This is a genomic window from Limnohabitans sp. T6-5 (assembly GCF_003063315.1).
GTDB lineage: Bacteria > Pseudomonadota > Gammaproteobacteria > Burkholderiales > Burkholderiaceae_C > Limnohabitans_A.
In genome coordinates this window covers 737,178-849,541 of the sequence record NZ_NERV01000002.1, presented here as the reverse complement: position 1 = coordinate 849,541, position 112,364 = coordinate 737,178, and the positions used below count along the sequence as shown (strand labels likewise).

At 57.3% G+C, this 112,364-nt stretch carries 111 protein-coding genes and 2 tRNA genes (2 of these 113 cut by a window edge); 87 read left to right on the top strand and 26 right to left on the bottom strand.

All coding sequences use genetic code 11. From position 1 onward, the window contains the following. The 16 genes from B9Z51_RS09755 to B9Z51_RS09675 all read left to right on the top strand — a co-directional run. A protein-coding gene (locus tag B9Z51_RS09755) for a tripartite tricarboxylate transporter substrate binding protein (RefSeq protein ID WP_108374065.1) crosses the window boundary here: on the top strand, positions 1 to 411 show its end. The gene continues 567 nt to the left of window position 1, outside the view; only the last 411 of its 978 coding nucleotides appear in the window; its start codon lies off the left edge, out of view; it ends in the stop codon at positions 409 to 411. Further along, positions 408 to 1,694: a 3-isopropylmalate dehydratase large subunit gene (locus B9Z51_RS09750; protein ID WP_199227499.1), complete on the top strand. Its 1,287-nt coding sequence runs from the start codon at positions 408 to 410 to the stop codon at positions 1,692 to 1,694. Before B9Z51_RS09755 ends, B9Z51_RS09750 begins: the two co-directional genes overlap by 4 nt. Next, positions 1,691 to 2,194, top strand: coding sequence for a 3-isopropylmalate dehydratase (locus B9Z51_RS09745; RefSeq protein ID WP_108374063.1), 504 nt, complete (start codon positions 1,691 to 1,693; stop codon positions 2,192 to 2,194). The genes B9Z51_RS09750 and B9Z51_RS09745 overlap by 4 nt, the downstream gene beginning before the upstream one ends. A 59-nt stretch (positions 2,195 to 2,253) precedes the next feature. Further along, a complete protein-coding gene (locus tag B9Z51_RS09740; RefSeq protein ID WP_199227517.1) occupies positions 2,254 to 3,918 on the top strand; it encodes a hydantoinase B/oxoprolinase family protein in 1,665 nt (554 codons plus the stop codon). Next, entirely contained in the window at positions 3,915 to 5,987 is a 2,073-nt protein-coding gene (locus tag B9Z51_RS09735) for a hydantoinase/oxoprolinase family protein (RefSeq protein WP_108374061.1), read from the top strand. The genes B9Z51_RS09740 and B9Z51_RS09735 overlap by 4 nt, the downstream gene beginning before the upstream one ends. 478 nt (positions 5,988 to 6,465) lie before the next feature. Next, a complete protein-coding gene (locus B9Z51_RS09730) occupies positions 6,466 to 7,068 on the top strand; it encodes a cysteine hydrolase family protein (RefSeq protein WP_108374059.1) in 603 nt (200 codons plus the stop codon). Between the two features lie 4 nt (positions 7,069 to 7,072). Continuing rightward, positions 7,073 to 8,485, top strand: a complete 1,413-nt coding sequence (locus B9Z51_RS09725; RefSeq protein WP_108374057.1) for an FAD-dependent oxidoreductase — start codon at positions 7,073 to 7,075, stop codon at positions 8,483 to 8,485. Beyond that, positions 8,482 to 9,363, top strand: a complete 882-nt coding sequence (locus tag B9Z51_RS09720; RefSeq protein WP_108374055.1) for an oxaloacetate decarboxylase — start codon at positions 8,482 to 8,484, stop codon at positions 9,361 to 9,363. Before B9Z51_RS09725 ends, B9Z51_RS09720 begins: the two co-directional genes overlap by 4 nt. Next, positions 9,360 to 9,875 (top strand): GNAT family N-acetyltransferase, encoded by a 516-nt coding sequence (locus tag B9Z51_RS09715; protein WP_108374053.1) that lies wholly within the window; start codon positions 9,360 to 9,362, stop codon positions 9,873 to 9,875. The genes B9Z51_RS09720 and B9Z51_RS09715 overlap by 4 nt, the downstream gene beginning before the upstream one ends. Continuing rightward, positions 9,872 to 10,852 (top strand): tripartite tricarboxylate transporter substrate binding protein, encoded by a 981-nt coding sequence (locus B9Z51_RS09710; protein WP_108374051.1) that lies wholly within the window; start codon positions 9,872 to 9,874, stop codon positions 10,850 to 10,852. Before B9Z51_RS09715 ends, B9Z51_RS09710 begins: the two co-directional genes overlap by 4 nt. 23 nt (positions 10,853 to 10,875) lie before the next feature. Next, positions 10,876 to 12,135 (top strand): flavin-dependent oxidoreductase, encoded by a 1,260-nt coding sequence (locus B9Z51_RS09705; RefSeq protein WP_108374049.1) that lies wholly within the window; start codon positions 10,876 to 10,878, stop codon positions 12,133 to 12,135. A 114-nt stretch (positions 12,136 to 12,249) separates the two neighbouring features. Then, positions 12,250 to 13,035, top strand: a complete 786-nt coding sequence (locus B9Z51_RS09700) for a fumarylacetoacetate hydrolase family protein (RefSeq protein ID WP_233254897.1) — start codon at positions 12,250 to 12,252, stop codon at positions 13,033 to 13,035. A 276-nt stretch (positions 13,036 to 13,311) separates the two neighbouring features. Next, positions 13,312 to 13,388: transfer RNA gene (locus B9Z51_RS09690), tRNA-Met, on the top strand. 168 nt (positions 13,389 to 13,556) lie between these two features. Then, positions 13,557 to 16,076 (top strand): ABC transporter permease, encoded by a 2,520-nt coding sequence (locus tag B9Z51_RS09685; RefSeq protein WP_108374043.1) that lies wholly within the window; start codon positions 13,557 to 13,559, stop codon positions 16,074 to 16,076. A gap of 25 nt (positions 16,077 to 16,101) precedes the next feature. Beyond that, complete coding sequence (locus B9Z51_RS09680) at positions 16,102 to 16,506, top strand: group II truncated hemoglobin (protein ID WP_108374041.1); 405 nt, start codon at positions 16,102 to 16,104, stop codon at positions 16,504 to 16,506. Between the two features lie 37 nt (positions 16,507 to 16,543). Next, positions 16,544 to 17,182, top strand: a complete 639-nt coding sequence (locus B9Z51_RS09675; protein WP_108374039.1) for a Smr/MutS family protein — start codon at positions 16,544 to 16,546, stop codon at positions 17,180 to 17,182. A gap of 62 nt (positions 17,183 to 17,244) precedes the next feature. Here B9Z51_RS09675 and B9Z51_RS09670 read toward each other — a convergent pair whose 3' ends face one another. Then, entirely contained in the window at positions 17,245 to 18,072 is an 828-nt protein-coding gene (locus B9Z51_RS09670; RefSeq protein ID WP_108374919.1) for a symmetrical bis(5'-nucleosyl)-tetraphosphatase, read from the bottom strand. Positions 18,073 to 18,245: 173 nt separating this feature from the next. On the opposite strand from B9Z51_RS09670, the gene B9Z51_RS09665 reads away from it, so the two are divergent. The 39 genes from B9Z51_RS09665 to B9Z51_RS09465 all read left to right on the top strand — a co-directional run bounded on the left by B9Z51_RS09665 (position 18,246) and on the right by B9Z51_RS09465 (position 53,453). Further along, complete coding sequence (locus B9Z51_RS09665) at positions 18,246 to 19,574, top strand: hemolysin family protein (protein WP_108374037.1); 1,329 nt, start codon at positions 18,246 to 18,248, stop codon at positions 19,572 to 19,574. 229 nt (positions 19,575 to 19,803) lie between these two features. Continuing rightward, a complete protein-coding gene (locus B9Z51_RS09655; protein ID WP_108374033.1) occupies positions 19,804 to 20,103 on the top strand; it encodes an H-NS histone family protein in 300 nt (99 codons plus the stop codon). An 88-nt stretch (positions 20,104 to 20,191) separates the two neighbouring features. After that, entirely contained in the window at positions 20,192 to 20,851 is a 660-nt protein-coding gene (locus B9Z51_RS09650; RefSeq protein ID WP_233254896.1) for a transcription termination/antitermination protein NusG, read from the top strand. Positions 20,852 to 20,902: 51 nt separating this feature from the next. Further along, positions 20,903 to 21,622, top strand: a complete 720-nt coding sequence (gene uppS, locus B9Z51_RS09645; RefSeq protein WP_255419299.1) for a polyprenyl diphosphate synthase — start codon at positions 20,903 to 20,905, stop codon at positions 21,620 to 21,622. A 251-nt stretch (positions 21,623 to 21,873) separates the two neighbouring features. Next, positions 21,874 to 22,746 (top strand): glucose-1-phosphate thymidylyltransferase RfbA, encoded by an 873-nt coding sequence (rfbA, locus tag B9Z51_RS09640; RefSeq protein ID WP_108374027.1) that lies wholly within the window; start codon positions 21,874 to 21,876, stop codon positions 22,744 to 22,746. A 4-nt stretch (positions 22,747 to 22,750) separates the two neighbouring features. Then, positions 22,751 to 23,158 (top strand): nucleotidyltransferase family protein, encoded by a 408-nt coding sequence (locus B9Z51_RS09635; protein WP_108374025.1) that lies wholly within the window; start codon positions 22,751 to 22,753, stop codon positions 23,156 to 23,158. Then, positions 23,148 to 23,564: a DUF86 domain-containing protein gene (locus B9Z51_RS09630; RefSeq protein ID WP_108374023.1), complete on the top strand. Its 417-nt coding sequence runs from the start codon at positions 23,148 to 23,150 to the stop codon at positions 23,562 to 23,564. The genes B9Z51_RS09635 and B9Z51_RS09630 overlap by 11 nt, the downstream gene beginning before the upstream one ends. 6 nt (positions 23,565 to 23,570) lie before the next feature. Continuing rightward, the gene (locus B9Z51_RS09625; protein WP_108374021.1) at positions 23,571 to 23,870 is read left to right on the top strand and encodes a nucleotidyltransferase domain-containing protein; all 300 of its coding nucleotides are present in this window, start codon (positions 23,571 to 23,573) and stop codon (positions 23,868 to 23,870) included. A 104-nt stretch (positions 23,871 to 23,974) separates the two neighbouring features. After that, on the top strand, positions 23,975 to 24,343 hold the full coding sequence (locus B9Z51_RS09620; protein WP_199227498.1) for a hypothetical protein: 369 nt from the start codon (positions 23,975 to 23,977) through the stop codon (positions 24,341 to 24,343). 7 nt (positions 24,344 to 24,350) lie between these two features. Then, positions 24,351 to 24,635: a nucleotidyltransferase domain-containing protein gene (locus B9Z51_RS09615; RefSeq protein ID WP_108374917.1), complete on the top strand. Its 285-nt coding sequence runs from the start codon at positions 24,351 to 24,353 to the stop codon at positions 24,633 to 24,635. A 340-nt stretch (positions 24,636 to 24,975) separates the two neighbouring features. Next, on the top strand, positions 24,976 to 25,257 hold the full coding sequence (locus tag B9Z51_RS09605) for a type II toxin-antitoxin system ParD family antitoxin (protein ID WP_108374017.1): 282 nt from the start codon (positions 24,976 to 24,978) through the stop codon (positions 25,255 to 25,257). Further along, complete coding sequence (locus B9Z51_RS09600) at positions 25,254 to 25,604, top strand: type II toxin-antitoxin system RelE/ParE family toxin (RefSeq protein ID WP_108374015.1); 351 nt, start codon at positions 25,254 to 25,256, stop codon at positions 25,602 to 25,604. The genes B9Z51_RS09605 and B9Z51_RS09600 overlap by 4 nt, the downstream gene beginning before the upstream one ends. Positions 25,605 to 25,822: 218 nt before the next feature. Next, positions 25,823 to 27,091 carry an ATP-binding protein gene (locus B9Z51_RS09595; protein ID WP_233254895.1) on the top strand — a complete coding sequence of 423 codons (1,269 nt, stop codon included), beginning with the start codon at positions 25,823 to 25,825 and terminating at the stop codon, positions 27,089 to 27,091. Positions 27,092 to 27,102: 11 nt separating this feature from the next. Continuing rightward, positions 27,103 to 27,654 (top strand): dTDP-4-dehydrorhamnose 3,5-epimerase, encoded by a 552-nt coding sequence (rfbC, locus tag B9Z51_RS09590; RefSeq protein ID WP_108374011.1) that lies wholly within the window; start codon positions 27,103 to 27,105, stop codon positions 27,652 to 27,654. Between the two features lie 7 nt (positions 27,655 to 27,661). Then, positions 27,662 to 29,122 carry a phosphomannomutase gene (locus B9Z51_RS09585; protein WP_108374915.1) on the top strand — a complete coding sequence of 487 codons (1,461 nt, stop codon included), beginning with the start codon at positions 27,662 to 27,664 and terminating at the stop codon, positions 29,120 to 29,122. Between the two features lie 6 nt (positions 29,123 to 29,128). Next, positions 29,129 to 30,604 (top strand): mannose-1-phosphate guanylyltransferase/mannose-6-phosphate isomerase, encoded by a 1,476-nt coding sequence (locus B9Z51_RS09580; RefSeq protein WP_108374009.1) that lies wholly within the window; start codon positions 29,129 to 29,131, stop codon positions 30,602 to 30,604. Between the two features lie 56 nt (positions 30,605 to 30,660). Continuing rightward, on the top strand, positions 30,661 to 31,272 hold the full coding sequence (locus B9Z51_RS09575) for a DapH/DapD/GlmU-related protein (RefSeq protein WP_108374007.1): 612 nt from the start codon (positions 30,661 to 30,663) through the stop codon (positions 31,270 to 31,272). Then, positions 31,256 to 32,512, top strand: a complete 1,257-nt coding sequence (locus B9Z51_RS09570) for a glycosyltransferase (protein ID WP_233254894.1) — start codon at positions 31,256 to 31,258, stop codon at positions 32,510 to 32,512. The genes B9Z51_RS09575 and B9Z51_RS09570 overlap by 17 nt, the downstream gene beginning before the upstream one ends. A gap of 30 nt (positions 32,513 to 32,542) precedes the next feature. After that, positions 32,543 to 33,352: an ABC transporter permease gene (locus B9Z51_RS09565; RefSeq protein WP_108374003.1), complete on the top strand. Its 810-nt coding sequence runs from the start codon at positions 32,543 to 32,545 to the stop codon at positions 33,350 to 33,352. Then, positions 33,342 to 34,607, top strand: a complete 1,266-nt coding sequence (locus tag B9Z51_RS09560; RefSeq protein ID WP_108374001.1) for an ABC transporter ATP-binding protein — start codon at positions 33,342 to 33,344, stop codon at positions 34,605 to 34,607. Before B9Z51_RS09565 ends, B9Z51_RS09560 begins: the two co-directional genes overlap by 11 nt. Before the next feature lie 16 nt (positions 34,608 to 34,623). Then, positions 34,624 to 38,247, top strand: coding sequence for a polysaccharide pyruvyl transferase family protein (locus B9Z51_RS09555; protein ID WP_108373999.1), 3,624 nt, complete (start codon positions 34,624 to 34,626; stop codon positions 38,245 to 38,247). Between the two features lie 54 nt (positions 38,248 to 38,301). Beyond that, the gene (gene wecB, locus B9Z51_RS09550; protein WP_108373997.1) at positions 38,302 to 39,417 is read left to right on the top strand and encodes a non-hydrolyzing UDP-N-acetylglucosamine 2-epimerase; all 1,116 of its coding nucleotides are present in this window, start codon (positions 38,302 to 38,304) and stop codon (positions 39,415 to 39,417) included. Between the two features lie 25 nt (positions 39,418 to 39,442). After that, a complete protein-coding gene (locus B9Z51_RS09545; protein ID WP_108373995.1) occupies positions 39,443 to 40,528 on the top strand; it encodes a glycosyltransferase in 1,086 nt (361 codons plus the stop codon). A gap of 1 nt (position 40,529) precedes the next feature. Then, entirely contained in the window at positions 40,530 to 41,453 is a 924-nt protein-coding gene (locus B9Z51_RS09540) for a glycosyltransferase family 2 protein (protein ID WP_233254893.1), read from the top strand. A gap of 65 nt (positions 41,454 to 41,518) precedes the next feature. Continuing rightward, complete coding sequence (locus B9Z51_RS09535) at positions 41,519 to 41,740, top strand: hypothetical protein (protein WP_108373993.1); 222 nt, start codon at positions 41,519 to 41,521, stop codon at positions 41,738 to 41,740. Beyond that, the gene (locus tag B9Z51_RS09530) at positions 41,737 to 42,021 is read left to right on the top strand and encodes a DUF2442 domain-containing protein (protein WP_108373991.1); all 285 of its coding nucleotides are present in this window, start codon (positions 41,737 to 41,739) and stop codon (positions 42,019 to 42,021) included. Before B9Z51_RS09535 ends, B9Z51_RS09530 begins: the two co-directional genes overlap by 4 nt. Positions 42,022 to 42,251: 230 nt before the next feature. Then, positions 42,252 to 42,572 (top strand): type II toxin-antitoxin system PrlF family antitoxin, encoded by a 321-nt coding sequence (locus B9Z51_RS09525; RefSeq protein ID WP_108373989.1) that lies wholly within the window; start codon positions 42,252 to 42,254, stop codon positions 42,570 to 42,572. After that, positions 42,572 to 43,021, top strand: a complete 450-nt coding sequence (locus B9Z51_RS09520; protein WP_108373987.1) for a type II toxin-antitoxin system YhaV family toxin — start codon at positions 42,572 to 42,574, stop codon at positions 43,019 to 43,021. Before B9Z51_RS09525 ends, B9Z51_RS09520 begins: the two co-directional genes overlap by 1 nt. An 18-nt stretch (positions 43,022 to 43,039) precedes the next feature. Then, entirely contained in the window at positions 43,040 to 43,396 is a 357-nt protein-coding gene (locus tag B9Z51_RS09515) for a hypothetical protein (protein ID WP_108373985.1), read from the top strand. Further along, complete coding sequence (locus B9Z51_RS09510; RefSeq protein WP_108373983.1) at positions 43,386 to 43,772, top strand: hypothetical protein; 387 nt, start codon at positions 43,386 to 43,388, stop codon at positions 43,770 to 43,772. Before B9Z51_RS09515 ends, B9Z51_RS09510 begins: the two co-directional genes overlap by 11 nt. Positions 43,773 to 43,867: 95 nt before the next feature. Further along, positions 43,868 to 45,289 (top strand): undecaprenyl-phosphate galactose phosphotransferase WbaP, encoded by a 1,422-nt coding sequence (wbaP, locus tag B9Z51_RS09505; protein ID WP_108373981.1) that lies wholly within the window; start codon positions 43,868 to 43,870, stop codon positions 45,287 to 45,289. Positions 45,290 to 45,513: 224 nt separating this feature from the next. Beyond that, the gene (locus B9Z51_RS09500) at positions 45,514 to 46,515 is read left to right on the top strand and encodes an O-antigen ligase (protein ID WP_158272863.1); all 1,002 of its coding nucleotides are present in this window, start codon (positions 45,514 to 45,516) and stop codon (positions 46,513 to 46,515) included. Positions 46,516 to 46,638: 123 nt separating this feature from the next. Beyond that, the gene (locus tag B9Z51_RS09495; protein WP_108373977.1) at positions 46,639 to 47,748 is read left to right on the top strand and encodes a DegT/DnrJ/EryC1/StrS aminotransferase family protein; all 1,110 of its coding nucleotides are present in this window, start codon (positions 46,639 to 46,641) and stop codon (positions 47,746 to 47,748) included. A 1-nt stretch (position 47,749) separates the two neighbouring features. Continuing rightward, positions 47,750 to 48,325: an acyltransferase gene (locus B9Z51_RS09490; protein ID WP_108373975.1), complete on the top strand. Its 576-nt coding sequence runs from the start codon at positions 47,750 to 47,752 to the stop codon at positions 48,323 to 48,325. Further along, positions 48,325 to 49,812, top strand: coding sequence for a lipopolysaccharide biosynthesis protein (locus B9Z51_RS09485; RefSeq protein ID WP_108373973.1), 1,488 nt, complete (start codon positions 48,325 to 48,327; stop codon positions 49,810 to 49,812). Before B9Z51_RS09490 ends, B9Z51_RS09485 begins: the two co-directional genes overlap by 1 nt. Next, positions 49,809 to 50,780, top strand: coding sequence for a glycosyltransferase family 2 protein (locus B9Z51_RS09480; protein ID WP_108373971.1), 972 nt, complete (start codon positions 49,809 to 49,811; stop codon positions 50,778 to 50,780). The genes B9Z51_RS09485 and B9Z51_RS09480 overlap by 4 nt, the downstream gene beginning before the upstream one ends. Then, positions 50,780 to 51,802 (top strand): acyltransferase, encoded by a 1,023-nt coding sequence (locus B9Z51_RS09475; RefSeq protein ID WP_108373969.1) that lies wholly within the window; start codon positions 50,780 to 50,782, stop codon positions 51,800 to 51,802. The genes B9Z51_RS09480 and B9Z51_RS09475 overlap by 1 nt, the downstream gene beginning before the upstream one ends. After that, entirely contained in the window at positions 51,799 to 52,626 is an 828-nt protein-coding gene (locus B9Z51_RS09470; RefSeq protein ID WP_108373967.1) for a glycosyltransferase family 2 protein, read from the top strand. The genes B9Z51_RS09475 and B9Z51_RS09470 overlap by 4 nt, the downstream gene beginning before the upstream one ends. Positions 52,627 to 52,634: 8 nt before the next feature. Continuing rightward, positions 52,635 to 53,453: a glycosyltransferase family A protein gene (locus B9Z51_RS09465; RefSeq protein ID WP_158272862.1), complete on the top strand. Its 819-nt coding sequence runs from the start codon at positions 52,635 to 52,637 to the stop codon at positions 53,451 to 53,453. Here the strand turns inward: B9Z51_RS09465 and B9Z51_RS09460 are convergent, their stop codons facing one another. Further along, on the bottom strand, positions 53,454 to 54,401 hold the full coding sequence (locus B9Z51_RS09460) for a glycosyltransferase family 2 protein (RefSeq protein WP_108373963.1): 948 nt from the start codon (positions 54,399 to 54,401) through the stop codon (positions 53,454 to 53,456). Further along, entirely contained in the window at positions 54,402 to 55,607 is a 1,206-nt protein-coding gene (locus tag B9Z51_RS09455; protein WP_108373961.1) for a sugar transferase, read from the bottom strand. 278 nt (positions 55,608 to 55,885) lie between these two features. Here B9Z51_RS09455 and B9Z51_RS09450 point away from each other — a divergent pair, with 278 nt between their 5' ends. After that, the gene (locus B9Z51_RS09450; protein ID WP_108373959.1) at positions 55,886 to 57,103 is read left to right on the top strand and encodes an O-antigen ligase family protein; all 1,218 of its coding nucleotides are present in this window, start codon (positions 55,886 to 55,888) and stop codon (positions 57,101 to 57,103) included. A gap of 31 nt (positions 57,104 to 57,134) precedes the next feature. Here B9Z51_RS09450 and galE read toward each other — a convergent pair whose 3' ends face one another. Both galE and B9Z51_RS09440 read right to left on the bottom strand, forming a co-directional pair. Continuing rightward, positions 57,135 to 58,163, bottom strand: coding sequence for a UDP-glucose 4-epimerase GalE (galE, locus tag B9Z51_RS09445; RefSeq protein ID WP_108373957.1), 1,029 nt, complete (start codon positions 58,161 to 58,163; stop codon positions 57,135 to 57,137). Positions 58,164 to 58,537: 374 nt separating this feature from the next. Further along, positions 58,538 to 59,437, bottom strand: coding sequence for a DMT family transporter (locus tag B9Z51_RS09440; RefSeq protein ID WP_108374911.1), 900 nt, complete (start codon positions 59,435 to 59,437; stop codon positions 58,538 to 58,540). 121 nt (positions 59,438 to 59,558) lie between these two features. Between B9Z51_RS09440 and B9Z51_RS09435 the strand changes: the two genes are divergently transcribed. Further along, entirely contained in the window at positions 59,559 to 60,542 is a 984-nt protein-coding gene (locus tag B9Z51_RS09435) for a quinone oxidoreductase (protein ID WP_108373955.1), read from the top strand. 1,070 nt (positions 60,543 to 61,612) lie between these two features. Here the strand turns inward: B9Z51_RS09435 and B9Z51_RS09430 are convergent. The 6 genes from B9Z51_RS09430 to B9Z51_RS09405 form a co-directional block, all read right to left on the bottom strand. Then, complete coding sequence (locus tag B9Z51_RS09430; protein WP_108373953.1) at positions 61,613 to 62,767, bottom strand: aminotransferase class V-fold PLP-dependent enzyme; 1,155 nt, start codon at positions 62,765 to 62,767, stop codon at positions 61,613 to 61,615. Between the two features lie 69 nt (positions 62,768 to 62,836). Next, complete coding sequence (locus B9Z51_RS09425; RefSeq protein WP_108373951.1) at positions 62,837 to 63,127, bottom strand: nucleotidyltransferase family protein; 291 nt, start codon at positions 63,125 to 63,127, stop codon at positions 62,837 to 62,839. A gap of 13 nt (positions 63,128 to 63,140) precedes the next feature. Beyond that, positions 63,141 to 63,575, bottom strand: a complete 435-nt coding sequence (locus B9Z51_RS09420) for a nucleotidyltransferase substrate binding protein (RefSeq protein WP_108373949.1) — start codon at positions 63,573 to 63,575, stop codon at positions 63,141 to 63,143. A gap of 31 nt (positions 63,576 to 63,606) precedes the next feature. Next, on the bottom strand, positions 63,607 to 64,116 hold the full coding sequence (gene lspA / locus B9Z51_RS09415) for a signal peptidase II (RefSeq protein WP_108373947.1): 510 nt from the start codon (positions 64,114 to 64,116) through the stop codon (positions 63,607 to 63,609). Positions 64,117 to 64,126: 10 nt separating this feature from the next. Then, entirely contained in the window at positions 64,127 to 66,982 is a 2,856-nt protein-coding gene (gene ileS / locus B9Z51_RS09410) for an isoleucine--tRNA ligase (RefSeq protein WP_108373946.1), read from the bottom strand. Positions 66,983 to 67,112: 130 nt separating this feature from the next. Continuing rightward, complete coding sequence (locus tag B9Z51_RS09405) at positions 67,113 to 68,150, bottom strand: bifunctional riboflavin kinase/FAD synthetase (RefSeq protein ID WP_108373944.1); 1,038 nt, start codon at positions 68,148 to 68,150, stop codon at positions 67,113 to 67,115. A 186-nt stretch (positions 68,151 to 68,336) separates the two neighbouring features. Between B9Z51_RS09405 and B9Z51_RS09400 the strand changes: the two genes are divergently transcribed. After that, the gene (locus tag B9Z51_RS09400; RefSeq protein ID WP_108374909.1) at positions 68,337 to 68,894 is read left to right on the top strand and encodes an HNH endonuclease; all 558 of its coding nucleotides are present in this window, start codon (positions 68,337 to 68,339) and stop codon (positions 68,892 to 68,894) included. 100 nt (positions 68,895 to 68,994) lie between these two features. Continuing rightward, positions 68,995 to 69,891, top strand: coding sequence for a DNA ligase (locus tag B9Z51_RS09395; RefSeq protein ID WP_199227495.1), 897 nt, complete (start codon positions 68,995 to 68,997; stop codon positions 69,889 to 69,891). Positions 69,892 to 70,197: 306 nt separating this feature from the next. On the opposite strand, the gene B9Z51_RS09390 is transcribed toward B9Z51_RS09395, so the two are convergent. Both B9Z51_RS09390 and B9Z51_RS09385 read right to left on the bottom strand, forming a co-directional pair. Continuing rightward, positions 70,198 to 71,313: an acyl-CoA dehydrogenase family protein gene (locus B9Z51_RS09390; RefSeq protein ID WP_108373942.1), complete on the bottom strand. Its 1,116-nt coding sequence runs from the start codon at positions 71,311 to 71,313 to the stop codon at positions 70,198 to 70,200. Positions 71,314 to 71,325: 12 nt separating this feature from the next. Then, a complete protein-coding gene (locus tag B9Z51_RS09385) occupies positions 71,326 to 72,507 on the bottom strand; it encodes an acyl-CoA dehydrogenase family protein (protein WP_108373940.1) in 1,182 nt (393 codons plus the stop codon). A 154-nt stretch (positions 72,508 to 72,661) separates the two neighbouring features. Between B9Z51_RS09385 and purN the strand changes: the two genes are divergently transcribed. Further along, positions 72,662 to 73,252 (top strand): phosphoribosylglycinamide formyltransferase, encoded by a 591-nt coding sequence (gene purN, locus B9Z51_RS09380; RefSeq protein ID WP_108373938.1) that lies wholly within the window; start codon positions 72,662 to 72,664, stop codon positions 73,250 to 73,252. A gap of 309 nt (positions 73,253 to 73,561) precedes the next feature. Here purN and B9Z51_RS09375 read toward each other — a convergent pair whose 3' ends face one another. Next, the gene (locus tag B9Z51_RS09375) at positions 73,562 to 73,798 is read right to left on the bottom strand and encodes a DUF1653 domain-containing protein (RefSeq protein WP_108373936.1); all 237 of its coding nucleotides are present in this window, start codon (positions 73,796 to 73,798) and stop codon (positions 73,562 to 73,564) included. A 54-nt stretch (positions 73,799 to 73,852) separates the two neighbouring features. Between B9Z51_RS09375 and B9Z51_RS09370 the strand changes: the two genes are divergently transcribed. Then, positions 73,853 to 75,145: an RsmB/NOP family class I SAM-dependent RNA methyltransferase gene (locus tag B9Z51_RS09370; protein WP_108373934.1), complete on the top strand. Its 1,293-nt coding sequence runs from the start codon at positions 73,853 to 73,855 to the stop codon at positions 75,143 to 75,145. A gap of 112 nt (positions 75,146 to 75,257) precedes the next feature. Then, positions 75,258 to 76,463, top strand: coding sequence for a fatty acid desaturase (locus tag B9Z51_RS09365; RefSeq protein ID WP_108373932.1), 1,206 nt, complete (start codon positions 75,258 to 75,260; stop codon positions 76,461 to 76,463). Between the two features lie 258 nt (positions 76,464 to 76,721). Here B9Z51_RS09365 and rpmG read toward each other — a convergent pair whose 3' ends face one another. The 3 genes from rpmG to trxB all read right to left on the bottom strand — a co-directional run bounded on the left by rpmG (position 76,722) and on the right by trxB (position 78,503). Continuing rightward, positions 76,722 to 76,892, bottom strand: coding sequence for a 50S ribosomal protein L33 (rpmG, locus tag B9Z51_RS09360; protein WP_006298735.1), 171 nt, complete (start codon positions 76,890 to 76,892; stop codon positions 76,722 to 76,724). A 26-nt stretch (positions 76,893 to 76,918) separates the two neighbouring features. Further along, positions 76,919 to 77,152 (bottom strand): 50S ribosomal protein L28, encoded by a 234-nt coding sequence (rpmB, locus tag B9Z51_RS09355; protein WP_026039317.1) that lies wholly within the window; start codon positions 77,150 to 77,152, stop codon positions 76,919 to 76,921. Positions 77,153 to 77,543: 391 nt separating this feature from the next. Continuing rightward, complete coding sequence (gene trxB, locus B9Z51_RS09350) at positions 77,544 to 78,503, bottom strand: thioredoxin-disulfide reductase (RefSeq protein ID WP_108373930.1); 960 nt, start codon at positions 78,501 to 78,503, stop codon at positions 77,544 to 77,546. Positions 78,504 to 78,655: 152 nt separating this feature from the next. Between trxB and B9Z51_RS09345 the strand changes: the two genes are divergently transcribed. From B9Z51_RS09345 to B9Z51_RS09300, 10 genes are all read left to right on the top strand, one after another. Further along, a complete protein-coding gene (locus tag B9Z51_RS09345; protein WP_108373928.1) occupies positions 78,656 to 81,097 on the top strand; it encodes a DNA translocase FtsK in 2,442 nt (813 codons plus the stop codon). 5 nt (positions 81,098 to 81,102) lie between these two features. Continuing rightward, entirely contained in the window at positions 81,103 to 81,768 is a 666-nt protein-coding gene (gene lolA / locus B9Z51_RS09340) for an outer membrane lipoprotein chaperone LolA (protein ID WP_108373926.1), read from the top strand. 25 nt (positions 81,769 to 81,793) lie between these two features. Further along, positions 81,794 to 83,092 (top strand): replication-associated recombination protein A, encoded by a 1,299-nt coding sequence (locus tag B9Z51_RS09335; RefSeq protein ID WP_108373924.1) that lies wholly within the window; start codon positions 81,794 to 81,796, stop codon positions 83,090 to 83,092. Between the two features lie 187 nt (positions 83,093 to 83,279). After that, on the top strand, positions 83,280 to 84,209 hold the full coding sequence (locus B9Z51_RS09330; RefSeq protein ID WP_108373922.1) for a branched-chain amino acid ABC transporter permease: 930 nt from the start codon (positions 83,280 to 83,282) through the stop codon (positions 84,207 to 84,209). 16 nt (positions 84,210 to 84,225) lie between these two features. Continuing rightward, complete coding sequence (locus B9Z51_RS09325; RefSeq protein WP_108373920.1) at positions 84,226 to 85,302, top strand: ABC transporter ATP-binding protein; 1,077 nt, start codon at positions 84,226 to 84,228, stop codon at positions 85,300 to 85,302. A gap of 11 nt (positions 85,303 to 85,313) precedes the next feature. Beyond that, positions 85,314 to 86,099 carry an ABC transporter ATP-binding protein gene (locus B9Z51_RS09320; RefSeq protein ID WP_233254892.1) on the top strand — a complete coding sequence of 262 codons (786 nt, stop codon included), beginning with the start codon at positions 85,314 to 85,316 and terminating at the stop codon, positions 86,097 to 86,099. Position 86,100: 1 nt separating this feature from the next. Next, positions 86,101 to 86,817 carry an ABC transporter ATP-binding protein gene (locus tag B9Z51_RS09315; protein ID WP_108373916.1) on the top strand — a complete coding sequence of 239 codons (717 nt, stop codon included), beginning with the start codon at positions 86,101 to 86,103 and terminating at the stop codon, positions 86,815 to 86,817. 272 nt (positions 86,818 to 87,089) lie between these two features. After that, complete coding sequence (locus tag B9Z51_RS09310) at positions 87,090 to 88,313, top strand: efflux RND transporter periplasmic adaptor subunit (protein ID WP_158272861.1); 1,224 nt, start codon at positions 87,090 to 87,092, stop codon at positions 88,311 to 88,313. An 11-nt stretch (positions 88,314 to 88,324) separates the two neighbouring features. Continuing rightward, complete coding sequence (locus B9Z51_RS09305) at positions 88,325 to 89,548, top strand: FtsX-like permease family protein (protein WP_108373912.1); 1,224 nt, start codon at positions 88,325 to 88,327, stop codon at positions 89,546 to 89,548. 1 nt (position 89,549) lies between these two features. Next, positions 89,550 to 90,224: an ABC transporter ATP-binding protein gene (locus B9Z51_RS09300; RefSeq protein WP_199227516.1), complete on the top strand. Its 675-nt coding sequence runs from the start codon at positions 89,550 to 89,552 to the stop codon at positions 90,222 to 90,224. 30 nt (positions 90,225 to 90,254) lie between these two features. On the opposite strand, the gene B9Z51_RS09295 is transcribed toward B9Z51_RS09300, so the two are convergent. Together B9Z51_RS09295 and radC are read right to left on the bottom strand one after the other, a co-directional pair. Next, a complete protein-coding gene (locus B9Z51_RS09295; RefSeq protein ID WP_108373908.1) occupies positions 90,255 to 91,253 on the bottom strand; it encodes an adenosine kinase in 999 nt (332 codons plus the stop codon). A 233-nt stretch (positions 91,254 to 91,486) separates the two neighbouring features. After that, the gene (radC, locus tag B9Z51_RS09290; protein ID WP_108373906.1) at positions 91,487 to 92,158 is read right to left on the bottom strand and encodes a DNA repair protein RadC; all 672 of its coding nucleotides are present in this window, start codon (positions 92,156 to 92,158) and stop codon (positions 91,487 to 91,489) included. Positions 92,159 to 92,289: 131 nt separating this feature from the next. On the opposite strand from radC, the gene B9Z51_RS09285 reads away from it, so the two are divergent. The 6 genes from B9Z51_RS09285 to ltrA all read left to right on the top strand — a co-directional run bounded on the left by B9Z51_RS09285 (position 92,290) and on the right by ltrA (position 97,495). Further along, positions 92,290 to 92,733, top strand: a complete 444-nt coding sequence (locus tag B9Z51_RS09285; RefSeq protein WP_108373904.1) for a peptidylprolyl isomerase — start codon at positions 92,290 to 92,292, stop codon at positions 92,731 to 92,733. Then, positions 92,733 to 93,665, top strand: coding sequence for a 4-hydroxy-3-methylbut-2-enyl diphosphate reductase (gene ispH / locus B9Z51_RS09280; protein WP_108373902.1), 933 nt, complete (start codon positions 92,733 to 92,735; stop codon positions 93,663 to 93,665). Before B9Z51_RS09285 ends, ispH begins: the two co-directional genes overlap by 1 nt. Before the next feature lie 72 nt (positions 93,666 to 93,737). Further along, positions 93,738 to 95,048: a serine--tRNA ligase gene (gene serS / locus B9Z51_RS09275; RefSeq protein WP_108373900.1), complete on the top strand. Its 1,311-nt coding sequence runs from the start codon at positions 93,738 to 93,740 to the stop codon at positions 95,046 to 95,048. After that, positions 95,048 to 95,533 (top strand): hypothetical protein, encoded by a 486-nt coding sequence (locus B9Z51_RS09270; RefSeq protein ID WP_108373898.1) that lies wholly within the window; start codon positions 95,048 to 95,050, stop codon positions 95,531 to 95,533. The genes serS and B9Z51_RS09270 overlap by 1 nt, the downstream gene beginning before the upstream one ends. A gap of 37 nt (positions 95,534 to 95,570) precedes the next feature. Further along, positions 95,571 to 95,661: transfer RNA gene (locus B9Z51_RS09265), tRNA-Ser, on the top strand. 448 nt (positions 95,662 to 96,109) lie between these two features. Then, entirely contained in the window at positions 96,110 to 97,495 is a 1,386-nt protein-coding gene (gene ltrA / locus B9Z51_RS09255; protein ID WP_108373896.1) for a group II intron reverse transcriptase/maturase, read from the top strand. Between the two features lie 232 nt (positions 97,496 to 97,727). On the opposite strand, the gene B9Z51_RS09250 is transcribed toward ltrA, so the two are convergent. Beyond that, entirely contained in the window at positions 97,728 to 99,953 is a 2,226-nt protein-coding gene (locus B9Z51_RS09250; RefSeq protein ID WP_158272860.1) for a TonB-dependent siderophore receptor, read from the bottom strand. A 362-nt stretch (positions 99,954 to 100,315) separates the two neighbouring features. On the opposite strand from B9Z51_RS09250, the gene B9Z51_RS09245 reads away from it, so the two are divergent. The 5 genes from B9Z51_RS09245 to B9Z51_RS09225 all read left to right on the top strand — a co-directional run bounded on the left by B9Z51_RS09245 (position 100,316) and on the right by B9Z51_RS09225 (position 103,907). Next, positions 100,316 to 100,954, top strand: a complete 639-nt coding sequence (locus B9Z51_RS09245; protein ID WP_108373892.1) for an energy transducer TonB — start codon at positions 100,316 to 100,318, stop codon at positions 100,952 to 100,954. Positions 100,955 to 101,018: 64 nt separating this feature from the next. Beyond that, positions 101,019 to 101,867, top strand: coding sequence for a MotA/TolQ/ExbB proton channel family protein (locus B9Z51_RS09240; protein ID WP_108373890.1), 849 nt, complete (start codon positions 101,019 to 101,021; stop codon positions 101,865 to 101,867). Positions 101,868 to 101,904: 37 nt separating this feature from the next. Continuing rightward, positions 101,905 to 102,318 carry a biopolymer transporter ExbD gene (locus B9Z51_RS09235; protein ID WP_108373888.1) on the top strand — a complete coding sequence of 138 codons (414 nt, stop codon included), beginning with the start codon at positions 101,905 to 101,907 and terminating at the stop codon, positions 102,316 to 102,318. An 11-nt stretch (positions 102,319 to 102,329) separates the two neighbouring features. Then, a complete protein-coding gene (locus B9Z51_RS09230; protein ID WP_108373886.1) occupies positions 102,330 to 102,758 on the top strand; it encodes a biopolymer transporter ExbD in 429 nt (142 codons plus the stop codon). 114 nt (positions 102,759 to 102,872) lie between these two features. Continuing rightward, positions 102,873 to 103,907 (top strand): LacI family DNA-binding transcriptional regulator, encoded by a 1,035-nt coding sequence (locus B9Z51_RS09225; RefSeq protein ID WP_233254891.1) that lies wholly within the window; start codon positions 102,873 to 102,875, stop codon positions 103,905 to 103,907. A gap of 270 nt (positions 103,908 to 104,177) precedes the next feature. On the opposite strand, the gene B9Z51_RS09220 is transcribed toward B9Z51_RS09225, so the two are convergent. From B9Z51_RS09220 to B9Z51_RS09210, 3 genes are all read right to left on the bottom strand, one after another. Continuing rightward, complete coding sequence (locus tag B9Z51_RS09220; RefSeq protein WP_108373884.1) at positions 104,178 to 105,107, bottom strand: PfkB family carbohydrate kinase; 930 nt, start codon at positions 105,105 to 105,107, stop codon at positions 104,178 to 104,180. A gap of 22 nt (positions 105,108 to 105,129) precedes the next feature. Continuing rightward, positions 105,130 to 106,074 (bottom strand): ABC transporter permease, encoded by a 945-nt coding sequence (locus B9Z51_RS09215; RefSeq protein ID WP_158272859.1) that lies wholly within the window; start codon positions 106,072 to 106,074, stop codon positions 105,130 to 105,132. A gap of 201 nt (positions 106,075 to 106,275) precedes the next feature. Next, positions 106,276 to 107,241 carry a sugar ABC transporter substrate-binding protein gene (locus B9Z51_RS09210; protein ID WP_158272858.1) on the bottom strand — a complete coding sequence of 322 codons (966 nt, stop codon included), beginning with the start codon at positions 107,239 to 107,241 and terminating at the stop codon, positions 106,276 to 106,278. Between the two features lie 168 nt (positions 107,242 to 107,409). Here B9Z51_RS09210 and B9Z51_RS09205 point away from each other — a divergent pair, with 168 nt between their 5' ends. The 4 genes from B9Z51_RS09205 to B9Z51_RS09190 are packed head-to-tail and all read left to right on the top strand — an operon-like array spanning position 107,410 to position 110,573. Then, entirely contained in the window at positions 107,410 to 108,207 is a 798-nt protein-coding gene (locus B9Z51_RS09205; protein WP_108373878.1) for an ATP-binding cassette domain-containing protein, read from the top strand. Beyond that, entirely contained in the window at positions 108,201 to 108,641 is a 441-nt protein-coding gene (locus tag B9Z51_RS09200; protein ID WP_108373876.1) for an RbsD/FucU family protein, read from the top strand. The genes B9Z51_RS09205 and B9Z51_RS09200 overlap by 7 nt, the downstream gene beginning before the upstream one ends. Positions 108,642 to 108,699: 58 nt before the next feature. Beyond that, positions 108,700 to 109,887, top strand: coding sequence for an ROK family transcriptional regulator (locus B9Z51_RS09195; RefSeq protein WP_233254890.1), 1,188 nt, complete (start codon positions 108,700 to 108,702; stop codon positions 109,885 to 109,887). Next, positions 109,884 to 110,573 (top strand): transaldolase family protein, encoded by a 690-nt coding sequence (locus tag B9Z51_RS09190; protein WP_108373872.1) that lies wholly within the window; start codon positions 109,884 to 109,886, stop codon positions 110,571 to 110,573. Before B9Z51_RS09195 ends, B9Z51_RS09190 begins: the two co-directional genes overlap by 4 nt. 14 nt (positions 110,574 to 110,587) lie before the next feature. Here the strand turns inward: B9Z51_RS09190 and B9Z51_RS09185 are convergent, their stop codons facing one another. The 3 genes in view from B9Z51_RS09185 to B9Z51_RS09175 are tightly spaced (at most 47 nt apart) and all read right to left on the bottom strand, a layout consistent with a single transcriptional unit that may run on beyond the window. Next, positions 110,588 to 110,875, bottom strand: a complete 288-nt coding sequence (locus tag B9Z51_RS09185; RefSeq protein WP_108373870.1) for a type II toxin-antitoxin system RelE/ParE family toxin — start codon at positions 110,873 to 110,875, stop codon at positions 110,588 to 110,590. Beyond that, positions 110,865 to 111,137 carry a type II toxin-antitoxin system Phd/YefM family antitoxin gene (locus B9Z51_RS09180; protein ID WP_233254889.1) on the bottom strand — a complete coding sequence of 91 codons (273 nt, stop codon included), beginning with the start codon at positions 111,135 to 111,137 and terminating at the stop codon, positions 110,865 to 110,867. The genes B9Z51_RS09185 and B9Z51_RS09180 overlap by 11 nt, the downstream gene beginning before the upstream one ends. 47 nt (positions 111,138 to 111,184) lie before the next feature. Further along, positions 111,185 to 112,364 carry the 3' portion of an N-acetylmuramoyl-L-alanine amidase gene (locus B9Z51_RS09175; RefSeq protein WP_108373868.1) on the bottom strand. It continues 251 nt past the right edge of the window, so only the last 1,180 of its 1,431 coding nucleotides appear in the window; the start codon falls outside the window, past its right edge; the stop codon is at positions 111,185 to 111,187.

Below are 112,364 nucleotides of genomic sequence, written 5' to 3'. Positions count from 1 at the left end.
ACGGCGCCTGCGGTGCAAGACGTGCTGGCCGGACAGGTGGAATTGATGTTTGCCGCCATTGGCAACGTCCAGGCGCACATCAAAGCGGGCAAGCTCAAGGCGCTGGGTGTCACGAGCACCAAACGTCTGGCCGCTTATCCCGATGTGCCCGCCATGGCCGAAACCTTGCCCGGCTATGAGTCCAGCGCCTGGTTTGGCCTGTTTGGGCCGGGGCGCATGAGCCCTGAATTGACCAAGCGGCTGGCCGATGCGGCACGCGCCGCTGTGCAGGCACCCGAGGTCAAGCGCCGCATCGAAAACGAAGGCGCCACGCCTGTGGGCAACAGCCCCGAAGAGTTCGCCCGTTTTGTGGACAGCGACATCGTGCGCTGGCGCGCCGTGGTGCAGTACGCAGGAGCCAAACCCGAATGAGCACAAACGTGATGCCGCCGCAAACCCTGGCGCAAAAACTCATTGCCCGCGCCGCAGGCCGCTCCCATGTGGCTGTGGGCGAGGTGGTCACCTGCAATGTGGACCTGGCCATGTTCCATGACTCGTCGGGCCCCCGGCGCTTGAAACCCATGCTCGATGAACTAGGCGCAGAAATTTGGGACAAAAACAAAGTCGTGCTGGTGCTGGACCACTATGTACCCGCACAAGACGCCGATGCGCAAAAAATCATCCAGATCACCCGCGACACTGCCAAACAATGGCAGCTGCCGCATGTGATCGACAGTGAAGGCATTTGCCATGTAGTCTTGCCGGAGCGCGGCCATTTGAAGCCCGGCATGTTTTGCGTGGGCGGCGACTCACATTCGCCCACTGGCGGCGCGTTTGGCAGCTACATGTTTGGCATTGGGGCGACCGAAATGCTGGGCGTGTGCGTGACGGGGCAGATCTGGGTCCAGGTGCCACGCACCTTGCGCATGCACTGGTGGGGCCGCCTGCAAGCGGGTGTGTCGGCCAAAGACATGATGCTGCACATGATCGGTCGCTTTGGCATGAATGGTGGCCAATACCAGGCGGTGGAGTTTTCCGGCGGTGCCGTGCAGGCCCTGTCCATGGCTGAGCGCATGACCCTGTCCAATATGAGTGCCGAGATGGGGGCGCAGGCAGGCTTGATCGCCGCTGACGCCACCACCGTGAACCATCTGCAGTCGATGGGCGTTTCGGCCGAGCATTTGGCCGATGCCGACCAGTGGTTCACTGACGATGAGGCCGAATTCGAGCAATTCATGTTTGACGCCGCGCGCCTGAGCCCCCAAGTGGCCGCGCCACACAGCCCGGCCAACACGCGGGACGTGGCCGATTTTTCAGACATCCACCCCAACATCGCCTACATCGGTGCCTGCACGGGGGCCAAGCTCGAAGACCTGCGCGCTGCGGCTTCGGTGCTCAAGGGCCAGCGCGTCGCGGCGGGTGTGCAGCTCCTGGTGGCCCCGGCCAGTGCCCGCGAACAAGCCCAGGCCACCCAAGAAGGCGTGATGCAGATCCTGCAAGACGCTGGGGCCACCCTCTTGCCCAACAGCTGCGGCGCGTGCGCCGGTTATGGCGCGACTTTCCCGGAAGGGGCTACTGTGATTTCGAGCACCGCCCGCAACTTCAAGGGCCGCATGGGCCCGGCCAGCGTGAACGTCTATTTGGCATCGCCCTACACCGTGGCGGCCTCGGCCTTGCGCGGGCGCATCAGCGATGCACGCGAGGTGCTGGCATGAAGCCGAGCAGTTTCCAAAATGCAAGAGTTTGGCGCTTGGGTGCCGATGTGGACACCGACGTGCTGGCGCCAGGCGCCTACATGAAGCACGGCCTGGACGTGATTGGCCTGCATTGCCTGGAGGCGGTGCGTGCCGACTTTGCCTCGGGTGTGCAAGCGGGCGATGTGCTGGTGGCCGGGGCCAACTTTGGCATTGGCTCCTCACGCGAGCAGGCGGCAGGGGTATTGCGCCACCTGGGCCTGGCGGCGGTGATCGCGCCGTCGTACAGCGGCCTGTACTTCCGTAATGCTTTCAATCTGGGCCTGTTGCTGCTGACCTGCCCCGAGGCCGAGAAGATCGAAGAAGGCGAGCGAGTGGCTTTGCAGTTTGACGGCGATACGCCGCAGGTGATGCGTGCCAACGGCCAGGTTTTGGCTTGCGCGGCCATCCCCGACTTTCTGATGGACATGGTCGATGCAGGCGGTTTGCTGCCTTTGCTCAAGAATAGAAAACAAGGATGAACCCGATGGTTTCAGCTTCTCAAACACCCGTTGCCATCAACCCGGTGACTGACCCGGTGATGGACCCGGTGATGGACCCGGTGACCCTGGCCGTGCTGCGCGGCCGACTCGAACAAATCGCCGACGAGATGGACGCGACGCTGTACCGCAGCGCCTTCAACCCCATCATTGCCGAGGCGCACGATGCGTGCCACGGTCTGTACGACGCCATCACCGGCGACACCCTGATCCAGGGCAAGTCGGGTTTGCCGGTGTTTGTGGGTGCCATGGCTTTTGCCGTTCGCGCAGCCATGCGCGTGGCCGCTGAGCGCGGCGGCATGCAGCCGGGTGATGTGTGGTTGTTCAACGACCCGTATGAGGGCGGCACCCACGCCAACGACTTCAAGCTGGTCAAGCCCTGCTTTCGCAATGGGCAGCTGTATTGCTTTTTGGCCTCGGCCGCGCACTGGCACGATGTGGGCGGTGCGGTGCCTGGCAATTACAACCCGGCTGCGACCGAGTGCTGGCAAGAAGCGGTTCAGATCCCGCCGGTGCGCATCTTGCGCGGCGGTGTGCTCGATGACGATGTGCTGGCCATCTTGCGCGCCAACACCCGCCTGCCCGACAGCCTGTGGGGTGACCTGAACGGCCAGCTGGCGGCGCTCGAATTGGGTGCGCGCCGCTTGGACGGCTTGCTCGACGAATACGGCGACGCCAAAGTGGCCCAAGCGCTGGTGGAGTTGCGCACCCGCGCTGTGCGACTGATGCGCTCGCACATCACCAGCCTGCCCGATGGCCGCTACAGCTTTGAAGACGTGCTGGACAACGACGGCGTGAAAGACGAGCTGCTGACCATCGCACTCGACATGACCGTGGCCGGTGACCGCTTGACGCTGGACTTTTCGCGCACCTCGGCGCAGTGCGCCGGGCCGGTGAACATCTCACGCGCCACAGCAGTGGCCGCTTGTTATGTGGCTTTGAAGCATGTGTTCCCCGACGTCCCCGCCAACGCGGGTGTGCTCGATGCGGTCGACTTTGTCATTCCCGATGGCTTGGTCATCAGCGCCTCGCGTCCGCGTCCGGTGGGCGGCTACACCGAAACGATTTTGCGCATGATCGACGTGATCTTCAGCGCCACGGCCTTGGCCGACCCGCAGCGGGCGGTGGCCCATGCTTACGGCACCATCAACGCCTTGTCGATCGCGGGGCACCGCACCGACGACAAACGCAAAGGCCAGCGCTGGGTGATGTTCAGCTTCTTTGGCGGCGGACACGGTGGCCATTCGGACGGCGATGGCCTGTCGCACGGCAACGCGCCCATTTCTACGGCCACGATCCCGCCCATGGAAATTCTCGAAGCGGCCTACCCGGTGCGCTTCACCCAATGGGCCTTGCGCCCCGGCTCGGGTGGCGATGGCCAGCACCGGGGCGGTTTGGGCGCGATTTACGAGATTGAATTGCTCGAAGACAGCGCTGAGGCCTTCATCTTTGGCGAGCGCGGCAAGTCGGCGCCTAAAGGCATTCACGGCGGACAACCTGCACTGCCTAACGTGTTTGAGTATTGCCAAAACGGCGAGTGGAAAACACCACCCATGGTGTCCAAGATGCTGGGCATCCATTTGAAAAAGGGCGACCGCGTGCGCCTGCAAACGCCTGGCGGTGGCGGCTGGGGCACTCCCGCTGAGCGCACAGAAAAAGACCGCACCAATGACGCGGCACTCGGTTACACCAAGGAACAAGCATGAGCGAGCAGTCTGTGAATCAAGCCCATTGGGTGGTCGGCGTGGACGTGGGCGGTACGTTCACCGACCTGTTTGTGTTGGATGAAAAAACCGGCCAGGCCCGCATTGTCAAAGTGCCCTCGACCCGGGGCGAAGAAGCCCGGGGCTTCATGAACGGCATCGCCAAAGTGACCGGGGTCACCGGTGCCGAAGGGGCCAAAGACATTGCCACCATCGTGCACGGCACCACCGTGGGCACCAACGCCTTGCTGGAACGCAAGATCGCCCGCACCGGCATCATCACCACACGCGGCTTTCGCGATGTGCTGGAAATGCGCCGCCGCGACCGCCCGCAAACCTGGGGCCTGCGCGGCAGCTACACGCCGGTGGTGCCGCGTGCTTGGCGCTTGGAAGTCGACGAGCGCGTGCTGGCCGATGGCCAACTGCATACACCGGTGAATCTGGTGCAAGTGCGCGAGCAAGCCCGCGCTTTGCTGGCCGAAGGCTGCGAGGCCGTGTGTGTGTTCTTTGTGCACGCCTATGCCAACCCCGGCAACGAACAAGCCGCTGTGGCCGCTGTGCGCGAGATTTGGCCCAACAGCTATGTGACGGCGGCCAGCGAAGTGCTGCCCGAAATCCGCGAGTTTGAGCGCTGCTCGACGGCCACCCTGAACGCCGCCTTGCAGCCTGTCGTGGGCAGTTATTTGCAGCGCCTGGATGGTGATTTGCGTGCCCAGGGCTTCGGCGGTGAACTCTTGATCGTGCAAAGCAATGGTGGCGTGATGTCGCGCGAGACCGTCTGCGATGTGCCGGTGCGCACAGCCCTGTCGGGCCCGGCGGCAGGCGTGATGGCTTGTGCCGAAATCGCCCGCGCTTCGGGCTTTGAAAACGTCATCACCGGCGACATCGGCGGCACCTCGTTTGACGTGTCGTTGGTGGCGGGTGGCGAAGCCGCACTGGCGGCGCAAACCTCCATCGAATTTGGCCTGGTGGTGCGCTCGCCCATGATCCAGATCGAGACCATCGGGGCCGGGGGCGGCTCGATCGCTTCGGTCGATGCAGGCGGCATGCTGCAAGTGGGCCCCGAGTCGGCCGGCAGCATTCCCGGCCCGGCCTGCTACGGGCGCGGCAACACCCGCCCCACCTTGACCGACGCCAACGTGCTCTTGGGTCGCATCGCGGCCGACCGGCCTTTGGGCGGCGGTTTGTTGCAGGCGCTGAACTCGGGCTTGTCTGAACAAGCCATCACCCAGCATGTGGCCGAGCCTTTGGGCTTGACGGCTCTGGCCGCAGCCGAGGCGATTTTGACAGTCGCCAACGCCCGCATGGCTGGCGCGATCCGCGTGGTGTCCATCGAGCGCGGCCACGATCCACGCCAGTTTGCCTACATGCCTTTTGGTGGCGGTGGCGGCTTGCATGTGTGCGCCATGATGCGCGAGGTGGGCGTGACCACCGGCATCGTGCCGCGTTACCCAGGCGTGACTTCGGCCTTGGGCTGCGTGATGGCCGACATGCGCCACGACGCGGTGCAGACACTGAACGTGACCCTGTCCGATGTGGCCTGGCCCGAGTTGCTGCAACGTGTGGACGCACTGGCCGAGGCTTGTCAGGTGCGTTTGGATTCTGCCGGTGTGAACTTTGTGCGGGTGGACGAAGTCATCAGCTTTGACATGCTCTACATGGGCCAGACCCACACGCTGCAAGTGCCCGTGAAGCGCGAAGCTTTGAATGCAACCGGTTTGCTGGCCGCGTTTGAAGCGGCTTACCAGCACGCCTTTGGCCGCGTGCTGCAAGGCCCGGTGATCCGCGTGATGAACCTGCGTTATGCGCGTATCGGGCGTCGTCCCAAGTTCGATTTGGCGGTGCTGGCCCCGCAAGGCGAGGGCAGTACCACCCCGGTGGGTGAGCAACAGGTTTACCACCAGGGCCAATGGTGGACAGCCCAGCGCTACGAGCGCCTGAGCCTGCCCGTGGGCACCGTGGTGCAAGGCCCGGCGATTTTGGAGCAACCCGACACCACGGTGTGGTTGGAGCCAGGCTTTGAAGGCCGGGTCGACAAATTGGGTAACTTGTTGGTGGAGCGCACCGAGTGACCTTGCGTCTGTATGTTGCAGATCGGCAATCGAAGACCCCGGCACCTCTGCGCGAGCTCGCAGGGCCTGTGTGGACCTCATTGGCGAAGCCAACCATGTCGGACTCTTCGAGTACCGACCTACGACCAGTGTGCCGTCTAGTAGGTCGGTGGTCGAAGACCCCGACATTTCTAAGCGAACCCGCGACGCTTGTGTGGACCTCACAGGTGAATCCAGCCATGTCGGACTCTTCGAGTACCGACCTACGACCAGTGTGCCGTCTAGTAGGTCGGTGGTCGAAGACCCCGACATTTTTACGCGAACCCACGATGCTTGCGTGGACCTCACAGGTTAATCCAACCATGTCGGACTCTTCGAGTACCGACCTACGACCAGTGTGCCGTCTAGTAGGTCGGTGGTCGAAGACCCCGACATTTCTGTGGGGACCTACGCCCACCGAGCATAGAGGTCCGACCAATAAGTGACAGGAGTAAAGCGCATGAACTTGAAGAACGCCAAACTGGGCATGGTCATCGTGGACCTGCAAAACGATTTTCTGGCGCCCGACGGCGCCTATGCCCGGGGCAACACCCTGAGCGCCGAAGCCGTGAAGCTGCCTGAGCGCATGGCCCCGGTGGCGCGCGCCATCAAAGGGCGTGGCGGTTTGGTCACGGCCAGCCTGTTCACCCTGTGGCCCGATGCGCAGGGCGAGCCCATGATCTCGGCGCACCTCAAAGAGCGCCGCCCGTTTTTGCGCAAGGGCGACTTTGCGCCGGGCAGCCGGGGGCAGGCCAATGTGGATGTGTTGGCCCCGTTGGTAGATGTGTCGGTGTTCAAGGTGGCGTATTCGGCCTTCTTCAACACGCAACTCGATTGGGTGCTGAAAAAATCGGGCATCGACACGCTGGTGGTGTGCGGCATCGTGACCAATGGCGGCGTGGCCAGCACGGTGCGCGATGCGCATGTGCGCGATTACCACGTCATCGTGTTGTCGGACGGTTGCGCGGCCTTCAGCGACGCCGCGCACCAGGCGGCCCTGGACGACATGGCTTCGGTGGGCGAGGTGATGGACAGCGCCACTTTTTTGAAGCAACTGGGCTGAAGTCATGACTGCCACGCTGGCACACACACGGGCACACATTTGTCCGGCCTCTGATTTGCAGGCCGATGACCACATGCCGGTGGTGATTGTGGGCGGTGGGGCCTGTGGCCTCACGGCGGCGCTGGCTTTGCACCGCATGGGCGTGGAGTGTGTGGTGCTGGAGCGCGACGCGTTTGCTGCGGGCTCCACGGCTTTGTCTTCGGGCTTCATCCCGGCCCCCTGCACGCAGACGCAACAAGCGCAAGGCATCACCGACAGTGTGGAAGCTTTTGCCGCCGACATCCAGGCCAAGGCACACGGGCAGGCTGCGCCGCACCTGGTGCAGGCCTATGCCCAAAACATTGGTCCAGCTATGGACGCGTTGGCCGAGCATCACGGCCTGCCCTGGCAAGTACTGGACAATTTTTTGTACCCCGGCCACAGCGCTCACCGCATGCACGCTGTGCCCGAAAAAACCGGGGCCGGTTTGATGAGCCGCCTGCAAGCCGCTGCCGATGCTGCAGGTGTGGTGGTGCTCACGCAAGCTCAAGTGACCGAGCTGTGGGCCGATGAAGCGCAGCGCATCCAAGGCGTGGGGTTTGTCCGGCCCGATGGCCAGACCGAGCGCATCCGCTGCGATGCGGTGCTGCTGGCTTGCAACGGTTTTGGTGGGGCCACGGCCATGGTGAAAGACCTGCTGCCCGAGATGGCCGAGGCCACCTATGCCGGCCATGTGGGCAACGATGGCAGCGCCATCGCCTGGGGCCAACAGCTGGGCGCACGCCTGGCCGATTTGGGCGCTTACCAGGGCCACGGCTCTTGGGCCGTGCCGCAAGGCGCTTTGATTTCGTGGGCGCTGATGATGGAAGGCGGCGTGCAGATCAACGCCCAAGGCCAGCGCTTTCACGACGAGACCCAGGGCTACTCCGAGGCGGCGGTGCATGTGCTGGCGCAGCCGGGCGGTGTGGCCTGGAATGTGTTTGACGATGCACTGCTGGCGTTTGCGCAAGGGTTTCCGGACTTTGTGGCGGCTCAAGGCGCGGGCGCGGTACAGCATGCGGCAGATGCGAATGCACTGGCGCAACTGATCGGCTGCCCGCCAGATGACTTGCTAGCCACTTTGAATGCGGTGCAGCCCGGTACCGACCCGGCCACGGGACGCACGTTTCAACGCGCCTTGCAAGCCCCGTTCCATGCGATCAAAGTCACCGGTGCCTTGTTCCACACCCAAGGCGGCCTGGACATCGACGCGCACACCCGTGTGCTGCGCCAAGACGGCACGCCCTTGCCCAACCTGCTGGCGGCAGGCGGCGCAGCGCGTGGCGTGTCGGGCCAAGCGGTCTGGGGTTATTTGTCGGGCAACGGTTTGCTCAGCGCCATTGCGGGTGGTCACATCGCCGCACACAACATGCAACAAATTTTGAAGGACACGCCATGAGCCAGCACACCACCTTGGCCCAACGCCTGCAGCAACCTCAGGCCCTGCTGGCCCCCGGTGTCTACGACGCACTCACCGCATTGGTGGCCCAGCAGGCCGGATTCGAAGCGCTGTATTTGTCAGGCGCATCGATTGCCTACACCCGCCTGGGCCGCTCGGACATCGGTCTGACCACCGCCACCGAAGTGGCGCAGACCCTGGCCCACATCACCGACCGGGTGAACATTCCGGTCATCGTGGACGCCGACACCGGCTTTGGCAATGCGCTCAACACCCAGCGCACGGTGCGTGACTTCGAGCGCGCCGGGGCCGCGATGATCCAGATCGAAGACCAGACTTTCCCCAAACGCTGCGGGCACCTGGACGGCAAGGGTGTGGTGCCGGTGACCGAGATGCAGGGCAAGCTGCGCGCCGCACTCGATGCCCGCCACGATAAAAACACCTTGATCCTGGCGCGCACCGATGCAGTCGCCGTGGAAGGCCTGGATGCCGCACTGGAGCGGGCCGAGCGCTATCTGGAATGCGGCGTGGATGCGCTCTTCATTGAAGCGCTCAGGTCTGACGAGCAGATGAACCGCGCCTGCGCGCAGTTTGCAAACCGTGTGCCACTGCTGGCCAACATGGTCGAGGGTGGCAAAACGCCGGTGCAAAGCGCAGCCGAACTGGGCGAGCGGGGTTTCAAGATCGTGATCTTCCCGGGCGGCACAGCGCGGGCGGTGCTGCACACGCTGCAAGGCTATTACGCCAGCTTGCACACCCACCAGACCACGCGCCCATGGCAAGATCAGATGCTCGATTTCGATGGCCTGAACGCGGTCATCGAAACCCCTGCTTTGCTGGCGCAGGGGCAGCGTTACGAAGGAGGGCGGGAGCCATGAGCCAAGCTGTGACATTGCGCGGTTTGCAAGTGGGCGACATTGGTTGGGTGGCGCACCGCCAGGGCATTTTGTATGCGCAAGAATATGGCTGGGATGGCACCTTCGAGGCTCTGGTGGCCGAGATTGCAGCGCAATTCGTGAAGAACTTTGACCCCGCATGGGAGAACGCGTGGATCGCCGAATGCGACGGCCGCATTCTGGGCTCGGTGTTCCTGGTCAAGGTGTCTGAGCAGGAAGCCAAGTTGCGCCTGCTTTATGTGGAGCAAGAGGCGCGAGGCACAGGACTCGGGCGACGCCTGACCCATGAATGCATCGCCTTTGCTCGGACCCATGGGTATCAAAAGTTGAGTTTGTGGACCAACGACATCCTGCGTGCGGCCCGCCGAATTTACCAAGAGGCCGGATTTTTGCTGGAATCAGAAGAGCCGCACCATTCGTTTGGTGTCGACTTGATCGGGCAGTACTGGATGCTGAATCTTCAAACCCCTCATTCACAAGGAAGCGTTTCATGAGTATTTTTTCAAGTGCTTGGCATCGCCTTTGCCTCTTGTCCTTGCTGGCTTTGGGCTCAACGCTGGTTCAGGCGCAAGCGCCTTACCCCAGCCAGCCGATCAAAATCATCGTTCCCTTCACGCCGGGCACCGGTATGGACACCATTGCCCGGGCCATCGCGCCGCGCTTGAGTGAACGCCTGGGGCAACCCGTGGTGGTGCAAAACCAAGCGGGTGCCAGCGGCAATATCGGTTCAGACGCCGTGGCCAAATCGGCTCCGGATGGCCACACTTTGTTGATCACCGCCAACACCATGCTCATGGCCACGCAGATGAGCCAAAAAACCAACTTTGACCCGGTCAATGACTTTGCGCCGGTGGGCATGACCGCTTATGGCACCTTGATGTTGGTGGCGAATCCCAAAACAGGCTTCAAAACAGCCAGCGATCTGGTGCGCGCCGCCAAAGCCCAGCCGGGACGCCTGAGTTTTGGTTCGCCGGGTGTGGGCACCCCCCACCACATGGCCATGGAATTGTTCAAACTCGAAACAGACACCTTCATGCTGCATGTGCCCTACCGGGGGACAGCGGGCTACACCCAGGATTTGCTGGGCGGTGAACTGCAGGTCGGATTTTTGCCGGTGCATGTGGCGGCCGGTTTTGTCAAAAGTGGCCGCCTGGTGGCCTTGGCCGTGGGAAGCCAGAAACGCCATCCGGTGGCGCCGGATGTGCCCACTTTTGCCGATGTCGGTATTCAACGCATCGATGTGGACCTTTGGTACGCCTTCTTTGCGCCCAGCAAAACACCTGCATCGGTGGTGGCACGTCTGAACAACGAGATCTCGGCCATCGTGCGGCAAAACGACATCAAGGAATTGCTGGCCCGCGCTGGCATGGATGCCAGTGCCTCAACGCCTGCAGAGTTGGCAGCGGTTGTGGCCAAAGATTATCCGCGCTGGGGTCGTGTGATCCGGTCCAAGCAGATTTCATCCGATTAACCGGCATTCAGGAGCGCATTGCCATGACAGATCGTTCAGCAGATATTGCCATCGTGGGCGGGGGCATTGGTGGCCTGGCCTTGGCCTTGCATTTGCATCGCCGGGGTGTGGTGTGTGATGTGTATGAGGCCGTCTCGCAGGTTCGTGAGATCGGTGTGGGCATCACCTTGCTGCCCCACGCGATGCGGGAGCTGGCTGCTTTGGGGCTGGCCGACGCGGTCGAGGCTGCGGGCATCGAGAACTACGAAAGCGTTTTCTACAACCGTTATGGCCAATTCATTTACGGTGAATTGCGGGGCCGTCATGCGGGTTATGCCCTGCCCGAGGTGGGCATCCACCGTGGCAAGCTTCACAGGATCTTGTGGGATGCGGCCGTTGATCGACTGGGTGCCGACAGGGTGCACACGGGGCACCGTTTTGCGCAGATGGACCCAAGTGACGCTGGCGTGACGCTGTCTTTCACCGATCCTCAAGGCCACAATCTGCCCGCTGTGCACGCCCGTGTGATAGTGGCGGCCGATGGCGTCAATTCGGCGGTACGCCGGGTTTTTTACCCGGATGAAAAAGTAGCCTTCAATGGCATCAACACATGGCGAGGCGTCACGCGCCACAAGCCGATCCTGACCGGCAAGAGTTACATGCGGGTGGGCTCCATCGACACCGGCAAGATGGTCATATATCCGATTGCCAACAACCTCGATGGTGACGGCATGCAATTGATCAACTGGGTAGCGGAGATCGGCTTGCAGCAAGAAAGCCCCAACGACTGGAACCGCCAAGGCCGTCTGGAAGACGTGTTGCCCTTGTTCAAGGACTGGACGTTTGACTGGCTCAATGTGCCCGAATTGATCGCCCAGGCCGAGTCGATCCTGGAGTACCCGATGGTGGACAAAGATCCGATTCCACAATGGACCTTTGGGCGCGTGAGCTTGTTGGGCGATGCCGCTCACCCCATGTACCCGCGTGGCTCCAATGGTTCAGCCCAGGCCCTGGTCGATGCCCGCACCCTGGCCGATGAACTGGCCAACACCCCGGCAGGTGGGGATCTGGTGCAGGCTTTGCATCGCTACGAGGATGTACGCAGGCCTTTGACCACCCAGGTGGTCTTGACCAACCGCAGCACCCCGCCCGATTTCATCAACATCAAGGTTGATGAGCTGACGCAGGGCCGTCCTTTCGGGCACATTGACGAGGTCATCAGCCAGGCCGAGCTGCGCAAGATATCGGACGACTATAAACAGATTGCCGGTTTTTCACTGGAAACGATGCCTGGCAGCAAGTGAACATCTTGCGCGCCGGGGTACTGGGGCCTTGCTGTCCCTTGTGTGCGCATTGAAACCGCCATCACTGTTGTAGATTTCGATGGACTCAGGCCATCCAAGCGCATGGAGACAAACATGGACAGAAGAAACTTTTTTCAAAACAGCGCCCTGGTGACCACCGGCGCGTTGGCCGGTTGCGCTTTGCCGGGCGTGGCTCAGAACCAGGTGAAAACCCCGTTTTCGGTGCCCGCGACTTACATCCCGATTGAGGGCACGGACGAGATGTACCCGGTGCGCCGTATTTATTGCATCGGCCGCAATTACGCCGCCCACGCCCGTGAGATGGGTTCGGACCCCACGCGTGAACCGCCGTTCTTTTTCCAGAAACCCACCGATGCCATCCAATACGTGAAGGCAGGCACCGTTGGGGACCACCCTTATCCCCCACTCACCAAAAATTACCACTACGAGGCCGAGCTGGTCGCGGTGCTGGGCAAGGGCGGGCGCAACATCCCCAAAGACAAAGCGCTGGCACACGTCTACGGCTACACGCTGGGCCTGGACATGACCCGCCGTGATTTGCAGCGTGGCATGGGAGACCAGAAAAAGCCCTGGGAAATCGGCAAGAGCTTTGACCAGTCCGCGCCCATCGGCGCCATCCGCAAGGTGGCGCAGTCAGGCCATTTTGAGCAAGGCAGCATCTGGCTCAAGGTCAACGGGGTCATGAAACAAAACGCCAATCTGAACCAGATGATCTGGTCGGTGGCCGAGCAGATTGCGCAATTGTCTGAGGCATTCGAATTGTTCCCGGGTGACATCATCTATTCAGGCACGCCAGAAAACGTGGGCCCGGTGGTGCGCGGCGATGTGATCGAGATGCACATCGATGGCTTTCCCAACCTGAGCGTCAAGATCGTTTGACCCTTGGCACGCCAGTTCAGAGCGACATGCCAAGCTGGCGTGAATGTCGCGTCTGTCAGGGCGGCAATCCACAGGTCCGATCGAAACGGCGCATGTCCTCAGTGCCTTGATCACGAAGGCTCATGCCTGTGCCGTCCTGTGGCTTGGGGTCTGAACGTACAACAACGCTGAGCGAGCATGGCGTCCGGCATTCAAGAACAGCATGTTTTTGCCAGCCGAGTCTAAAAGCACCAAAAAGCTGTTTATAATCTCGATCCTGACGGCGCAAGCCATCAAGGTGATATAGCTCAGTTGGTTAGAGCGCAGCATTCATAATGCTGATGTCGGTGGTTCAAATCCACCTATCACCACCAAGACACCATCCAAGGCCGTTCATTGACATCCAGTGAACGGCCTTTTTCATTGGGAAATGAGAGAGGGGTGTCCAGTTTTTGGAATTTGTCTGGGCCAAGTTGCTGCCCCTTGATCTTGTCAAAATCCCCGCCCTCACAAGACCTCTGACTGTGCGGTAAGGTCAGGGCATGAATCAACAAGGATGGATGCACGGTCTTCGCCTCGGTGGGCGCCAGTTGTGGCGTGACTTGCGGGCGGGTGAACTGCGGCTTTTGATGCTTTCTGTCGCACTCGCAGTGGCGGCGCTCACGGCGGTCGGGTTTTTGGCCGACCGCCTGCAAAACGGTTTGTGGCGCGACGCCCGCCAATTGCTGGGGGGTGACGCGGTGGTCGTCAGCGACCAGGCCACACCGGCAGCGTTCGTGCAACAGGCCCAAAAACTGGGCCTGGTGACCAACACCAATGTCAGCTTTCCCACCATGGCGCGCGCTTTGGCCGAGCAGGGCGGGGCCAGTCGCCTGGTGGCGCTCAAAGCCGTCGAATCGGGGTATCCCTTGCGCGGGCGTCTTGATCTGTCGCCCTCAGCACCTCCTCAGGCCTTGCCTGCTTCGGGCGAAGTCTGGGTGGACCCGGCTTTGCTTGAAGCCTTGAACTTGCAAACCGGTCAGATGCTGGGCTTGGGCGAGCGCCGTTTTCGCATCGCCGCAACCATCCTGCGTGAGCCCGATCGGGGTGCCGGGTTCATGAGCTTTGCCCCCCGGGTGATGATGAACGCCGCAGATCTGGCTTCCACCGGACTGGTGCAACCGGCCAGCCGCGTGACCTGGCGCATGGCGGTGGCTGGTGAGGGCGCTTTGGCCGATCGTTTTGTTCAGTGGGCGCGTGCTGAATCAGAGCAATCCCGGGTTCGCGGCGTGCAGATCGAGTCGCTGGACAGTGGCCGCCCGGAAATGCGTCAAACGCTCGACCGCGCCTCGCAGTTCTTGAATTTGGTGGCGCTGCTGGCGGCGCTGTTGTGCGCCGTTGCTGTGGCTTTGGCGGCCCGCAGTTTTGCGGAGCGCCAGCTCGATGCCTGTGCCTTGCTGCGCGTCTTGGGTCAAAGCCAGCGCACACTCACATTGAGTTATGGCCTGGAATTCATGGGCGCCGGGCTGTTGGCCAGCGCCTTGGGGGTGTTGGCAGGGTATGGCGTGCACCTGGTTTTTGTGCAATTGCTGGCGGGCCTGGTGGATACGCAATTGCCTGCGCCCTCGGTGCAACCTGTGCTCATGGGGCTGGCCATGGGCCTGACTTTGCTGGTCGCTTTTGGCTTGCCGCCAGTGCTGCAACTGGCCCAGGTGCCCCCACTGCGGGTCATTCGGCGTGATCTGGGCCAATTGCAGGCCCGCTCGGGTCTGGTGCTGGTCATGGGTTTGTTGGGTTTTGCGGCCACGCTGCTCATGGTCAGCCGCAGCTGGACGCTGGGGCTCATCACCGTGGGTGGTTTTGCCGTGGCATTGCTGGTGTTTGCGGGCTTGGCGGCGGTGGCCTTGTGGCTGTTGCGGCGCACGGTGCCCAGTGAGCAAGCACCTCGCTGGCTGCGACTGGCGACCCGCCAAGTGGCGGCGCGTCCAGTGTTTGCGGTGGTGCAGGTCAGCGCCTTGTCGGTGGGCTTGCTGGCGCTGGCCTTGCTGGTCTTGCTGCGCACTGATCTGGTGGCCAGCTGGCGGCAGGCCACACCAGCCAATGCGCCCGACCGCTTTGTCATCAATGTCCAGCCCGAACAAGCGCAAGACTTTTTGGCACATTTGCACAATGCTGGCGTGCAGTCGCCCGACTGGTTCCCCATGATCCGGGGGCGACTGGTGGCCATCAATGGCCGCGATGTGGGGCCGGGCGATTTTGCAGAGGATCGGGCCAAACGCCTGATTGACCGTGAAATCAACCTCTCTCACACAGCCGAGCTGCCCAGCCACAACACCTTGTTGGCAGGTCGCTGGGTGCCTGAAGAAACCGATGGTGTCAGCGTCGAATCGGGCATTGCCCAGACCTTGGGCCTCAAGCTGGGTGACCAACTGCGCTTTGACATCGCCGGGCAACTGCGTGAAGCCCGCATCACCTCGCTGCGCAAGGTCGACTGGGCGTCCATGCGGGCCAACTTTTTCATGTTGTTCCCTGTCGCAGACATGCCCGATTTGCCCATGACTTACATGGCGGCCTTTCGCACCCCGCAAGATGCCCCGGGTTTTGATAACGCATTGGTGAACCGCTTCCCCAACATCACCAGTGTCGATTTGCGCAGCACCTTGGGCCAAATTCAACGCGTGATGGATCAGGTCATCCGGGCCGTGGAGTTTTTGTTTGCCTTCACCCTGGCGGCGGGCGTCATGGTTTTGCTGGCGGCCGTGGGCGCGAGTCGGCAAGCGCGTGAACGCGAATACGCCATCATGCGGGCACTGGGCGCCGGGCGAGCCCTGCTGGCCCAGGTGCAGCGCACCGAGCTGTTGGGCATTGGCTGGCTGGCCGGGTTCATGGCCAGCGGCATGGCGCTGGTGGTCGGCTGGGCCTTGGCGCGCTATGTGTTTGAGTTTGACTGGCAGCCGCCCTTGTGGGCGCCTTTGCTGGGTGGTGCAGTGGGCGCTTTGCTGGCCTGGGCTGCGGGCAGCCTCAGTCTGGCCGGGGTGCTGCGTCAGCCTGTGATGCACACATTGCGGCAAGCTGCCGAGTAAGCCGATCCCGTCACAATACAAGCTTATGGACATCGAAGAAAAACCACCGTTTGACACCCCCTTCGAGTGGGTTGGAGGAGAAGCCCAGGTGCGTGCGCTGGTGGAGCGGTTTTATGACCTGATGGACCTGGAGCCCGACTACCAGGCCTTGCGTGCCAGCCATGGCAGCTCCTTGCAGGCGGCTCGGGACAAATTGTTCATGTTTTTGTGCGGCTGGTTAGGCGGTCCGGACCTCTACGTTGAGCGCTTTGGTCACCCCCGTTTGCGCATGCGTCACATGCCGTTTTCCATTGGCATTCTGGAGCGCGACCAATGGCTGGCCTGCATGAACCAAGCCATGGGCGAAGTCCAAGTCGACCCTGTGCTGCGTGAACGTTTGAACAAAAGTTTCTTTCAAACCGCCGACTGGATGCGCAATCGCGGCGCCTGAACTTGCAGGCCTTCTCCTTCTCTGATCAGGATATTTTGTGAAAATCAACTCGCTGCAAGACCTCAAGCAGGTTCAGAAAAAGCTGGCCGAAGCCCATGCGCTGGCGCAAGCCCAAGCTGAAGCGCTGGCTGCGGCGGCTCGTCAGCGTGAAGCCGAAAGCAACTTGTTCGCACGCGCGGTGGGCGTAGTCAAACGCATGCCCGACCCCGACCAGGTCAGCATGGCGCCCGCAGCACCGGCACCTGTGGCCCTGCAGCGCCAAAAAGACGAAGAAGCGGTATTGCGCGACGCACTCAGTGATGAATTCGATGCCAGCACCTTGCTCGACACCGACGAAGCCCTGAGTTTTCGCAGGCCCGGCATTGGGCGCGATGTGACGCACAAACTGCGCAAAGGCGACTGGTCCATTCAACGAGAAATCGACCTGCACGGCCTGCGCAGCGATGAAGCCCGACTTGCCTTGGCCGAATTCATCCGCATGGCTCACCGCCAAGGCCTGCGGTGCCTGCGCGTGGTGCACGGCAAAGGCTTGGGCTCACCTGGCAAAACCCCCGTGCTCAAATCCAAAGTCCACAGCTGGCTGGTCCAAAAAAACCAGGTCATGGCCTTCGTCCAGGCCAAACCCGCCGAAGGCGGGGCAGGGGCTTTGGTGGTGCTGCTCAAACCCGGTAATTAATCGGAATCTGACCCCCATTAAATTTAATGGGGGTCAGACTCCGATTTTTGGCGCTTGTGTGCTCAGCTGGGGCGTTGGGCTGGGGGGCATTTGACCTCTAGCAGTGTTTGCTGCCCCTGGTCATCTCGGCGCATGGCGCTCAGGCAGCCTCCCCAGACGCAGCCCGTGTCCAGGGCCCATACATTGGGTCTATCCAGTTTGCCCAAGGTGGACCAGTGCCCAAAGGCCACGGTCAGACCAGCCGTTTGCCGACCGGGCACATCAAACCAGGGCATGAAGCCAGCGGGTGCGGTGTTGGCACCTTCTTTGGCTGCGAATTCCATCACGCCATCGGCAGAGCAAAACCGCAGCCGGGTGAGCGCATTCACGATTACCCGCAAACGGCTCATACCCGTTAAATCATCTTGCCAAGCAGCGGGTTCATTGCCATACATCTGGTGCAAAAAAGCAGGCAATTCAGGGCCACGCAACACCTGCTCCACCTCTGCGGCCAGTGTCAGGGTTTGCGACGCCGTCCAACTTGGCAGCACACCGGCATGCACCATCAGCACATCGTGCGCCCAGATGGCCATGCGTTGGTGGCGCAACCAATCGAGCATGGCACTGCGGTCCGGTGCTTGCAAAATGCCGTCCAGTGTGTCCATCGGCTTGATGCGGCCAGCCCCTGCTGCCACCGCCAGCAAATGCAAGTCATGGTTGCCCAGCACACATTGCACTGATCCGCCAAAAGCCATCAAGCGCCGCAACACCCCCGCAGAATCAGGTCCACGGTTGACCAGATCGCCAAGCACAAACAAGGTGTCCCGACTTGGCGAAAAGTCTACCTGCCCCAACAAGCGCGCCAATGGGGCATCGCAACCTTGAATATCACCGACCCAATAAATAGACATGTCCACCTCTCGCTCCAATTGTGCGGCATTGGCCACCGTGTAAGGATGGCCGCGCTGAACACACCATGACAGCATGCTGAGCAAGGTCCGGACGAACCACGCGCCTTTTGTGCATCAGCCCCGTCAACCCCGTCAGTCCTATCGGCCCCGTCATCCTTGGCACAATAGTGACCATGGATTTTTTATTGATCGTTTTCCTCACCTTGCTCAATGGTGTGTTTGCCATGTCCGAGCTGGCCTTGGCGTCCAGTCGCAAGGCGCGTCTGGCCGCCATGGAGGAGGCGGGCGACAAAGGGGCTCAAGCGGCCATCCAGTTGCTGCAAGAACCCACGCAATTTTTGTCCACTGTGCAAGTGGGCATCACCTCGATTGGCGTACTCAATGGCATTGTGGGAGAAGCCGCTTTCAGTGCCAGCCTGGCTGCCAGGTTGGTGGGGTGGGGCTTGACCGCGTCGGTGGCCAGCATCACCGCCACTGCCATCGTCGTCACGCTTATCACCTTCACCACCATCATTTTTGGTGAACTGGTGCCCAAACGCATTGGCCAGCTTTATCCCGAAGCCGTGGCGCGGCAAGTGGCCAGGCCCATGGCATGGCTGGCCAAAGCCGCAGGGCCCTTCGTCAAACTGCTTTCACTGTCCACCCAAGGCATGCTCAAACTCATGCGCATTGACAGCCAAGGCAATCGTGCGGTGACCGAAGAAGAAATCACCGCCAGCCTCGAAGAAGGGGTTGATGCCGGCTTGATCGAAGAGCACGAGCACCAAATGGTACGCAACGTCTTTCATTTGGATGACCGTGCACTGACTTCGATGATGACGCCGCGCAGCGACATTCAATGGCTGGAGGCCGGCCTCACAGCCCAGCAGGCCATGGCCCGTATCAACCAGATGCGCCAGCAGGGAAACCACTCGTGGTATCCCGTGTGTCGGGAAGATTTGGGCCATGTGGTCGGCGTCATCAGCGTGTCGCACCTTCTGGCTTTGCCCCCGGCAGACGCACATGCACTGGAACACCACGCCCATCCAGCCCATTTTGTGCCCGAAACCCTGACCGGCATGGAGTTGTTGGAGCAAATGCGTGACCAATCCAGCCGCATGCTGTTTGTTGTCGATGAATACGGCGAAGTCCAAGGGCTGCTCACCCCTCTGGATTTACTGGAGGCCATCACCGGCGAGCTCAAACCAGAAACCCAAAACGAAGCCTGGGCCACCCAGCGTGCAGATGGCAGTTGGTTGCTTGACGGACTCATGCCCGTGAATGAACTTAAATCGCGACTGGACATCAAGGAATTGCCCGCCGAAGACAAGAACCGTTACAACACCCTCGCGGGCTTGCTCATGTATGTATTGGGGCAATTGCCAGCAACGGGCGAGCAAATTGAACTGGATGAATGGGTTTTTGAAGTGGTCGATCTCGATGGCAGACGCATCGACAAAGTATGGGCTCAGCGCAACAAACAACTGGGCAATGCATCACAAGAAGCGCCATTTGAAATCTGATGGATATTCAATATTTGTTGACAGACCCAGTCTGCAAACACAGCAAGAGCCGACCTGTAGATCGTGCGAAACTGATAAAAATGCGAATGATTTGTTTGGTTCAAATAGTGCTGAACATAAAAAATAATAGAGTTGACGACTGGTTGGAAACCGGTCTATTCAAAAAAATAATAACCTATGAAATATTTGATGTATATTTCAGCTTTCATATTTCTAATCAGGAGTTCTCATGACCCAAAGCTACAAAGAATTATTGGCGCAACGTGAAGCCTTGGAGCTCGCTATTGCCCAAGCTCGACAGAATGAAATTTCCAGTGCTGTTGCCAAAGTGCGCGAATTGGTGGCTGAGTATGGCCTGACAGCCCAAGACATTTTCCCCGGACGTGGTGGCAAGTCGGCCAGCCCTAAAGCTGTCAGCAAAGTGGCAGCCAAATATCGTGATCCTGCAACAGGCCAGACCTGGACAGGTCGGGGCAAAGCGCCCAAATGGATTGAAGGTCAAGACCGCACACCATTCATGATTGCTTGAGTTTGATCAAACTCAAAAACTTCCAATTTCCCGGCAAGCACATGTTGAAAGTGAAGCTTTGATGCATGTTTTATGATGGGTTTTCGGATTGCTCAAACCCCGCGCATGCGGGGTTTTTTCTTTTTGCAATACCAATTTTTCCGACACAGCCAAAGTTAAAATCTATAAACAGAAGTGTTTAAATAGCGTTCGCATGACCCCCACGCCAGAGACAACAAAATCCATTTTGAGTGAAAGCGCTAGCCTCGGCCGCTGGTACTTGGCCTATACCAAGCCCCGCCAAGAGCAAATTGCCCACACCAACCTGGAACAGCAAGCCTTTGAAGCTTATTTGCCGCTGTATAAAAAATTCAAGAAAACAGAACAAGGCCCGATCGCACAGTTTGAACCCATGTTTCCACGCTATATTCTGTTTCGCCCGAGTAAAACAGAGCAAAGCATCTCCGTCGTGCGCAGCACCAAAGGCGTGGCCTCCATTGTGCGTTTCGGCTTTGAGCCAGCGCTTTTGCATGACGATCTGGTACAGCGCATACGGCAGCTTGAACAAGATCGCAACCATGCCACCTTGCAGGAGCTGAGCAACCTCAAAGTCGGGCAAGCGGTCCGGCTCAAACACAACGCGCTGGGTGGTATCGAAGGACTCATTCAAAACGTCTCCAGTAAACGCGTTGCTGTCTTGCTTGAAATTCTCGGACGGCCCACCGTGGTTCAAGTCGAACATCACCAAGTCGAGCCCACCAACAGCTGACCGTTCTGTAAAGCCACTAAAATCCACCACCCCCTTTATCTGCGCCATCACTTGTCTTCCACGCCTGCATCCAAACAACCCCAACACATCGCCATCATCATGGATGGCAACCGGCGTTGGGCCAAAAAGCGTTTCATGCCCGCAGCCCTGGGCCATGCCGCAGGTGCCAAGCGTGTGCGAGACATCGTCAAAGCCTGCTCCGCACTGGGTGTGTCGCAGTTGAGTTTGTTTGCCTTCAGCACCGAAAACTGGAAACGCCCCGAAGAAGAAGTCAGCAGCCTCATGAGCCTGTTCATGACCTACTTGCAAAAAGAGATCGACAACATGAACGCCAACGGCGTTCGGCTCAAAGTGGTGGGAGACACCGCACGCTTTGCCCCATCATTGCAAGAACTCATTGTCAAAGCCGAAGCGCAGACCGCAGGCAATACGGCCATCACCGTCAACATCTGCGCCAATTACGGGGGGCGCTGGGACATGATCCAGGCAGCACAAGCCTGGCAAAAAGCCCACCCCGATCTGACGCTGCAAGACATGACCGAAGAAGGCCTGTCGGCCCACCTCAGCACCCCGCACGCTCCTGAGGTCGATCTGCTCATCCGCACTGGTGGCGAATCGCGTGTGAGCAACTTCATGCTCTGGCAAGCCGCCTATGCAGAACTCTTCTTCACCGACGACCTGTGGCCTGATTTTTCTCCGGAGCGCCTGAAAGAGTCCATTGAATGGTTTGCGGGGAGAGACCGGCGATTTGGGTCATCTGCGCCGTTGTAATCCTGATAAAACAATCAAAATTGTCATAAAAAAGAATTGTAGATTCTCAAAAAGAATACTTAAATATTCAAATTAAGAATCTGATGATTCTTAATAAGAATACAATCCGAGACTTTTTTGACAAGGCTCTCAGGATTTTTGCACCACAATCGTGCATTGTCCTTTTCATCATGTCTGCAATGTAAGCATTGCTGGACTGCGGTAGCCTGAGGAATTCAAAAAATAGTCTTGGGTAAACCCACATTCTCACCATGAAAAATCGCAAAGGCATCATCCTCGCTGGCGGCTCTGGTACACGTCTGTACCCTGTCACCCAGGCCGTGAGTAAACAACTCATGCCGGTCTACGACAAGCCCATGGTCTATTACCCATTGACCACGCTCATGCTGGCAGGCATCAAAGACGTTCTGCTCATCAGCACACCCCAGGACACCCCTCGCTTTACAGAACTGTTGGGGGATGGCAGCCAATGGGGCATGAACATCCAATACGCCGTGCAACCCAGCCCCGATGGCTTGGCCCAAGCCTTCATCATCGGTAAAGACTTTGTCGGCAACGACCCCAGTGCCCTCGTCTTGGGCGACAACATTTTTTATGGCCATGACTTGGTCAAGCTGCTGGGCAGTGCCCACCAGCGCAGCGCAGGCGCCAGCGTGTTTGCCTACCATGTGCATGATCCAGAGCGATACGGCGTGGTCGACTTTGACGACCAACAACGCGCACTGAGCATTGAAGAAAAACCCAAAGCCCCCAAAAGCAACTACGCCGTTACGGGCTTGTATTTTTATGACCAGCAGGTGTGTGACATCGCAGCAGACATCCAGCCGTCGCACCGTGGCGAGCTGGAAATCACCGACGTCAACAAACGCTACCTCGAGCTGAATCAGCTCAACGTCGAAATCATGGGCCGAGGCTATGCCTGGCTCGACACCGGCACACACGACAGCTTGCTCGAAGCCGCAGGTTTCATTGCAACCTTGCAAAAACGCCAAGGCCTCATGGTCGCCTGCCCAGAAGAAATCGCGTTCCATCAAAAATGGATCAATGCCGAAGCCGTGCAAAACCTCGCGCAACCTTTGGCCAAAAACGGTTACGGCCAATACTTGTTGAACTTAATCAAATAAACCCATGCGCCTGACCCCCACCCAAATCGACACCATCAAAAGCACCATCCAAGCTGTGCTGGCGCAGCGTGCCGGTTTGGCATTTGCTGTGCTGGTGGGCAGTCGGGCTATGGGTACGGCGCATGAAGGCAGTGATTGGGACATCGCCATTCAATGGGCCAGAAGTACTTCGGCCACCGACAAATTGCTGACCACTGAACTGTTGCGCCAGGATTTGCGCCATGCCCTGCAAGTGCGCGAAAACCAAGTTGACCTGATTGATCTGGCCGATGCCCGCCTGGCCATGCGCGCCTTGGTGGCCGAAGAAGGCATTCCCCTGCACATTACGGATGACCTGGGCTGGGTTCGATTTTTGCAAAACACCTGGGCGCAACTCGAAGACAACCAATGGCGTAGCCAACATGCGGCTTGAGCTTTACCAACAAGAAACCGAGCGACTGGCCCGCGACCTGCAGGCCATGCTCGATGACGTGAGCCAACGCTTGCACAAACATCAAGCGCTTTCTGCCCTCGAGCAAGCGGGCGTCCTGCATGCTTTGCAGGTGCTGACAGAAAACGCCATCGGTAAAGCCAAATTGCTCATCAAGCAACGCCAGCAAATCGTGCCCGTCTCTGCATACGACGCATTTGCCCAACTGCACAGAGACCACGCCATTGACGATGACGCCATGCGTCATTGGACGGCCGCCATTGGCTTGCGCAACCGCGTCGTGCATGACTACCTCAATGTGGACATGACCGTCATCGAAACGCTGGTCAAAGAACGTCAATATCAGCTTCAAGTCCAATTTTTGTTGAAGCCGATTTTTTCTGCTTAAGCGACCATGCGCCTCACCCCCGCCCAAATCCACACCATCAAAAGCACCGCCCAAGCCGTGCTGGGTGAGGGCGCCCAAGTCACCTTGTTTGGCTCGCGGGTGGATGACACAGCCAAAGGCGGCGATGTGGATTTGATGGTTGAAGTCAAGCATCCTCTGGCAGAGCCCGCATTGATGTCTGCCCGCATTGCCAGCCGTGTTTCGCGTGCCATGCATGGGCGCAAAGTCGACGTGTTGCTCAAGGCGCCCAATTTGATGGAGCAAGCCATTCACCGAATTGCCATGCAACAAGGGGTTGCGCTGTGAGAGTTGCTGAAGGCCAGTGGGCGAGACTTCAGTTTTTGAGCCGTGTCACGCACAAAGAATGTCTTTATCTTCAGGAAACAGACCAACGCCTCTTTGCAGAGCCCATGACGCTAGAGAGTCTGCAAAAAATCGAAACAGATCCGCTGCTTGCCGAGCGACTGGATGCTTTTGTTGGGCGATTTGGGCGTCTGCAAGACAACCTGGGCGACAAACTGTTGCCCCAGCTGTTGGACGCCATGGCCGAAACAACGGGTGCAGCCATTGAAAATCTCGATCGGGCTGAAAAGCTCGGCTGGATCGACTCGGCAGACACTTGGTTGGAAATGCGCAAACTGCGCAACCAAATGGTTCATGAATACATCGAAGACATCAACATCCTGATCAGTGCCCTGAAAGCCGGTCACACCTTGGTGCCGGTGTTGATTGATGCCGCCAAACGACTGACCGACCAAATCAACAAGCTTGCTCGTTGAAGCGACCATGCGCCTGACCCCCGTCCAAATCCACACCATCAAAAGCACCACCCAAGCCGTGCTGGGTGAGGGCGTGCAGGTCACGCTGTTTGGCTCACGGGTGCACGACGCGCAAAAAGGCGGCGATGTCGACTTCTACGTCGAAACCAGCCAGCCCGATTTGATGAAAAAAATCCGCTGCAAAGTCAGCCTGCAAGACCAGCTCGATATGCCGGTGGACCTGATCGTCAAACCCTTTGGCGACCTCAGCCCCATCGCTCTGATCGCAAAACAAGAGGGCATTCGCTTGTGAGTGAGCACATCGCCCTGATCTGGAAAAAGCTGGACCACTTGGCCTGCATGCGCGACTACTTGAATACGAAGACGATCCAGCCGTACTTCATGAGTTCTTTGAGCAAATGATCCAGGCCGCACCGGAGCTTTTACGTTGGCACGAACAATTGACCGCCTTTTGCCAAGCCACTTATCGTGAGCATTGAGGCAAAGGACATGCCCTACACAGTCACCCCCACCCACATACCCGACCTGCTCATCCTCGAGCCCAAGGTTTTTGGCGATGCGCGGCGCATATTTTTTGAAAGAAGATTGGTGTGCATTGGCATAATATGCCAACATAACTGAAGGTAAAAGCCATGCCTACACGTAACGTTGTCCTGACAGAGCACCAAGCCACGCTGGTCGAGCAGCTGGTCAGCAGCGGGCGATACCAAAATGCCAGCGAAGTGCTGCGCGAAGGACTTCGGCTGGTCGAGCAGCGAGAAGCCGAAGACGCTTATCGCCTCGAAGCACTGCGAACAGCTGTGCAGACAGGCATTGCAGACATAGACGCTGGGCGATTCACCAGCTTCGATTCAGCGCAATCCTTGCGCGCGCACCTTCATTCACTGACCGGGAAAGTCACCAGGCCGACATGAGTCGAAACTGGGTCGTGCGGCTGACCCATCAAGCCGAATTAGACGTCTTGGACATCACCAAATGGACCACAGAGCAATTTGGTGCATTACAGGCCGACCAATACTTAGAAACAATTTCACTGGCACTTGAGGCACTGACAAATGGTCCTGAAACGCCCGTTGTCAAAAACAGAAATGAATTGGCACCAGGTATTTGTACATTGCACATTGCGAGCTACGGTCGGAAAGCAAGTCACTTTGTGGTTTTCAGAGTTTCAGAAGAACAAGTGCTGGACATCCTGCGAATTCTCCATGACCGAATGGACCTGAGCAGACACATCCCTGATTCGCAATTCCTGCCGCACTGAAAAGCCAGCGTCTGTTGTTACACCCATGCCCTACACCGTCACCCCCACCCACATCCCCGACCTGCTCATGCTTGAGGCCAGCTTTGCTGCCTAAGTTCAATTGAGTTTTGTCCTTTTTAAAAGGATAAAACTCATAAAATATGTCGTTTTCAGTAGCCCAAATAGACTCGGTGTACACGGAAAAAATTGTGGATGCCCAAACGCGCCCAATGCCCGTCATGACCCGGCGCGATGTCTGGTTGCCAAATGTGCCGGGCAAGGCGCTGGCCGTTATTGGCATGCGCCGGGCCGGCAAAACCACGAATTTGTGGCAGATCATGGCTCAGCGCGTACAAGCGGGTACACCGCGTGAAGGCCTGGTTTATTTCAGCTTTGAAGATGAACGCCTCGCAGGCCTGCAAGCATCCGATCTGGACCGGCTGGTGCAAACCTACTACCGGCTCCATCCAGATTGGCGCGACCAACGCCGAGCCGCTTTCTTTTTGGACGAGATACAGCTTGTGCCAGGCTGGGAAACATTTGCGCGCCGCTTGCTTGACTCCGAAAACATCGACCTCTACCTCTCGGGGTCCTCTGCGCGCATGCTCTCGCGCGAAGTGGCCAGCAGCATGCGAGGACGCGCCTTGGAGGCCACCGTTACCCCCTTCAGCTTTCGCGAAATGCTGCGCCATATCGGGCATGAACCCACGCAACAATGGCACAAACTCACCAAAGCCAGCCACTCACAAATTGCACACGACCTTGACCTGTACCTGGAGCAAGGCGGATTTCCCGAAGCACAAGGCTTGGACACACGCAGCCGCCACGCCCTGCTGCGCAATTACGTGGACGTGCTGCTCTTGCGCGACGTGATAGAGCGCCACAACCTCAGTCAGCCCCAGGTGCTGCGATGGATGGTGCAACAACTCCTTGGCAACGCTGCAGGCAGCTTCAGCATCAACAAATTCCATGCCGACCTCAAATCGCGTGGCGTTGCCGTGGGCAAAGACACGCTGCATCTGCTTTTGTCTTATCTGGAAGACGCGTTTTTACTCACCAGCATCAGCATCTGCAGCAGCTCGGTCCGACAAAAGCAAGTCAACCCCCGCAAGGTTTACCCCGTGGACACCGGGCTGATCGCCTTGTTTGACCGGTCCGGCAAAGCCAATACGGGCCACGCACTTGAATGTGCCGTCTTGCACCAACTCCTGCGCAACGGCGCAGAAGTGAGCTATGTCCACACGCCCAACGGGTTTGAGGTGGATTTTCATGCCCGCTATCCCGATGGGCACGAAGCGCTGATTCAAGTCTGTGCAGACATCAGCTCTCAGGACACCATGACGCGAGAAATCCGTGCGCTGCAAGACGCACGGCAGCAATTTCCTCAAGCACACGCACAACTGATTGTTCTGATGCCGCCACCCAGTGGCCTGGTCTGGCCGTCAGACATTGAACTCACCCTGGCCAGCGCCTGGCTGCTGAATGACCAAGTCAGCCACAGCAACTGATTCCTCACCCCATGCCCTACACCGTCACCCCCACCCACATCCCCGACCTGCTCATCCTTGAGCCCAAGGTCTTTGGCGATGCGCGGGGCTTCTTTTTTGAAAGCTTCAACCAGCAAGACTTCAACCAAGTAACTGGCCTCGATGTGAACTTTGTGCAAGACAACCACAGCCGCAGCGCCCAAGGCGTGTTGCGTGGCCTGCACTACCAGCTGCAGCAAGCCCAAGGCAAGCTGGTGCGCGTGGTGCGCGGCGCTGTGTTTGATGTGGCTGTGGACATCCGCAAAAGCTCCCCCACCTTTGGCCAATGGGCCGGGGTTGAGCTGACCGAAAACAACCACAAACAATTTTGGGTGCCACCGGGCTTCGCCCACGGCTTTGTTGTCCTGTCGGACACTGCAGACTTCTTGTACAAAACCACCGACTACTACGCCCCCGCCCACGAGCGCTGCATCGCCTGGAACGACCCGGCCATCGGCATCACCTGGCCCCAAGGCATGACGCCACAACTGTCGGCCAAAGACCAACTCGGTACAAGTCTTGCCCAAGCGCAACTCTTTGCCTGACCTCAACATGTTTCTCAAAGACTTAGCCCCCACAGTCGGTTTTGGCACCAGCGGCGTCCGCGCCCTGGTTTCAGACATGACCGGGCCCGTTGTGGCCACTTATGTGCGCGTTTTCATTCGGCACTTGCGACAAACCGGCCAACTGCTTGAAAGCACCCGCCACTGTGTGATCGGCTGGGACCTGCGCCCCAGCAGCCCTGCCATCGCCGCTGCCGTCTGTGCCGGCTTGCAACAAGAAGGTCTGCAGCCCGACTGGGCCGGCTGCCTGCCCACACCCGCGCTGGCTTTGCGCGCCTTGCAAACTGGCAGCCCCGGCATCATGGTCACGGGCAGCCACATCCCGTTTGACCGCAACGGCATCAAGTTTTATACCGCCCAAGGCGAAATCCTCAAGGCCGACGAAGTCGCCATGCAGGCCATCACGGTCGATGCCCTGGTGCCGCAAGACGGCCAACTGCCCAAACTGGCGGAATGTCTTGCACAAGTGCATGCGCAGCACGGCAGCAGCCCCGCACTGGCCGCCTATGTGGCCCGCTATACAAACCTCATGCCCGCACAAGCCCTGCAAGGCCTGCGCATTGGGGTCTACCAGCACAGCGCCGTGGGTCGCGACATGCTGACCCAACTGCTCAGCCAACTGGGGGCACAGGTCATCAGCCTTGGCCGCAGCGACCAGTTTGTCCCCATCGACACTGAAGCCGTCTCAGTGGCCGACGAAGCCATGGCCGCCGCTTGGTGCGCACAGCACCAACTGCACGCCGTGGTCTCTACCGACGGCGATGGCGATCGCCCTTGGGTCTGCGACGAACAAGGCCGCTTCATGCGTGGCGACGTGCTGGGCACACTCACGGCCCTGTGGCTGGGCGTGCAAACCGTAGTCACGCCAGTCAGCTCCAACACCGCGCTTGAAAAATCTGGCCGCTTTGGGCACACCCAACGCACCCGCATTGGCTCGCCCTATGTGATTGAAGCCATGCAAGCCCTGCAAGCCCAAGGCCACACCAGCGTGGCGGGTTTTGAGGCCAATGGCGGCTTCTTGCTCCAGACCCCACAAAAAGGCCTGCAGCCCCTGCCCACCCGCGACAGCACCTTGCCCATCCTGGCTGTGCTGGCCATGGCCCAGCACAATCAACATCCCTTATCTGCCTTGCCCGGGCTGCTGCCAGCGCGTTACACACAGGCAGACCGCATTCAAAACCTGCCCACCGCCCAAAGCCAGCAACTGATTGGCCAACTGGCGCAAGACCCAGCCGCGCTGCAATCTTTTGTGCAGTTCACCGGCTGCCAGGCTGTGCACACCGACTCAACCGACGGACTGCGCATCACCCTGGCCGACGACAGCATCATCCACCTGCGCCCCTCGGGCAACGCTCCCGAACTGCGTTGCTACACCGAAGCCAGCAGCCCCCAGCAGGCCCAGCAGTTGCTGACGGCAAGCCTGAACCAAATAAAAACAATCCTGAGCTAGACAAGCATGAAACTGATCTCAGTCGTTCTGTCCGGTGGTGCGGGCACCCGCCTTTGGCCCGCATCCCGTCAAGCCTATCCCAAGCCCTTCATGAAGCTCGGAGGCAGCGCCTTGCTCGAGCAAGCCATTGCCCGAGGCCAAGCCTGCGGCACCGACGAGGTGCTCATCGTCACCAACCAAGACCACCTGTTCCTCACGCAAAACCTGGTCGCTGAAATGGCCCAGCCCCCCCGCGTGAGCTACCTGCTCGAGCCCAAAGGCCGCAACACCGCCCCCGCCATTGCCCTGGCCGCACTGGCCGTGGCCCAGCAGCACGGGCGCGACGCCGTCATGCTGGTGCTGGCGGCAGACCACTTGATTCCGGACACCTCGGCCTTTGTGGCCAACGCCTTGCAAGCGGCTCGCCATGCCCAACAAGGCCAGCTGGTGGTTTTTGGCATCCAGCCCACAGGCCCCGAAACTGGATTTGGCTACATCGAAGTGGCCAAGGTCGGCGGCGAGACACAGCCTGTCATCCAATTTGTCGAAAAACCCAACCTGGCCACGGCCCAAGAATATTTGGCCACCGGCCGCTTTTACTGGAACAGCGGCATGTTCTGCTTTACCGCAGGCACCATGCTCGATGCTTTGGCCCAGCATTCAACCGAAGTGCTAACCGCCGCACAAAACGCTATGGCCAGCAGCCAAGCCCAAGCCGGGCAGGGCACCACAGTCGGGGCCACACAAAGCATCACCCGCTTTGATGCTCACGCCTTTGGCCTGCAGCCAGACATCAGCATCGACTACGCCGTCATGGAACGCGCCACCAACGTCACCCTGGTGCCCGCCAAGTTTGGCTGGAGCGACGTGGGCGCCTGGCCCGCGGTGGCCGCAGCCCACACCGCCGACGGCAATGGCAACACCATGGCCTGCGACGACCACATCGACTGGATCGACGTCAACACCAGCAACACCCATGTGCACATCGACACCCAAGGCCACAAGCAAGTGGTGGCCACAATCGGCATCCACAACGCCGTCATCGTGCACACGCCCGATGCCCTGCTGATTGCCGACAAAGGCCAAGCGCAAGACGTAAAGAAAGTAGTCGATGCCCTCAAGCAACGCCACATCGACAGCGCGCAATACCAAAGCACGGTGCTGCCCTCGTCGGTCAACCGGCCATGGGGCACCTACACCACGCTCAAAGAAGAAGGCGGCTACAAAGTCAAGCGCATCACGGTGCGCCCGGGTGAGAGGCTGAGCCTGCAATATCACCACCACCGCGCCGAGCATTGGACGGTGGTGCGCGGGCATGGCATCGTGCAAATTGGTGATGTGGAATACCCCACCGGGCCTGGAGAATACCGTTACATTCCCCTTAAAGAAAATCATCGGTTGAGTAACAATGGTGAAGAAGATCTTGTATTAATTGAGGTGCAAATAGGCGGTTATTTGGGTGAGGATGATATAGTTCGAATTTCTGATATTTATGGGCGTTAAATTAAAAATACGGCGTTAAAAATAAAATAAAAATTTAAAAATAAATAAGATTTCAAATGAAAAATAGAATTATAAAAAATTTATTATTAAAATCTTCATTGTATTATTTGGCGGCGGCTTTAAAATATTACATTGGCAATTCATTTGTTGCTTATTTTCCTTTTGAAATAATTCGTAAAATATTTTACAGGAATGTATTGGGGGTTAGTATTGGGCGTGAAACTCATATAAGTATGCGACTGTTTTTTACGGGTTATCACAATCGTTGTTTGGTTGAAATTGGAAATAATTGCGTCTTGAATCGGCAAATATATTTGGATGGACGTTCGGGTGTTTACATAGGAAATAATGTTAATATTTCCTTCCAGGCTTGTTTGTTGAGCTTGCATCATGATCATAATGATCCCGGTTTTGCTGCGACTGGTGCACCAATCATAATAAAAGATCATGCTTGGATCGGTGCTAGAGCAATTATATTGCCGGGAGTTACTATAGGTGAGGGCGCTGTAGTTGCTGCAGGTGCAGTTGTGACTCGGTCGGTCCCTGACTATGCGGTTGTCGGGGGGGTCCCTGCCAAAGTAATTGGTGAACGTTATCAGCACATTGCTTATAAAACAAGTTTCTCACCATTTTTTGATACTGACATATTCGATGAATCAAATGCTTAATTCGCTTAAGAAAAATCTTCTGATTTTTACATTATCGCCGCCACTTCCAGCTAACTCAGGTGCTCCGATATATATTACCAATACTCTATTGCCGCTAGCGGAAAAGTATAATTTATACCTGTACACAATTGGTGGTGAGGCGGAGATTGAACATATACGTAAGCATCAATCTGAATACAATCGTTATTTTAAAGATATTCATGTAGAAAATCGACCACTTATGCCTTCTCAAAAATGTATATGGGGGCAAGTGCTGCACAGTGTTCAGCATATTTTTCATGGGTTACCGTTTATGGACGCAAGTTACTACAGCAGGTCTGCAGTGCGCAATGCGAAGCGTTTTGTTCGGAAACATAAAATAGAGGCGATGGAGGTCCACTCCAGTCACTTGGCTTTTTTTAAAAAATTTCTACCAAAATTGCCTGCGGTAATGGTTAGTCATAATATCGAAACTGATATCTTTCCGTTTTGGGTTCCACAGCAATTGAACGGCTGGAAAAGGGCTGCGGTTGAATTTGTAGCGCGTATTAGTCGAAAAAATGCGCACCAAGTGGAGGTAGAGAATAAGTGGAATTTCGAGGTCTTGACTTTCATCTCTATGAGTGACATGAGTCGAGTTGGTACTGCGGCTGATAAACGTTACATACCTCTTTGTTTACCGGTAAAAAATGTCGACTACGCTGTCAAGACAGAGCCGCCAGTTAATCTACTGTGGATGGGGGGGTTCTGGTGGTATCCAAATGCTGAAGGGGTACTCTGGTTCATACGTGAAATTTTGCCAAGAGTGAAGGAACGGTTGACGGCGATGAATGTCTGTCTGCATTTTCTTGGAGCAGCGCCGCCAGATGAGCTCAAAGCGTTGCACGACGGGCAGAATATTTTGGTCCATGGATTTGTGGACTCGTTAGATGAGATGCTCGCGCAGACTCATCTGTTATTCGTGCCTTTGCTTTCTGGTGGTGGTGTGAGGGTCAAAATTCTTGAGGCTATGAGTAACGGAATTCCGGTTTTAAGTACTGGTAAAGGTTGTGAGGGTTTGGGGGCTACAGATGGTGTAGACGTTGTTGTTCGTGACACTGCTGCAGAGTTCGCGGAGGCGATGCTGCATCTTGTTAGTGATCGAGCGCTTCGTATTAATCTTTCGGATGCCGGAAAAAGTCTTCTTACTCGCAAATACAACTTGCAGTCATGCATTGACGAAAAAGAAAATATATACAAGAAATTATTTTCATTATCTTGAACGTGAAGGCATGCAAATAAAAAACCTCTTATGATTAAAACCTTTATTTTTGGCTTCACAAGTCTTCGAAAGAACAGAGAATTGATCTGGCAGCTAACAAGCCGAGAGATCAGTCAACGGTACAGTGGTTCATTTTTAGGGATTTTATGGTCATTCATTAATCCCCTGGCTCTGTTATTGGTCTACAGTTTCGTGTTTGGTACGGTGTTCAAGGCTCGTTGGGGTAGTGTATCGCCGATAAATCATGATTACACTCTTTTGCTTTTTATTGGTATGCTGGTCCACGGTTTGTTTGCCGAATGTGTGAGTAAGTCGGCGACGCTGATTGTGGCTAACAGCAACTACGTTAAGAAGGTCATTTTTCCATTAGAAATACTTCCTTGGACGATCATTGGTGCAGCTGTATTCCACTTTATTGCAGGCTTAATTACTTTCAGCGTCATACAGATTGCATTGGCAGGTAGTTTAAAGTGGACAATTTTGTATTTGCCATTAATTTTTGTGCCTTATATACTTTTTTTGGTAGGCTTGTCTTGGTTGGTTTCTGCGTTAGGTGTGTTTTTTCGCGATATTGTCCAGCTGGTCGGCATGGTTGTTGCCGTCATGATGTTCCTTTCACCAGTATTTTATTCAATAGATGCTGTACCTGAAGCTTTCAGATCCTACATGCTTGCTAATCCACTGACCTTGGTGATTGAGCAGGCGCGACAAGTTATCATATATGGTTCGCCGCCCGATTTTCAATCTGTATTAATCATCACACTTGTTGGTATTCTTACCTATGGCCTTGGCTTGTGGTTCTTTAACAAAACACGTAAGGGGTTTGGTGATGTCCTCTGATGATGTACTGCTAGAGGTGAGGGGACTGTCGAAATGCTTTCAAATCTATGACAAGCCCTCGCACCGTTTCATGCAGTTTGTTTTGCCGCGTTTACAGCGTGCATTTGGGCTTCGTCAGAGCGTGTTCATGCACGATTTCTGGGCTCTTCATGATGTTTCATTTAGGATACGCCGTGGAGAGACAGTCGGTATCATTGGCAGAAATGGATCAGGCAAATCGACATTGCTGCAGATGGTCTGCAGCACGCTGACCCCAACAAGCGGTGAGGTATCTATCAATGGCCGTATTGCGGCACTGCTAGAACTCGGTGCAGGCTTCAATCCAGAGTTCTCTGGACGTGATAACGTGTTTCTTGCCGGTAGCATTGCGGGCATTTCTCAGCAAGAGATGCGCAACCGTTTCTCAGACATTGAGGCATTTGCAGACATTGGCGAGTTCATTAACCAGCCAGTTAAGACGTACTCATCGGGTATGTTTGTTCGATTAGCATTTGCTACTGCCATTCATACGTCACCAGACATTTTGGTTGTGGATGAGGCCCTAGCTGTTGGTGATACAGCCTTCCAAACCAAATGTCTGACCCGCATTCGAGAGCTCCAACGCCTTGGTGTCACTATCTTGCTGGTTACCCATTCCACCAATACTTTGATTGAGTACTGCGACCGCGCCATCTATCTCCGGCGGGGTGTTTTGGTTCAAGACGGCATCTGCAAAGATGTGGTGAAGCAATATGCCAATGACCTCGTCGAGGAGGAGGGGGGAGTCGCGCTGGATGAAGGGGTGCCACAAGATTCAGTATCTGAAATTGAGGTCGATCAGGGGTGCTCTAAGGGCATCGCTATTAACAATGTTGAAATTCTTGATATTAGTGGACAGCCAAGAAAAACTTTTGAACATGGGGATAGCTTCACAGTTAAAGTTACTCTTTTAGTGCATAACCCTGTAGAGGCGCCTTGCTTTGGCATGCAGATTAAAAGTGTCGATGACATAGTCCTGTGGAGCGCGACTACGCAGCAAATGAACATCTCGCTGGGCTGTCTGAAAGCAGGGGACTTTACCGTCACTTGGTCTTTAAATGCAAATTTTGGAGGTAATCGATATGTACTAGCCATCGGTGTTGGCGATATCGATAATGGTGAATATAAGCGTCACGTCAGACTCCCTTATGCCGGGTATATAGATATAGTTCCTCAGGAAAATTGTGGCTCTGGCTGGCTTTCTCCTAACCCTTCTGTATCCTTGATTAAATCGTAAAAATAAAGGAACTGATATGAAAAAAAATCTTAAAGTGATCATATGTGGTTGGTATGGTGCAACCAACATTGGTGATGAGTTGTTATTAGGATTGATGTTTGAATGGATCCATGAAATCGGTGGTGAATTAACAATTATTAGCCTAAACCCTGAGGTCACTGCCAGAAAGTATGGGACACACGTAGTTGATTTTGATAATCTTGGAGAAATTGCTCAAGCACTGTCGGATAGTGACTTGTTCGTCATGGGGGGCGGCGGGATTTTTCAAGACCATAGTCCATTTAATTTCGACGGACTCTATGATTCAATAAAAGTGGATGTTGCCAGATATGCACGCCCCTTTTACATGGCACGTCAGTTTGGCGTTAGGACATTAATCCTGGCGCACGGAGTAGGACCTTTAAACAGTACCCAGTCGCGTGAAATCGTGCGCGACGTGTTTAGTTTGGTTGATGCTGTATCTTTGCGTGACGAGCAAAGTGCCGTGCTACTTAAAAACATTGGAGTCGAGCGAGAGCTACAAGTCGCAGCTGATCCAGGCTGGTCAGCCGCTAGTCAATTGCTCCATAGCGCCAAGAATCTAAATGTGTCTATAGATAATAAGGAAAAGAAGGTACTTGCTCTAATAGTACGGGAGTGGTGGAAGGATGCAGGCTGGGAGGATAAGTTGATAGACGCAGTCAACAGACAACTGCCTGACGACTGGACTTGTCAATGGTTCGCCTTTCAGCATGCTGTAGACGAAAATCGCGCGAGTTCTGACAAACCATTTTTGGATCGTCTAACTTCATCATTAGACACGCGAATTCAAAGTGAAATTGTAGTTTGCAGCGATGTTGAGCAAACGTTTGCAGATATCGGTCGATGTGATGCTGTGGTGTCTATGCGGTTGCACGGAAGTATTCTGTCGTTGGCTTTAAACAAACCCTGTGCATTCCTCGAATACGACGACAAAATGACGCAAGCGCATAATATGGCAAATATTCCGCCCGAGTTGCGTATTAAGTTGACAGCGCCACATGGTTCTTATCAAGAATTGTTTGCTCAGCTATTCAGTGGTAAATCGAATTGGCGACTTTCTCCGATGGTCCTGAATTCATTGCAAACATCCGCGCTTGAGCATCGACAACTGTTAGTCGATTCGATGGCGCACGCTGCAGGGCAGATTAAGGATAAATGGAAAAGCAATGATTTCGATTGGTTGGGTGCTTGGCTGCAGAATTTGATTTGGCAGCGGCAGACTTTGCTACGTGCAAATGGCAAAGCCAATGATTTGTTGCTTTATCGCGATTTTCAAATTAATCAACGTGATATTCAATATAAAGAGAGGAAAATTAAATATGATGGTTTGCTGCAAGATCAGATAAGTAATGGTCGGAATTATGAAAAAATCATTGAAAATCTTCGGTCGCAAATAGATGAAAAAAATTCTTATATCCAAGATAAGGAAATATATATTTCGCAGCTAATAATTAAAAATAATTCTCAGAATTTATACATTCAAAATCTTCGGTCGCAAATAGATGAAAAAAATTCTTATATCCAAGATAAGGAAATATATATTTCGCAGCTAATAATTAAAAATAGTTCTCAGAATTTATACATTCTTGACAAGGAAGTGTATATCGCGAAACTCAATCAGGAAATTGAGCGTAGAAATGCCGAATTAGGAGAAAAAATGAAGAGGAAAATACTGACTTTTTCCCAGAAGGTAAAGCGGGCGATTTATCTGTACCAAAACGGAGGACTTCGTGCCCTTATATCTACCATTCGTATGCGTAGACGAGTCCGTCAAGCTCAGTTGCATAATGATCGGTTGAGTAACAATCAAACTTTCGCCATTGGACCTGGTATTGCACCTCTGTATGTGGATAGACTTGAAGAAGCAGCACAGCTGCGTTCTGAAGAGATTGTTATTGTTGCAAGTCACCCTTTCTCTTGGATGGCGGAGCACCACCGTGCGGGTCAATTAGCCAGAGCTGCAATTGGTGCCGGACATCGTGTCGTTTACGTCAGCGCAGGGGTCGATGCGGAAATGCAAATACCGGCTGGTATGCTATTTCTTCACTTGGAAGGCTTGGATTTAGAGGCTCTATTCAACCGAATTTCGCAGAATGCAGTAATTATCAACTTTGTTGTGGATCAAACCGTCCTGCCGATCATTGAATTCGCTCGAATTAAAGGGTTACGCGTTAATCTAGATGTTTGCGGTAAAGGGGGTAATTTACAGATTATGAATACCCCTTTGTTTGATAAATTAGCTTCGTTTGCCAATAAAATTTGCTTTGCTGATGATAGTGATGGGCAGTTTCTGAAAGGTAAAGGTTATGACGTGATGTATTTGCCAACGGCAGTTAGTCACACTTTTTTTGACCCTTATCGTGAGTATGCGCAACCTGCTCAATTTAAAAATGATTCTCGCGACAAGGCTATCGTTTTCGCCCCCGATGGAGAGGGACTAATAGACTGGAAATATTTGACGCGCACAGCTGAATTAAACCCAGGTGTTGCTTTTTATCTGCTTGGGCTGACTAATTACTCGGATCCTCTTCCAGTTAATATAGTCATGTTGACGAATGAATACCTAAACCAAGTAAATGCATTTATTGCTTTTAGTGAATTTGTGCTGGCCCCGGTAATTCCGATGTCAACAGCTGCAGATGCGGTTTTGCAAGGAATCATAGCTGGTGGTTTTCTAGGAAAACCGGTTATCTCATCGCAACCGCTAATGCTCGAGAATTTGCAAAACTTGATTCATTTACCTGTGCCGGAATATCTCGGAAGCCTTGCGAACCGTTTTTCAGAGGTAAGTTCAAATGAATTGTTTGTCGCTAAAAACGCATGCCTTGCACGTCTAGAGTCTTTGATATCATTTCAAAAACGTAAAGATGTCAGTGTGGTTATTTTGATTCACAACAATGTTCGAATTATTGGGCGATGTTTGGAAACACTATTGCATCACTGTGGCGCTTTTATCCATGAAGTTATTGTAGTAGACAATGCTAGTGTTGATGGTGGAGCAGAGTTTGTTGAAATGCATTATCCGCAGGTGAAACTAATACGTAACCCAGAAAACGGATGTTCATCGGGACGTAATCTCGGTGTCAAGCATTCGACGGGTAAGTATCTCGCATTTTTCGATAGTGACCAGTGGTTTACTGGTGGTTCCGGTTTTGCTGAGGCACTTGCGATTCTTGAAAACAATGACAATGTTGGTGTAATTGGATGGAATGCTGGTTGGTTTGATTCTACTCGCACCGATCTTGGTGGCATGATCGCTGATTATTGTCCTAACCGTGCAATGAATTCGCAGGCGATCCGAATCGGTTTTCGCTCTGATATTGGTTTCCTTGGAACAAGTGGGTTTTTCATGCGCAGTGTAACCTTTGATGCAATTGAAGGTTTTGATACTTATTATGACCCTACATGTTTTGAAGATACAGATCTGTGTTTTCAAATCCGTGCGCTTAAAATGGATGTATCGTTTCGCGATTTATCAGGAATCAGGCATCAACCGCATCAGACCACTGGAGCAGATAGCGGCAGTGATAAGTATCGAAAATTATTTTTGAGAAATGCAAATTATTTCAAAGAAAAATGGAAGGCCTATCCTGATTTTTATTTGGACTATAAAATTTAAAAATTGTTTTTCGTATTAAATGGTTTAAAATAAAAACTTATATTAAGTTGTGGAATGATTAAAAGAAATATATTGTGCGTTATTGGTACTAGACCGGAAGCAATAAAAATGGCGCCTGTGATTTTGGCATTACGAAGAGAAATATGGGCCAATGTTCGGGTTCTCGCTACTGCCCAGCACAGGCATATGCTTGATCAAGTCAATGAATTCTTCGGAATCACACCAGAAATTGATTTGAACATCATGCGCCCTAACCAGGCGCTTACAGCCTTGACGGCACGTCTATTGCTTGGACTTGATGATGTGTTGCTTGCTGAGAAACCAGATGCTGTCTTGGTGCAAGGGGACACAACGACGGTCATGACGGTAGCCTTGGCATGCTTTTATCAGCGCATCCCAATTGGGCACGTCGAGGCTGGTCTGCGTACTTGGGATATCCAAAACCCATTTCCAGAGGAGGCAAATCGTGTGATTACTGGAAAACTTGCCAAATGGCACTGGGCTCCAACTGAAGGATCACGGAAGAACCTGCTTAAGGATGGTGTACCCAACGAAAACATTATTGTTACAGGCAATACGGTTATTGATGCTTTACTGATGACAGCATCCCGTGATTTGGCGCTAGGCGTTGAGTTGGATCCAGCTAAACGATTGGTATTGGTTACTTCGCACCGTCGTGAAAACTTTGGTGTGCCTTTCCGTAACATATGCCGTGCCTTGCAAACATTGGCCATTAACAATCCTGAAGTCCAGTTTCTCTACCCTGTGCATCCCAACCCAAACGTGAAGGATGTTGCTTATGAGTTTTTGGCTGATGTGCCCAATTTCATTTTGTGTGAGCCATTAGACTATGCGCCGTTCATTTCCGCGATGAAATGTGCCTACATTATCTTGACCGATTCTGGTGGTGTTCAAGAGGAGGCTCCTGCCTTAGGTAAGCCGGTGCTTGTATTGCGAGAAGAGACAGAGCGACCTGAGGCCGTTGAAGAAGGGGTTGTTAAACTGGTTGGGTCAAACTATGAACGTATTGTTCAAGAGGCACAGAAGCTGCTTGATAATGAAGATGCCTATAGAGCTATGGCTCACGGTGTTTCACCGTACGGAGATGGCAAAGCTGCAGGTCGAATTGTTGAGACTTTGCGTGAACATTTTTTACATTCAGTGTTTTAAAAATTTTGATGCGTAATTAATATTCATGCTATTGATTTTGCGCGCGTTGCCAGTTGGTGCTGATTCAAGAGCTTTGAGATGGGCAGCAATATATTCCTCGCAGAAGGTTCTATGGGGGAGCTGGGGTAGTCGTGCTCCTGAATATCGAGCAACAAATATTATTCAGCATCGTCCCAAGGCTGGATTTTTCAGCTTTGTTGTTTCATATCCGATATTTATTGTTTTGTGTTTTTTCTATGCGTGGAAAAACTTGAGGCGGGGGGATACGCTTTTATGCATAGACCTTGAAACAATCATCACGGGTTTTTGGGCTGCGAAGTTGCGTGGTGCGAGAATACACTTTGATGTAGCTGACCCATTTTACTTGGCCAAACCAGTGCCATTCAAATTTCTTTGGCGCTGGATAGAACGCTTTTACATGCGCAAAGCAGATCTTGTGACGTCACCACATGCTTCCAGGTTTGCACTTTTTTTCGATCAAATGCCGCCACATGCTTTGGTCGTTGAAAATGTTCCAGATATAAGGATTCGTACATGTAACCGTAACTTTATTCAAACGAAGGGGGATAACAATTCTTTGACTTTTGGATATTTCGGAACGTTGGAATCGCATCGCGGACTAGAGGACTTGATGACACTTGTATCAAGGCATGCTAATACGAGATTAGTCATTGGTGGCCGTGGTCCATTGTCCAGAGCAATCGCTAATAAGGCCAGCGCTTGTTCACGAATCAATTTTGTAGGTGCGTTCACACCAGCTGATTTACCTTCTCTGGTGTCTGATGTTGATGCTTATTGCTCGCTCTACTACGCAAGCAAGCCACTTCATAAGTTTGCTTCACCAAACAAATATTTTGAACATCTAGCATTGGGCCTACCAGTGCTTATGTCGGCGAATACTCCCTATGCCCAGGACGTGTTGATGAATCAGACCGGTTGGGTTGTCGATGATGGTCTTGAATCATTAGAGGCTTGGTACCACAAGTATCACAATGATTCGCTGGCGTTTTATCAAGCAGCTGAGCGTGCAAGTAACTTGTGGGCTGATCGCTACGCTGGCTGGTTAGCAGAACAGAAAAAAATCTTTGAACAAATGGACACTAAGTTGTGAGATGCTGAGTGTTGGCGTTGTTATCCCTACTCACAATCCTGGCGATTTCTGGCCATTGTGCTTAACTGCTTTGAGCATGCAGCAGGCAGCGATGTTGGCTCCGGTACATGGCTTGGTGGTGGACTCCAGTTCCAGCGATGGCACTGACTTTACCAGTCTGCCCGCAGGCTTTGGTTGGCTGCAGATTGCGGCTTCAGACTTCAACCACGGCAGCACACGCAATCTGGCCATGACGCATTTGCCATCAGATCTTGATGTGGTGGTCTTCATGACGCAAGACGCTCTGCTGGTTGATCCGCAGGCTTTGTCTCGCTTGGTGTCGGTGTTTTCTGACCCTGCCGTAGCATGTGCTTATGGTCGCCAATTGCCGCATGCCAACGCCACTCCAGTGGCTGCCCATGCGCGTTTTTTCAACTACCCCAGCCATTCGCGCAGTGTCAGCTTGGCCGACAAATCCCATTTGGGCCTCAAGGCTTGTTTCTTGTCCAATTCGTTTGCGGCTTACCGTGTGGCCGATCTACAGGCGGTGGGGGGCTTCCCGTCAGATGTCATTTTGGGCGAAGACATGTCGGTCGCGGCCCGTTTGCTCATGGCGGGCAAATCGGTGGCTTATGTGGCCGATGCCTGTGCCCACCATTCGCACAATTACAGCGTGATGCAAGAGTTCCGTCGGTATTTCGACACCGGCGTCTTTCATGCACGCAGCCCTTGGATTTTGGCCGAGTTCGGTTCTGCCGGCGGCGAGGGTTTGCGCTTTGTGCGATCCGAGCTGGCCTATCTGTGGGGCCATGCACCGTGGTGGATTCCGTCAGCGCTGGTGCGCACGGCGGCCAAGCTGATCGGTTACCGCCTGGGTCGTTTGGAGTCTCGTTGGCCTTTGTGGTTCAAGCGCTGGTGCAGCATGCACAAGGGGTACTGGGGATGAGCCGTTGAGCCAGATGATGGTGGAGGCAGCTCTGCAGCGCAATCAGGTGGGGTTCTCGTTTTAAGATGCCCAAGCTTTACGATTATTTTGGTGTCGTGGTCAACGGGATTGTGCAGCAGATAACCTATTCTCATATGGCGGGGCGTGCACCATTGCCGACTGCTCAGCAGCGTTACTTTGAAGAGTTGGTGGAATCGCGCGCAGGCGCTATAGTTGACAAATGGATTGACTTCTTTGTGTTGAACAAACCAGTTCAATCAGAGACCATTTCACGGAGAATCAAATGAACACCAATATGACCTTGAACATCATGGATGCCATCTTGATGGATGGGTATCGAATTGCGTTGACGTTTGATGATGGGAAGCAGCAAACGGTTGATTTCAAACCTTTTTTGGTTTCATCTCACCATCCTGAGGTGCGGGCATTCCTCGATCCTGATCGATTTGCACAATTTGAGTTGCGCCATGGTGAATTGGTTTGGGGTGACTATGATTTGTGTTTTCCGATCATGGATCTTTATAACAACACCTTTCTGCACCATGGTGTGCATTTGGCTGCGGCATGAAGCAAAAGATTCTTCTCACTGATGCGGCCGGTTGTACCGGCCTTTTTTAAGTCTGCCGCTCATGCTGAATGCGTGTAAGTTACCGCCTGGGGCGTTTGGAGTCTCGTTGGCCTTTGTGGTTCAAGCGCTGGTGCAGCATGCACAAGGGGTACTGGGGATGAGCTGTCAAGAGCAGTGATTGACGTGGTAAGGAATATTCCTTACCATCGAAGCCTATACAGGAGCCAGACATGTTGACACTTCATGAAGTAGCCACCATCACCAGCAAAGGCCAGATCACGCTGCCCAAGGCCATTCGCAATGCTTTGGGAGTGGGCTCTGGCGGATCGGTGGCGTTTGATCTGCAGGGGACGCAGATTGTGGTGACACGGGCCGACAGCGGTTTTCATGAGGACCCAGCCATTGGCAGTTTTCTCGCACTGTTATTGTCAGATATTCAAAACGGCCGCCACATATCGGGTTTGCCGGAAGATTTGGCGCAGTCCATGCTGGCCAGTTTGCCTCTTGCTGGCGATCTGGACTCGGACATCGAAGGTGATGTCGAGTTGTAATGCAAAGTCACGGTTGGAACCTGCTCTTTCACGATTGTTTGATCGAGCAACTTAAGAAGTTGCAAGCAGCGGCGCAGCGTGCTCAATCGCAAGACCCGCAGGGCGACGAGTCCAATGCCAACGTGAGGTTGTTCTCGGCACTCTCCAGGTTAATTTTGGAGTCAGTCCCCAGTGACCCCAATCGTGAAGAATATCGGCAGGGCAATACGATGGGGGCCGATTACCGGCATTGGCGCCGCGCCAAAATTGGCCGACGATTTCGTTTGTTTTTTCGTTTTGACTCAAAGTCTCGCGTGATCATTTTTGCCTGGGTCAATGACGAAATGACTTTGCGTTCGTCGGGCAGCAAAAATGATCCATACGCCGTCTTTCAGCGCATGCTGGGGCGAGGTCACCCACCAGACGATTGGGGTGCACTCTTGTCGGGCAGTAAAGCGCAATGGAATTGATGGCGACACTGTTGCTTCATGAGCAAAATAGATCGGTCATCTTCTGGGGCGTTTGGAGTATCGTTGGCCTTTGTGGTTCAAGCGCTGGTGCAGCATGGACAATGGGTTTTGGGGTTAATTCGACTGGTCTTGTTAGAATTCGGAAGATGGAGCTTAACCACTTACAAGGAAAATGCGATGGCTGATTTGCTTTTGCGAGCCTTGGTCAAGGCTAGCCATGCTCTGCACAATCCATTTGCAATGAACCAAGGCTATGTATTGCCTCAGCGTGGGGATGGGCGTCGTGACTGGCAGCGTGTGGCAGGTGATTTTGATGTGGTTTCAAAAGATTTAAAAAAGATCGCAAACAGGGAGCTCAAGGAGCATGGCCGGTAAGCAAACTCGTCTTCATGCTCGGCAAGGTGAGGTTGCCGTGTCACACACCACAACAGATTCTCCGCTGCTGCCTGTTGAGCAAATTGAACGTCTTCAACAGATTGCGCCTGGAAGGGTAGATTGGGTCTTTGATCAGACCCAGTTGGAGTCGGAACACCGCAGACGAGAAATGACGCGCGTGAACACCCTGGTTTTTGTGGAGCGCATGGCTGGTTTGATTTTCGCGTTGGTGATAGCGGTCCTCGGTTTAGGGTTAGCAACTTACTTGGCTCTAAACGATAAGCAGTTGGTTGCCTCAGTGATTGGTGGTGCAACTTTGGTAGGTCTGGTTGTAGCCTTTGTCGGTGGGAAACGTTCTCAGGACAAAAAGCCTTGACTACATCGGATGGTTGTCAACCCAAAACCAAAATTTTTCAATGGTCGGCTTAACCGGCCATTTTTTTCGATGGGTTCATCTCTTTTCTATGTTCCATGCATCTCATTGAAAACTGGCGTCGCCTGAGCCCACTGCAGATTCGCCTGACCAAGGGCGTGTTGTTGGCAGCCGATGTGGCCGCCATGTTGTGGTCGGGCTTGATGGCGGCGGTGCTGGCTGATGCGTGGAGTGATTCGCTTGAGAAGCATTGGCTGGTGACGCAAGACATTCAGCGCTATTGGGCTTGGTTGGCCGTGGTGGGGCTGGGCCTGGTGTTCTTTTTAGTGCGCTTTAGGCATTACAGCGACCGCAAGCCTTTTTGGACTGAGCTGGGCGAGACGCTGCAGGTTTTCTTGGTGTTGGCGGTGTTGGATTTGGCTGTGCTGGCCCTGACGCGTTGGAATTCGTCGCGCCTATGGTGGGCGCTGGTGTGGCCTTTGGCGGCGGTGTTTGTGCCGGTGCTGCGCAGTTTGGCGCGGACCTTCATGCGGCGCCTGGAGGTGTGGCAGCGGCCCACGCTGATTGTGGGCAATGGCCCCAATGCGCAAGAGGCCGTGGCCGCATTGCAAAGCGAGCCGACTTTGGGCTTTACGGTGGTGGGTTTTGTGGACATGGCCCATGCATCCGCTGATGCCGCCGCGCAGCTGGCCCAGTGGGCCAAAGTGCCGGGGGTGCAGTTTGTGCTGGCGCTGGAGCATGGCCAAAACGATTTGCGCGAAGACCTGCTGCGCATGCTGGCCCGCTGGAAGGCCGAAGACGTGAGCGTGGTGCCTGCCATGCGCGGTGTGCCTTTGTTTGGCACCGACATTTCGTATTTCTTTTCTCACGAAGTGGCCATGCTCAAGCTGCGCAACAACTTACGTTATTGGCCTGCACGTTTGCTTAAGCGCGTGTTTGACTTGGTGGCTGCCCTGGTGCTGCTGTTGGTTGGAGCTTTGCCATTGCTCTACATCTCCTTGCGAATCAGGCGCGATGGAGGCCCGGCCATTTTTGCGCACAAGCGGGTGGGGCAATCGGGGAAGGTGTTTCCGTGCTTCAAGTTCCGCACCATGCAGGTGGATGCCGAAGAGCGCTTGCGTGAATTGCTGGCCAACGACCCTGCCGCTCGGGCCGAGTGGGAGCGTGAGTTCAAGCTTCGCAATGATCCACGCATCACGCCCATTGGTCAGTTTTTGCGCCGCACCAGTTTGGATGAGTTGCCGCAGTTGTTCAATGTGATCCGGGGCGAGATGAGTCTGGTGGGGCCGCGCCCTGTCATCCGTGCAGAGTTGGCGCGTTATGGTGATGATGTGGATTATTTTTTGATGGTGCGACCGGGAATGACAGGTCTTTGGCAAGTCAGTGGTCGCAATGATGTGGACTATGACACTCGGGTGTATCTGGATACGTGGTACGTCAAGAATTGGTCGCTGTGGTACGACATTGCGATTTTGTTCAAAACGTTCCGGGTGGTTTTTAGTCGCAATGGGGCCTATTGAGGGCGAATTTGATGCAAACGATGTTGTTCTGGTTTCCACCCCTTTATTTCTTTGGCTTGATCCTGATTCCAGGCATGGCAGAGGTAGGCTTGCTGTGCTTGTCGCTCTTGGGGCTTGGTGTTGTGCTTCGCCCTGAGGCGCGTGAGTCTTTCAAATGGGGCACGGCAGCAGACACATCGTTGGCTTTGGCTTTTACGTCTGTGTTTCTTTTTAAAGTGTTGACCATGTTGTGGGCCAATGAGCCCGGTTTAGCGCTGCGCAATGCCTTGTGGCATGTTCATTTTTTGCTGTGGCCACTGGCATTGCTGGGTTTGCATAAGTGTGGTGCGTTGCAAAAATACATTGATCGAGGCATCAGTTTGTCCTTGATGATTGTGGCGCTTTGGTTTTTGGTGGGGGCTGCTACGGGATGGCCCTGGCTGGCGTTTGAGGATGCGGGGACAACACATCCAGGGATATTGGCGCAGGAAACATTGGTGTTGGGCATTTGGATGTTGCTGGCCTTGACGAGGCCCGTAGAGGCTGGCGGCACGGATCGCATGTGGCATGTCTTGGGGGTATGCGCTGCACCTGTGGTGTTGATTGCTTCGGGCAGGCGTTTGGAGTTGCTTGGCTACTTGATGTTGCTGCCCCTGTTTTTGCTGATTCGCTTTCGCAGCAAAGTGTCAACGCTTCGCCTTGTTTTGGCCTTGCTTGTGTTTGTGGCGGTGGCTGCGGCGCTGGTTTATGTCCGGCGAGAAAAATTCTTGTTGGGCTTCAGTGAGTTGAGCCAATATTTTGCCGAGCGAGAACTCCGTCCAGAGGTTGTTTTGTCGTCCTGGGGCGCCCGTCTGGAGATGTACAGAGTCGGCATTATGGGATTTTTGGACCATCCGATCTTGGGCATGAGTGCTGGTGTTCGGCCCTATTTGTTGACCGAGTACAACATTTTGTCGCGCCAAGATTTTGGGCACCGCCATTTCCATTCGCAATTGCTTCAAACCTTGATCGAGGGTGGTTTGTTGGGCTTGGTGCTGATGGTCAGCGTCATGGTGCATTCAATCCGCTTGCTCATCATCAAGGCTTGGTCAGTTGCGAGAGAGCCCGCGTTGTTGGCTCTTGCGCTGTACTTGGGCTACATGATTGAAGGCGCTTTCAGTGCCGCTTTGACGTACGGTGAAGCCAATGCCATGTTTGTGGTGGCTTCGGCGTGGTTGTGGTTGCAGATTCGTAAAAGCGTGAATTGATAATTCTTAGAGATTCTGTGCGTAATCAGGAAAAAAAGGCGACAAGGGTCGCCTTTTTTTATGCGCTTTAAAATAAGCTCGACTGCTGCCAGCTCGGCGGGCGGCCTTTTTATTTGAATAACTATGCTTACCCAGCCTGTTTTTGTTACCCAGCCTTATTTGCCACCGCTGGAGGAGTTCATTCCCTACCTTCAGTCTATTTGGGACAACAAGATTTTGACCAATGGTGGCGCTTTTCATCAGCAGCTAGAGCAGGCGCTGAGGTCGCATTTGGGCGTTGAGCAAGTTGCACTTTTTTCTAACGGGACTCTGGGGCTGATCACGGCACTGCAGGCCTTGCGCGTGACAGGCGATGTCATCACTACGCCGTATTCCTTTGTTGCGACATCTCACTCTTTGCTCTGGCATGGCAACAGACCCGTATTTGTAGATGTGGAGCCCCACACGCTCAATATGGACCCAGCACGCATCGAAGCCGCGATCACGCCGCAGACGACAGCCATCCTGGCGGTGCATTGCTATGGCAATCCTTGCGACGTGCAGGCAATCCAAAAGATCGCTGATAACTACAACTTGCGTGTGATTTATGACGCTTGTCATGCTTTTGGTGTCGAGGACGAGGGCGGCAGCATCTTGCGTCATGGCGACTTGTCGGTGCTGAGCTTTCACGCCACCAAGGTGTTCAATACTTTTGAAGGTGGCGCGATCGTTTGCCCAGATGCCAAAACCAAGCAACGTATTGATCACCTGAAGAACTTTGGTTTTGTGGATGAAGTGACTGTCGTGGCTCCGGGCATCAATGGCAAGATGAGTGAAGTCAATGCGGCATTCGGCTTGCTTCAGCTCAAGCACATGGACACGGTCATGCGGCGACGTGCAGAGGTGGATGCGGTTTACCGTGCTCAATTGGCGGATGTGCCAGGCTTGCAAATTTTGCCCAAAGGCAATCAGACGGTGTCAAACCATTCCTACTTTCCAGTACTGGTGACGCCTGAGTTCAAGGTCTCTCGCGATGCTTTGTATGAGCACCTCAAGGTCAACGGTGTGAACGCCCGTCGCTATTTCTATCCTTTGATTTCTGACTTCCCGATGTACCGTGGGTTGCCATCTGCTGGCCGCGATAACTTGCCCGTGGCCGCCCGTGCTGCAGACCAAGTGCTGTGCCTGCCGATCTACCCTGCGCTGACTGCAGAACAGCAGCAACGGGTGGTGGATTTGATCAAGAGTGCCTGATATGGCAATGCTCAACCGAGAGCAGATTGACTCCATGGGCTTCGCTTATGTGGGTGAGGGTGCTCAAATTTCTGATCGAGCCAGCTTTTATGGTTTGAGCCGTATCTCGATTGGTGATCACAGCCGCATTGATGATTTTTGTGTGTTGTCTGCGGGCGCGGGTGGCATCGTCATTGGTCGGCATGTGCATGTTGCAGTTTATTCTTCCTTGATTGGAGCAGGTCGGATTGAGTTGGATGACTTTTGCAATTTGTCCTCGCGCGTTTCCATCTATTCAAGCAGTGACGACTATTCTGGGCATAGCATGACCAACCCAACTGTGCCTGAACAATTCACGGGCGTGGAGCACGCTGATGTGGTGTTGGGGCGCCACGTTATTGTGGGGTCGGGTAGTGTGATCTTGCCTGGTGTCAATTTATATGAGGGGGTGGCTATTGGTGCTTTGAGCCTAGTGCGCTCTTCATGCGAGGCGTTTGGACTGTATGCGGGTCATCCACTCAAGCGCTTGAAGAGCCGTAGCCGTGATTTACTGGTTAAAGAGTCTGCTTTTCTCGCATCAAAAATGGTCAAAGGCTGATGGGTATTTCCCTCAAGGCCACGTTTTTGGCCAATACCCTTAGTCAGGTCTTTGTCACTGCGCTGGCCATTTTGTTGGTGCCGGTTTATTTGCGTTGGCTAGGGGCTGAGGCTTATGGCTTGGTCGGGTTGTTTGCCACGCTGCAGGCTTGGTTCAATTTGTTGGACATGGGCTTGACGCCTACATTGGCGCGTGAATCAAGCCGCTTTCATGCTGGGGCCATGAGTGCTCAGGCTTTTCGGCAGTTGTTCCGTGGCATGGGCTTGGTCTTTGGTGGCTTGGCTGTGTTGGGTGCCATTTTGTTGTGGAGCTTGGCGCCTTGGGCTGAGGCACATTGGTTGCAGCGCCAATCTTTGTTGGCTGATGAAGTTTTGTGGGCTTTGCGTGCCATGGCCATGGCGGTGGTGTTGCGCTGGGTGGCGGGTTTGTACAGGGGCTTTCTCACCGGGACTGATCGACAAGTCGGCTTGGCCGCCGTTACGGTGGTGATGGCGTGTGTCCGTTATCTTGGCGTGTTGGCTGCAATGGCTTATTGGGGGGCAACGGTACAAGTTTTTTTTGATTTCCAGCTGTTTGCAGCTTTGCTGGAGACCTTGGTCTTGGTGATCTGGACACATGCGGTTTTGCCTGCCGCCCCGAACCCTTTGGCATGGTCTTTGCGCTCGGTGCGGCCGGTCTTGGGTATGGGCTTGTCTTTGGCCTTTGCGTCCAGCGTGTGGGTGTTGGTCAATCAAGCAGACAAGCTGTTGCTTTCGGGTCTGTTGCCGCTGGCAGACTATGGTTTGTTTTCTCTGGCTGTAGTACTGGCCAGCGGGGTCATGGTTTTGAGTGGGGCGCTGAGCCAGGCCTTGATGCCAAGGTTGGCGGTTTTGCATGCCAAAGGGCAAAGCGTTGAAATGATGGCCTTATACCGTCGGAGCACACGTTGGATGAGTGCAATGGGTTTGGGGGGGGCATTGACTTTGGCGGTGTTGGCGGAGCCTGTGTTGTTGGCCTGGACAGGACAACATGCCATCGCAGGCAAGATGTCTGGTGTGTTGGCTTTGTATGCCTTGGGTTATGGATTTGCATGTTTGGCGGCGTTTCCTTATTACTTGCAGTACGCCTTGGGCCAGATGCGCTTGCATGTGTGGGGCAATGCCCTGATGTTGCTGGTTCTGGTGCCTTCTGTGTGGCTGGTTGCGCCGATTTGGGGGGGGCTGGGAACAGCAATAGTTTGGTTGATTCTGAATTTTTGTTTTGGTGCTTTCTGGGGCGGGGTGGTGCACAGGCGTTATTGGCCGGGTCAGCATCTGCGGTGGCTTTGGCGAGATATCACTTTGTCTTCAGCGCCAGCGTTGCTCGGTGCGATCGCGTTGTGGCTGTGGTTGCCTCTGCCGCAGAGCCGATGGGGCGCGTTGGCATGGGCTGTCTTTGCCGGAGGCACTTTACTTGGTTTGAATGTGCTGGTTTTGCGCTGGCGTGAACGCACAGAGGAGTTGGCATGAATCAGTTGCACAGTGTTCCCATGTTGTCGGTTTGCATTGCCACTTTCCGTCAAGATGAATACATAGAGACCTGTGTGCGCAGCGTGTTGGCGCAAGCGCATGAGGTGACTCTGGAAATTTTGATCGGTGATGATGGTGATTCGCCTTTGACGCCCGAGATCGTGCAGCGTTTGTCTGTGGCGTTTCCGGGGTGTATTCAGTACTTCCGACATCCACAAAATTTGGGGGCTTCGGCCAACTACCAGTTCTTGATTTCGCGTGCACGGGGGGAGTTCATCGCGCATCTGGATGGCGATGATTTTTGGCTGCCAGGTAAATTGCTTGCCCAGCTGAAGGTGCTGCGGGAACAGCCAGATCTTGCGGCTTGCTATACCAATGCGTTGGTGGTTGAAGATGATTTGTCGTTGCGGATGCTTTTTTCTGCGGTGGGGCCGAAGCGCTTTGACTTGGCTTTCATGCTGGCGGGCGGGAACTTTCTGAATCACAGTTCGATGGTTTACCGCAGTCAATACAAAGACGTGTTGTTGGGTTTTGAAGGCGCTTTCATTGATTACAAGATGCATTTGCACTTGGCTCGCAAGGGGGATCTTTTCATGTTGCCAGGTGCTTTTGTGGCCTACCGTTGGGCGACGCCGCAATCGATGGTGCAACGTACCCCCGGGAAGGTGCAGCAGTGGTATTGGGATGCCATGGTTTCTGTGTTGCAGTGTCCTGAGGTCACGCATGCAGTGCGGTGCAATGCATTGGCCCATTATTGGGGTATGGCTGCCAGTGAGTTTTTGATCAAAGGTCGTTGGGCTTGGTCGCAGCATTGGTCGAAGGAGATATCAGCGGTCTTTCCGGTTGAGTTTAGGCTGGTGTATTGGCGTGGGTGGCGTTTTGCTCTGGGGCGGTTGGTCAGTTTGTCGTTTGCGGCTTTAGGACGAAAGGTAGCGGCGCCTTTGGTGCGCGTGCTGCATCCACGTTGATGAATATGGGTTCTACTCACTCCCCAAACTCGCTTGATTTGTTGCGCCTTCTTGCTGCATGGCTGGTGCTCTTCAGCCACCAATATGCTTTGCTGGGTTTGCCTGAGCCATCTTTTTTAGGACTCAATAAATTTGGCGGTGCAGGTGTTGCCGTTTTTTTCTTTTTGAGCGGCAGTTTGGTTTGGGGAAGTTGGCGTAGAGACCCCCATTGGGGTAGATATCTGGCGCGTCGAGCGTTGCGTATCTTCCCTGCTTTATGGGTTGTTGTGCTGTTGTCGGTCCTGGTGCTTGGCCCGGTGTTGACCACTTTGACTTTGTCTGATTATTTTGGCGCACATGAGACACGTCAGTATTTGCTGAACGGTCTGCTGCAGATCAAATACAACTTGGCAGGTATTTTTGAGGGCAATGCTTTAAGAGCGGTGAATGGGTCGTTGTGGACCTTGCCCGCTGAATTTTTATCCTATTTGTTGGTGGGCATTTGGGGTTGGTCCAAATGGCGTGCTTGGCCTTGGCGTGTGGCCATTGGTGTGTTGCTCATGGTGGTTTTATCCACTTGGTTTTGGTTCAAGCATGGGGTGGCTAAACCGGAGTTAGAGGTGATGGCGCTTTTTTGGTGGGGGGCTGCATACGGCGAATACCGTTGGACTGTCAATCAGGGTAAGCGTTGGCATTGGTCGGTTTGGTGTGTATTGCTTTTGGCGTTGGGGCTGTTTGCTGGGACTACTGATCGGGGGCTGGAGCGTTCTGCTTTGATGTTGATTGCGGGTATGGCGGTTCATTTGGCCATGCTGGGGTCATGGGGTGGCGCTTTGTTGCATCGTTTGGGTGACGTGTCTTATGGGGTGTATATCTATGCGTTTCCAGTGCAACAGACTTTGATTTATCTTTTGCCGCATGAACCCTTCATGGTGCATTTGTGTTTGTCCACATTGATCACTTTGGTTTTGGCATATGGTTCATGGCACTGCATTGAGAAGTTGGCTTTGCGTTGGAAGCCGAAAGGTCCTGTCGCTTCATGAAGGCTGTTGCTGTTGTTGTACTGAACTGGAATGGCTGGCGTGACACGATCGCTTGCATTCATTCGCTCAAAAAAATCGATTACCCCGATTACCGGATCTTTGTGGTGGACAACGCTTCGTCTGACGATTCAGTTTCACGCATTGAGGCATCGTTTCCTGATCTGGAGGTGCTTCAGTCTGGCGCCAACTTGGGTTTTGGTGGCGGCTGTAACGTGGGTATGCGCAAGGCCTTGGAGGCTGGGCTTGAATACATCTGGTTGATCAACAGCGACACGCGTGTTGCGCCTGATGCGTTATCGAGAATGGCAGAGTTGGCAGAGGCTTCACCTTGCGTAGGCGCAGTCGGATCGGTGATTTATGAAATGGATGAGCCCGATCGTGTTCAGCTTTGGGGCGGTGGGTTGGTTAACCGGTGGTTGGGACAGTCGCATCATCGATTGACGCCAGGGCCAGTTGATTTTGTGTCTGGAGCATCAATGTTGCTCAGAGTTGATGCCGTGCGTGACGTAGGGTTCTTTGATGAGCAGACGTTTTTTATGTACTGGGAAGACACAGACTTGGGTTTCCGTCTTAGACGGGCTGGCTGGCAACTTGCTGTCGCGGAGCAATCCAAGGTCTGGCACAAGCAGTCCGCGAGTTTGGGTTTGGAAAGCCCATTGCTGATTGAGTACGCCACGTGCTCGGCTATTCGTTTTTTACGGCGACACGCACCGATGCCTTATGTCTCTGTAGCTTTGATGATTGTCTTGCGTGTCAGTAAAAGGGTTTTGCGCGGTGACTGGATGCGGTTGCGTGCTTTCTTCAGGGGGGTAGGTAAGGCATGACTAGGACCGTGGATGTTTCTGTTGTGGTGCCTTGCTACCGCTGTGCACAGACGATTGAGCGCGCCGTTCAGTCGGTAGCTGATCAGACGCAAAAACCTTTGGAGCTGATTTTGGTGAACGATGCGAGTCCTGATGCCGAGACCGCGTTGTGTTTGCGGCGTATTCGCGATCGGCACCCACAATGGGTGAGGGTGGTCAGTTTGAGTGTGAACGGTGGTGCGGGGCACGCACGGAATGAAGGCTGGTCACTTGCGAAGGGGCGGTACATTGCTTTTTTAGATGCGGATGACTCATGGCATCCTCGAAAATTGGAATGGCAGTTTGCATTCATGCAAGCACATCCCGACATAGCGCTCTCTGGACATGCGCATGTGATTGGGCCTATATCCGCGTCCATCAATGCGTTACATGAAAAGTTCGTCAGCATCGGCAAGTGGGCGGTGCTGATTAGCAATCCATTTGTGACGCCGTCGGTCATGCTGCGTTCAGATGTGCCGCACCGCTTTCGGCAGGATCGTCGGCACATGGAAGATCACTTGCTTTGGATGGATATCGTTTCCGACAACTTACAGGTGGTCAAGCTTGATTTACCCTTGGTCAATATTCATAAACCTTTGGTTGGCGTCGCCGGGTTGAGCGGGCAGGTTTGGGCTATGTCTAGCGCTGACTGGGGTAATTATGGGCAATTGTTCAGCTCAAAAAAACTGTCTTTGCATGAGCTGATCTTGCTTTGGATTTGGGTGGCTTTGAAGTTTGTCAGACGCTTGTTGCTGCTTAATCTCCGTAGATTCGCCAAATTTTTTCTTGGGTATGGGCGCAGACTTTAATCAAACAAGTTTGAACAATACGCCCACCATAATTGCAGCTTGTGCGCTGTATTGCTGTCTGCTGATCCCACTTTTTATGGTTTTGCTCAAGCGTGTCCAAGGGTTGGGATGTTCACGCATTTGGACAAACATGTCGAGGACATGGGTTGATGACTCATTCATTTCATGTTTGATGGCGTTCAGGGCTCTGATGTTGGCTTCATTCCACCGTCTGTATGTTCCAGATCCAAGTTCTTGTAGTCTGTGCAAACTGGCTTTGACGCCGAAGTTACTGCCGAACACATTGCCCCCATGTTGGCGATACAGCAGACTGGGCTTGTCGTCAAAGTGCACCGTACCTCCACATGCAGTTGCCAGAATGTAGGTCGTCCAGTCGTGCCAAATGGCATCGACTGGATTAATTTGCAGAAGCAATTTTTGCAGTGCAGGCGTGAAGACGATGGTGTTGCCTGCTGCTACGTTCTCCAGCAATGCGTTACAAAAATTCAATGGCTTCCTGGGGTGTTTCCCCAGCCTTATGACTTGAAGATTTTCGTCAACGAGTTGAGTACGTGTGCAATACAAGTGAGGTAATTGCTGGTTGCCCTGGTTTTGGAAAAGGTCATCAAAGTATTGAGCCGCCCGCGCTAACTTGTTGGGCATCCAGACATCGTCTTGATCACTAAAGGCGATCAAGTCATTGGGTTGGATGTCTTGGACATTCCTTAGCAAGCTTAAAAAATTTGCAGTGCTGCCTTGGCGTGGTCCCTTGATGAGGGCAACAGCCTGCGTGACCTTTTTTTTGAAATTCAGGACGATGTCTTGCGTCCCATCGTTTGAACCATCATCACTGACTGTCAGTGTCCACTTGGTGTGGGTTTGGTTTGCAAAGGAATCGAGCTGTTCCAATATGAATCTTGCGCCTTGATAGCTCGCCAGCAGGATGTGAACAGTTGTTTGACTTTGCATTTATCGTGCACCATGTCCAGTCAATATGGTTTTGATGGTTTTGACGACGATCAGCAGGTCAAGCGCCAGGGAGTAGTGGCTGACGTAGTAAAGGTCGTAGCTGAGTTTGACGGCGGTTTCTTCTTCTGTGGCTGCGTAGCCTTGCATGACTTGTGCCCAGCCAGTGATGCCGGGCCGAACCAGGTGCCGATAGGGGTAGCTGGGGATGCTGATGGCGAATTCATTGACGAAGGTGTGTTGTTCCGGGCGTGGGCCGATCAGGCTCATGTGGCCCATGATCACGTTGGCCAGTTGGGGGATTTCGTCCAGTCGGCTTTTGCGCAGGAAGTGGCCCAGCCGTGTAATGCGTTTGTCGTTGGCTTGCGCGAATTGGGCGGCAGCATTTTTTTGCTCGACCATGGTGCGGAATTTCCAGATGCGAAAGGGCCGACCATGCAGGCCCGTGCGCATTTGGCTGTAGAGGGCTGAGCCTTTGGAGTCCAGTTTGATGGCGATGGCCACCAGCATGCCCAGGGGAATCCAGGCGGGGGCCAGTCCGATAACGATGATGAGGTCGACCAGGCGCTTGAAGCTGTCGTAGGCGGGGTTGCCGTCGGGTTGCCACAGGGGGTTGCTCAAGGTGAGGGTGCTTTTGCGCCCGGTCAGTGATTCGGCCACCGCCGCCACGCTGTACAAGCGGATGTGCTTGAGTTTGATGGTGGCCAGTTGTTGTTTTTGGCGCTCGTTGAGTTGGTGCGATTCGCTGACGAGGGCGCCATCGCTGGCGGGGGGCATGTCGTCGGCGTCGTTCCAGTTGACCAGGGCGATGTGTTGGTCAAGCAGTGCGCTGTCGTCGTCAAGGTGTTGCGTCAGCTCTTGGGTCGTGAGTTCGTCCAGGCAGATGAGTTGGAGTTTGTCTTGTTGTTGGAAGTAGCGCTCGACCAGCCAAAACCAGAAGGTGGTGAGCAGGGCGACCAGCAGAACGGCGCTTCGGGCATAGGGTTTTTGCAGCAGCGCAAAGGTGAGCACCATCAGCAAGTAGGGGGTGACGGTGTTGATCAGTAGCAGCGTGCGTTGCTCTGCGGCGGGCATGTGCACGGACCGGTAAAGCAGATGGGCTGCCAGGGCATAGGGAAAGATGCACAAGATGACCGTTTGGGCAAACAAGGGCGTGACCCAACCAAGACTTTCGAGCAATTGCCCAAAAATATAAGCAGGAACCAGCATGAGTGCACCACCGATAGCGCCAAGTAAATGACGGTTTTGCCGTCTTGCTTGGGACGAAGCCAAATTGTTTCGATGGGGCGGTGTGTTCACGAAAGATGTTGGTGTGTGGGACGCCAGATTTTAAAGTACCCAAAAGTGTTTTGGGGTCAGTCCTCCAAAGGGGGATTGTGTTCTTGACAAGAGCCCTATTGTCGAGCAGCTAGATTTTCTCAGTTCTCATCAGTTCGTAAAGATATCGGCTGATATGCTCTATCAAACCCATTTTTTTGAGTAGTTTGATGCTGAAATTTTTACCGCTGCTGTATTTTCTGGGCGTCATTCTGATTCCTGGTGACACCGAACTGGGGGTTTTGATACTGGCTTTGCTGGGCTTTGTCGTCCTTGTTCAACGGCGCGCGCCGGGTGCAGCGGGGTTGCGCAGTTTTCAGTGGCGTTCTGTGGATAGCCGTTTGAGTTTGGCTTTTGCGTCAGTCTTTTTGTTCAAGTGTTTGTCGATGTTGTGGGCTGATCTGTCAGGGTTGGCTCTGAACAATGCTTTGTGGCATTTGCATTTTTTGTTGTGGCCGCTGGTTTTGTTGGGCTTGCATCGGTGTGGGGCGGATCAGAAGGATGTGGAGCGGGCTGTGGCCGCCGGTTTGGTGGTCGTGGCGGCGTGGTTTCTGGTTTTCAAATTGAGTGGTGAGCGTTGGCTGCCTTTTGAGGATGCGGGGTCATCCAATGTGGGTGTATTGGCTCAAATGACGCTGTTTTTGGGGACCTGGAATCTTCTGGCTTTGTCGCGACCCGGTGGCAATTTGGCTTCTTCCGACGGTGTGTTGAAAATTTTGGCTTTTGTGTCGGCTTGGGTGGTGATCATTGCGTCGACTCGGCGCTTGGAGTTGCTGGGTTTGTTGGTGGTGACCGCAACGGTATTGGTTTATCGCTTACGCAGTCGTTTGACGTTTGTGCGTTTGTCGCTGGTGCTTTTGGGCATGTTGGCCTTGGTCGGCCTGATGGTTTATTTGCGATGGGAAAAGTTCGCCACCGGCTTTGCAGAGTTGTCGAATTACTTTGCGCTGCGCGGCAAAGACCCTCAGGTGGTGTTGAGTTCTTGGGGGGCTCGCCTGGAGATGTACCGGGTGGGGTGGCTGGGTTTCATGGACCATCCTTGGTTGGGCATGAGTGCAGGTGCACGGCCTTACTTGATGCAGGCTTATGGTGCACCAGGCGAGGATGTCTTTGGGCATCGCCATTTCCACTCCGAAATTTTGCAAACCTTGGTGGAGGGTGGACTGGTGTGGTTGGGTTTGTTGGGCTCGGCGGTGGTCTATGCGGTGCGCCAAATGGTGATCAAGCCTTGGCGCACTGATCGCGAGTTGGCCTTGTTGGCCTTGGGTTTGTTGGGTGCTTATGCCATTGAAGGTGTTTTCAGTGCAGCCCTGATTTACGGGGAGGCCAATGGCGTGTTTGTTGTGGCCTCCGCTTGGCTGTGGTTGCAGCTGCGTCAGCGGCGCTGATGACCGCTCACATTTGCTCTGACAGGCGTGATCAATACCCGTTCGGATTTTGCGATTGCCAGCGCCAGGCATCGGCGCACATGCGGTCCACGCCCAGCTCGGCTTTCCAGCCCAAGGCTTGCTGGGCCAGGCGGGTGTCTGCATAGCACGAGGCCACATCGCCCGGGCGGCGGGCTGCAAACTGGTAGGGCACTGGCACGCCGGTCACCCGAGCAAAAGTGTCGGCCAGTTCTTTTACGCTGACGCCTCGGCCTGTGCCCAGGTTGACGGTGATGCTGGCTTGTTGGTCTTGCAGGTAGCGCAGCGCGGCCAGATGGCCTTGGGCCAGGTCCACCACATGGATGTAGTCGCGCACGCCGGTGCCATCGGGTGTGGGGTAGTCCTGGCCAAAGATGCTCAAAAATTCGCGTTTGCCCACGGCCACCTGGGTGATGAAGGGCATGAGGTTGTTGGGGATGCCGTTGGGGTGTTCACCGATGGTGCCGCTGATGTGGGCGCCCACGGGGTTGAAGTAGCGCAGGATGGCCACATGCCATCGCGGGTCGGCGGTTTGCAGGTCGCGCAGGATGTCTTCGCATATGAGCTTAGTGCGGCCGTAGGGGTTGGTGACTTGCAGCGGGCTCGATTCGGTGATGGGGACTTGCTCAGGGTCGCCGTAGACGGTGGCCGATGAGCTGAACACGATGCGCCGCACATGGGCGCGTTCCATGGCTTGCAGCAGGGCCAAGGTGCTGCCGATGTTGTTGTCAAAGTAGCGCACGGGTTGTGCCACAGACTCGCCCACGGCTTTGAGGCCCGCGAAGTGAATGACGCCGCTGATGGGGTGTTGGGCAAACACGCTGTCAAGTGCCGCGCCGTCGCGCACGTCGGCTTGGACAAAACTGAATTTGTCACCGCACAGCGCTGTGAGCCGGTCCAGCACCCGAATGCTGCTGTTGCACAGGTTGTCCACGATAACCACATGGTGGCCCGCATTCATGAGTTCGACCGCGGTGTGTGAGCCGATATAGCCTGCGCCGCCGGTGATGAGAATTTTGGATGGAGAGGCGAGTGCGTTCATATTTTTCAATGATAACGCCCTGTTTGAACAAGTCATGCTACTTGCTTGTGGTCTCTTGTAGGTCGGTGGTCGAAGACCCCGACGTTGGCTCGCTTGACTGTGACGCCGGAACAAGCAATGTCGGTGATTTGAGAAATGTCGGACTCTGCGAGTGCCGACCTACGGTGGCTGCCTTTCGTAGGTCGGTGGTCGAAGACCCCGACGTTTGGTTGCCGAAAGGTGAGCATGGCCTGTGCTGGTGATGCTTGTGCGCGCATACATGACGAACTCTGCGAGTGCCGACCTGCGGGACGTGCCTTTCGTAGGTCGGTGGTCGAAGACCCCGACATGGGCTGATCTGTTGTGGTGTTTTGTCGAGGCTGATGGGGCGGTTATCACCGCCGCGACGACACCCAGATCCCGGCAATGATCAGCGCAAAGGCCAGTGCGTGGTACGCATGGGGCAACTCGCCCAGAAAGGCAGCTGACAGGATGGCGGCAAACAGCGGGGTGAGGTTGGCAAAGAAGCCCGCCATGGCAGGCCCAGCCTGTTGTACACCCAGGCCCCAGCAGCGGTAAGCCAGCACCGCTGGCCCCACGGCCACAAAGCCCAGTGTGGCGATCAGGGGCCATCCCCAAGTGATGTGGGCATCGGTCAGGCTCCATTCGAGCCCGGCAAACAGCCCGGACCAGCCCAGACCAAACACCACTTGCGCCAACAAGAATGCCGCCCAATCCTGGCGGATGGCGTCGGGCTCGTCTTTGCGGCTGAGCAGCCAGCTGTAGGCTGACCAACAAGCCGTAGCCAACAAGATAAAAAAGTCCCCCACGACCAGGCGCACATTCATCAGCTGCGCGGGTTCGCCCCGTGACAGGACAACCGTCACGCCCAAAATGGACAGCGCCGCACCCAAGGCCTGCGCCCGGCGCACGGGTGTGTGAAAAAACAGTGTGCCGATGGCCAGTGTCCAGACCGGGCCACTGGCAGCCACCAAGGTCACGTTGAGGGGTGTGGAGGTTTGCAGTGCCAAGTATTGCAGCGCGTTGTAGCAGCCCACGCCCAGCAAACTGAGCAGGCCAAAGCGGCGCCAGTGTGACCATAGCCCACTGCCTGAGCGCAGCACCCAGCTGGCCATGGGCACCAAAATTACAAACGCCAGTGCCCAGCGCAAAAAGTTCAGAGTGATGGGGGGCACCAAGGTGCTGACCATGCGGCCCACCACCGCATTGCCCGCCCACAAAAGGGGGGGGACGGTCAGCAGCAGTGCGGTGACCGGAGAGAGTTTTTGAGACATGCGACGACTGTATCGGTATTCGGGTTTTCCCCCTGTCGCGCAGCTGTCCTTGGGGTCTGTCATGGGCTGCAATTCGTGGCAAAGTCACGCATCGTTTGCTTTACCCCTACAGGAGAACACCATGAGCCTTGCAGTCCAGATTGATCAAAACGGCGGTCCCGAAGTCATGAAACTGGTCGACGTGAATGTGGGCGAACCCGGCCCCGGTGAAATCCGCATCCGCCACAAAGCCATCGGCCTGAACTTCATCGACGTGTACCAGCGAGGCGGCCTGTACACCCTGCCCATGCCCCTGAAGCTGGGTATGGAAGCGTCGGGCGTGGTCGAAGCTGTGGGTGAAGGCGTGACGCATCTCAAGGTGGGCGATCGCGCAGCGTATGCCAGCCAGCCCCCAGGCAGCTATTGCGAAGTGCGCGTGATGCCCGCCAAGTGCGTGTGCAAGCTGCCCGATGCGATCTCGTTCGAGACTGGCGCGGCCATGATGCTCAAGGGCCTGACAGCGCAATACCTGCTCAAGCGCACCTTGCCACAGGGCGGACTGCAAGCCGGTGACTTCGTTCTGTTTCATGCAGCAGCAGGTGGCGTGGGCCTGATCGCTTGCCAGTGGGCCAAGGCCCTGGGTCTGCGCCTGATCGGCACAGCAGGCAGCGATGCCAAATGCGCATTGGCTTTGTCCAATGGCGCAGAGTTCTGCATCAACTATTCGACCGATGATTTCCAGGCCAAGGTCAAAGAGATCACGGGCGGCAAGGGCGTGAAGGTGGTCTATGACTCGGTGGGCAAGGACACTTGGGACAAGTCACTCGATTGCCTGGCCCCGTTTGGCCTGATGGCCAGCTTTGGCAATGCATCCGGCGCGGTGGCTCCGTTTGCACCCGGTATCCTCGGCCCCAAGGGTTCGATCTATGTGACGCGTCAGACCCTGTTCAGCCACATCACCACCCGCGAAAACACGCAAGCCATGGCCGATGATTTGTTTGAAGCGGTGACCAGTGGCAAGGTCAAAATCCACATTGACCAGACATTCCCGCTGGCGCAAATTCAGGATGCGCACATCGCTTTGGAAGCCCGTAAAACCACAGGTTGCACGATCATCACCTTGTAAGACGAATGCGGGCACATGTCGGGGTCTTCGACCACCGACCTGCGAATGGCATGTCCCCCGTAGGTCGGCACTCGCAGAGTCCGACATGTCTCAAATCATCGACATAGCTTGTTTAGGCGGCACAGCCAAGCGATCCAACGTCGGGGTCTTCGACCACCGACCTGCGAATGGCATGTCCCCCGTAGGTCGGCACTCGAAGAGTCCGACATGTCTCAAATCACAGACATCGCTTGTTTAGGCGTCACAGCCAAGCGATCCAACGTCGGGGTCTTCGACCACCGACCTACGAATGGCATTTCCTCCGTAGGTCGGCACTCGCAGAGTCCGACATGTCTCAAATCACCGACATCGCTTGTTTAGGCGTCAAAGCCAAGCGAGCCAACGCCGGAGTCTTCGACCACCGACCTGCGAATGGCATGTCCTCCGTAGGTCGGCACTCGCAGAGTCCGACATGTCTCAAATCACCGACATAGGTTGTTTAGGCGGCACAGCCAAGCGAGCCAACGCCGGAGTCTTCGATCACCGACCTGCGAATGGCATGTCCCCCGTAGGTCGGCACTCGCAGAGTCCGACATGTCTCAAATCACCGACATCGCTTGTTTAGGCGGCACAGCCAAGCGAGCCAACGTCGGGGTCTTCGACCACCGACCTGCGAACGGCATTTCCTCCGTAGGTCGGCACTCGAAGAGTCCGACATGTCTCAAATCACAGACATCGCTTGTTTAGGCGTCACAGCCAAGCGAGCCAACGTCGGGCTCTTCGACCACCGACCTGCGAATGGCATGTCCCCCGTAGGTCGGCACTCGCAGAGTCCGACATGTCTCAAATCACCGACATCGCTTGTTTAGGCGGCACAGCCAAGCGAGCCAACGTCGGGGTCTTCGACCACCGACCTGCGAACGGCATTTCCTCCGTAGGTCGGCACTCGAAGAGTCCGACATGTCTCAAATCACAGACATCGCTTGTTTAGGCGTCACAGCCAAGCGAGCCAACGTCGGGCTCTTCGACCACCGACCTGCGAATGGCATGTCCCCCGTAGGTCGGCACTCGCAGAGTCCGACATGTCTTCATCACGCCGCTAATTTTTCCACTTCAGCGGGCGCGACTTTGTCCAGTGCCACGCGCAACTGTTGCAGCGTGCGCTGCACGTTGTGCCACTTTTCCAGGCCAAACAGGCCCATTCGGAAGGTGCGGAAGTCGGCGGGCTCGTCGCACTGCAAGGGCACACCGGCGGCCGTTTGCAAGCCTTCGGCCAGAAACTTCTTGCTGGACTGGATGTCGGGGTCGGTCGTGTAACTGACCACCACGCCGGGCGCTTCAAAGCCAGAGGCGGCCACGCTCGGGAATCCTCGCTCAGCCAGCAGCTGGCGCACAGCGCGGCCCAAAGCGATTTGCTCATCACGCACTTTGGCAAAGCCATAAGCGTCGGTTTCGACCATCGCATCACGCAACCGCAACAGGGCATCGGTGGGCAAGGTGGTGTGGTACATGTGGCCACCGCCTTCGTAGGTTTCCATCACTTGCAACCACTTTTTGAGATCCATCGCAAAAGTGGTGCTGGTGGTGGCGTCTATGGCTTGGCGGGCCCGTTCGCTCAGCATGACCATGGCGCAGCAAGGCGAGCTGCTCCAGCCCTTTTGCGGTGCGCTGATCAGCAGGTCCACGCCGGTGGCTTGCATGTCCACCCACATGGCGCCCGAGGCGATGCAGTCCAGCACCAGCAAGCCACCCACGGCGTGAACGGCGTCAGCCACAGCCTTCAGGTAATCGTCGGGCAAGATCATGCCGGCTGCGGTTTCCACATGCGGCGCAAATACCAAAGCGGGTTTTTCTGAGGCAATCGCAGCGGTCACTTCGGCAATCGGGGCAGGTGCCCAAGCGGCTTGCGAGCCTTCGGCAATGCGCCGAGCCTTGAGCACGCTGTGGCTTTTGGGGATCTGGCCCATGTCAAAAATCTGCGTCCAGCGGAAGCTGAACCAGCCGTTGCGGATCACCATGACGTGTTGGCCGGTGGCGAACTGGCGGGCGACAGATTCCATGCCAAAAGTGCCGCTGCCGGGCACCAGCGCCACGCTGTGGGCGCTATAGACCTTTTTGAGCAGACCCGAAATGTCAGTCATCACGCCTTGAAAGCGTTGCGACATGTGGTTCAGGGCGCGGTCGGTGTAGACCACCGAAAATTCGAGCAGACCATCGGGGTCGATTTGAGGCAGCAATCCGGGCATGGGAGTCTCCGAGTCAAAAAATCAGGTTGTCCAGCTTACATGAGTTCTGGACGCAGCTTGGCCGATCACTCATTCATGCGTGATGAGAATACTGTGTTCAGCGATGTGGCTTTGAAACTCTGGCGAGGTCGTGGCCCAGTCCACCACGTCGACACGCCAGGGCAGATCACTGCTGGCAAAAGCATCTTGCAATTGGCCCAAGGTGCTCAGCGGAGTCGGCGTTTCACCCATGATGACCAGGTCCAGGTCGGAGTAGGGTTTGGGCTTGCCCCGCGCCCGTGATCCAAACATGCGCACTTCCTGTGTGGGCAGCCATGTGGCCAGGATGTTTTTCACGAGCGCCAGTTCGGTGGCGCTCATGCCGTGTTTAGGCTCAGTCAACGGTGTCTTCCAGCCGAGCCAGCAAGCGCCGTGCATCCATCATGAAGGCTTGGGTGCCCTCATAGACTTGCTGGGCTTTTTGGTGGTCATAGGTGTGCGCTGTGATGTTGCGCATATGACGGTAGCCAAACCAGTCTTGCACGTTTGAGATCAGGCCTTTTTCAGCAGCGATGCGCAGCACGTCGCGGAAGTTGGCGAAATCCACTTCACTGGGATTCAGTGCGTCCATTTCCAGGCGGCGACGCAGCATCTTGGTGCTGATTTCATAGACGAATTCGAAGTTTTGAATGACACCAGCAATCAAAGTGTGGCGGACTTTGTCGTTTTGCTGGTTGAACCAGGCAGCTTCGCGCACAACGTCCAGCCCGTCTTCAAGCGAGGCCAATGATTGACGAAGCGGTGTCAGATCGAGCTGTGGACGGTTCATGGGGGCATTGTCCCGAGCAAGCCAGGTGCGGTCAACGACCGCGCCGCACCCTCAAAATCTCATCCAATATCAACAAGCCAGCGCCCAAGGTGATGGCGCTGTCGGCCACGTTGAAGGCCGGAAAGTGCCAGGCGGCCCAGTGAAAGTCGAGGAAGTCCACCACGTAGCCGTGCAGCAGGCGGTCCACCACATTGCCCACGGCGCCGCCCAAAATCAGGGCAATGGCCAGGCTGAACAGGGTTTGCCCGGCGTGTGAGCGCAGCATGGCCAGCATGAACAGCGTGGCCACGACGCCAATGCCGGTGAAAAACCAGCGTTGCCAGCCGCCTGCACCGGCCAGGAAGGAGAACGCCGCGCCGTGGTTGTGCACCCGCACCAAGTTGAAAAACGAGGTCCAGCGCACGCTGTCGCCCAGCTGGAAAGCGCTGATCACCAGCACTTTGGTGAACTGGTCAATGACCAACACCAGCAGGGCAATGCCCAGCCAGAGCATCAGGCCTTGTTGGGTGCCGCTTTTGGCGAATTTTTTGGAGCTGGCCATGGTTTGGTCCTCAGGCGGCGTGGCGGGTTTCGCCAGCGCCGTGCAGATTGCTCACGCAGCGACCGCAAATGGTGGGGTGGGCGGCGTCGTGGCCCACGTCGTCGGTGTAGTGCCAGCAGCGTTCGCACTTGGTGGCTTGGCTGGGCGTCACTTGCACGGTCAGGGCGTCGCCTGCCTGGAGCGTCACTTTGGACGTGATGAACACGAACTTGATGTCCGCGCCCAAGCTGGCCAGCAGGGCGTGGTCAGCAGCCGGTGCAGTCAAGGTGATTTCGGCTTGCAGGGATGCGCCCACTTGGCCTGCAGCACGCAGGTTTTCGATGTCTTTGTTGGCCAGGTCGCGGATTTCGCGGATGCGGCTCCACTTGGCCAAAAGCGCTTCATCGGCCTGACCAAAGTCGCTGAAGGTTTCCATGAAGATGGATTCCGATGTGCCGAATGTGGTCCAAGCTTCTTCAGCCGTGAACGACAAGAACGGTGCCATCCAGCGCAGCATGCCGTGGGTGATGCGGTAAAGCGCAGTCTGCGCACTGCGGCGAGCCAGCGACTTGGGCGCTGTGGTGTACAGGCGGTCCTTGAGCACGTCCAGATAAAACGCGCCCAGGTCTTCCGAGCAATAAATTTGCAGCTTGGAGACCACGGGGTGGAACTCGTACACGTCAAAGTGGGCGCGGATGTCTGCTTGCAGTTGCGCGGCACGGGCCAGCGCGAAGCGGTCGATCTCCAGCAACTCGCTGTCGGCCACGGCGTCTGTCGCTGGGTCAAAGTCACTCACGTTGGCCATCAAGAAGCGCAGCGTGTTGCGCACGCGGCGGTACGAGTCCACCACGCGGGCGAGGATCTTGTCGTCGATGTTCAGGTCGCCCGAGTAATCGGTGCTGGCCACCCACAGGCGCACGATTTCTGCGCCCATTTTGGAGGTGATGGTTTGCGGCTCCACGGTGTTGCCCAGCGACTTGCTCATCTTGCGGCCTTGGCCGTCGGTGGCAAAGCCGTGGGTCAGCAGGCCCTTGTAGGGTGCGCGGCCGTACAGGGCGCAGCCCAGCAACAGTGAGCTGTGGAACCAGCCCCGGTGCTGGTCGTGGCCTTCGAGGTACAGGTCGGCTTCAGGGCCCTCTGCATGGAAGGGCGCCACGCCGTAAGCGTCTTTGTGGCTGGTGCGCAGCACATGCTGGAAGGTGGAGCCGGAGTCGAACCAGACTTCCAGGATGTCGGTGCTCTTGGTGTAGCTGGGCGCATCGGCCGCACCCAAAATCTCTTCCACCGTCACGCGGCTCCAGGCTTCGATTCCGCCTTTTTCGACGATGTCAGCGGCTTGGTCCAGGATGGCCATGGTGTTCGGGTGCAGTTCGCCCGAGTCCTTGTGCAAAAAGAACGGCACGGGCACGCCCCAGCTGCGCTGGCGCGAGATGCACCAGTCGGGGCGGTTGGCGATCATGTCGCGCAGGCGGGTTTTGCCGTTTTCGGGGTAGAAGCTGGTGTCTTCGATCGCGTCGAGCGCCAGCTGGCGCAGGGTCTTGGGCGCTTTGTCGGAGGTGAACACACCTTCGCCCTCGTCCATGCGCACAAACCACTGAGCGGCAGCGCGGTAGATGACGGGCGTTTTGTGGCGCCAGCAGTGCGGGTAGCTGTGGGTGATGGTCACGGTGGACATCAGGCGGCCTGCATTGCGCAGCGCGTCCAGCACCACAGGGATGGCTTTCCAAATGTGTAGCCCGCCAAACAGCGGGAAGTCTTCGGCATAGGTGCCGTTGCCTTGCACCGGGTTCAGGATGTCGTCGTACTTCAGGCCGTTGGCGATGCAGGAGTTGAAGTCGTCCACGCCGTAAGCGGGCGAGGAGTGCACCAGGCCCGTGCCGTCGCTGTCGCTGACGTATTCGGCCAAGTACACGGGCGAGAGGCGCTTGTAGCCTGCATCCACGTCGTACAGCGGGTGGCGGAAATTCAGGCCGCCCAGCGCCGTGCCTTTGGCCGTGGCCAGCACGGTGCCGCCTTGCAGACCAAAGCGCTCTAGGCATTTGTCCACCAGCGACTCGGCCAGCACCAGGCAGCCCTTGTCGGTTTGCACCAAGGCGTAGGTCAGCTCGGGGTGGGCATTCAGGGCCTGGTTGGCGGGGATGGTCCAGGCGGTGGTGGTCCAAATCACGGCGAAGCCGCTTTGGCCCGCGGGAAGGGACGTGAGGCCAAAGGCGGCGGCAAGCTTGGCAGCGTCGTCGGTTTCAAAGGCCACATCCAGTGTGTCGCTTTGCTTGTCCTGGTATTCGATCTCGAACTCGGCCAGCGATGAGCCGCAGTCAAAGCACCAGTAAACGGGCTTGAGGCCACGGTAGACAAAACCGCGCTCGATCACGCGTTTGAAGGCGCGGATTTCACCGGCTTCGTTGGCGAAGTCCATGGTGCGGTAAGGGCGCTCCCAGTCGCCCAGCACGCCCAGGCGCTTGAAGTCTTCGCGTTGTTGGTCAATTTGTTCGGTGGCGAAGGCACGGCTCTTGGCCTGCATGTCGTCGCGGCTGAGCTTGCGGCCGTGTAATTTTTCAATCGCGTTTTCGATGGGCAGGCCGTGGCAGTCCCAGCCGGGGATGTATTGCGCGTCAAAGCCAGCGAGTTGCTTGGACTTGACGATCATGTCTTTGAGCACTTTATTCAGCGCGTGGCCGATGTGCAGCTTGCCGTTGGCATAGGGCGGGCCGTCGTGCAACACGAACAGTGGGGCGCCTTGGCGGGCAGCGCGCAGTTTTTTGTACAAACCACCGTCGTTCCACTCGCTCACCCAGCCCGGCTCGCGCTTGGGCAGGTCGCCGCGCATCGGGAAGGGGGTGTCCATCATGTTGATGTGGGTGTCGGGGTTCTGGGTTTTGTCGGTCATGGTGCGTCAAGTCGAGAGGGCTTCGACAAGCTCAGCCCGATCGGTGGGCCGTTCGGAGAGATTGATGGGGGTGGGCCGTTGAAGTCGTTTGCCCTGAGCCTGTCGAAGGCGGCAAACGAGGGCCGGAGCGTCAAATTCGGTCGCGGGTGGTTTGGCGGCTGGTTTCACCATGACGGGAGGCAAACCACGCCTGTGCGTCGTCGCAGTCTTTGGCAATGCCCTTTGTCAGGGCGTCCAGACCGTCGTATTTGAGTTCGTCGTGTAATTTATGCAGCAAGTCCACGCGGATGATTTTACCGTAGCCCCCCTCGGCCCCCAGTTGGGCGGGCCAGTCGAAGGCGTGGGTCTCCAGCAGAACGCGCCCGCCGTTGACGTCATTCGGGTCCAGCGAGGGGCGGATGCCCAGATTGGCCACGCCCTTCAAGGGCTGATCGGCCAAGCCGTGCACCTGCACCACAAAGATGCCGCTGGCGGCAGGCTTCCAGTGCGAGAAACGCAAATTCAGGGTCCGAAAGCCGTCGCCTGCGCCTTGGGCTGTGGCGGCCAATTCGCGGCCCAACTTGCGCCCGTGCACCACATGGCCGCTGATGCTGTAGGGGCGGCCCAGCAGGGCGTGCACCGCGGGCAGGTCGCCTTTGGCCAGCGCATCGCGCACGGCCGAGCTGGACACGCGCAGGCCGCGCACCTCGTAGCTGTTCATGCGGGCTACGTCAAATCCCAAGCGCTGGCCTGCGGCGTCGAGCATGGCGTAGTCGCCGGCCCGTTTGGCACCAAATCGGAAATCGTCGCCCACCAGCACATAACGCACGCCCAGGCCGCGCACCAGCACCTGCTCAATGAAGTCTTGGGGTGACTGGCTGGCCAGCCGAGCGTCAAAGGGCAAAACCACCACTTGGTCGACGCCACAGCGCTCGAGTTCTTGCAGTTTGTCGCGCAGAGTGGCGATGCGGGCGGGAGCCAGTTCGGGCTTGTTCAGGGCCTTGGCAAAGTAGTCTCGCGGGTGCGGCTCGAAGGTCATCACGCAGCTGGGCACGCCCCGGTGAGCGGCTTCACTGCGCAAGAGCGCCAGCATGGCCTGGTGGCCCCGGTGCACGCCGTCGAAGTTGCCAATGGTCAGGGCGCAGGCAGGAGCCAAGTCGGGGTGGTGGAAGCCGCGGAAAACCTTCATGGTGCTGGAGCCGTTGTGGTGTGCTGGACTTGGGGCTTTTGGCCCTTGTCACGGTTTTGAGAAATTCAAAGGGTATATTGTGACTGAGCCCGCTCCGTCCAAGCTCCGGCACCACGCCTGGCCTGACCGGATCGAGACAGTCCCGTTTCCATGTCCGTGCTGTGCACCTGTGCCAAGGAGTCGTTTGTGAAGGTCTTGAAACTCTCTGCCCAAGGGCTGCCCCAGTCGTGGATTTCGCTGGAGCAAGCCGTCACGCATTACGCCGCCGACGAGGTGCGCTGGGAAGTGGGCGGGCAAGTGGCGGTGTTTCGAGGGGGGCACAACGCCATCACGGGCGAGCAATCCATCATCACCGTCAACAGCATCATTGGCACCCAGGGCGTGCCGCGCATCAACCCGTTTAATCTGCGTCCGGGGTTGTCCAATTCCAAGCTGTTTGTTCGTGATCGCAATGTGTGCGCCTATTGCGGTGGTAATTTTGATGAAGCAGACCTGACCCGAGAGCACATCGTGCCCCTGTGCCAGAACGGGCCTGACCACTGGATGAATGTGGTCACCGCCTGCCGCTCGTGCAACCACCGCAAAAGCAGCCGCACGCCCGAGCAGGCCAAGATGCCCTTGCTGTACGCGCCCTATGTGCCCAGCCTGTGGGAAGACTTCATCTTGCGCAACCGCCGCATCCTGAGTGACCAGATGGAGTTTTTGATGGCCCATGTGCCCAAGACGTCGCGTTTGCTGGTTTGACCCGCGGGCGCTTGCGGTGGCGCTTGAATCGCCGCATCATGGCTTCCTGAAAAACAACAAGGCCTGGGCCATGCCCCAAGCGCCTTCAGGGAGACCGATCATGTCCATGTCTATGTCTGTGCAAGGGGCTGCGCCGCTTGTTTCGCGGCGACAAGTGTTGCTGTGGTCAGCCAGCCCCTGGTTGGCGACAGCGGGGTCAGCGGCTGCAGCCGATGGGGAGCGGGTCCAACTGGCCGCTGTCTGGCCGCAAGGGCGCACCCCCCGGGGCTATCTGGTCAGCGAAAAGTTCGATGGTGTGCGCGCCGTTTGGGACGGGCAGGTTTTGCGCTTTCGCAGTGGGCGGCTGATCGCTGCCCCCTCCTGGTTTTTGGCCGCATTGCCCCCGCTGCCACTGGATGGCGAGTTGTGGATGGGACGCGGCCAGTTTGACCGCGTCTCGGGCGCGGTGCGCAAGGCGGTGCCAGATGAGGACGAGTGGCGCCGTATTCAATATTGGGTGTTTGATGCGCCAGGTTGGAACGAGCCGTTTGCCAGGCGCGTGGGACTGATGGCTCAAGCCCTGGATGCCGCCCATGTGCCTTGGTTGAAGCCTGTGGCGCAAACGACGGTGCCAGATGCCACGACTTTGGCGATGCGTTTGCGCGAAGTCGTGCAGCAAGGAGGTGAGGGGCTGGTATTGCACCGGGCAGATGCCTTGTGGCGGGCCGGACGCAGCGAAGGCCCGCGCGCTGCCTTGTTCAAATTCAAGCCTGAACCCGATGAAGAAGGGCAGGTGCTGGGTTATCAGCCCGGCAAAGGCCGCTTGCACGGGCAGACCGGTGCTTTGCTGGTGCAGATGCCTTCTGGCCAGCGATTTGCATTGGGCGCAGGCCTGAGCGATGCCCTGCGCCGTGAGCCACCACCTGTGGGGGCTTGGGTGACCTACCGCTACCGTGATCGAACCCCGACAGGCTTACCACGCTTTGCCAGCTTTGTGCGGGTTCGAGACCCGGAATGACCCGATGACCTGGATCTTGTAGGTGGTTTCAGTTCCGCCGTTGGTGGGCTTGGTGTAGGCCTATGTCGGGGTCTTCGACCACCGACCTACAAATGCGGTCCTTTGACCGCGAACCTAAATGCTGTTCTTCGTCTGCCGAGCTACAAATACCCCGTAGGTCGGTACTCGCAGAGTCCGACGTTGGGTCGATTTACCGCTATTCCCCGCATGAGCGAGAGGGCTTGAGCCAGCACGTCGGGGTCTTCGACCGCCAACCTGCAAACAACGCGCAGGTCGGTGGCTTCAGCCCCGACAAATGATCCAAGTTCAGGCGAAGACGCCAGCGGTTTCCTGCATCCTGGCCGACACTTCACCCAGCTGGTGCAGGGTGTCGCCAAACGTCATGTCCAGTTGCGTCAATTTCTTGAAGTAGTGGCTCACGATGTACTCGTCCGTGACCGCAATGCCGCCGTGCAGCTGCACAGCCTGCTGGCCGATGAAGCGCATGGACACGCCCAGCTGGTACTTGGCGCGGGCCATGGCGCGGCGGCGCTCTTCAGCTGGCGCGTGCAGCTTGAGCGTGGCGTAGTAGCTCATGGAGCGGGCCAACTCCAATTGCATCTTCATGTCCGAGACGCGGTGGCGCAGGGCTTGGAAGCTGGCAATCACCACACCGAATTGCTTGCGGGTGTTGAGGTAGTCCACGGTGATGGCCAGGGTCTTGTCCATCACGCCGACGGCTTCGGCACACACACTGGCGATGCCAATGTCCACGGCTTCTTCGAGTGCAGTCATGCCGTTCAGGGTGATCAGCTGGGCAGGGGCCTTGCTGAGCACCACTTCGGCGGCGCGTGAACCGTCTTGCGTGACGTAGGCCTGGGTGCTGACACCGCTGGCGCTGCGCTCGACCAGGAAGAGGGCCAGTTGACCATTGGCCATGGCTGGCACCACAAAGGCGTCCGCTTGGTCGCCCACGGCCACCACACTCTTGGTGCCAGTCACGGTCCATGCACCACCCGACTCGCTGGCCTGTGCAGCGCAGCGGTTCAGTTGGTAGCGGGCCGAGCGCTCTTGGTGCGCCAGCACAACGATGGCTTCGCCACTGGCCATGCGGGGCAGCCAAGCGGCTTGCAAGGCTGCAGGCGCGTGGGTTTGCAGTGTGGCGCTGGTGATCAGGGTTTGGGTCAGGGGCTCGAGCACGATGCCGCGGCCGAGTTCTTCCATGGTCACCATGGCCTCGGTCGGGCCCATGCCCATACCGCCGTTGTCTTCACTCACATACAGGCCCGTCAGGCCCAGTTCGGCCAGCTCGGTGTAGGCGGCGCGGTCAAAACCCCCAGCGGCCACGATAGCGCGGCGACGGTCAAAGTCGTAGCCCTTGTCCACCCATTTGCGCACCGCGTCGCGCAGTTGTTCTTGGTCGTCAGAAAAATCGAAATCCATGTGTGTCTCTCCTTAACCCAGAACTGTCTGGGCGACGATGTTGCGTTGCACTTCGTTGCTGCCGCCGTAGATGGTGGTCTTGCGCATGTTGAAGTAGTTGGCGGCCAGGGGTGCGTTGGCCAGGGTGCCCCCGGGGAAGTTGCCTTGCCAGCCGGCGTCCATCGCTTCGAAGATGCAGGGCAGGGCAAAAGGCCCAGCGGCTTGCATCATCAGCTCGGTGTAGCGCTGCTGGATTTCGCTGCCCTTGATCTTGAGCAGACCCGCGATGTCGAGCGAGTTCTTGCCGGACTTTTCGGCCGACAGGACGCGCAATACCAGCATTTCAAGGGCGACGATGTCGACTTCGAGTTTGGCGATTTCGTCACGGAAGCGCAGGTCGTCGTAGACGCCTTCGGCCTTGGCGATGCGCTTCAAGCGCTCCAACTCGCGCTTGGCGCGGTTCACGTCGGCGATGTTGGTGCGCTCGTGGGCCAGCAGGTGCTTGGCGTAGTTCCAGCCCTTGTTTTCTTCGCCGATCAGGTTTTCGGCGGGCACTTCGACGTTGTCAAACCAGACTTCGTTGACCTCGCACTCGCCGTCGAGCAGTTTGATGGGACGCACGGTTATCCCGGGCGACTTCATGTCGATCAGCAAGAAGGAGATGCCGGTTTGTGGCTTGCCTTCGGTGCTGGTGCGCACCAAGCAGAAGATCCACTCGCCAAACTGGCCCAAGGTGGTCCAGGTCTTCTGGCCGTTGACGATGTATTTGTCGCCTTGGCGCTCAGCGCGGGTCTTGAGGGAGGCCAGGTCAGAGCCGGAGCCCGGCTCGCTGTAGCCCTGGCTCCACCAGACTTCGCCGCTGGCGATGCCGGGCAAGAAGCGCTGCTGCTGCTCGGCATTGCCGAAAGCCATGATCACCGGGGCCACCATGACGGGGCCAAAAGGCACCACGCGGGGGGCGCCAGCCAAGGCGCATTCTTCTTCGAACAAATGCTTTTGCACGGCGGTCCAACCGGGGCCACCAAACTGCTTGGGCCAACCGTAGCCCAGCCAGCCTTTTTTGCCCAGGATCTTGGCCCAGGATTGCATGTCGTCACGCGTCAGGCGCATGGCGTTGTGCACTTTGTGCGAAAGCTCGGTCGGCAAATTTGCCTTGACCCAGGTGCGAACTTCGTCGCGGAACGCGAGTTCTTCGGGGGTGAATGCCAAATCCATGGGGGAATTTCTCCGTTGGGGTAAGTGTTATTTGTAGCGCTGTGCAAACAAAATCAAACGACCGTGCTTTTTATCACGCGGCAGGCGTGTGCCCATGTCTTAGGTGCGACAAACAAGGGTTTGCAGGGGGTGTGCTGGGATAATCCGCGCACACATGAAAAACATTGTCATTTTGATTTCCGGATCGGGCTCCAACATGGCGGCCATCGTGCGTGCTGCCGAGCAAGAGCGGTGGTCTGAGCGCTTGAATGCCCGGGTGGCGGCCGTGATCAGCAACAAGGCCGATGCCGCAGGCCTTGAGATGGCCAAGGCGCACGGCATTGCAACGAGCGTTTTGGACCACAAGTCGTTTGCCAGCCGCGAAGACTTTGACGCGGCCTTGATGGCCGAAATTGACCTTTTTTCGCCCGAATTGGTGGTGCTGGCCGGGTTCATGCGCATCTTGACGCCTGGTTTTGTGGCGCATTATGCAGGGCGCTTGATCAATATTCACCCATCTTTGTTGCCCGCTTTTCCGGGCTTGAACACCCACCAGCGGGCCATTGATGCAGGTTGCCAATTCGCGGGGGCCACAGTGCACCAGGTCACGGCCGACCTCGACCACGGCCCCATCCTGGCGCAAGCGGTGGTGCCTGTGCTGTTCGATGACACGGCGGAGGTGCTGGCTGCCCGTGTTTTGACGCAAGAGCACCTGATTTATCCGCGCTCGGTCGCTGAATTTTTCCGTAATCTGCCTTCGTATTGATCCGGCCCGATGAAGTTTGCATGAACGCTTTTTTGTGGGAGCGGCGCCCTCGCCGCGATTGAGCCTCGCAGACCACTACCCATCGCCCCGAGGGCGGGGCTCCCACACTGATCGCTATGCCAAGAAAAGCCTTTCACTTCAAACTTCACAGCGCCGGATCTATAGGTCGGAGGTCGAAGACCCCGACAAATGCCCGCTCTGCGAATGCCGGCCTACAAAAGCCAGAGACTTGATCTGCGGCTTCAGACCCGACATGGTTCTGCGCCGGGGCCGAGATCTTCGAGCTGAGGCCATCAACCTGCAAAATGTTCAATCGCCGATGCGTTCAAAGCGAGGCTGTACTTTTCCGTTGAACTTGGCCACTTCCAAAAACATGGCCGCAGGCCGCACCCACAGGCCTTGTTCGCCATAGAGGGCCTGGTAAAGCGTCATGGGCTGCAGATCTTCGCTGTGCCGCACGGTGCCCAGCACGCGGTACTGGCCCCCTTTGTAATGTTTGTAGAGGCCCTTGGGGGTTTCGATCAAGGGCTGCAGCGTTTCTGACATGGATTTCCTTTGGGGGTTCTGGGCGGCATGGACAGGGATGGGACAATACGCCCCATGCATCCAAAAGCCCTTTTAGACGCCTGCGCCGATCTGGTCAGGCTGGTTCTCCAATTTGAACATCCCGCCGACGCTGTGGTGTCGCGCTATTTCCGTGAACACCGCTCGCTGGGCCCGCGCGAGCGTGCGACCCTGGCCGAAACCGCTTTTGCAGTGTTGCGCAAGAAGCTCTTGTTTGAACAGCTGGCCCGCTCGGGCTCCGGCCCCAAAGAGCGCAAGCTGGCCATCCTGGGTTTCTTCGGCCCCCGCGACTTTTTGGCCGCAGCGTTGAACGACACCGAAAAGCAATGGCTGGCCACTTGCGACGCCATTCCGGCCGATGCCTTGATGGCCCCGCATCGCCACAACTTGCCCGAGTGGATGGCCAAAGCCCTGCAAGCCCAGCTGGGTGAGGACTTCTGGGCGCTGGCTGAAAACCTTCAGCAGCCCGGCACGCTCGACTTGCGCGTGAACACTTTCCAGGCCAAGCGCAGCGACATTCAAAAAGAGCTGACCCAGGCGGGCATCCCGTCCAAGCCCACCCCTTATTCGCCCTGGGGTTTGCGCCTGGAGGGCAAGCCTGCCTTGCAAAAGACCGACGCTTTTACACGTGGCGCCATCGAAGTGCAAGACGAAGGCTCGCAACTGCTGGCTTTGCTGGTCGATGCCCATCGCGGTGAGATGGTGGTCGATTTTTGTGCGGGCGCCGGTGGCAAGACCCTGGCGCTGGGAGCGTCGATGCGCAGCACGGGCCGCCTGTATGCGTTTGATGTGTCGGGGCACCGCCTGGATGCGCTCAAGCCGCGCATGGCGCGCAGTGGTCTGTCCAACGTGCACCCGGCAGCGATCGCGCACGAGCGCGATGAGCGCGTCAAGCGTCTGGCAGGCAAGATCGACCGCGTTTTGGTCGATGCGCCTTGTTCTGGGCTGGGCACCTTGCGTCGCAACCCGGACTTGAAGTGGCGCCAAAAGCCCCAAGCTGTGCAGGAGTTGACCGAGAAACAACAGGCCATCTTGCAAAGCGCTTCGCGCATGGTCAAGTCGGGCGGCCGCTTGGTGTATGCCACTTGCAGCGTGTTGCCCGAAGAAAACGAGTTGATTGCGCAAGCCTTCAGCGCGGCCAATCCTGATTTCATTCCTTTGAATGTGGCTCAGGAGTTGGAACGACTCAAAGTGCCCGAGGCGGCTGCTTTGTGCACGCCAGAAGTCACGGATTCAGCCGCTCCCCAGCCGGCGGGTGAGTACTTGAGGCTGTGGCCGCATCGACACGGTACAGATGGATTCTTTGCCGCGGTTTGGGTCAGAAAGTAATCTTTTTGGGATCAAATGTGATTGAGACAGTTGAAAACACTGTCTTTTTCAGCGCGAAAAACTTAAAATCGACAAATTGCCTGAAATCAGGCTTCAGTAGAAAGACAGACTCATGTTATTGCCTGATTGGGCTTTTTTGGATGCGGTGGTTCAGTGGATGGGCCACGGCCTGTTTGACTTGGCTTGGTGGCAAATTGTGTTGGTCACCTTGGGCCTGACCCACATCACCATTGCCAGCGTCACCATCTTCTTGCACCGTCACCAAGCGCACCGCGCTTTGGACTTGCATGCGATTCCTTCGCACTTTTTCCGTTTCTGGCTGTGGCTCACTACCGGCCAGGTGACCAAGGAGTGGGCCGCGATTCACCGCAAGCACCATGCCAAGTGCGAGCAAGCCGAAGACCCGCACAGCCCGCACGTGTACGGCATCAAAACGGTGTTGTTCACCGGTGCTGAGCTGTACCGCAAGGAATCCAAGAACCTGGACACCATGAAGCGTTATGGCCATGGCACACCCGATGACTGGATCGAGCGCAACCTGTACACCCGCTTTTCCTGGCAGGGCGTGGCTTTGATGTTGATCATTGATGTGGCCTTGTTTGGTTTCATTGGCTTGACGGTCTGGGCCGTGCAAATGGCCTGGATTCCAATCACCGCCGCAGGCATCATCAACGGCGCTGCGCATTACTGGGGTTACCGCAATTTCGAAGCGCACGATGCCAGCACCAACATCTCGCCTTGGGGCATCTTGATTGGTGGCGAAGAGTTGCACAACAACCACCACACCTATCCCACATCGGCCAAACTGTCGGTCAAGCCTTACGAATTCGACATCGGCTGGTTGTACATCCGCATGCTGGAAACTGTGGGGCTGGCCACGGTCAAGAAGACGCCCCCGCGTTTGGCTTACGGCGACATCCGTCCTGTGGCCGATGAAAAGACCTTGGAGGCCTTGATCGCCAACCGCTACGAAGTCATGGCTGGCTATGCCCGCAATTTGCGCGCCGTGATGCAACAAGAAGCAAGCAAGCTGGATGCCAATGTGCAGCAAGCGGCCAAGCGCTGGTTGCACCGCGATGCGGCCAAGGTGCCCGCTGATGCGCAAGCTCAGCTCAAGCAGGCCCGCGCAGCCAGCCCGGTGCTCGACAAGATGGTGCAGATGCGTGAAGAGCTCAGCCAGATCTGGCTCAACACCTCGCACTCGCGCGAGCAATTGGCCGCTGATTTGCAAGCCTGGTGCCGCCGTGCCGAGGAAAGCGGTATTGCTGCCTTGCGTGATTTCTCGGTTAAGTTGCGCGCAGTGCGCCAGACCGCCTGAGACATTTTCCATGTCCATTCAGCAACAGGGCCTTCGGGCCCTGTTTGCTTTTTCGGGGGGGCTGGTCGCGGCCTCGTAGGTCGGTACTCGAAGAGTCCGACGTTGTTGGCGCCCCAGGGGTACATGCCAACACAGGTGTGGATGGCGGGCAAGCCTGTGTCGGAGACTTCGACCGCCAGACAGCCTTCACCCCTGTTTTGGGCATAAAAAAACCCGCTGTGTGAACAGCGGGTTTTTTGTTGCAAGGCTCAGGCTGAATTACTTCAGCTTGATTTCCTTGTATTCAACGTGCTTGCGAGCTTTGGGGTCGAACTTCATGATCGACATTTTCTCGGGCATGGTTTTCTTGTTTTTGCTGGTCGTGTAGAAGTGACCAGTGCCAGCTGTGGATTCCAGCTTGATTTTTTCGCGTCCGCCTTTGGTTGCCATGGTGTATGACTCCTAATGTTCTGGGTTTAGGCTTGACCGCGTGCACGCAGGTCTGCGAGCACGGCATCGATGCCGTTTTTGTCGATCAGGCGCAGAGCAGCGCTGGAAACGCGCAGACGCACCCAACGGTTTTCTGTTTCAACCCAGAAACGACGGTATTGCAGGTTCGGCAGGAACCGGCGCTTGGTTTTGTTGTTGGCGTGGGAAACGTTGTTTCCCGTCATTGGGCCTTTGCCCGTTACGTCGCAAACGCGTGCCATGTGGACACTCCGATACTTTTAAAACAGCTGGTGCCGATGGGTCTCATGCTCACTTGCATGGGGCCTGGCGCTCCAGCCTCACCTCGCCAAGATGGGTGGCGGTATCCCAGATCGCTGTATCTGTGATCCCGGGCGAAGAGTCCAGGCAGATCCAGCAAAGCCTTGAATTATAACCAGAAAGCGGTGCCCATGGCCGAACCTTGAGGCGGGTCGCATTTCTGGGGGTTCGACCGAGACAGTTCATTGGACGTTGCGGGTGTCTGTCGGGGTGATGTGGCAAAGCGAAGCGCCTGTGAACACCGGCAGGCACCCGTAACGTCCGGGATGATGCCCAAGCAAGTGGTTTTCAGCCGGTGCGCAACAGCGCACCCTGGCAACTTCCGAACCAAGCTCAACCGTTGTTTTGCTCCAAAAATCGTTGTGCATCGAGCGCAGCCATGCAACCCGTGCCAGCGCTGGTGATGGCCTGGCGATAGACATGGTCTTGCACATCACCTGCGGCAAACACGCCGGGCACCGAGGTTTGGGTGGCAAAGCCCTTGAGACCGCCTTGGGTCACGATGTAGCCGTTTTCCAGCGTCAATTGACCCTGAAAGATGTCGGTGTTGGGTGAATGGCCAATGGCGATGAAGCAGCCTTTGAGGGCGACATCTTCGGTGGATCCGTCCACGGTGCTTTTTAGGCGCACGCCGGTCACCCCGGTGTTGTCGCCCAGCACTTCTTCCAGGGTTTTGAAGGTTTTGAGTTCAATCTTGCCTTCCGCGACTCTGTCCATCAGCTTGTCGACCAAGATGGGCTCGGCCTTGAATTTGTCGCGGCGGTGGATCAGGTAGACCTTGGTGGCGATGTTGGACAGGTACAGCGCTTCCTCCACGGCGGTGTTGCCGCCACCGACCACGCAGCAAACCTGGTCACGGTAGAAAAAGCCGTCGCAAGTGGCGCAGGCGCTCACGCCACGACCCTGGAAGGCTTCTTCGGTGGGCAAGCCAAGGTACTTGGCCGAGGCACCCGTGGCAATGATCAAGCTGTCACAGGTGTAGGTGCCGCTGTCACCGATGAGGGTGAAGGGGCGCTGGTCCAGCTTCACGGTGTGGATGTGGTCAAACACGATTTGCGTGTTGAAACGCTCGGCGTGTTCCTGAAAACGCTGCATCAGCTCGGGGCCTTGCACGCCGTGCACATCGGCGGGCCAATTGTCCACTTCGGTCGTGGTCATCAGCTGGCCGCCTTGGGCCATGCCGGTGATGAGCAAAGGCTTGAGGTTGGCGCGTGCGGCATAGACGGCGGCGGTGTAACCGGCTGGGCCTGAGCCGAGGATCAGGACTTTGGCGTGTTGGGTGGGAGTGGACATGGCGTGAAATCGTTGGAGCAGTCAGAGGAAATACAGAACGGATGCAGGGCATCACGAGGCGCCATTGTAAGAAACTGTCAAAAGCAAGGGGCAGATGGGGGTTTGCAGATGCTTTGCGCAACAGGCTGATCGGGTAAGCTTGCGCCTGATTTATGACTTATTCATTGCACACTTTGACGAACCCGACGGCCCGAGCCGCGCAGCCTGACGAACCCAAGACATTCTGGGCGCGTTTTGCGCAAGAAATTGCGCTTGTGGTGGGTGGCGCCCTGCTGTTGATGTGCCTGCTGGCTTTGTGGAGCTACCACCCCACTGATCCAGCCTGGTCGACTTCGGGCGCTGGCCAGGGCGTGCACAACTGGATCGGTCGCGCGGGGGCCTGGGGGGCTGATCTGGCGTATTTTCTGTTGGGCTATTCAGTGTGGTGGTGCCTGGCGGCCGGAGGTCGGGCCTGGTTGGTGGGGCTGGCGGACTGGATGAGAGGTGCTGCGGCTCAAGACGCGCAGCCCGGGCAAGCGCCATGGCGGCGCAGCCGTTTTGCTTTTTGGATGGGGCTGGTGTTGCTGCTTGCGGCGAGTGCCAGCATGGAGTGGTCTCGCTTGTACCGCCTTGAAGCCTATTTGCCAGGCCCCAGCGGAGGCGTGCTGGGCTATTGGGTGGGCTCTGCCAGTGTGCGCTGGTTGGGGTTCACGGGGGCGGCTTTGGTGAGCATTGCCTTGATGGTTGCTGGTGTGGCGATGGTTTTCCGGTTTTCCTGGGGGCAGCTGGCAGAAAGCATCGGCGCTCGCATAGACGCGCTGATCCAGTCGCGCCATGAGAAACGGGAAATTCAGGAAGATTGGGCGCTTGGTCAGCAGGCTTTGCGTGAGCGCGAGCAAGCCATGCCCCTGCACGCCATTGAGCCGCAATGGGACACGGATGCTGAAATTCTTGCCCCTTCAACGGCGACGCAAGCTTCGAGCAAGGCGGCATTAAATCCGGCGCCGCAGCCAGAGCCGCAAGCGGCTGTGTATGTGCCGCCGCCTGCACCGAGGGTGATTGAACCTGCCGTGATGGAAGTCCCGCGCAGCGAACGGGTGGTCAAGGAGCGCCAAAAACCGCTGTTCACCGAATTGCCTGACAGCAAGCTGCCGCAGGTTGATCTGCTGGACGCTTTGACTTCACGGCAGGAAACCGTGTCACCCGAAACGCTGGAAATGACCAGTCGACTGATTGAGAAAAAGCTGTCGGATTTTGGCGTCAAAGTTCGCGTGGTGGCGGCCGCGCCCGGGCCAGTGATCACGCGCTATGAGATCGAGCCAGACATCGGCGTCAAGGGCTCGCAGATCGTCAACCTGGCCAAAGACCTGGCTCGTTCGCTCAGCCTGGTGTCCATCCGGGTGATAGAAACCATTCCCGGCAAGAACTTCATGGCGCTGGAATTGCCCAACGCCAAACGCCAGTCAATCAAGCTCAGCGAAATTTTGGGTTCTCAGATTTACCACGAAGCCAAGTCCATGCTGACCATGGGCTTGGGCAAGGACATCATTGGCAACCCGGTGGTGGCCGATCTGGCCAAAATGCCACACGTTTTGGTGGCTGGCACCACGGGTTCGGGCAAATCGGTGGGTATCAACGCCATGATCCTGTCGCTGCTGTACAAGGCCGAAGCCCGCGATGTGCGCCTCTTGATGATCGACCCCAAGATGCTGGAAATGTCGGTTTACGAAGGCATTCCGCATTTGCTCGCCCCCGTCGTGACCGACATGCGCCAGGCTGCGAATGGCCTGAATTGGTGCGTGGCCGAGATGGAAAAGCGTTACAAGCTGATGAGCAAGATGGGCGTGCGCAACCTGGCCGGTTACAACGTCAAGATCGACGAAGCCACCGCCCGTGAAGAATTCATCTACAACCCGTTCAGCCTGACCCCGGACGATCCGGAACCGCTCAAGCGTTTGCCGCACATCGTCGTCGTCATCGACGAGCTGGCCGATTTGATGATGGTGGTGGGCAAAAAGATCGAAGAGTTGATCGCCCGCCTGGCCCAAAAGGCCCGTGCCGCTGGCATCCATTTGATTTTGGCCACCCAGCGACCCAGCGTGGACGTGATCACCGGACTGATCAAGGCCAACATCCCGACGCGCATCGCGTTCTCTGTCGGCTCCAAAATCGACAGCCGAACCATCCTGGACCAAATGGGCGCCGAGGCCTTATTGGGCATGGGCGACATGTTGTACATGGCCAGTGGCACGGGTTTCCCGATTCGGGTGCACGGTGCTTTTGTGAGCGACGAAGAGGTCCACCGCGTGGTGACCTACCTCAAGAGCCAGGGAGAGCCCGACTACATTGAGGGTGTGCTCGAAGGCGGCACCACGGATGACGACGGCGGCATGCTGAGTGGGGGCGACAACGGTGAAAAAGACCCGATGTACGACCAAGCGGTCGAAGTCGTGCTGAAAAACCGCAAGGCCAGCATTTCGCTGGTACAGCGTCACCTCAAGATCGGCTACAACCGTGCCGCCCGTTTGGTGGAAGACATGGAAAAAGCCGGTCTGGTCAGTGCCATGAGCGGCAGTGGTCAACGTGAAATTTTGGTGCCTGCGCGGGCGGAGTGAGTCTTATGATTTTTTCTCGTCGTTGGTGGATCAGTGGCTTGTTCGCAGCTTGGGCGGTGATCAGCTGCCCACTGGCCCAGGCCGATGGGCTGGAAGCCTTGTCACAATTCATGAAGCAGGCCCGCACTGGGCGGGCGCAGTTCACGCAGTCGGTCACATCGCCTGCCAAGGCTGGGCAGCCGCCCCGCGTCAAGACCTCCAGTGGCACGTTCGAGTTTCAGCGCCCGGGGAAATTCCGCTTTGATTACCGCAAACCTTTTGTGCAAACCCTGGTGGCCGATGGTCAGACTTTGTGGCTGCACGATGTGGATCTGAACCAGGTGACGTCACGTCAGCAGGCCCAGGTGTTGGGTTCTACGCCAGCTGCTTTGCTGACCGCTGCGGCTGATTTGGAAGCTTTGAAAGCTGATTTTCAGTTCAAGGCCGAACCCGACAAAGACGGTCAGCAGTGGGTCAGGGCGGTCCCCAAAAGCACGGAGGGCCAGATCCAGTCTGTGCTGGTGGGTCTGCGCGGCACCGACAAAGGTGTGGAGTTGTCGGTGCTGGATGTGCAAGACAGCCTGGGCCAGCGCTCGGTGCTCACGTTTACCGCTTTTGAGATCAACCCGGCACTGGCGGCGCAGACCTTTGTCTTTCGGGTGCCCGCTGGTGTGGATGTGATTCGTCCTTGATATCCTTTTGTTCCCATTGAACACCATGAGTGCTGCTGCCTTGCCATCCCACGCGCCACTGGCCGAGCGCCTGCGTCCTCGTCACTTGGGCGAGGTGATCGGGCAGCAACACTTGCTGGGCGAGGGCATGGCACTGCGTTTGGCCTTCGAATCGGGGCAGCCGCACAGCTGCATTTTGTGGGGGCCACCTGGTGTGGGCAAGACCACCATCGCGCGTTTGATGGCCGATGCCTTTGACGCCCAATTTCTGAGCATCAGCGCGGTGCTGGGGGGCGTCAAGGACATTCGCGAAGCGGTGGAAAAAGCCGAGCTGGCCCGCACTGGCCTGCATCCACAGCGCACCATCATGTTTGTCGATGAGGTGCACCGCTTCAACAAAAGCCAGCAAGATGCGTTTTTGCCGCATGTGGAAAGCGGACTCTTCACCTTCATTGGGGCGACCACCGAAAACCCGTCTTTTGAGGTCAACTCCGCTTTGCTTTCCCGGGCTGCGGTGTACGTCTTGCAGCCCCTGAGCGAAGACGATCTGAAAAACATCGTGCTGCGCGCGCAAGCCATACAAGCTGTGCCGCCCATTGAGCCCCAGGCGCTTGGCCGTTTGCTGGCGTATGCCGATGGCGATGCCCGGCGCATGCTCAACACGCTGGAGACCTTGTCAATGGCAGCCAAGCAGCAAGGCATCGATCCCGTGACCGATGAATGGCTGCTGCGTGTGCTGGGCGAACGCATGCGCCGCTATGACAAAGGTGGCGAGCAGTTTTACGACACCATCAGCGCCTTGCACAAATCAGTGCGTGGATCAGACCCCGACGCTGCACTGTATTGGTTCGTGCGCATGCTCGATGGCGGTGCCGATCCGCGATACATGGCGCGCCGCCTGATCCGCATGGCCAGCGAAGACGTGGGCTTGGCCGACCCTCGCGCCTTGCGCATGGCCCTGGATGCCTCCGAGGTCTATGAGCGACTGGGCAGCCCGGAAGGTGAATTGACTTTGGCCCAATGTGTGATTTATCTGGCCATGGCGCCCAAGTCAAACGCTGCCTACAAGGCGTACAACGAAGCGCGGGCCTTTGTGAAAAAAGACGGCACGCGCCCGGTGCCCATGCACTTGCGCAATGCCCCCACCAAGCTGATGAAAGACCTGGATTACGGCAAAGGTTACCGCTATGCCCACGACGAAGAAGACGGCTTTGCCGCGGGCGAGCGCTACCTGCCCGAAGGCATGGCGAACCCCGGCTTTTACAGACCGGTTCGTCGTGGTCTGGAAATCAAAATTGCTGACAAATTGGAAGAACTGCGAAAGAAGAATTTGGCGGCAGGGTAATTCCGTAGGGAAATGAATGCTGACACCTTCCTTTCTTTCACTACAATCCCGCCACCCCGCCGATGAACCAACGATCTGGCGGGGTTTTTGCTAGTGATCAATGGGTACTCAAAAAGTCATTCTTGATTTCAGAACAACAACCGAAGCGTGATCTGCTAAGCGCAGGTCAAAACACGGAGAAATAGATATGGACGTCTTCCTGCAACAGGTCATCAACGGCCTGGTCATGGGCAGCATGTACGCCTTGGTGGCCTTGGGCTACACCATGGTGTATGGCATCATCAACTTGATCAACTTTGCTCACGGCGAAGTGCTGATGGTGGGGGCTCTGACGAGCTGGTCTGCCATCGGCATGATGCAAGAAGCCATGCCTTGGGCCCCGGGATGGCTGATCCTGATTCTGGCTACTTTGATTGCTTGCGTCGTGGCCGTCGCGCTCAATTTCACCATTGAAAAAGTGGCCTATCGTCCCTTGCGCAACAGCCCCAAATTGGCGCCCCTGATCACCGCCATCGGCATGAGCATCTTGTTGCAAACCCTGGCCATGATCATCTGGAAGCCCAACTACAAGGCGTATCCCACACTGCTGTCAAGCACGCCCATCAACATGGGGGGGGTGGTCATCACGCCCACGCAAATCATGATTTTGGGTGTGACTGCTGTCTCATTGGCTGTGCTGATGTGGCTTGTCAATTACACCCGCTTGGGCCGTGCCATGCGCGCTACAGCCGAGAACCCTCGCGTGGCGGGACTCATGGGGGTCAAGCCCGATATGGTGATTTCGGCCACCTTTGTGATTGGCGCCATTTTGGCGGCCATTGCTGGCGTGATGTATGCGTCCAACTACGGCACTGCACAGCACGCCATGGGCTTTTTGCCCGGTCTGAAGGCCTTCACCGCAGCGGTGTTTGGCGGCATTGGCAACTTGTCCGGTGCGGTCATTGGCGGCATTTTGCTGGGCCTGATCGAAGCCATTGGTTCAGGCTACATCGGTCATCTGACGGGCGGGGTGCTGGGCAGCCACTACACCGATATTTTTGCTTTCATTGTGTTGATCATCGTGTTGACCCTGCGCCCCTCGGGCCTGATGGGTGAACGTGTGGCCGACCGCGCTTGAGGGAGGTCAAACAGCCATGAAAAACAACAAAACACTTCAATTACTGCTCATTGGTGCAGCGCTCATCGTTTTGCCCTTGTTTCTCCAGATTTTTGGTAACGCCTGGGTTCGCATCGCTGACATGGCCTTGCTCTACATCTTGTTGGCCATTGGCCTGAACATCGTGGTGGGCTACGCCGGTTTGCTTGACTTGGGTTATGTGGCCTTCTTCGCGGTGGGGGCCTACATGTATGGCCTGCTGTCGTCGCCACATCTGACCCATACATTCACCAGCATTGCAGCCATGTTCCCGCAGGGCATGCACATGCCCATCTGGCTGATCGTGCCCGTGGGTGCGGGTTTGGCTGGTTTGTTCGGTTTGTTGCTGGGGGCGCCTACGCTCAAGTTGCGCGGCGATTATCTGGCCATCGTGACCTTGGGGTTTGGTGAAATCATCCGCGTGTTCATGAACAACCTGGACCATCCGGTCAACATCACCAACGGCCCCAAAGGCTTGGATCAGATCGACCCCATTTCAATTTTTGGCCTGAATCTGGGCAAGAAGCTGATGATCGGTGACTTTGAAATCGCCTCGGTTTCGCTGTATTACTACCTGTTCCTCAGCTTGGTGCTGTTCACGATTTTGATCTCGCACCGCCTGGAGATTTCACGCATTGGTCGCGCCTGGATGGCCATCCGTGAAGACGAAATCGCGGCCAAGGCCATGGGCCTGAACACCCGCAACCTCAAGTTGCTGGCTTTTGGCATGGGTGCCACTTTTGGCGGCGTGTCGGGTGCCATGTTTGCCGGTTTCCAGGGCTTCATCTCACCCGAGTCATTCAGCCTGATGGAATCAGTGATGATTATTGCCATGGTGGTTTTGGGGGGCTTGGGCTATTTGCCTGGCGTGATTTTGGGTGCCATCCTGTTGTCGGCCTTGCCTGAAGTGCTGCGTTACGTGGCAGGACCTCTGCAAGAGATCACCGGTGGTCGCCTGGACGCGTCCATCATGCGCCAGTTGTTGGTGGCTTTGGCCATGATCGTGATCATGTTGATGCGTCCTCGCGGGCTGTGGCCTTCGCCTGAGCATGGCAAATCGCTCAAGACGAAATGAAGGAGCAGAACATGAATCCAACAGCCAACAAAGACACCGTCCTGAACGTCTCGGGCATTTCCAAGCGATTTGGCGGTCTGCAAGCCCTCACCGATGTGGGTATGACCATTCAACGCGGTCAGGTCTATGGCCTGATCGGCCCCAACGGCGCAGGCAAGACCACGTTTTTCAACGTCATCACTGGTTTGTACACGCCCGACAGCGGCACTTTTGAGCTGGCAGGCAAGCCTTACCAGCCCACAGCCGTGCACGAAGTGGCCAAGGCCGGCATTGCCCGAACCTTCCAGAACATCCGTTTGTTTGCCGAAATGACGGCCCTCGAAAACGTGATGGTGGGTCGCCATGTGCGCACCCATTCGGGTTTGCTGGGCGCGATCTTCCGCACGCCCAGCTTCAAGACCGAAGAGGCCGCCATTGCCCAACGTGCCCAAGAGCTGCTCGACTATGTGGGCATCGGCAAATACGCCGACTACAAGGCCCGGACCTTGTCTTATGGCGACCAGCGTCGCCTCGAGATTGCCCGTGCACTGGCCACAGACCCGCAACTGATTGCGCTGGACGAGCCCGCTGCTGGCATGAACGCGACCGAAAAAGTGCAGCTGCGCGAATTGATCGACCAGATCCGCAAGGACAACCGCACGATCTTGCTGATCGAGCACGATGTGAAGCTGGTCATGGGTTTGTGTGACCGCGTCACGGTGCTCGACTACGGCAAGCAGATTGCCGAAGGAACGCCTGCCGATGTGCAGAAGAACGAAAAAGTGATTGAAGCCTATCTGGGCACGGGAGGACACTGAGATGGCCGACATCCTTTTGAAAGTCAAAGACCTGCAAGTCGGCTACGGCGGCATTCAGGCGGTCAAGGGCGTGAGCTTGGAGGTGCGTGAGGGTGAGCTGGTCTCCTTGATCGGCTCCAACGGTGCGGGCAAAACCACCACCATGAAAGCCATCACCGGTACCTTGCCTTTGCAAACCGGTGATATCGAGTACCTGGGTCAAAGCATCAAGGGCCAAGGCCCCTGGGATTTGGTCAAGCAAGGCCTGGCCATGGTGCCGGAAGGCCGTGGTGTGTTCACCCGCATGACCATCACGGAAAACCTGCAAATGGGCGCTTACATCCGCTCCGATGCTGCAGGCATTGCGGACGATATCGAGAAGATGTTCACGATCTTCCCGCGTCTGCGTGAACGCAAAGACCAGCTGGCGGGGACCATGTCCGGCGGTGAGCAGCAAATGCTGGCCATGGGCCGTGCCCTGATGAGCCGCCCCAAGGTCTTGCTGCTGGACGAACCCTCCATGGGCTTGTCGCCCATCATGGTCGACAAGATCTTTGAAGTGGTGCGCGATGTGTATGCCCAAGGCGTCACCGTGTTGCTGGTGGAGCAAAACGCCAGCCGTGCGTTGGCCATTGCCGACCGTGGTTATGTGATGGATTCGGGTCTCATCACCATGACCGGTGTGGGCAAAGACATGCTGGAAGACCCCAAAGTGCGAGCTGCTTATCTGGGCGAGTGATCGCCAGGATTTTGTGCGCATCGCATGCCAAAGGGCCGGTTCACCGGCCCTTTGGCTTTTTGCGCGCCCTATGCCTTCTTGCAGGTCGGTACTCGCAGACCCCGACAGGCTTCGCACAACAGGCATGACCAATTCAGTTTGGGTTGCTTTGACAGTGCACCTGTGACTGGCCCTTTCTTGACTTGCATCAGGCGCGCAGGCCCAGGACCTCCGCACAATGAATTTTTCTGCCCGGTGGTGTGGACTGCTGGATGTGGTGCATTGGGGAACGGATGTTGTCTTTGGCGTGGGTTCGCAAATACCGCTGGCACATGCTGGTCGGGGTGGCTTTGCTCTTGGCGGCGGCTGTGGGTGGGCGTTGGTGGATGGGGCCGCAAGTGGAGGCTCTCTCGGTGGTGCGCCGTGATCTGGTGCAGACCGTGGTGGCCACAGGGCGTGTGCAGACGCCGCACCGGGTGGACATCGGCGCACAGATCACCGCAACCGTGGCGCGCGTAGGGGTGACAGAGGGCCAGAAGGTGCGCCAGGGCGAGGTGTTGATCGAATTGGTATCGACCGAGTTGAACGCATTGCAGCAGCAAGCCGATATGGCGGTGGTGCAGGCCCAGGGGCGTCTCAGGCAGTTGCAAGAACTGCAGGCCCCGCTGGCGCAACAGACACTGCGGCAGGCCCAGGCGCAATGGGATTTGGCCCAGGCCAACTGGCAACGCCAAAATGAGTTGTTTGACCAAGGCTTTGTCGGGCAAGCCGCACGGGATGAATCGCGCAAAGCGCTGGCGCTGGCCGAAGCTCAAGTGGTGTCGGCACGCAAGCAAATGGAGTCTGCCAGTCCTTCGGGCAGTGAGCATGTCCTGGCTACCGGCGCAGTAAGCGAAGCGCAGGCCAATGCCCAGACAGCCCGTGCCCGTGCCCGCTATGCACGGATTGCAGCCCCTGTGGATGGACAAATCATCACGCGCAACGTCGAGGCCGGTGATGTGGTGCAGGCGGGCAAGGTGTTGTTGACGTTGTCGCCTGAGGGCCGCACGCAGCTGATTGTGCAGATCGACGAAAAAAACCTGCATTGGATGGCGCTGGGTCAGCAGGCGCTGGCGTCGGCCGATGCTTATGCGCAGCAGCGTTTCAAGGCGGTGGTGGCTTTCATTCACCCAGGGGTGAATGCACAGACGGGGGCTGTTGAAGTGCGCCTGGATGTGCCTGAGGCCCCCGGTTTTTTGAAGCAGGACATGACGGTGTCGGTGGACATGGAAGTGGCACGGCGCCAGAAAGCCGTGGCCTTGCCTGTGAATGTGGTGCACGACATCTCGTCAGCAGCCCCCTGGGTCTGGCTGGTGGTGTCGAATCGTGCGGTGCACAGACCCGTGAACTTGGGTTTGCGAGGAGGCGCCTGGGTGGAGGTGCTGGAGGGTGTGCGCGAGGGCGATGCGGTCATTGATACGCCCTTGATCCTGCGTGCGGGCCAGCGCGTGCGGTTGCAAGCTGCTTCTGTTCCCTGAACCGTCCGGCCATGTACAAAACTTGGGTGCCGTTTGAGTGGATTGTGTCCATCCGCTTTTTGCGCGAGGGTCGTTTGCAAACCGTGTTCATCCTGACAGGGGTGGCCATTGGTGTGGGGGTCATCGTGTTCATGTCGGCGCTGCTGGCAGGTTTGCAAACCAACTTCATTCAGCGGGTCTTGTCGGCGCAGGCGCACATCGAGTTGCTGCCGCCCAAAGAGGTGACGCGCACATTGCGTGTAGACGGTGTCAATGCCGCCATCGTTCAGCCGCCTTTGCAGCGGCTCAAGTCGATTGACCAATGGCAGTCCATGCAAGCCGAGGTCCGCAGCATGTCGGATGTGCTGGTGGTGGCGCCGGTGGTTGGGGGCTCGGCCCTGGCCGTGCGGGGTTCGGCCAGCCGCGCGATTTCGGTCACCGGGGTGGAGCCTGAACAATATTTTCAGATCGTCAAGTTGCCTGAAAAAATAGTCTTCGGTGAGTCCCGTTTGTCGGGGCAGGATATTTTGATCGGCTTGGAGTTGAGCAGCGATTTGGGCGTGGGGGTGGGGGACAAATTGCGGGTGACCAATGCGGCCGGAGATGCCATCACCCTCACGGTGTCGGGCGTGTTTGACCTGGGCAACAAAGGCGCCAATCAGCGCAGCACGTTTGTGGCGCTGCGCACAGCGCAAAGTTTGCTGGGCTTGCCCGGTGGCGTCACCAGCTTGGAGGTCACGGTGCGCGATGTGTATGCCGCCGAAGTCATCGCCCAGCGCATCAGCGCCACCTTGGGCGTGCAGGCCGACAGCTGGATCAAGGGCAGTGCGCAGTTTTTTGCAGCCATCAGCGCTCAAACTACGGCCAACACGGCGATCCGCTTTTTTGTAGGCTTGTCCGTGGCGTTTGGCATCGCCAGTGTGTTGGTGGTGTCGGTGGTGCAAAAGTCACGCGAGATCGGCATTTTGCGGGCCATGGGCATTTCGCGGGGGCAAATCCTGCGGGTGTTTTTGTTGCAAGGCGGTGTGCTGGGTTTTGGCGGTGCGGTGCTGGGCTGTCTGGTGGGGGCGGGCGGCCTGGTGTTGTGGCAACACCTGGCGCTGAACGCTGATGGCACGCCCTTGTTTCCTTTGGTACTGGACCCGAATTTGTTTGCACTGGCCTTGGGGCTGGCTTCGGTGACCGGTTTGCTGGCAGCCTTTGCGCCCGCCTTGCGGGCGGCTCGGCTCGACCCGGTGGAGGCGATCCGTGGCTGAGGTGGTGGTTCAACTGCAAGGGGTGCGCAAAGTCTTCAATGTGGGCACCGGCATTGAGACCGAGGTCTTGCACGGCATCGATCTGACGCTTTTGCGAGGTGATTTTTGCGCGGTGATGGGGCCCTCGGGTTCGGGCAAAAGCACCTTGCTGAACATCATGGGTTTGCTGGACCGGCCTACCTCGGGCACCTTGCAGTTGATGGGGGAAGAAACCACCACCCTGGGTGAAGCAGACCTGACCCGTTTGCGTGGGCACAGCATCGGCTTTGTTTTTCAATACCACCATCTGATCACGGCCTTCACGGCGCTGGAGAACGTGATGATGCCCATGCTGGGGGCGGCGGGCTTTCCCAATGCGCAGATGCGTCAGCGTGCCGAAGAGTTGCTGGAGAGTGTGGGCCTGACACCCTGGAAAAACAACCTGGCCAACAACATGAGCGGCGGCCAGCAGCAGCGCGTGGCCCTGGCCCGAGCATTGGCCATGAACCCGGCACTCTTGCTGGCCGACGAGCCCACGGGCAATCTCGACACCAAAAGCGCTGACGCGGTGTTTGACCTGCTGCGGCGCATCAACCAGGAGCAGGGCACCACGGTGCTCTTGGTCACCCACAACCCCGAGATGGCCCGGCGCTGCGACAAGACCATTCAGGTGGTGGATGGCCTGATCCAGGCTTGATCCGGCCCGCGTGGGGACGGATCAACGCAGTCAGGCATTCTGGAAGTCGGCGTAAAGGGTTTGCAACTGCGTTGTGCTGAGGCGGTTGCCGTGCTGGCCGACCACCGCTGCTGCGGCGCGGTTGGCCAAAGCCGCTGACTGGACGGGGCTGTGGCCATGGGTGATGCCGAACAGGAAGGCCCCGGCAAACATGTCGCCAGCGCCGTTGGTGTCCACGGCCCGGGTCGGTACGGCGGGCACATCGCTGCGTTCTTTGCCCTGAATGACGATGCTGCCCTGCGGGCCTCGTGTCAGGCAAACAGTGCTGGCCAACTGGGACAACTGTTCGATGATGGCGTCCAGATCGGTGGTGCCGCACCAGGTTTGCGCTTCTTCTTCGTTGGCAAACAGATAGTCCAGGCCTTCACCAATCATGGCTTGCAGGCCAGGACGGCAGAAGTTGATCATGCTCACGTCGCTGAGCGTCAAGGCGGTGGCCACTTTGTGCTCGAGCGCGATCTGGCGGCCTTGCACAGCGGCCTCCAGCCCCGTGGGCGATGCTGCCAGGTAGCCTTCCATGTAATAAATCCGAGATTTGGCAATGTCCTGGGGGTGCAGGGCGCTGGCATCGAGTTGCGATGTGGCGCCCAGAAAGGTGCACATGCTGCGCTCTGCATCGGGGGTGACCAGCACCATGCAGCTGCCGGTTTGACCGGGCTGAGCTTGGGTGTGTGTCAGGTTGGTGGCCACGCCGTTGTCTTGCAGGTCCTGGCTGTAAAAAGCCCCCAGTTCGTCATCGGCCACGCGGCAAGAATAAAACGCCTTGCCCCCCAGTTGAGCCAAAGCCACCACGGTGTTGCCCGCCGACCCTCCGCCCGTGCGGCGGGCGTGCAAGCCATGCACATGTGTCAGCAACTCGGCCCGCTGGGGGGTATCGATCAGCGTCATGTGGCGCTTGCTGACCCCCATGGTGTGCAGCAACTCGTCAGAGACTTCGTATTCGGTATCGACCAGGGCATTGCCGATGGCGTAGAGGTGGTGGTGGGACATGGCCTGTGCGGGAATCAAAAGCAGCGAGTTTACCGGTGCGTCCTGGTCGGGGCCGATTCGCCGTCGATGTTTACATTGCGCCTGGCAGGTCGGCATACGAAGAGTCCGACGTTTGGCGTGGCAGACAAGGCTTGCATGGGCATTGCACGTCGCTGCAAAGATGTCGGGGTCTTTGACCACCGACCTACAAGACGACTTGTCGTGCCTTCATGGGCGGCAGGCTTTGATGTGGCTCACATCAAAGCCTGCTCAGCCATGGACAGGGCTTGGCCCTGGCCCACGATGATGTGGTCGAGCACACGCACATCGACCAGGGCCAGCGAGGCTTTGAGCGATTGGGTCAACGCTTCGTCGGCCCGGCTGGGCTGCACCGACCCGCTGGGGTGGTTGTGTGAGAGGACGACGGCGGCGGCCTGGTGGTGCAGGGCGCGCATGACGACTTCGCGGGGGTAGACCGAGGTTTGGCTGAGCGTGCCCCGAAACAGCTCTTCCCAGGCCAGCAGCCGGTTCTGGCTGTCCAAAAATAGCACGGCGAAGACTTCATGGGTCTTATGGGCCAGCTGCAATTGCAGGTATTGCTTGACCGCATCGGGGGTGTGGAAGGCCTGGCGCTCTTGCAGCCGCTGGCTCAGCGCTCTGCGGGCGATTTCAAACACGGCCAGCAACTCGGCTTTTTTGGCAGGGCCCAGTCCTTTGACGGTTTTGAGCGATGCAGGGCTGGCTTGCAGCAAGCCCGCGATGCCGCCCGGGTCAAGCAGCTCCTGGGCCAGCTGAAAGACGTTTTTACCCGCCATGCCCGTGCGCAGCAAAATGGCCAGCAACTCGACATCACTCAGGGCCTGCGGGCCTCGGGCCAGCAATTTTTCACGAGGCCGTGCATCGGCCGGCAAGTCCTTGATGCTCATGTGAAAGCCCCTCCCTGGAGCAGCCTGTTGGCCTGTCTTGCCCCTTGAATGGAGCGGGTTGGCCCGGCTTTTTACAATAGTGGCTTCTTTATGCCTGTTCCGCCGCGTTTGCGGCATTCCAGAAAACCCTTATGTCCACTGTTCAACCCGGTTCCTTTTTGACGCTTCACTACCGCCTGGCCGGCCCTCAAGGGGACATCATCAACACTTTCAACGAGAAACCGGCCACCCTCTCGCTGGGCTCGGGCGAGTTGACGCCCGCCATGGAGCAGCGTTTGCTGGGTCTCGAAGAAGGCACCCGCACCGTGATGGAGCTGCCCGCTGGCGAGGCTTTTGGCGACCACAATCCCGACATGCAGCAATGGGTGGCGCGCAAGCTGCTCAATGAGCTGGGCGATCCGATGGAGAAATACACCGAAGGCGATGTGGTGCAGTTCCCGACCCCCGATGGCCTGGGCGCTTATGCGGGCACCGTCTTGCAGGTGGGCGAAGAGGGCGCGGTGCTGTTTGACTTCAACCACCCTTTAGCGGGTCAGCCGGTGACGTTTGAAGTGCAATTGATTGGAGTGTTGTGATGACGTCTGAAGTGCTGTTGGCCGAGCCCCGGGGCTTTTGTGCAGGGGTGGACCGCGCCATTGACATCGTGGAGCATGCGCTGACCAAGTTTGGTCGCCCGATTTATGTGCGCCATGAAATCGTGCACAACACCTATGTGGTCAATGACCTCAAGGCCAAGGGCGCCATTTTCATTGAGGAATTGTCCGAGGTTCCCCCGGATGCAACCTTGATTTTCAGTGCCCATGGGGTGAGCCTGGCCATTCAGCAAGAGGCCGAGCGGCGTGGTTTTCGGATTTTTGACGCCACCTGTCCCTTGGTCACCAAGGTGCATGTGGAGCTGGCCAAGCTGCACAAAGAGGGTTACGAGTTCATCATGATCGGCCACAAGGGCCACCCCGAGGTCGAGGGCACCATGGGGCAGCTCGACAGTGGCATCCACTTGGTAGAAGACGTGGCCGATGTGGCCACGGTGCAGCCTGCGCAAACCGACAAATTAGCGGTCGTCACCCAGACGACCTTGAGCGTGGACGACGCGGCGGAGATTGTTGCAGCCGTCAAGGCGCGGTTTCCGCAAGTGCGCGAGCCCAAGCAACAAGACATTTGCTACGCCACCCAAAACCGGCAAGACGCCGTGAAGTTGCTCAGTCCGCAAGTCGATGTGGTCATCGTTGTGGGCAGCCCGACCAGCTCCAACAGCAACCGCTTGCGTGAGTTGGCCGATCGCCTGGGCACGCCCGCTTACATGGTGGACAGTGCCGAAGACCTCCAGCCCGCCTGGTTGGAGAAGGTTCAAAAAGTGGGTCTGACCGCCGGTGCTTCGGCCCCGGATGTGCTGGTGCAAGCCGTGATCAACCGCTTGCGTGAATTGGGTGCGGTGTCGGTGCGCACACTTGACGGCATCCAGGAAACCATCAAGTTCCCCTTGCCTAAAGGCTTGAAGCTCGGCTGAAGCGGAACCTCTGACGCGGCGGCTGCATTCACCCGCAGTGGCCCCGCGTTTTGGGGTCACTACAATGCGGGCATGCTTGATATTGTTCTTCTCCGCAAAGATCTGGACGCTGCTGTCGCGCGTCTGCAGACCCGCAAAAACCCCCAGCCCTTCCTGAATGTGGAGGCCTTTCGTGCGCTGGAGGGCGAACGCAAGACCCTGCAAACCCGCACCGAAGAGCTGCAAAGCCAGCGCAACAGCTTGTCCAAGCAAATTGGCATGCTCAAAGGCAAAGGCCAGCACGCCGAGGCCGACGCCGTCATGGCCCAGGTGGGCGCCATCAAGGACGAGCTGGAGGCCTCTGCCCAGCGCTTGGAGGTGATCCAGACCGAATTGCAGACCCTGCTGTTGGCGGTACCCAATTTGCCGCATGAGTCGGTGCCTGTGGGCGAGGGCGAAGAAGGCAACGTCGAAGTGCGCCGCTGGGGCACGGTGCGCGCCTTTGATTTTGAGGTCAAAGACCATGTGGACATCGGCGAAAAGCTGGGTCTGGACTTTGAAACCGGTACCAAATTGTCGGGTTCACGCTTTACCTTCATGCGCGGCCCCATGGCCCAATTGCACCGGGCCTTGGCCCAGTTCATGCTCGACACCCAAACCCGCGAGCATGGCTACACCGAGTGCTACACGCCCTACATCGTCAACGCCGATACGCTGCGCGGCACCGGCCAGCTGCCCAAGTTTGAAGCCGACTTGTTCGCCGCCAACAAAGGCGGCCAGGACGGCAGCGAAGACAACCAGGCGCTGTACCTGATCCCCACCTCTGAAGTGACGCTCACCAACGTCGTGCGCGACGAGGTGCTGGCCGAATCTGAATTGCCCATCAAGCTGACGGCGCACACGCCCTGCTTCCGCTCGGAAGCGGGCAGTGGCGGACGAGACGTGCGTGGTCTGATTCGGCAGCACCAGTTTGACAAAGTCGAGATGGTGCAGATCGTGCACCCCGAGAAAAGCTACGAGGCGCTGGAAGCGATGACCGGTCATGCAGAAGCCATCTTGCAAAAGCTGGGCTTGCCTTACCGCGTCATGAGCCTGTGCACGGGTGACATGGGTTTTGGTGCCAGCAAGACCTACGACCTCGAAGTCTGGGTGCCTGCGCAAAACACCTACCGTGAGATCAGCTCGGTGTCCAACTGCGAGGCCTTCCAGGCACGCCGTCTGCAAGCCCGCTTCAAGAACGCCCAAGGCAAGAACGAGCTGGTGCACACCCTGAATGGCTCCGGGCTGGCTGTGGGGCGCGCTTTGGTGGCCGTTCTGGAGAACTATCAAAACGCGGATGGCTCGGTCACCGTGCCTGAAGTGCTGCGCCCCTACATGGGCGGCTTGGCCTTGCTGAGCGCGTGATGGCTTCTTCATCGACTCCAAATTTTTGGCTGAACCGTTTGGGCTGGCTTGGGTTGGTCGGCTTGTGCGTCAGCGGCTTGATGGGGTGCGCCAACCCTGGCTCCACCACCTTGGCCGCCGGAGATCCCAATGGGCTGGTGCAAAACCCGACTCAATTGTTGGGGACATTGCCTTTGCCCGCAGGCAGCCTGATCCGGGCCGATCAGTCCCTGATCATCGGGGCCGGAGACAACTGGGTGGGTCGGGTTGTGCTTGATGTGGGGCGTGATTTTGATGCGGCTTACCGCTTTTTTCTGGACACCTACCCCGCCCAAGGGTGGACGGTGGTGTCGGCCATTCGCGGCAAAACCAGTTTCATGGTCATGACGCGTCAGGAGCGCACCGCCACCTTTGAAATGCTCGATGGCGGCGTGATGAGCAGCAGTCTGGTGACCTTGACCATGGCCCCGCGCAATGCTGCGGTCGTTGCGCCCAAGAAGCCCTGACGGCTCTGCTAGAATCACGCCTTCGACAAGATACTCAGGAGCGATGGCAGAGTGGTCGAATGCGCCGGACTCGAAATCCGGTATACGGTTATACCGTATCGAGGGTTCGAATCCCTCTTGCTCCGCCAAACTGAAAAACCCAAGTCAATTCATGACTTGGGTTTTTTTTATGGTGCGCCCGGCACGGGCGCACTCTTGGAGGTGCAAGTCCTCCCGTAAGTTGATCACAGCGAACGAAGCGAAGCGCAACTGCATGAGGGTGACCGAGTGTGGGAAGGAAGCGTGGAGCGAAACTGCGAGCCGATGAACAAGAACTGCATAGAAGGCGCTGCCAAGCAGGGCGAGCGGGCCATTTACCGCGAAGCTCTCGTGATCAAGGCGAAGTGGCGTAGATGCAGCGGTTGTGCAGCGAAGGAGTGCGTTCTTACCCGGGGAGATCTCGCCTTGTTTCTGAAAGGAAGACGGCACTGCCGGAGCGAGAAGTCAGCAGAGGTCGTAGTAGTTGGAGCCGGGGCCGCTGAGGCCACAAGGCAAGAGCGAAGGACCGAACGAGAGTGAGTGAGCGAGGACAAGAGGATGTCAAAGGCCATGCGTCAGATGCCGGGGCAACCCGGGCGGGCAAGCGTAGCGCGGGGTGAAGCCCTGTGTGATCTTGCCAGCGACGAAACCTGCGGCCCGCCTCCTGAGCACCCGCGCACAGGGTTGGCAAAGCAGTTGGCAGGCACTGGTGGCCTGCTGGAGGCGGCGCTGACGAGACGGAACCTGCAAACTGCGTGGCAGCGGGTCAAGGCCAACAAGGGTGCGGCTGGGGTGGACGGGCTCGATATCGAGCAGACCGCCCGCTTGCTGCAAACGAGCTGGCCAAACATCCGCCAAGCGCTGCTGGCAGGAAGCTACCGGCCCAGTCCGGTACGCAAGGTATTGATTCCCAAACCGGACGGCAGCCAACGAGAGCTGGGAATTCCGACGGTCATAGATCGATTGATCCAGCAAGCCCTTTTGCAAGTGCTGCAACCACTGATCGACCCCACCTTCAGCGAACACAGCCACGGGTTTCGACCGGGCAGGCGTGCACACGATGCGGTCAAGGCTGCACGGGCATACGTCCAATCGGGCAAACGCGTGGTGGTGGACGTGGACTTGGCCAAGTTCTTTGACCGGGTCAATCACGACATCCTGATCGACAGGCTCAAGAGGCGCATCGATGACGCTGGCGTGATCCGGCTGATTCGGGCGTACCTGAACGCCGGGATCATGGACGGCGGGGTGGTGGTCGATCGCCATCTGGGCACGCCGCAAGGCGGGCCACTCAGTCCACTGTTGGCCAACGTGTTGCTCGACGATGTGGACAAGGCGTTAGAGGCGCGCAGCTGCTGCTTCGCGCGCTACGCTGACGACTGCAACGTCTACGTAGGCAGCAAGAAGGCGGGCGAACGGGTGATGGCGTATCTCAGAAAACTGTACACGGGCTTGAAGCTTCAAATCAACGAAGCCAAGAGCGCGGTGGCCAGCGCCTTCGGGCGCAAGTTCCTGGGGTACGCGCTGTGGGTGGCCAAGGGCCGGGAAGTCAAATGCAAGGTGGCCGAAAAGCCGCTGGACAACTTCAAGGCCCGCATCCGGCAACTCACGCGCCGCTCGGGTGGGCGCAGCATGGCGCAAGTGGTGGAAAAGCTGAGGCCCTACCTGTTGGGCTGGAAGGCGTACTTCGGGATGGCGCAAACGCCGGGGGTCTGGCGAGAGCTGGACGAGTGGTTGCGTCATCGGCTGAGGGCTATACAGCTCAGGCACTGGAAGAGGCCGAAGGCGATCTATAGGGAATTGAAGGCGCTTGGGGCCTCGGAAGATGTGGCGAACCAAGTGGCGGGTAACTGCCATCGGTGGTGGCGCAACAGTGACGGAGCCATCAAGCGCGTGCTGACCATTGCGTACTTTGATGGGCTGGGGGTGCCAAGGCTGTCCTGACCTCAAGCTCACGAACCGCCCGGTGCGGACCCGCATGCCGGGTGGTGTGGCAGGGGTGCCTCCTAAAAAAAATGGAGGCCCCCTATGCCGATGTGGGTGCGATGCCCTGAGGAAGACGCACTGTTCATTGAATCCACTCAGGTCACTTGCATCGGGACGAAAAAAACCGCCCGAAGGCGGTCTCAAATGGGTGATCCAACAACGGGCATCTCAAGATGCCCGTTGTGTCAACTTAGAAGTTGTATTTCACACCCACCTTGATGGTACGACCTGTGATCGAACGAGCCGCGGAGCGTTCGTTGTTGACTTCGGTATAGCCCAAGGTGTTGGTCAAGTTGTTCACGCTCAGTGTCAACGTGGTCGACTTGTTCAGCTCATGTGCAGCGAAGGCATTCACATAGGTGTAAGCCGGCAGGGTGGCTTCAAGGCCTGAAACAGTTTGAGCGTCTTTGGAGCTCGTCGTGCCAATCACTGCAGCACCCACCGTGGTATCGCCAAACTTGTAAGTTGGGCTCAACTGGTAGATGGCTTTGGCTTGGCGGTTAGGCGCTTTGCCAACATAGGCTGCATTGTTGCTGCTTGTGACTTCGGCATCTGTCAGTGTCAAGCCACCATTGATGCGGAAAGCCCCCATGCGGTAGCCAGCTTCCAGTTCAACACCCTTTGCGCTGTATTTGGTGAACGATGTCGTGCCTGAGGTGAGGTCGTAGTTGGACTCATCTGTTTTGGCCAAGAAGAAGGTCACAAAGGTGCTCAGGTTGCCGTTTTTGTTTTTGATACCCGCTTCGTACTGCTTGACTTCGTTCACGGGAACAGTATTGCCAACAAAGCAAGTCAAGCCGCATTTGCTCGTGCTCTCTTGGAAGAGAACGCGGTCGCTGTTGAACGATGCGCCATCGCTGATGCGGGCAAACAAGGCCGTATTCTTGTCGATGTTGTAGTTGGCGCCAAACGAGTAAGCGTTGAAGTTCGACTTGTAGTCGACGCCACGTGCCCCCAGTGCATCGCTATTGGCGTTGTATGTCCCCGTCACAGATTGACGGTCCATGCGGACGCTACCATCCAGAACCCACGCACCCTTTTCCCAGTTCAGCGCGGCATATGGAGAAACCGTGTTGTAGGTTTGGTTGATGTGGCGCTTGTACCAAGATGTATAGCTGCCATAGGTGGAGTTAGCGGCTGGAACCAGCGGCGCATTGAAGCCACCGATTTCCCAGTCAATGTCCAGTTTTTGGCTGGAAGCAAAGACGCCTGCGGTCGTGGTCAGCTTGGCACCATCTTGCAGTGAGTGTTTCTTGCTCAGCTTCAAGTCATTGACGGCCAAGCCCACGTCGTTGAATTTTGCGCCCAAAAAGAGCGCTGTGTAGCTGCTTGCGCCCGATGCTGGCAATGCGTTGTCAGCATAGTTGCCGGGCATGATGCCATTGAAGCCGCCACTGTTGTTCGAGATGCGGAATTTGTCGTTCAAGGTCCAACCATCACCCAAATTCAGGTTGATTTCCGAACCAATGGCAGTGGACTTGGAGCTCAGGCCTTCGTTCATGCTGGCAGCGCCGCCGTGCATGCCGTACTGCGAGATGGTGGGCAGTTTCGATGCGTAGGGGGAGAAGCTGCGTGGGTCCACACCGGGCAATGCCACGATTTGGCCATTGACGGTGTTGACAGGAGACGCCATCAATGTGGGTGTTTTGTCGTCCAGGAATTTCGCATGCAGTTTGACGCTGTTGCCGCCGCCCAGGTCTTTGTTGAAAGACGCCTTGAATTGGCCACCGGATTCCATGTTCACGCCCTGTGTGTCGCGAGGACCTTCGCCGGAGCGAACAAAACCACTCAGGTAAACGGACGAAGTGTCTGATGTGGCTTTGCCGTATCCAAAGTCGACACGGCGCTGGCTGGGGCCGCTGACATTGGTGGTTGCAGAAATCGTGCCGCCTTCCACATCGCCTGTTTTGCTGATGAAGTTGATGATGCCGCCAGGCGCGTTGGTGGCCATGGTTGAGGCAGAGCCGCCGCGAACGACTTCAAGACCATCTGTGCCCAAAGAGGAGCGCAAGAACATGTCGGGGGTCACAAAGTTGAAGTCACCAATTTGGAGGACGGGCAGGCCATCTTCTTGGAATTGGACGTAGCGTGAACCACCTGCAGAAATTGGAACACCGCGAACGGTGACGTTGGCGTTGCCTTCTCCGCCGCTGGACTCAGCGCGGACGCCTGGCACAGAACGCAGCAAATCAGCGGAGCTGCTGGCCACGGTGTTGGTCAGTTGCTCGGAGTCCAGTGTGCTGATGGACAAGCTTTGTTTCATTTTGCTTCCGCCAGTAGCGGAGCCAGTCACCACAACCTCATCGAGTTTGAGCGTGTCGTTGTTGGCTTGAGCATGGGCAATGCTTAACTGAAAAGCTGCCAGTGCAGCGGCGGCAGCCACTTTGGTGGGAGTGGCGAATTGTTGCTTCTTCATAGAAGGGTCTCCAAAACATTGAAACGATTGCAAAACCATGAATGGATTGTTGCAGATGATGATCCATCAGCGTCACTGGACGTGATCGCATATTGGATGTAGCGTATTTTGCAAATCAATGAAAACGATTGCAATAAAAGATTTTTGCACCTGGTCGTTTTGAAGGTGTTTGATGGGCACCTTTTCACTCGAGAAATCATCAAAAACTAGGACTTTCCCTAGTGTGCATCATCAACAACAAGTCAGCTTTGCGATCAAATAACCGATGCCTAGTGTTTTCCCTAGGTGTTGAAATTGAACAAACACAGGTATCATGCAAACGATTGCATTGATCGCAACTCGAAATAAGGAGAAATCAAACAATGGACGATTACGCCAGTCGGCAACGCAAGCCGACCAAGCACCTGATTGGGCTGGGGCTGGTGGTGGTGTTGCACCTTTTGCTCTTTTGGGCCATCAGCTCGGGTTTGGCCCGTGCGTTTGTCAAAAAGATAAAGGGCCCGGTGGAAGCCGTTTTGCTTGAAGACGCAAAACCCGATATCCCACCACCGCCTCCGCCACCACCGCCCAAGAACTTGCCGCCCCCTCCGGCCTATGTGCCGCCAGTGGATGTGCCTGTTTCTCATGCCGCACCTGCAGCCAACGCCATTGCCGCTGTGTCGGCGACACCTCAACCGGTGGCGCCGCCTGCACCGCCTGCGCCAGTCGTGGTCAAAGACCCCGTGCGTACAGCTGCAGTGGTCAACTCGACCAATTGCGAAAAACCCGAGTACCCCAGCGCTTCGCGTCGTCTGGAGGAGGAGGGCACCGTCAGTCTGCGCTTCCTGGTGGGCACAGATGGCAAGGTGATCCAAGCAGAAGTCGAGAAGTCTTCGGGCTACAAGCGCCTTGACGAAGCGGCCCGTGCCGGTTTGTCGCGCTGCGCCTTCAAGCCCGCCACCGTGGATGGCAAGCCTGAACAAGGCTGGGCCACCATGAAGTACACCTGGCGCCTGGAATGATCAGCTCGCTCAGATTCACAGTCACAGTTCACCGTTTTTAAAGAACCCAGAGGAGAACCTCATCATGTTTAAACCATTCAAAACCCTCATCGTCTGCGCTGGCCTGTTGGCCGGCCTCTTGTCTGCTGGCAACGTGTTGGCGGCCAAGCCCAAGGAGTCTGCCCCCGCAGCAGCCGCGCCTGCCCCCGCAGCAGCACCCGCTGAAGCCGCATCCGCACCAGTGGCAGCGCCTGCCCCAGCGGCCAGCGCCGTTGTGGAAGAAAACCCCTACGGCCTGTCTGCCCTGTGGAACCAAGGCGATGCCGTGGCCAAAGGCACGCTGCTGATCTTGGTGCTCATGAGCATGGGCTCTTGGTACGTGATCTTCACCAAGTTCGCTGAGCAAGCCAAACTGAACAAGCAAGCCAAGGCCGCGCAAGAGTCCTTCTGGTCTGCCAGCACCGTGGTCCAAGGCAAAGACACCTTGGAAGAAGGCTCGGCTTTCCGCTTCATCGCAGAAAAAGGCCTGGAAGGCGCTTCCAAACACACCGGCTTGTTGGGTGCGGTTGACTTCAACGAGTGGGTCACCATGAGCATCCAGCGTGCCATTGGCAACGTGCAAAGCCGCATGCAAGACGGCCTGGCTGTGCTGGCCACTGTGGGCTCTACCGCGCCATTCGTGGGTCTGTTCGGTACCGTGTGGGGCATCTACCACGCGCTGGTCAAGATCGGCATGTCCGGCCAAGCCTCGATCGACAAGGTCGCTGGCCCCGTGGGTGAAGCCCTGATCATGACCGCCATCGGTCTGGCTGTGGCTGTGCCTGCTGTGCTGGGCTACAACTTCCTGGTGCGTCGCAACAAGGCCGTGATGGAACAAGTCAACGCCTTCGGCTCTGACCTGCACGCTGTGCTGCTCGGCTCGGCCAAGAAATAAATCCTGTTCGCACAAGTTTCGAACAAGAGGAGCCCACATGGCCATGAACGTAGGCGAAGCCGATGACGAGATCATCGGCACCATCAACACCACGCCCCTGGTGGACGTGATGCTGGTGCTCTTGATCATCTTTTTGATCACGATCCCCGTGGTGACCACCTCCATCAAGGTGGACTTGCCCAAAGAAAAGAACGTGGTGCGCGAGACCAAGCCCGAAAACGTGATCATCTCGGTGGACAAGGCAGGCGGTATTTACCTGTACGACACCAAAGTGAAGAACAGCACGGACTTGCTCGAGCGCATGAAGAAATTCTCAGCCATGAAGCCTCAACCCGAGGTGCAGATCCGGGGTGACGGCCAAAGTGATTTCGAATCCGTGGGCCGCGTGATGTACGCGGTGCAGCGCGCCGGCATCACCAAAGTCGGCTTCATCACCGAGCCCAGCAACTGAAGGAGCAGAGCATGGGAATGAACGTAGGAACGAGTTCGAGTGACGAGCCGGAAGTCATGATCGACATGAACACCACGCCACTGATTGACGTGATGCTGGTGCTCTTGATCATGCTGATCATCACGATCCCGGCGCAGCTGCACTCGGTGAACTTGGACATGCCGCTGCCCACCAACGCGGCCAAGAAGGCCGATCCGGTGGTGATCAAGATCGATGTGGACGCGGGCAGCGTGATCAACTGGAACGGCAAGCCTGTGGGCAGCCGCACTGAGCTGGAAGCCAAACTGACAGAAGCTGCGGCGCAGCAGCCCCAGCCAGAGCTGCACATCCGCTCGCACGCGAAGGCGAAATACGAAGCGGCTGCGGCCGTGATGGCCAGTGCCCAGCGCATTGGCCTGACCAAACTGGGGATCGTGGGCTCTGAGCAGTTTGTGAACTGAGCCCGATCCCGACGAGTTGTTGAGTACGTTTCTACCAAGGAAACCTTGTGCCCCCTCCCTCACGGGTGGGGGCGTTTTTTTGAATTAACATCGCTTGAACAGAGAGAAATGTGAATGGCCAAGGCAGAACCTGAAAAGCGCAAGATACAAATGGCGGACATTGCCCGTCTGGCAGGGGTATCCACCGCAACAGTTTCACGTGCCCTCAATGGCAGTGCGTTGATCAACGAAGAAACGCGTTTGCGCATCATTGAGTTGGCGCGCTCTCTGAACTACACCATCAATCTGGGCGCTCAAAATCTTCGCAAGGGCGACAACACCACCATCGGCGTGGTGATTCCTTATTACCCGGCCAACCGCCAAAGCATTTCTGATCCTTTTTTCCTGGGCATGCTCGGTAGCCTGGCCGATGCCCTGACGGATCGCCAGTACGACATGCTGCTCTCGCGTGTCGATGCGGACCACCTGGAGCGGATTTCCGCCCTTTACGACTCGGGCCGTGTGGGCGGCATCATCGTGATCGGTCAGTGGGGTCATCACGACCAGCTCAACGAATTGGCGCGTCAGCGCTTGCCCTTTGTCGCTTGGGGGGCGCAGTTGCCCAATCAGTTGTATTGCAGCGTCGGTGGCGACAATGCCAGCGGCGGTCAACTGGCCACCGAACACTTGCTGGGTTTGGGCCGCAAGCGCATCGCCTTCATGGGCGAGAAGTCCTTGCCCGAACCTGAAAAACGTTATTCGGGCTACCAGAAGGCCTTGCGCAAGGCCGGATTGAAAACAGATCCTGCGCTGTACATACCATCGTCTTTTGCGCCACTGGGCGCGCAAGACGCCTTGCGTGTGCACTTGGACCGCCATGGTTTGAATTTCGACGCCATCGTGGCTGCCAGTGACCTGATTGCCATCAGCGCCTTGGGGGTGCTGCGTGAGCGGGGTTACAGCATTCCTGAAGATGTCAGCGTGGTGGGCTACGACGATGTGGAGCCTGCGGCCCACAGCTTCCCACCGCTCACCACAGTGCGCCAGCCTTTGGACTTGGCAGGTGCCCATCTGGTGGATTGCCTGCTGCGCATCATGGCCGGTGAAAAGCCGGAATCTGATTTGCTGCCCACGACCTTGGTCGTGCGTGAATCAACCAAGGCGGTTTGACCAGATATGAAAGCGTAGTGCACCTCGTGCCGGCGTGCTTTCTTAGCACGCGGCTGCAAAGAGTTGTCCGCAACTGGCTGCAGGGTGTGGTCCATCGTGGGATTCTCACAGCGGTGAATTGAGCGCTATCGATCTCGGCCACCACCATCAAGTGCTGGGTGTATTGCATCAGATGGCCTGGCAGCTGGCCATCACGCACGGAATGCGGGATCTATCGGTCTCGCCAGCTTGGACCCGGGGTTTTCGCTCGGGGTACTTGCCTTGGGGCTTTTAAAACGCCAAGACCTCAGCTCTTGTGGGGGGCTGGCAGCCTTGCCGGGTGCAGTTGATCGCCGCAGCTTTCATGGACAGTTCCAAGGTTGTAGCCACGCGCTGAGCAGCGCCGTCGGTTTGCAAGGCCCAGTCGGCCAAGGTGTTGCCCCAGAAGGTGTCGCCTGCGCCCACGGTATCAGCCACGGTGATGCTGGGCACGGGCAGGCTGTGGTGCTGGCCGTCGATGTCCAGATACGCCCCATCACTCCCAAAGGTAAGGGCGATGCGGCTCAAAGCGCCGGGTATGGCGCTTGAGCGCAGTTCAGCGACCAGGCGCGCCGACTCGGCCAGCTTGACGCCCTCAAATCCCAGTGTTTCCAAATCTTCATCGCTGGCCTTGACCCAGTCGGCCAGCACCATGACTGAGCGCACGGCCGCCACGTAATCGGCCAAATGGCCAGCCAGTTTGGGGCGCAGGTTGATGTCCACGCTCACCGTCCAGCCCAGGGCTTTGGCACCTTGCACGATGGCCAGCACTTTCTCGTGCTCGGGCGGCACCAAGGCCAGCGAGCCGGTGTGCAGGATGCCGGGCGATGCTGCTTTCAGAGCGGCCAGAACGCTCTCCACGCTGTAGTCCCGGTCGGCGATGCCTTCACGGTAAAAGCCGTAGCTGGGTTGGCCGTCCTTGACTTGCACCACGGCCAGCGAAGTGGGCTTTCGCGAGGGTTGAGCCAGCAGTTGCACACCATCGCTCATCAGCTGGGCACGCAGTTGTTGGCCAAAGTTGTCGGTGGACAGCGGGTTCAGGTAAGTGACCGGTGCGCCACGCAAGGCGGCAGCGCGGGCCAGGTTGTAGGGGCTGCCGCCCATGAGGGGGCGCAATTGGCCATCGGGCTGCGCGATGCAGTCCATCAGGGCTTCGCCCAGCACAAAAATCGAAGTCGTCATGGTCTAAAGCAGGGGAGGGGATTCACTTCTTGAGCAGGTGCTTGCGGCGCACCACGTCGATCCATACGGCGACGATCACGACCGCGCCGATGGCCATCATTTGCTTGAATTGCGAGACTTCCATCAGGTTCATGCCGTTGCGGATCATGGTGATCAGCACCGCGCCCAGCAAGCTGCCCCAGATGCTGCCGCGCCCGCCAAAGAGGGATGTACCGCCCAAAATCACGGCCGCGATCGCGTCCAGCTCAAACATCTGCGCCATCTTGCCGCTCGATGAATCCATGCGGGCCATGAGCACGATGGCGCCCAAAGCGCAGCTCAGGCCCGAGACCACGTAAACGCCCAGCTTGTACCAGCGGATGTTGATGCCCACTTGGCGGGCACCCATTTCGTTGGAGCCCATGGCGTACACATAGCGGCCAATTTTGGTGCTCGACAACACGAAGGCCATCACCACAAAGAAGATGCCGGTGATCAGCGTAGGCATGGGGATGCCAAAGACATCGCCATAGCCCACGAAGGGGAAGGGCTCGGGCAAGCCCGCGTTGTCAAAACCGCCGGTCAAATCAAACGCCAGACCGCGCCACAGCGTCAAACCGCCCAGGGTGACGATGAAGGCTGGAATACCGACAAAAGCCACCAGGTAGCCGTTGAACAGGCCTACCGCTGCGCCAATGGCCAGCGCCACCACCATGGCCAGGTAAGGGTCGATGCCGACCTTGATCATCAGGTGACCGGCCACAGCACCGGCCAGCGCTGTCAGGGCGCCCACGGCCAGGTCCACACCACCGGTCAGGATCACAAAAGTTTGTCCACCCGCGAGCAAGGCGATCACCGAGGCCTGCACCAGGATGTTGGACAGGTTGCCGGTGGTCAGGAAGTAGGGCGAGGCGAAGGTGAGCAGCACGCCCAGCACAATGACCGCTACAAAGGCGCCGTACCACTCTTGGCGGGTGATGGATTTCATGAGTTTTCTCGATTCATCAATGACCACCCCGTGGTGGTCAGTTGCCTGTAGGCAGGTGTTTTGGGCTCTGCGATCAGGCATCGCTTATGGCAATGACTGTCAGCGTCAATGGCCGTCATTACGAGCGCAGCGTGGCAATCCAGTGAGTGGATCGCCACGTCACTGCGTTCCTCGCGATGACGGTGGGTGGTCAGCAAACGTTCACTTGGCCTTGACTTTCATGAACTGGCCCACGCCGGAGTCGGCGGCAAACTTGTCCACGTTGGCGGGCAGCACCAGGAAGGAGCCGGTGTCGATGCGGGCTTCCACCTTCTTGCCTTGGGCCGCGGCCACAGCGGTTTCCACACCCACTTGGCCGATCTTGGCCAGCATTTGGGCGGCGTTGGCTTGTTGCCAGCCTTGTTTCATCATGTCCAGGCCACCGGGGGAGCCGTCAAAGCCCGCGATTTTCACGTCGCCAGGCTTCTTGCCAGCCGCCATCAGCGCAGCCTTGGCACCCAAAGCGCCGCCGTCCCAGGCACAGGCGATCACCTTGGCATTGGGGTTGGCACGCAGGGCGGCTTCCACGCCGTTTTGGGCCATGGTCTGGTCCCAGGTGGTGGCCACTTCAACGATCTTGATGTTCTTGCGGCCCGCGTTCAGCGCGTCCACAAAGCCCTTTTTGCGTTCCTGGCCGGTGGACTGGCCTTGGTCGCCCGTCACGTAGATCACGGTATCGCCGTCCTTGATTTGCTCGGCCGCCCACTTGCCCTGCACATTGGCGGCCTTGATGTTGTCGGTGGCCACATAGGAGGTGATGGCGGCACCGCTGATGCCGGTGTCCACAGCCACCACAGCGATACCGGCTTTCAAGGCCTTGTTGATGGCCGGGGCGATGCCCGCTGAGTCCACGGGGGCGATGGCAATCGCATTGACCTTGCGCGTGATCATGTCTTCCACGATGGCCAGCTGCTTGGACAACTCGCCTTTTTCAGCGGCCAACTCGATGTACTTGACGCCCTTGGCCTGACCGGCCTTTTTGGCGCCGCCGTTGATCAGGGTCCAGCCTTCATTGGTGTTGCCGTTGGTGATGTAGGCCACGGTCACGTCTGCGGCCATGGCCGAGGTGAACAGGGTGGCTGCTGCTGCAGCGATGGCCAGGCGGCCGAATGTGCGTTTGGTGATCATGGGTTTCATCTCCGTTGTTGAGGGTGTGGTCGGTCATGGCTCCGCAGTTCTTGACCGCGAACGGATTGGAATCGAAAAAACCGACTAAGTAAACCTAGTAGTTTTACTAATGCAAGAAATCATCAAATCCGCGATGCTTGCAGCCATTCCCCGTGAAAGTGATTGCCCATGTCCACACCCCAAGCTGTTCTTGAAATCCAGAAACTGACCAAACACTACGGCGGCGTCAAAGCCCTGACCGATGCGCAATTTCGCCTGTTGCCCGGCGAGCACGCCGCCATCGTGGGCGACAACGGCGCGGGCAAAAGCACCTTTGTGCGCCTGATCACCGGGGCTGAGCAGCCCAATTCGGGCGACATCTTGTTGGACGGTGGCAAGGTCAACTTTGACTCACCGCTCGATGCGCGCGAGCAGGGCATCGAGACCGTGTACCAAACCCTGGCGCTGGCTGAAGACCTGGATGTGCCGGCCAACATCTTTTTGGGCCGCGAGATCACGCGCCTGAATCTGGGCCCGCTGTCCATCCTGAACCACAAGGCCATGCGCGAAAAGTCGGCCAGCATGCTCGCCACCACGGGCGTGAAGATCCAGGACATGTCCGAAAGCCTGCGTGGCATGTCGGGCGGGCAGCGCCAGTGTGTGGCGATTGCCCGCGCCGCTGGTTTTGCCAAAAAACTCATCATCCTGGACGAGCCCACCGCCGCCTTGGGCGTGCAAGAGACGGCCCGGGTGGAAGAAATCATCAAGGGTTTGAAGAAGCAGGGCATTCCGCTCATCATCATCAGCCACAACCTGCGCCAGGTGTTTGATCTGGTGGACCGCATCTGGGTCTTTCGCCAGGGCCGCATCATCTGCAACCGCCTGACCCGCGAGACCAGCCCCGAAGAAATCGTGGGCCTGATCACTGGGGCCATCGACCCGGCCAGCCTGCGCTCTTCAGAAGTCAACGAGGCCGTCACATGCTGAAAGGCATCGACCTGCTGCTGACGCCCGAGTTGCTGATGCACCTGTGCGCCATGGGCCATGGTGAATGGGTGGCGGTGGTGGACGCGAATTTCACGGCCGACTTTTTGAGCCAGGGCAAGCCGGTGGTGCGCATTCCCGGTCACAGTCTGGAGCGCGTGAGCCGCGCCGTGCTGTCGGTGTTGCCGCTGGCCGTGGACGTGGCGCAACCGGCCGCTTTCATGCGCGTGTGCCACAGCGCTGAGGGTCACCGAACAGCCGCTCAGCAGGCGGTGGTGGATCTGGTGGTGGCCGAAGGTTTCAAGGCCGAACAGGTCGAGCCCGTCGAGCGCTACGCCTTTTACGAGAAAATCAAAGGGGTCAGCCTGATCGTGCAAAGCGGCGAGGGCACAGCCTACGGCAACGCCTTGTTCTGCAAAGGCGTGATCCTGCTTTAACTCTTTGTCACCCACGCCATTCAGGTTTTCAATGAACAGCGCCACCCCGAATTCAGCCATGCGTGGTTCCAACCACGTCGGCATGCGCCAGTTCAACGAGCGCATCGTGCTGCAGGCCATCCGCCACCACGGGGCCATCCCCAAGGCCGACCTGGCACGCCTGACACAGCTGTCCACCCAGACGGTGGCCATCATCGTGGGGCGTTTGCTTGACGATGGTTTGCTGATCAAACAAGACCGGGTGCGCGGCAAGATCGGCCAACCTTCCGTGCCGCTGTCGCTCAACCCGCAAGGCGCTTTCAGCGTGGGCATTCAGGTGGGGCGGCGCAACCTGGAGCTGCTGGTGGCCGATTTTTGCGGTCAACCCGTGGAGCGCTTGGAGGTGCATTACGACTACCCCGATCCCGACCAGTTGTTTGCCTCCATGGCCGAGGGCCTGCAAACGCTGAAAGAACGCATGGGCGAGTTGTGGCCGCGCACCGTGGGCGTGGGCCTGACGGCCCCCTTGTCGCTGCACAAGTGGGCCGACATCATGGGTGGCCAAGCCGCACAGGCCTTGGCCCGCTGGGAACACATCGATCTGCTAGCCCGGGTGCAAGCCCTGACCGATTTGCCGGTGGTGTTTGCCAAAGACACCACCGCCGCCTGTGTGGCCGAGTTGCTCCAAGGCCATGGCCGCAGCGTGCGCAGTTTTCTTTACGTTTTTGTGGGCACCTTCATCGGGGGTGGTCTGGTGCTGTCGGGCCACATCATGAACGGCGAGCGCGGGAACGCCGGGGCGATTGGGTCCTTACCGGTCGGTCTAGCGTCCAGCGGTTCAGGAATGCCCCCGCAACTGCTGCAAAAAGCCTCGGGCTGGCAGTTGGAGCAAGCTTTGCTGGCCGCAGGGCACAACCCCTTGTTGATCCACCAGAACGGCATCATGAACGCTGACTATGCCGAGTTGACCGCGCCGTGGATCGCGCAGGCCAGCCAGGCACTGGCGATGACGGTGGCGAGTTCTGCCGCATTCCTCGACCTGGACGCGGTGGTGATGGACGGCTCGCTGGGCGCGCCGCTCATGAGCGCCCTGATGGCCGCCACACAAGAAGCGCTGGCTGGCTACCGTTTTGACGGCATGCACCAGCCGCAACTGTTGGCGGGGCAGGTTGGCGCGCATGCCCGAGCGCTGGGGGGCGCGTTGCTGCCGCTGCACAGCCAGTTTTTTCCGGACAAAGACATTTTTTTGAAACAGGACGCCGCATGAAGTTCTACCTCGACTCCGCCGATGCCCGCCAATGGGCCTTGTCTGCGGGTTGCCCGCCGGTGCAAGGCGTGACCACCAACCCCACGCTGGTCATGCAAGCAGGTTTGCCGGTCAGCTTGGCCGGTTATCTGAAGCTGGTGGCGCAAGCCGGTGAGGCGCGTTTGCCCGAGCTGATGCTGCAACTGCCCCGTGCCGATGTGGGCGAAGCCGCGCAATGGCTTGAAGTGCTGCTGCCTGCGGCCGTGCAGGCGCGCGTGCGCCTGACCATCAAGCTGCCTTGCCACCCCGACTGGCAGCCGGTGTTGCGCGAGGTGCAAGCCTGGGGCGTGCCCACGCTGCTCACGGGTTTATCCAACCCCGTGCAACTGCTGTGGGCGCGTGCGCAAGGGGCCAACTACGTCGCGCCTTATGTGGGCCGCCTGCAAGCCGACGGGCGTGATGTTTGGGCATTGATCGAGGCCTGCGTGGCGGTGCAAGCCGATGGCCTGCAACTGCTGGCGGCCAGCATCAAGTCGGCCGATGTGCTGTCGCGCCTGATCGCTGGCGGTGCCCACGCCGTGACCGTGCGCCCTGAGTTTGCGGCCAGTCTGGCCACCGATCCTTTGACGCTTGCGGCCATGGATCAATTTGACCGGGATGTGCAGACGAGCCAGCAGGCTGCTTTGCAACAGCTTACCCCGGTGTGAGATGGCCACCTGCCTCAGGGCAGGCGTGTGATGGCGGTGGCGTAGACCGCGCTTTTGTCGCGTTTGCCAATGGCGATGACGGTCACGTACACCACGTCGTCATCGACCCGATACACCAGTCGGTAGCCTGCCTGGCGCAATTTGATCTTGTAGCAGTCGGGCATTTGCGACAAAGCGGCGGATGGAACCCGGGGTTCTTGCAGTCTTTCCAGCAGTTTTTTCTTCAATGGGCTTTTGATGCTGCCGTCGAGCTTTTGCCATTCGGCCCATGCCAGTTCGTGAAAACGCAGCTTATAAGGCATCTGGGCTGATGTCGATGAAGGGGCCGTTGGCGCGTTCTTGAACGAGTTTGGCGTCTTCCAGGTCTTCCAGCTGGTTGAGCAGGCGCTCAAAATAAGCCGCTGGCACCAAGTAGGCTTCGGGGCGGTTGTGGTTGAGCACGGCTACCGGTTCGTCGTCGGCTTGCGCCAGGATGCTGGCGTAGTTGCGCTTGAGCTCTGTGACGCTGATGCTGTTTTTGCTGAGGATGGTGTCCATGGGGCCGCCTTTGAATTTAAAAGACATTTTATATGATGTCTTTTAAGATGTCAAATTTGGCGTCTATTGGGTGCTCAAATGGACCGATTGCGCGCCAAGGGCGGGTTGCGTGAAAAGTAATTCAGGATGCCCCGCATCAAGGCATCCGTGAGTTGCTGCTGGTAGGCGTCGCTGCGCAGTTTTTCTTCTTCATCCGGGTTGCTGATGAACGCGGTTTCCACCAGCACGCTGGGGATGTCGGGCGCTTTGAGTACGGCAAAACCGGCTTGCTCGACCCGAGGCTTGTGCAGGCGCCCCACCCCGCCGATTTCGCGCAATAAGTTGCTGCCCAGTTGCAGGCTGTCCTTGATTTGCGCTGCTGTGCTCATGTCGAGCATGGCGCGTTGTACCTGTGCATCCTGGCTGCCCAGGTTGATGCCCCCGATCAAGTCGGCCTTGTTTTCCTGCTGGGCCATCCAGCGGGCAGCGCTGCTGGAGGCCGCGCCTTGGCTGAGCGCGAACACGCTGGCGCCGCTGGCTTGGGGGGTGAAAAAAGCATCGGCATGGAGGCTGACAAACAGGTCGGCCTGCACGCGCCGGGCCTTTTGCACCCGCACATGCAGGGGCACAAAAAAGTCGGCGTCACGCGTCAGGAAGGCCCGCATGGGGCTGCCGCCCACGCTGCTGGCATTGATGCGCTCGCGCAGCAGCTTGGCGATCTTGAGCACGACGTCTTTTTCGCGTGTGCCCCCCGGGCCTACAGCGCCGGGGTCTTCACCGCCGTGGCCGGGGTCCAGGGCAATCACGATGAGCCGGTCTGTTGCGTTGCTGGCTTTGCTGATGTTTGTGCGCGGTGGATGGTTGGGGCTGTCCATCACGGCACCGGGGGGCTCAAATTCTTGTCTGCGGGTGCTTGGCGCCGGCAATGCGGCCACAGGCGGCAATGCGGCCACAGGCGGCAAGGCGGCAGGCAGGCCTTGCCGTGCAATCAGCTCACCCAGGGGGTCGTTGATGGGTGCGGCTTGTGGGAGTTTGCCTGCCGTGGATGCGGCTGTTTCAGCTTTGGCGGTGACGCGTTCGTGGATGAGTTGTTCGAGCGGATCGACCGCTTGTGAGGGGTACAGATCGAGTACCAGGCGGTGGGCGTAGTTGGCGACAGGCTGCAGGGTGAACACTTGTGGCGCGATGGGGCGCTTCAGGTCAATCACGAGCCGCACCACGCCTGGGCTGAACTGGCCCACACGGATGCCTGCGATGTTGGGGTCCGAGGCTTGC

Excerpts from the sequence above, each read along its gene's own strand:
- B9Z51_RS09630 (WP_108374023.1), top strand. The coding sequence starts at position 23,148 with ATGCGGCTTGAGCTTTACCAACAAGAAACCGAGCGACTGGCCCGCGAC.
- B9Z51_RS09365 (WP_108373932.1), top strand. The coding sequence starts at position 75,258 with ATGTTATTGCCTGATTGGGCTTTTTTGGATGCGGTGGTTCAGTGGATG.
- B9Z51_RS09600 (WP_108374015.1), top strand. The coding sequence starts at position 25,254 with ATGAGTCGAAACTGGGTCGTGCGGCTGACCCATCAAGCCGAATTAGAC.
- B9Z51_RS09700 (WP_233254897.1), top strand. The coding sequence starts at position 12,250 with ATGGACAGAAGAAACTTTTTTCAAAACAGCGCCCTGGTGACCACCGGC.
- B9Z51_RS09730 (WP_108374059.1), top strand. The coding sequence starts at position 6,466 with ATGAACTTGAAGAACGCCAAACTGGGCATGGTCATCGTGGACCTGCAA.
- B9Z51_RS09685 (WP_108374043.1), top strand. The coding sequence starts at position 13,557 with ATGAATCAACAAGGATGGATGCACGGTCTTCGCCTCGGTGGGCGCCAG.
- B9Z51_RS09535 (WP_108373993.1), top strand. The coding sequence starts at position 41,519 with ATGCCCAAGCTTTACGATTATTTTGGTGTCGTGGTCAACGGGATTGTG.
- B9Z51_RS09575 (WP_108374007.1), top strand. The coding sequence starts at position 30,661 with ATGAAAAATAGAATTATAAAAAATTTATTATTAAAATCTTCATTGTAT.
- B9Z51_RS09455 (WP_108373961.1), bottom strand. The coding sequence starts at position 55,607 with ATGCTGGTTCCTGCTTATATTTTTGGGCAATTGCTCGAAAGTCTTGGT.
- B9Z51_RS09250 (WP_158272860.1), bottom strand. The coding sequence starts at position 99,953 with ATGAAGAAGCAACAATTCGCCACTCCCACCAAAGTGGCTGCCGCCGCT.
- B9Z51_RS09485 (WP_108373973.1), top strand. The coding sequence starts at position 48,325 with ATGGGTATTTCCCTCAAGGCCACGTTTTTGGCCAATACCCTTAGTCAG.
- B9Z51_RS09295 (WP_108373908.1), bottom strand. The coding sequence starts at position 91,253 with ATGTCCCACCACCACCTCTACGCCATCGGCAATGCCCTGGTCGATACC.
- rpmB (WP_026039317.1), bottom strand. The coding sequence starts at position 77,152 with ATGGCACGCGTTTGCGACGTAACGGGCAAAGGCCCAATGACGGGAAAC.
- B9Z51_RS09670 (WP_108374919.1), bottom strand. The coding sequence starts at position 18,072 with ATGTCTATTTATTGGGTCGGTGATATTCAAGGTTGCGATGCCCCATTG.
- rfbA (WP_108374027.1), top strand. The coding sequence starts at position 21,874 with ATGAAAAATCGCAAAGGCATCATCCTCGCTGGCGGCTCTGGTACACGT.
- B9Z51_RS09655 (WP_108374033.1), top strand. The coding sequence starts at position 19,804 with ATGACCCAAAGCTACAAAGAATTATTGGCGCAACGTGAAGCCTTGGAG.
- purN (WP_108373938.1), top strand. The coding sequence starts at position 72,662 with ATGAAAAACATTGTCATTTTGATTTCCGGATCGGGCTCCAACATGGCG.
- B9Z51_RS09230 (WP_108373886.1), top strand. The coding sequence starts at position 102,330 with ATGGGAATGAACGTAGGAACGAGTTCGAGTGACGAGCCGGAAGTCATG.
- B9Z51_RS09735 (WP_108374061.1), top strand. The coding sequence starts at position 3,915 with ATGAGCGAGCAGTCTGTGAATCAAGCCCATTGGGTGGTCGGCGTGGAC.
- B9Z51_RS09345 (WP_108373928.1), top strand. The coding sequence starts at position 78,656 with ATGACTTATTCATTGCACACTTTGACGAACCCGACGGCCCGAGCCGCG.
- B9Z51_RS09715 (WP_108374053.1), top strand. The coding sequence starts at position 9,360 with ATGAGCCAAGCTGTGACATTGCGCGGTTTGCAAGTGGGCGACATTGGT.
- B9Z51_RS09615 (WP_108374917.1), top strand. The coding sequence starts at position 24,351 with ATGCGCCTGACCCCCGTCCAAATCCACACCATCAAAAGCACCACCCAA.
- B9Z51_RS09635 (WP_108374025.1), top strand. The coding sequence starts at position 22,751 with ATGCGCCTGACCCCCACCCAAATCGACACCATCAAAAGCACCATCCAA.
- B9Z51_RS09425 (WP_108373951.1), bottom strand. The coding sequence starts at position 63,127 with ATGAGCGCCACCGAACTGGCGCTCGTGAAAAACATCCTGGCCACATGG.
- B9Z51_RS09720 (WP_108374055.1), top strand. The coding sequence starts at position 8,482 with ATGAGCCAGCACACCACCTTGGCCCAACGCCTGCAGCAACCTCAGGCC.
- B9Z51_RS09215 (WP_158272859.1), bottom strand. The coding sequence starts at position 106,074 with ATGAAATCCATCACCCGCCAAGAGTGGTACGGCGCCTTTGTAGCGGTC.
- B9Z51_RS09595 (WP_233254895.1), top strand. The coding sequence starts at position 25,823 with ATGACCCGGCGCGATGTCTGGTTGCCAAATGTGCCGGGCAAGGCGCTG.
- B9Z51_RS09705 (WP_108374049.1), top strand. The coding sequence starts at position 10,876 with ATGACAGATCGTTCAGCAGATATTGCCATCGTGGGCGGGGGCATTGGT.
- B9Z51_RS09385 (WP_108373940.1), bottom strand. The coding sequence starts at position 72,507 with ATGGATTTGGCATTCACCCCCGAAGAACTCGCGTTCCGCGACGAAGTT.
- B9Z51_RS09555 (WP_108373999.1), top strand. The coding sequence starts at position 34,624 with ATGAAAAAAAATCTTAAAGTGATCATATGTGGTTGGTATGGTGCAACC.
- B9Z51_RS09195 (WP_233254890.1), top strand. The coding sequence starts at position 108,700 with ATGCGTGGTTCCAACCACGTCGGCATGCGCCAGTTCAACGAGCGCATC.
- B9Z51_RS09180 (WP_233254889.1), bottom strand. The coding sequence starts at position 111,137 with ATGTCTTTTAAATTCAAAGGCGGCCCCATGGACACCATCCTCAGCAAA.
- wecB (WP_108373997.1), top strand. The coding sequence starts at position 38,302 with ATGATTAAAAGAAATATATTGTGCGTTATTGGTACTAGACCGGAAGCA.
- wbaP (WP_108373981.1), top strand. The coding sequence starts at position 43,868 with ATGCATCTCATTGAAAACTGGCGTCGCCTGAGCCCACTGCAGATTCGC.
- galE (WP_108373957.1), bottom strand. The coding sequence starts at position 58,163 with ATGAACGCACTCGCCTCTCCATCCAAAATTCTCATCACCGGCGGCGCA.
- B9Z51_RS09525 (WP_108373989.1), top strand. The coding sequence starts at position 42,252 with ATGTTGACACTTCATGAAGTAGCCACCATCACCAGCAAAGGCCAGATC.
- B9Z51_RS09240 (WP_108373890.1), top strand. The coding sequence starts at position 101,019 with ATGTTTAAACCATTCAAAACCCTCATCGTCTGCGCTGGCCTGTTGGCC.
- B9Z51_RS09580 (WP_108374009.1), top strand. The coding sequence starts at position 29,129 with ATGAAACTGATCTCAGTCGTTCTGTCCGGTGGTGCGGGCACCCGCCTT.
- ileS (WP_108373946.1), bottom strand. The coding sequence starts at position 66,982 with ATGACCGACAAAACCCAGAACCCCGACACCCACATCAACATGATGGAC.
- B9Z51_RS09370 (WP_108373934.1), top strand. The coding sequence starts at position 73,853 with ATGCATCCAAAAGCCCTTTTAGACGCCTGCGCCGATCTGGTCAGGCTG.
- B9Z51_RS09210 (WP_158272858.1), bottom strand. The coding sequence starts at position 107,241 with ATGATCACCAAACGCACATTCGGCCGCCTGGCCATCGCTGCAGCAGCA.
- B9Z51_RS09510 (WP_108373983.1), top strand. The coding sequence starts at position 43,386 with ATGGCCGGTAAGCAAACTCGTCTTCATGCTCGGCAAGGTGAGGTTGCC.
- B9Z51_RS09750 (WP_199227499.1), top strand. The coding sequence starts at position 408 with ATGAGCACAAACGTGATGCCGCCGCAAACCCTGGCGCAAAAACTCATT.
- B9Z51_RS09745 (WP_108374063.1), top strand. The coding sequence starts at position 1,691 with ATGAAGCCGAGCAGTTTCCAAAATGCAAGAGTTTGGCGCTTGGGTGCC.
- B9Z51_RS09330 (WP_108373922.1), top strand. The coding sequence starts at position 83,280 with ATGGACGTCTTCCTGCAACAGGTCATCAACGGCCTGGTCATGGGCAGC.
- B9Z51_RS09710 (WP_108374051.1), top strand. The coding sequence starts at position 9,872 with ATGAGTATTTTTTCAAGTGCTTGGCATCGCCTTTGCCTCTTGTCCTTG.
- B9Z51_RS09375 (WP_108373936.1), bottom strand. The coding sequence starts at position 73,798 with ATGTCAGAAACGCTGCAGCCCTTGATCGAAACCCCCAAGGGCCTCTAC.
- B9Z51_RS09490 (WP_108373975.1), top strand. The coding sequence starts at position 47,750 with ATGGCAATGCTCAACCGAGAGCAGATTGACTCCATGGGCTTCGCTTAT.
- B9Z51_RS09500 (WP_158272863.1), top strand. The coding sequence starts at position 45,514 with ATGTTGTGGGCCAATGAGCCCGGTTTAGCGCTGCGCAATGCCTTGTGG.
- B9Z51_RS09245 (WP_108373892.1), top strand. The coding sequence starts at position 100,316 with ATGGACGATTACGCCAGTCGGCAACGCAAGCCGACCAAGCACCTGATT.
- trxB (WP_108373930.1), bottom strand. The coding sequence starts at position 78,503 with ATGTCCACTCCCACCCAACACGCCAAAGTCCTGATCCTCGGCTCAGGC.
- B9Z51_RS09740 (WP_199227517.1), top strand. The coding sequence starts at position 2,254 with ATGGACCCGGTGATGGACCCGGTGACCCTGGCCGTGCTGCGCGGCCGA.
- B9Z51_RS09270 (WP_108373898.1), top strand. The coding sequence starts at position 95,048 with ATGGCTTCTTCATCGACTCCAAATTTTTGGCTGAACCGTTTGGGCTGG.
- lspA (WP_108373947.1), bottom strand. The coding sequence starts at position 64,116 with ATGGCCAGCTCCAAAAAATTCGCCAAAAGCGGCACCCAACAAGGCCTG.
- B9Z51_RS09625 (WP_108374021.1), top strand. The coding sequence starts at position 23,571 with ATGCGCCTCACCCCCGCCCAAATCCACACCATCAAAAGCACCGCCCAA.
- B9Z51_RS09405 (WP_108373944.1), bottom strand. The coding sequence starts at position 68,150 with ATGAAGGTTTTCCGCGGCTTCCACCACCCCGACTTGGCTCCTGCCTGC.
- B9Z51_RS09450 (WP_108373959.1), top strand. The coding sequence starts at position 55,886 with ATGCTGAAATTTTTACCGCTGCTGTATTTTCTGGGCGTCATTCTGATT.
- B9Z51_RS09420 (WP_108373949.1), bottom strand. The coding sequence starts at position 63,575 with ATGAACCGTCCACAGCTCGATCTGACACCGCTTCGTCAATCATTGGCC.
- B9Z51_RS09495 (WP_108373977.1), top strand. The coding sequence starts at position 46,639 with ATGCTTACCCAGCCTGTTTTTGTTACCCAGCCTTATTTGCCACCGCTG.
- B9Z51_RS09470 (WP_108373967.1), top strand. The coding sequence starts at position 51,799 with ATGAAGGCTGTTGCTGTTGTTGTACTGAACTGGAATGGCTGGCGTGAC.
- B9Z51_RS09325 (WP_108373920.1), top strand. The coding sequence starts at position 84,226 with ATGAAAAACAACAAAACACTTCAATTACTGCTCATTGGTGCAGCGCTC.
- B9Z51_RS09530 (WP_108373991.1), top strand. The coding sequence starts at position 41,737 with ATGAACACCAATATGACCTTGAACATCATGGATGCCATCTTGATGGAT.
- B9Z51_RS09390 (WP_108373942.1), bottom strand. The coding sequence starts at position 71,313 with ATGGATTTCGATTTTTCTGACGACCAAGAACAACTGCGCGACGCGGTG.
- B9Z51_RS09190 (WP_108373872.1), top strand. The coding sequence starts at position 109,884 with ATGAAGTTCTACCTCGACTCCGCCGATGCCCGCCAATGGGCCTTGTCT.
- B9Z51_RS09285 (WP_108373904.1), top strand. The coding sequence starts at position 92,290 with ATGTCCACTGTTCAACCCGGTTCCTTTTTGACGCTTCACTACCGCCTG.
- B9Z51_RS09540 (WP_233254893.1), top strand. The coding sequence starts at position 40,530 with ATGCTGAGTGTTGGCGTTGTTATCCCTACTCACAATCCTGGCGATTTC.
- rpmG (WP_006298735.1), bottom strand. The coding sequence starts at position 76,892 with ATGGCAACCAAAGGCGGACGCGAAAAAATCAAGCTGGAATCCACAGCT.
- B9Z51_RS09515 (WP_108373985.1), top strand. The coding sequence starts at position 43,040 with ATGAGCAAAATAGATCGGTCATCTTCTGGGGCGTTTGGAGTATCGTTG.
- B9Z51_RS09520 (WP_108373987.1), top strand. The coding sequence starts at position 42,572 with ATGCAAAGTCACGGTTGGAACCTGCTCTTTCACGATTGTTTGATCGAG.
- B9Z51_RS09225 (WP_233254891.1), top strand. The coding sequence starts at position 102,873 with ATGGCCAAGGCAGAACCTGAAAAGCGCAAGATACAAATGGCGGACATT.
- B9Z51_RS09460 (WP_108373963.1), bottom strand. The coding sequence starts at position 54,401 with ATGCAAAGTCAAACAACTGTTCACATCCTGCTGGCGAGCTATCAAGGC.
- B9Z51_RS09435 (WP_108373955.1), top strand. The coding sequence starts at position 59,559 with ATGAGCCTTGCAGTCCAGATTGATCAAAACGGCGGTCCCGAAGTCATG.
- B9Z51_RS09545 (WP_108373995.1), top strand. The coding sequence starts at position 39,443 with ATGCTATTGATTTTGCGCGCGTTGCCAGTTGGTGCTGATTCAAGAGCT.
- B9Z51_RS09480 (WP_108373971.1), top strand. The coding sequence starts at position 49,809 with ATGAATCAGTTGCACAGTGTTCCCATGTTGTCGGTTTGCATTGCCACT.
- B9Z51_RS09315 (WP_108373916.1), top strand. The coding sequence starts at position 86,101 with ATGGCCGACATCCTTTTGAAAGTCAAAGACCTGCAAGTCGGCTACGGC.
- serS (WP_108373900.1), top strand. The coding sequence starts at position 93,738 with ATGCTTGATATTGTTCTTCTCCGCAAAGATCTGGACGCTGCTGTCGCG.
- B9Z51_RS09305 (WP_108373912.1), top strand. The coding sequence starts at position 88,325 with ATGTACAAAACTTGGGTGCCGTTTGAGTGGATTGTGTCCATCCGCTTT.
- B9Z51_RS09475 (WP_108373969.1), top strand. The coding sequence starts at position 50,780 with ATGAATATGGGTTCTACTCACTCCCCAAACTCGCTTGATTTGTTGCGC.
- B9Z51_RS09220 (WP_108373884.1), bottom strand. The coding sequence starts at position 105,107 with ATGACGACTTCGATTTTTGTGCTGGGCGAAGCCCTGATGGACTGCATC.
- B9Z51_RS09560 (WP_108374001.1), top strand. The coding sequence starts at position 33,342 with ATGTCCTCTGATGATGTACTGCTAGAGGTGAGGGGACTGTCGAAATGC.
- B9Z51_RS09430 (WP_108373953.1), bottom strand. The coding sequence starts at position 62,767 with ATGCCCGGATTGCTGCCTCAAATCGACCCCGATGGTCTGCTCGAATTT.
- B9Z51_RS09585 (WP_108374915.1), top strand. The coding sequence starts at position 27,662 with ATGTTTCTCAAAGACTTAGCCCCCACAGTCGGTTTTGGCACCAGCGGC.
- B9Z51_RS09565 (WP_108374003.1), top strand. The coding sequence starts at position 32,543 with ATGATTAAAACCTTTATTTTTGGCTTCACAAGTCTTCGAAAGAACAGA.
- B9Z51_RS09665 (WP_108374037.1), top strand. The coding sequence starts at position 18,246 with ATGGATTTTTTATTGATCGTTTTCCTCACCTTGCTCAATGGTGTGTTT.
- B9Z51_RS09440 (WP_108374911.1), bottom strand. The coding sequence starts at position 59,437 with ATGTCTCAAAAACTCTCTCCGGTCACCGCACTGCTGCTGACCGTCCCC.
- radC (WP_108373906.1), bottom strand. The coding sequence starts at position 92,158 with ATGAGCATCAAGGACTTGCCGGCCGATGCACGGCCTCGTGAAAAATTG.
- B9Z51_RS09620 (WP_199227498.1), top strand. The coding sequence starts at position 23,975 with ATGACGCTAGAGAGTCTGCAAAAAATCGAAACAGATCCGCTGCTTGCC.
- ltrA (WP_108373896.1), top strand. The coding sequence starts at position 96,110 with ATGTCAAAGGCCATGCGTCAGATGCCGGGGCAACCCGGGCGGGCAAGC.
- B9Z51_RS09310 (WP_158272861.1), top strand. The coding sequence starts at position 87,090 with ATGTTGTCTTTGGCGTGGGTTCGCAAATACCGCTGGCACATGCTGGTC.
- lolA (WP_108373926.1), top strand. The coding sequence starts at position 81,103 with ATGATTTTTTCTCGTCGTTGGTGGATCAGTGGCTTGTTCGCAGCTTGG.
- B9Z51_RS09200 (WP_108373876.1), top strand. The coding sequence starts at position 108,201 with ATGCTGAAAGGCATCGACCTGCTGCTGACGCCCGAGTTGCTGATGCAC.
- B9Z51_RS09725 (WP_108374057.1), top strand. The coding sequence starts at position 7,073 with ATGACTGCCACGCTGGCACACACACGGGCACACATTTGTCCGGCCTCT.
- ispH (WP_108373902.1), top strand. The coding sequence starts at position 92,733 with ATGACGTCTGAAGTGCTGTTGGCCGAGCCCCGGGGCTTTTGTGCAGGG.
- B9Z51_RS09680 (WP_108374041.1), top strand. The coding sequence starts at position 16,102 with ATGGACATCGAAGAAAAACCACCGTTTGACACCCCCTTCGAGTGGGTT.
- rfbC (WP_108374011.1), top strand. The coding sequence starts at position 27,103 with ATGCCCTACACCGTCACCCCCACCCACATCCCCGACCTGCTCATCCTT.
- B9Z51_RS09570 (WP_233254894.1), top strand. The coding sequence starts at position 31,256 with ATGAATCAAATGCTTAATTCGCTTAAGAAAAATCTTCTGATTTTTACA.
- B9Z51_RS09320 (WP_233254892.1), top strand. The coding sequence starts at position 85,314 with ATGAATCCAACAGCCAACAAAGACACCGTCCTGAACGTCTCGGGCATT.
- B9Z51_RS09395 (WP_199227495.1), top strand. The coding sequence starts at position 68,995 with ATGTCCATGTCTATGTCTGTGCAAGGGGCTGCGCCGCTTGTTTCGCGG.
- B9Z51_RS09185 (WP_108373870.1), bottom strand. The coding sequence starts at position 110,875 with ATGCCTTATAAGCTGCGTTTTCACGAACTGGCATGGGCCGAATGGCAA.
- B9Z51_RS09605 (WP_108374017.1), top strand. The coding sequence starts at position 24,976 with ATGCCTACACGTAACGTTGTCCTGACAGAGCACCAAGCCACGCTGGTC.
- B9Z51_RS09205 (WP_108373878.1), top strand. The coding sequence starts at position 107,410 with ATGTCCACACCCCAAGCTGTTCTTGAAATCCAGAAACTGACCAAACAC.
- B9Z51_RS09235 (WP_108373888.1), top strand. The coding sequence starts at position 101,905 with ATGGCCATGAACGTAGGCGAAGCCGATGACGAGATCATCGGCACCATC.
- B9Z51_RS09335 (WP_108373924.1), top strand. The coding sequence starts at position 81,794 with ATGAGTGCTGCTGCCTTGCCATCCCACGCGCCACTGGCCGAGCGCCTG.